Source organism: Paraburkholderia fungorum (assembly GCF_046026025.1).
GTDB lineage: Bacteria > Pseudomonadota > Gammaproteobacteria > Burkholderiales > Burkholderiaceae > Paraburkholderia > Paraburkholderia fungorum_E.
Genome location: NZ_JAQQFL010000007.1, coordinates 1 through 115,343, shown reverse-complemented (window position 1 = coordinate 115,343; position 115,343 = coordinate 1). Strand labels below are relative to the sequence as shown.

Below are 115,343 nucleotides of genomic sequence, written 5' to 3'. Positions count from 1 at the left end.
CGTCATCAGCCGCCACGGCGGCGCGCGACGGCGACGCGCCGGCCTCTACGCATTGCGCAAGCTGCTCAAATGGTTGCTGGCCCAGCCACCGATTTTCCGTATCTACGCGTATTGCGCGGTCGATGGCGATGCGCACAGCAGCATGGAGCGACTCGGCTTCACGCTCGAGGCCAAGCTGATCAATCACGAGTGCCGGCCGAATCTGGGGCTCCTTGCCGGCGATAGTTACCTGTACGCGATGACCCGTCCGCTGATCGCGCCACCCGCGACGGCAGCGGCGGCGTGGTTGACCGAGCACGTCGAATGGGAGCCGGCGTGATCCGGCAAGCGCGGCTCGCACGCTACGGCACAGCCTGAGGATTTGACAAAGCTCTCCTTGCTCATCCGCTCGACACGCCATAAGCTTGCGGCATTTCATTGCGCGCTCCTCGCGCCGAGTCGGCACGCGCGTGCATGTCGACGCCGAGGGCAGCGCCGCGCGGCCGCATTCCGTGCATGCGCCACCCGCCGTCCCGCTCCGCCCATCCCTGCTGGAGATCCACGATGTCGTTAACGCGGCCTACGGTGCCGGTCATTGCCTTCGGCCGCTACCGGCTGTCGCAGAACCCGCCGCGGCTCACCGTCGACGGCGTCACCGTCGAGATCAGCGGTCGCGCCCTCGAACTCCTGTTCGCGCTGGTCGAGGCCGAAGGGCGGCCGGTTCCGCTCGCCGAACTCGGCCAGCGCGCATGGCCGAGCGTGAACGTCGAAGCCAATACCGTGCAGGCCCAGGTATCCGCGCTGCGCCGTGCGCTGGGCAACGATCGCGATCTGGTCGCAACCGTGCCGGGATACGGCTACCGCTTCGCCGGCCGCGCGCAGACGCTCGATGCCGAAGCCGCCGCGTCTGGACCGGAGGGGCCGGCAGTTGCAGGCACGAGTCCTTCTGCACTGGCATCGCTGGAGCCGCCCCCACTACGCATGCCCGTGCGTCTCACGACGTTTATCGGCAGGCACGCCGAGCTGTCCGAACTGCTCGGGCTCATGTCCACAGCCCGCGTCGTCACGCTGACCGGCACACCTGGGCTCGGCAAGACGCGCCTCGCACACGAAGCCGCACGACGGCTGGCAGCGTATGTCCCCGACGGCGTATTCATCATCACGCTGCCACCGCACGTGCCGGCGGACAGCCTGATCGACACCTGGGCGCTCGCCATGCGAATCGCGCCGAAGCAGGGTATGCCGGTGTTCGAGCGCGTGCTTGCGACGATCTGCGCACGCCGGCTGCTGCTGATCGTCGATTGCAGCGAGCCGCTGCGCGAGCCCACGGCCCATCTGCTCGACAGGCTCGTTTCCGCAACCCCGGGGCTGCGGGTAATCGTCACCGGGACCGCGCCTCTATTCATGGCGAGCGAGCATGTCGTGGCGCTCGGACCGCTACGCACCCCTGATCATGTCAAGGTGAGCGCCGGCGAAGCGCGGGAATTCGATGCGCTGCGCCTGCTGTTCGCCCGGCTCGCGTTGCTGCTGCACGCGCACGAGCAACGCCCGCTGCGCCAGCGTACGGCGGCCGACCTGCAGCCACTGTCGGACTTCGACACCGGACGTCTCGCCCCGAACACGCTCGCGATGGCTGCGCTGATCGCGCGGCGCCTCGATGGCGTACCGCTCGCGCTCGAACTGGCCGCCTCGGCCATCGAGCGGCGCATGCGCGCGCGACTCACGCTCGACGCCACGTTGTTCGCGTTCGCTCGCGATCTGGACGACCTGATGGCGCGCAGCGCCGGCACACCCAACCTGCCACTGTCCCGACTCGCGCCGGTTGCCGCAGCACTGCAGTTGTACACCGCTGAATTCCCCGAGGTAACCCGCACAATTTTCCGGCGGCTCAGCGTTTTCAATGGCGAATTTACCCGCTGCTCGGCGGTCCGCCTGCTGGCGGAATGCTCGCCATCGCATGACGGCAACGATGCGAATGCCGTACACGCCGAACGCGGCACCGAGGCATCTCTTGATGATCTGCTCGACGCAGGGCTCATCGAGCAGGTCGAAGGCGACGCGCAAACCACGCTGCGCCTGCCCCGCGCCGTGCAGTTGTTCGCCCGCGATGCGCTCGCCCAGGCGGGCGAGTCCGACCTGGCCGCGGCGGCCCATGCGCAGTCCCTCGCGCCGCGCCTGGCCGCAGGCCGCACGCGCCGCGACCGCCAGCCTGGCGAGGTGCTGGATCGCGCCGATATCGAGGATCTGCGCGCCGCGCTCGACTGGTCCTTGCGCAATGACAGATTCGAAGGCGCGATTGCCTTGATCGAATCGTCCACCACGCTATGGCGTGCGCTGTCGCTTACCCATGAGTACCTGCGCACGATCCGCGCCGCGCTCGCGCGCGTGGAGGCCGGCACGCCGCGCCGCATACGCGACGAAATGCGTCTGCGCGTAGCACTGGCGCACGCGTTGGCGATGACCCAGGTGCCGCTCGACGAGGTGACGAACGCCTGGCAGGAAGCCTATGAATTGGCCAATGCCTGCGCCGACAATACCTACCGGCAGCATGCGTTGATCGGACTGATCGTGTGTTCGGCGAGGGCTGGGGAACTCGAACGTGCGATAGACCTGCAGGCCTCTTACGATCGTATCGCGCAAGCCAACTGGAAAACCGCGCAACGGGCTGGGGAAACCTAGGCCGCAGCTTCGCATTTCAGCTCATCGGTTCGCTTCGCGCTGTTTCCCGCGGGCTCTCGTGTCACATTCCACGGCCATAGTGCAAGCCGGTCCCACGCTGCCGCGCTGCCATGTCCGATCGCAACCGGATCAACCTTCCCGCTCCCGCCGCCTCGCAATTCATCGAAACCGGCCCAGACGCGCGCGCCGCCAATGCGGCCGCAGCGGCGCAACCGCCCGGCACGGCGCCGTCGCATCACGTGAACACGCCTCAGCCGGCAGTCCCTCACGGGGTGCTGGGACGGCTCAAGTCCTCGCTGTCGCGCTCGGCGGATACCTTGCGTGCGCGGCGCTTCGATCTCAGCACGCTGGTCAATCAGCACAGCACGCACGGCAGAACGTCGGGACCGGAGAACCATGTCGAAGGCAGCAAGCGCTATGCGCCGCAGCAGCCGCCAAGGCAGGCGCAAGTCGCGGGCTCGGCACTCGAACTGACCGACGCGCTGGTGTCGCAGGCTATCGCGCAAACGGCACCACCGGCGGCGTCCAGCGCGATGCCCGCAGGACAGCCACGCCCTGCACCACTCGACACGGTCGCCACCCGCGAAGATCTGCTCGCGTACGTGCAACAGCAGTTCATCTGCCCACCCGAGCGCCTGCTCGATGTCAGCGCGTTCGCGTCCCGGCTCTACCATCTCACGCCGCCCGACGCCGCGACGCACACGACACCGGCCACCGCCGCCACGCGCGGCGCGTTGCTTGCGCAAGCCATCAGGCAGGCAGGTGTTACGGACGTCCAGCACGCGCAGTTGGCGCTCGAACGAGTCGGCATGCTCGACTTCCACGCGCCGCACACGCGCCATTCCACCAGCCCCGCCGAGCGCGAGGCGTGGCAGATCGCGCGAGTGTTGTCGCGTTCGAGCGAAGGCTTCGAGACCCTCGGCGCGCTGCGCGCGTCCGTCATGCAGCCGTTCGCCGACGCTAACCAGCAACTCGCCGTCAAAGTCCTGCTGGAGAGTGCCGATGCGCTCGACCCAACGCCGCCGGGCACGCCGTACCCGCCCGGACAGGATCGTGCACCCGGTGCGCTCGCACTGCAGGCCGGACTCGGCAACGGTCCGCTCACCGCCGACGAACCCGGGCCGAACGCGCTCGCGAAGCGCGCCTTCGATGCCGCGGCGACACTCCTCGAACACGGCCGCAGCGCACTGACGCCCGATCAGCGCGGCGCGTTCTTCGCCTGGCGCCAGTCGTTCAGCGAAGACGAACGGCATGGCGATCTGTCACAGGCCCGCGAGCGGCTGAACAAGTTCTCCGCGAAGACGATCGGCCGGGTTAGCGAAAACCGCTGGAAAACGCTGCTGCCGCGCATGTTCCGCGGCAAGCACAAGTCGCCGCTGTCCGCCTTGCGCTACGGCACCCAGGGCGTGCCGCGCAAGACCGTCGAAGAAGAGCGTGCCGCGCTGCAAAAGGGGCTGCGCGAAGCACGTCTGACGTTCGACCAGAGCGCGGCGTTGCAGCCCGCGGCGGCGCTCGCTCATGCGCGGCCGGAACGCTCGCTGGTCGAGCTCGCTGCGTTGCATACGTGGCTCGAACGGGGTGGTTTTCCACACGGCCGGATGGACGAAGACGCGATTGTCGCGACCGCGCAGCGCGCCCGGCAGATGAGCGCGGAACTGCAGCCCGGCGACGCCCCTTCAGCGCAGCTCCTCGCCCATGTCCAGCAACTGACTGCGCACTGGAGCGCCATGACGCCACAGCAGCTCGCCAAAACCCGGCCGTTCAACGCAATCGCGAAACAGCCGTTCACGATCGAACGGCTGGCGGTCTGGGGCAAGGTTGCGCGCGTGGCCGACGACGCCCCGTTCTGGGCCTCGGTCGACACACTACGCACGCTCGCCGAACCCGCGGCCCCGGCGCGCGCCGCCGACAATGCCGACGACGTGCACGCGACGCTCAAGGAAGTGATCGAAGGCTTGCCATCGGGCGCGCGCCTGCGGCTGACCGACGGCAACCGCCAGGGTATCAGCACGCGCGGCCTCAACGCGACGTTGATGCAAGCCCACGGAATTCCCGTTTCGCCGCGCCTCGATCTGCGGGCATCGCGCACGCGTGAGGCCGTCGTCGAAGTGAGCCGCGCGACGCACGGAGTCGAGATGTTCGTCGGCACCGCGGCAAGCACGTCGCGTCACGTGGGTGCCGGGCTGATGGTCGGTTACGACCTCGAAGCAGGCGTCACCGCCGTACGCGCGGGGCTGGTCACCAACGTGATCCTCCACTCGCGAGAACTCACGCAGCCACGCGGCGTGTCGCTGCGCGTCGCGCGCCGCATCAAGCCCGACGGCTCCGGCTACGACGACAAGGCGATGCGCGAGAAGCTGAACGAGATTGTCGACCACGTCTTCAACGAAGCCACCCAGACCCACGGCGACGGCTCGAATGGCGTCTGGAACCGTCTTGCGGAACGCTTCTTCGACGACCCCGACGTGTCGATCAGTTGGACCGCCGGGCAGGCCAGCAATACGCGGCGCGGCGTCACGGTCGATGCGACTGCAACGGTCAAGCTGCCGGCCATCGGCCACGGTACGGACCGGATGTCGGTCCGGGTTGGCCCGTCGCTCGGTGTAGGGTGGGAAAAATCGCGGCAGACGGTCGATTCCGCCGAGCGCACCGGCCGCCTCCAGGTCGAACAGCATCGCGTCGGACTGGGCAGCCTCTGGCAGGTGCGCGGCGGCATCGCACCCGGTTTCTCGCATGCGCTCGATGCGGCCGGCAAAACCAGTGTTGGCCTGTTTTCGGTCGACACGCCGGCCGCCACGATGACGCTCAGCGACCGGAACCGCTCCGCCAAGCTGCAACTGGTACGCGAAGACGGCAAACTGAACTATCGCGCGTGCATGCTCGACGTCGAATTTCTCAACGCCCGCATGTACACGCGTGCCGTCGACGCTGCCCGCCCCGAGCTGATCGGACTCTTCGCCGCGACTATCGTCGCTCAGCGGCAGCGCGAGGGCGGGCAGCCGCTCGCGAGCGGCCCGGCGCCGCAGGAGGATCCACAGGTGCTCGCCGGCCGGCGCATCGACCAGCATCTGGCGACGGTGCGCAAGAACCAGCGGCCCAATCTGACCTACCTGTACCGCTATCGCCTGCATCGCGACGCGGCACTGCGGCTCGACGCGAACGCGGCTTTGCTCGCGCAATCGGGCAACGATCCGCACGTGAAGGAGACCGTCGACGCGCGCAACGCGGAGATTCTCGGCGCGCCGTCGTCGTGGATGCCGATCGAGTTGAAGGTCAAGGAACGCAACACCTACACGCAGAGCTTCGGACCCAACATGATGTTCCAGCTGAGTACCCGAACCAGCGCGACGGGTGATCGTGAAATCGTGACCGAGAGTGTGCCGTTCGACGTGCTGGAGGCGCTCGACGCGCAAGGCACGTAGCGTGTCATACGCGCTCCCCTGCGGCGCGCTTGAGTTCGCAAGCGAACCGGTCGCGCGATTTGCGAAGCTTTCCGTTTGCCAATCGTCGTGCGGATTGCCTAAGATCAGACGATCGATGACCTCAAGCCGGTAGACCCAGTGCAGCGACAGTCGATCAAAACCGCTTCCCTCTCGTTCGGCGTTGCTTTCGTCGTCGCCACGTCAAGCCCGGTACAGGCTGCGCCGGACTACCCGGACCTGGCCTGCCAGGCCGAAGCCCATTCGGCGCAAGCCATCGCCCGGGATCGCGATGCGGGCGTCCCGAAGGAAAGCGAACTGCGCAAGATCATTCTGGAGAGCGAACAGATGCCCTACGAGACGGCGATGCGCGCGCGGGCCGAGTTGCCGGCCTTCGTCAACGGCCTGTACGGCAAATACGCCAACGTGCCGGCCAGCGACGTCTACCCCAAATATCTCGCCTACTGCCGCGGGCAGCTCGCCAAGGGGCGCGGCGCGCAGTAGCGATGCCCGTGGGCACCGCTGGTCCGCGATGAAGGGCGGATTCCGCAGTCAGGCTGCCAGATCGTAGTCCTTGCTGCCATCCGCCGCTTTACGTGCCTTGATGTCTTTCAACGCATCGTCTCGCGCCACGTTGATTTCTGACATCCCCTGCCCGTCGCCACCCAGGTCCGGATGATGCTCCTTTGAAAGCGCCCTGTGGGCCGCCTGTATCGCCTGCTCGTCGGCATCTGGCGATACGCCGAGGACCGCCGCCCACGCGGGAACCTCCCGGCGTTGTTCGGGTGGCGGAGTCGCGGTACGGCCGGTCGCGCCGCCGCGATTCGACCAACTGCTCGTGTCGCGCGGCGGCTGGCGGCGTGCCCCCGACGAATCGCCTGGAGGCGGTGTGCCGCGCCGGCCTCGTTGAGTCTGCGGCGCATCGGGTGGCGGCATACCCCACGACGGCCCCCAGGTGTTCGCGCGAGGTCCGTACTGACCGTTCGGCGGCACGGCATTGCCGCTGTACCCACAGCCGTACTGCGCGGATCTCGCCAGACTGGCGCGCCGCATGGCGGAGAACGCCGCCGCGCCCACCAGCAGGGGCAGCAGGCCCACCCCGCTCATGCTCAGCGCGCTCACGCCCAGCATGCCCACCCCATAACCCGCCAGCATGGCCATCCCCCCACCGAGCCCACTCAGAAGCGGTGCGCCATAGCGCATCCTGCCGGACATCGGCTGGGTAAAAGCAGAGTAAGACGGACCGTAACCCCCGCCCTGGCGCTGCCAGCCTGCCGCGAAACGCCCGCCTAGCGGTCGTGGGAAACCGAAGAAACGCTGACTGGCCGTGCGGGCGCTCGCCATCCCGGCTTTTGCCTGGACCCGCGCACTGCGAAACGTGTCGCGCAGTTTTACATCCGCCTGGCGCAGCCCGCCGGCCATCCGCTGCTGCACCCCCGCGAGACCGGACAGGCCAGCCATGACCGCGCCGCGGACTCCGCCGCGCGGCGTATCCGCTTGCGATGCATGGGTCTTGCCGCGTGCATCGTCAGACTGCGGACCTGCGGCCGAACCGGCTGCGGGGCTCTCCGGGATTCTCATGGGCATGAACCTGCTCCTCGGCAAAACGTGAACGAGGCAAACACGCAGACGCGTCGACCGCATCAAACGCATCAAACGGAAATGGGCCTGCGAAGGCCCTCGGCCATTATTCGCCGGTCACGCTGCCGGGCCGCGCCCAGCGCGAAGCCAGCACTGCCTGCACGAAGCAAGAAACACGGAGCGGAACACGACGGACACCCGCGGCGCAGGCTATCTGCGCGCCATCACCGTTTTCATTGCGGCCACGTCGCCGCGATCAGGCTCGTTCGATTGGGCCTCGGCGGCCTTGTTCTTTGCGGCAGTCGTCGCGCTGCCGACGGGTTTGGCCGGATCAGTGGCCAGCCTGGTCTCGATCTTGCGCACGACGACGCTTTGGATCGCCGCCGTCGCTTCGCTGCGCCGCATGCCGAGATCGCGCAACAGGTCGTAAGCCGTGCGAAGGTTGGCGTCGCCTTTGATCGAGGCGGTAAGTACTTTCTTCTTTTCGCGCAGCGAGGCCCCCGGCCGATGCACCGCGCGATGAAACTGCTCGAGATTGCCAAAGCCACGGCCGGCGTACTGGTCGACGTGATAGTCGATCACGTTCAATGCGTGAGCCGCGACCTGATCGCCGAGTTCGCTCTTCTTCGCTGAGGACTTCTGCTCATTGATGATGCTGCCCGGAAAGATCTTGCCGAACACCTTCGCGTCGGCCTCGACTCTTGCGTTGTCTCGCATGGCGGCATGAACGCCGTCTATGGCTTCGTCCGGTGTGTCTTCCGGTATGGCGCCTGGCTGCAAATTGAGGCGTTGCCTGAGGAAATTGTCGTTGATCTCCTTCTGCTTGCCATCGCGCATACCCTGCTTGACGCCTCGCACGCCCTTGCCGACATCCAGCGCATTCGCCATGCCGATGCCGAGTCCGGCTTGCTTGATCGCAATCGCCGACGCGCTGCCCGCAACGGCCGCGAGTCCATGCGTTCCGGCCACCAGCAGCGCTGCGGATGTCACGCCCAAGGTGTTGCGCCCGAGCTCATAGATGGCGCGATTCTGGCGCTTGCCTGCCACTTCGTCCTTGATATAGGCAGTCAACAGGACGTTTTTTGCATGGGCGATTTCGTCCGCGTATTTCGGGTTGTCGCTCGCGGCCAGCTTCGCGACCTTGGGAAGGTCGTAGGTAAACTGGCCCTTCCGGTCTTTGGTGACGATCATCGTTTCCTGATTCGGATTGCTTCTGAAACGCTGCACGTCTCGCTGCAGCATCGACGCAAGCTGATTGCCATAACGTGCGCGCTTTCTTCCTGACGCGAACAATGCATGACTGTTGAAGCCGCCGGCTACCACTTCATGCGCTCCGCCGACGGATATCCCGGTGAGCGCCAGATCGGTGCTTTGTTCGCCGTGCGAATTGGCGGCGAAGGCGTTGAAGAGATTGCCGTACGGCCTGATGCCGTTGACTTCGACCGCGGTGAACCCCGGCTTGCTTCGATCGAATGCCTGACCAGGCTGCAACTTCGTCGAAGGCACGACGAAACCGGGATCGATACCGCCTTCAGGCTTGGCGGCGGGTTGCGCCACCAACGTGTGATCGACATGAGGAATGCCGTTGAGCCAGTCCGATCCGCCGGGCGTAAATGACAGAGGCTTGAACTCGGCGTTCTCCGGCGATGTGGATAACGAAGTCTGCTGCGCTCGCGAGGGCAGGCGCCTGGTTCCGAGCGAGAGGAACCTGTCGAGGGGGTTGCCGATGCGCTTGAGCGCGTTCGTTGCCGCTGTGGATTGCTGACCGCCGGCCGGCGGCGACACCAGCGATTTTGTGTCGGGTGTGAACTTAACAGTCGACGTGGGCTGTGCTCGCGCACTGGTGGGCGTCGAGATTCCGAAGCTGTGCCCGGTTTGCGGCAATGGCTTGATCGCTTCGAAATGGCCGCCCTCGTCCCAGACCACCACCCGATGGGTCGGCTCGCTGCCAGGCGGTCTGGTGCCACCGCCTTCATACACGCCAAGCTGCGTGACTGGGTGCGATGCTTCGATGCCGGCCTGGACCACGCCTACGGCCATATCTACGTTGTACCGTTGATTGACGAGTGAGATCAGATCGGATGCATGGCTACCCTGTTGTCCGTCTAGCAGCAGCATGTTGCCCTGTTCGTCCGGATGGCGCTGGTCGAACTGTTGACGGATGTCAGCCACGACACGGTCGAGTGCGGGTCCTCGCAGGGAGGGCGACGCATGTTGCACGAGTGCATAGATCGAGCAATTGTTCCCCTTCCCCTCATTTGGGACGACCTGTAATCCATGGTCCGCGAGAAACGCGCGAAAACGGGCATTGGGTCCCGCAAACGCCGCATGTTGCTGCATGCGATTGCTGGAAGACACCTGGGCGATCTGTCCGGTTAGGGTCGTCGTGCCGGATGTACCGGCGCGCGCGCCTCCTGCGGATAACGGCGCGTCCTGATTTCCAGGACGATCGGGCATCGTAAAACCCAGTACGTCGAAGGGTTGCGTCGGCGGCAAGGTGGTGCCGTTGGCGTTGGTGGGCGCCTTATTGCCTGTCGTGTCGCGCGTGAGCGGATCCAGCTCGAAGCTGTTCCGTGTTTCGGCTGGCTTTGGCCTGCCTTTTCCGATGGAATCCTTATTAATATCTTTCGGATCAGCAGTGACGGAAGTCGAATTTCGGAGGCCAGCATAGATTTTCGAAAACATCGAGCGACTCCCGGAATGCCAGATACCGGCTGACTTGCGAAGCCTAAGCCAGGGGGTTTTTCAGGGTAATCGTGTCAGAACGAGGGTGAGAAGAAGAGGCGAAGTCAGTAGTTGAAAGCCGAAGCAGCCGAAGCAACCTGATCGCGCAAAAGAAAAAGCCACTCATGAAGAGTGGCTTTCAAGTATTTGGTGGGCCTCCCGTGAGTCGAACACGGCACCAACGGATTATGCTTACCAACTACGGTTTTCACCGCCCCTTTCGGGTTTGTGGTCTGGACTGTCTCTTGTCTTTACGACCTGCCCGTTCAGTCTCTACACGTTCTCTACAAGAGAGCTTCGCTCGGGATTGCCACGCTGCCAAGGCAACAGAGGGTTCCCCGAATTTGAGCAGTTCTACCAAGGGGCAGAGCTAACTTGCCCCAAGGCAACCCATTCATGACTCACCATGCCGTGCTGCATGGTTTAGGTGAGCCTTTGCTAAGTCCGCTGCTCTAACCAAGCATGAGCTAGAGGCCCTGAGAACTGAGGATTTTACTGTATCTGATAGCGATCGACGCAACCAGACACAGCCAAAGAAAAAGGACCCGGTCATGAAGGCCGGGCCGATTCTGATTGGCCGACATACTACACGAAAGCAAGCGAAAATAAGCGAAAACACGCGAAGAAAGGGCCTCCGCAACCGCTTCGCTCAAGCGAAACAACCGGGAGACCCCTTCAAACCGCTACCTCATTTCCCACGACCGCCAGCTTCGATCAATTCCCTTCGAGGAACGACTTCAGCTTGTCCGAACGGCTCGGATGACGCAGTTTGCGCAGCGCCTTCGCCTCGATCTGACGAATCCGCTCACGCGTCACGTCGAACTGCTTACCGACTTCCTCGAGCGTGTGATCGGTGCTCATCTCGATGCCGAAACGCATGCGCAGCACCTTCGCTTCACGCGGCGTCAGCGAGTCGAGCACGTCCTTCACGACGTCGCGCATGCTGGCATGCAGGGCGGCGTCGGCCGGCGCGACCGTATTCGTATCTTCGATGAAGTCGCCCAGATGCGAATCGTCGTCGTCACCGATCGGCGTTTCCATCGAGATCGGCTCCTTCGCGATCTTCATGATCTTGCGGATCTTGTCTTCCGGCATTTCCATCTTCTCGGCCAGCGTTGCCGGATCCGGCTCGAGACCGGTTTCCTGCAGAATCTGACGCGAGATGCGGTTCATCTTGTTGATCGTTTCGATCATGTGAACCGGAATCCGGATCGTACGCGCCTGGTCAGCGATCGAACGCGTAATGGCCTGACGGATCCACCACGTGGCATACGTGGAGAACTTGTAGCCGCGACGATATTCGAACTTGTCCACCGCCTTCATCAGGCCGATGTTGCCTTCCTGGATCAGATCCAGGAACTGCAGACCACGGTTCGTGTACTTCTTCGCAATCGAGATCACGAGACGCAGGTTCGCCTCGGTCATTTCGCGCTTGGCCTGACGCGCCTTCAGTTCACCGGCCGCCATCTGACGATTGGTTTCCTTCAGGTCCTTCAGCGGCAGCACAACGCGCGCCTGCAAATCGAGCAGACGCTGCTGCTGTTCCTGAATCGCCGGGATATTACGCGTGAGGATTGCGCTATAGCCATGACCTTCGGCGACGATCCTGTCGGCCCACTCGAGATCCGTTTCACTGCCAGGGAAACGCGCGATGAATTCCGCACGCGGCATGCCGCACTTGTCGACCACCGTATGCAGAATCTGACGCTCGACCTGACGCACTTCGTCCACCTGCGCACGCAACGTGTCGCACAGACGCTCGACGGTACGCGCGGTAAAGCGGATCGTCATCAGTTCGTTCTGGATCGTTTCCTGTGCCTTCAGATACGACTTGGACTTGTAGCCTTCCTTCTCGAACGCGCGACGCATCTTGTCGAACCATTCGCTGATCAAGGCGAACTTCTCAAGGGACGCACGCTTGAGCGCTTCCATCTGCGCCGCGTTGGCCGTGGCTTGCGCCGCGCCGTCGTCTTCTTCCTCGTCGTCCGACTCTTCTTCCTCTTCTTCCTCGTCTTCGCTCTCGATCGCTTCCGCTTCCTGCGCCGAGAAGCCGTCGGCATCCTCCGCGTTGGCGTCGATCAGGCCGTCGACCAGTTCATCGATACGGATTTCCTCGTTCGCGACGCGCTCGGCCATTGCCAGAATGTCGGCGATCGTGGTCGGGCACGCGGAGATCGCCATCACCATGTGCTTGAGGCCGTCTTCGATCCGCTTGGCGATTTCGATTTCGCCTTCGCGCGTGAGCAGCTCGACCGTACCCATTTCACGCATGTACATGCGGACCGGGTCGGTGGTGCGGCCGAATTCGGAGTCGACCGTGGAGAGCGCGACTTCCGCTTCCTCTTCCACTTCGTCGTCTGACGAAGCAGCGGGCGCGTTGTCGTTCAACAGCAGCGTTTCGGCATCCGGCGCCTGCTCATACACCGCCACGCCCATGTCATTGAACGTGCTGATGATGCCTTCGATCGCCTCGGTCTCAGTGAAGTTGTCCGGCAGGTGGTCGTTGATTTCAGCGTACGTGAGGAAACCGCGCTCCTTGCCGAGCTTGATCAGCGTGCGCAGTTTGGAGCGGCGCTCTTCGAGTTCCTCGATGGTGCCCGGCTGCGACGACGCGAACGCGTCTTTCAGCAGCGCCTTTTCCTTTGCACGACGATCGCGAGCCTTGACCTTTTCCACCTTGGCGGGAACGGCCGCAGGGGTTTCTTCGCTTTGGGTTGCTTCGTCATCGACGGGTGTTTCGTTCAGCTTTTTCGTCATGGAGTTCGTCGTACCGGCTGTAGTCTCGACTCGCGGCTGTTGGACAACAGCCGGTTGAACCGTGGATACTGGAATCTCGCGCTCTACCGCATCGTCCTGCGCGGCAGGCGCTTCCCTTGCGCTTCTGACACCCGGCCGTTTTGTGGCCGGTGGTGCTACAGCTTTCGCCGCCCTGACCGGTTCCGTGCGCGCAGCGGAACTGGTTGAGGATTTCTTCCCGGCTACAGGTGTGACGCTTGCGGCAGACGTTTTTCTAGGGGAAGAAGCTAACTTGGCCTCAGTGACCTTTCTGGTCGGCTCGTTCGAGCCCGTGCCCGCTGCTTTTTTTCCGCCTGGTGTCTTTGCCATCGCAATCGCCTTTTCGCCTTTGCTAGGAAAACCATTGAAAAAACAAACCGCTAGAAACCTTTAATTATACCACCCAGCCTTCTGCCACCCCGCTTACAGCCCAAGCTGGCGCTTCATCTCAGCCCGTTTCTGATTCAGGCCTGCCAGCTCCGCAAACTCCTCCGGCGTGTGCCGGGATTGCCGCGAAAGCTGCTCGAGGCGATCACAGTAGGCGTCGTATCGCATCTTCAGAATCGCCGCTTTCAGCTCCTCTCCGACGATCCGTTCCTGCTCGCGCCGTTCCTCGATGACGGTCGGATCCTCAGGGTCTTTCAGCAGTAAATCCCGGACGTTTTCATCATAGTCTAGAATTTTGCGAAAGATTTCCTCGAAAGTTGGGGCATTTGCGCCGTTTCGCAATAGGTCGGACAGCAACTGAAACTCCGCCGAATCGCCCAGTGCGCGCGCATGCGTCGTCACTTCTTCGAACAGCTCGCCGTGCCGCGTGACGCTCAGGAGCGCCTGCTCGGCTTCCTCGTCGAGCACCGCCACCGTGCGCGGATGCATCACCAGGTTGCGCAGCGTCTTTTCTTCGATCCCGGTCACACTGCGCCGGTCTTTGCGGGCCGGCGCCGAGCGGGCGGCCGCCGCGATCCGGGCATCGACCTCGCACAAGGCGGCCACTTCGTCGAACGGCACGTCGAGCCGGTCGGCGAACATATGCATGATCTGCGCGCGCAGCGCATTCGCCGGCAGTTGCTGCAGCAGCGGTTTCGCGTCGAACAGCGCGCGGGCCCGGCCTTCCGGCTGGTCCAGCTCCTTGCCGGTCAGCACCTCGTTCAGCATGAACTGCGACAGCGGCATGGCGCGCTCGACCTGCTCGGCGAACGCTTCAGTGCCGAATTCGCGCACGTAGCTATCCGGATCGTGCTCGGACGGCAGAAACAGGAACCGGATGGTCCGATTGTCCGCCGCATGCGGCAGGCAGGCGTCCAGCGCCCGGCGCGCGGCGCGGCGCCCTGCCGAATCGCCGTCGAAGCTGAAGATGACCGTATCCGTCTGGCGCATCAATTTCTGCACATGAATCGGCGTGCAGGCCGTGCCGAGTGTGGCCACCGCGTTCTGGAACCCCAATTGGGCCAGCGCGACCACGTCCATGTAACCTTCGACTACCAGCACGTAATGCTGTTCGCGAATCGCCAGACGTGCCTCGAACAGCCCGTACAGCTCGCTGCCTTTGTTAAATAGAGGCGTTTCGGGCGAATTCAAATACTTGGGTTCGCCGCTGTCCAGCACGCGGCCGCCGAAGCCGATCACCTGCCCTTTCACATTGCGGATCGGGAACATGATCCGCTCGCGAAAGCGGTCGTACCGACGGTTCTGACCTTGCGCATCCGACTTTTCGCTGACGATTACCAGGCCCGATTCGACCAGAGAATCGTCCCGATAGTTGGGGAACGCAGGTTCGAGGTTCTGCCAGCCGTCCGGTGCATAACCGAGGCCGAAGCGGGCGGCAATCTCGCCGGTCAGGCCGCGCTTCTTCAGATACTGGATCGCGACCGGCGCGCCGCGCAGTTGCTTGCGGTAGAAATCGCAGGCGGTCTGCATGACATCCGACAGCGCCGTGGTAACCGCCTTGGACGCAGCCGGCGAATAACCGCCGGACCCGCCCCCGCCATATCCCGGCGAAGGCTCGTTCGGCACGGTCAAGCCGACCGATTGCGCGAGTTCGTTGACCGCCTCCGGAAAGGTCGACCCGACGTGCTCCATCAGGAAGCCGATCGCCGTACCGTGCGCGCCGCAACCGAAACAGTGATAGAACTGCTTAGTCGGACTAACCGTAAACGAGGGGCTTTTCTCGTTGTGAAACGGGCACAGCCCCATGAAGTTCGCGCCGCCCTTTTTCAACTGCACATACCGGCCGACCACGTCGACGATATCGACGCGGTTGAGCAGGTCCTGCAGGAATGACGGTGGAATCACAGTGAATGACGCTACCTAAAAAGCTCAGGTCTGCGCGTGCCGTCGGACAACGGCGCGCACAGACCGGAAATACGGGAATTACTTCGCGAGCGCGGCTTTGACCTGCGCCGAGACAGCGGTCATGTCGGCACGCCCGGCCAGCTTCGGCTTGAGCACGCCCATCACCTTGCCCATGTCCTGCGGGCCGGCAGCGCCTGTTTGCGCGACCGCGGCCTGAACCTCGGCAACGATTTCCGCTTCGGACATCTGCGCCGGCATATAGGCGGACAGGATGGCCAGTTCGGCCTTTTCCTTGTCGGCGAGGTCCGTACGGCCGGCAGCTTCGAACTGGCTGATCGAGTCTTTGCGCTGCTTGATCATCTTGTCGATGACGGCGGTGATCGCCGTGTCGTCAAGAGTGACGCGCTCGTCGACTTCGCGCTGCTTGACCGCCGCGAGCAGCAAGCGGATCGTGCCGAGACGCTCGGCCTCACGCGCCCGCATGGCAGCTTTCATATCGTCGTTGATCTGGTCCTTGAGACTCATCACTCACCTGAATGCGTTGAAAATTTAAAAACCGGCCGCTGACGGTACCCATGCGCCGAATCCAACACAAACGCCCGCTTGGGACTGCTTCCTCAAGCGGGTTGGCGCAATTTTGCGTAGTGGATGCGACCCTGCCGGCTGGCCCGAAGGGCCGTATTTTCCGTGACGGCACCTGCTGTGCCCTCACCGGTTGGATGTCGCCGCTCCGTTCGACGGGAACCGCGGCAACGCCAGAATCAGTAGAACTTCTTTGGCAGCATCTGGCTACGCAGACGCTTGAAATGACGCTTAACCGCAGCCGCCTTCTTGCGCTTGCGCTCAGCCGTAGGCTTTTCGTAAGACTCGCGGGCGCGCAGTTCCGTCAGCAACCCGTTTTTCTCCATCGTGCGCTTGAAGCGCCGCATGGCAACTTCAAACGGCTCGTTGTCTTTTACGAGGATGGTCGTCATTTTTCAATAACGGAACTTTGTAAAGGTTCAGGAGTATAGCAGAGCTTTCTCACAAAGCTAATGCGCCGTCAAGCCCCTGAAACGTGCTCCGCCGCCGCCTGGCCGGCCGCCACGCCGGAGGCCCACGCCCATTGGAAATTGTAGCCACCGAGCCAGCCGGTCACGTCGACCGCCTCGCCGATGAAGTACAAACCCGGCGTCCGGGCGCTCATCATGGTTGCCGACGACAGGTCGCGCGTGTCGATCCCCCCGCGCGTGACTTCGGCTTTGCGGTAGCCTTCGGTGCCGTTCGGGGTGAGCGTCCAGCGCGACAATGCCTCACCGACGCGGCGCAGCGTCTTGTCCGGCAGATCGGCCACGCGTGCCTCGGCGGGAATCTGGTGGGTTTCCAGCCAGACGTGGGCGAGCCGTTGTGGCACCCATTCCGAAAGCAGGTTGGCGATCTGGCGCTTCGTGCCGGTTTTGGCTTCCAGCAACGCGGCCGTGGCGTCCTGCTCGGCCAGCAGATTGATGTGAATCGGTTCGCCGGGCTGCCAGTAGCTCGAAATCTGCAGAACGCCCGGGCCCGACAGGCCGCGGTGCGTCAGCAGCAGATCTTCGTTGAATTCGGCGCCGGTCTTTTTGTTGCCGGTCGCCAGTTGCACTTCGAGCGAGACGCCGGAGAGCGCCGAGAACGGCTCCCAGTCGGCCGGAGCAAAGGTCAGCGGGACCAGGGCGGGGCGGGTGTCGATCAGTTTGTGGCCGAATTGCTTGGCGAGGCGGTAGGCGAAATCGGTGGCGCCGATCTTGGGAATCGACAGGCCGCCAGTCGCCACGACGAGCGCGCGAGCCGTGATCGGGCCCGCATGGGTATCCAGCGTGAAGCGCCCTTCGGCGTCATGCCGCACCTGTTCGACCGCAAGCGGCGTGCGCCACGCAACACGGCCTGCGTCGCACTCGTTCTTCAGTACGTTGATGACCGCGTCGCTCGACTGATCGCAAAACAACTGCCCCTTGTGCTTCTCGTGCCATGTCACGTGATGGCGCTTGAGGAGCGCCATGAAGTCGCGCGGCGTATAGCGCGCCAGCGCCGAGCGGCAGAAATGGGGATTGGCAGACAGGTAATTGGCCGGTCCGGCGTACAGATTCGTGAAGTTGCACCGGCCGCCGCCGGAAATGCGGATTTTTTCCGCGAGACGCTGCGAGTGGTCGATCAGTACCACGCGACGGCCGAGTTGCCCGGCCACGGCTGCGCACATCATGCCGGCCGCGCCTGCGCCGATCACGGCGATATCGAAGGATTCCATGGGGCCGCATTGTACCCGCGCGCCTGCGGCCCCTTGCCCGCACTGCTATACTTTAAGGCTTACCTTTTCACTTTTGGGCGCCGGAGTGGCTTGATCCGCGCGCCCGCTGAAACCGACCCAATCCACCCACCATGCTCGTTCTCGGCATCGAAAGCTCCTGCGACGAAACCGGTCTCGCGCTCTACGACACAGAGCGCGGCCTGCTCGCGCACGCGCTGCATTCGCAAATTGCGATGCATCGGGAGTACGGCGGGGTGGTGCCGGAACTGGCGTCGCGCGACCATATCCGGCGCGCGCTGCCTTTGCTCGAAGAAGTGATGGAACGGGCCGGCGCGGTACGCAGCGACATCGACGCGATCGCCTATACGCAGGGCCCTGGCCTCGCGGGCGCGCTGCTGGTCGGCGCGAGCGTCGCCAATTCGCTCGCCATGGCCTGGGACAAACCGACCATCGGCATCCACCATCTCGAGGGGCATCTGCTGTCGCCGCTGCTGGTGGACGAACCGCCGCCGTTCCCGTTCGTCGCACTGCTGGTGTCAGGTGGTCATACGCAATTGATGCGCGTAACGGACGTAGGCGTCTACGAGACCCTCGGCGAAACGCTGGACGATGCCGCCGGCGAAGCCTTCGACAAAACCGCCAAGCTGCTCGGCCTCGGCTATCCGGGTGGCCCGGAAGTGTCGCGAATGGCTGAATTCGGCACGCCCGGCGCGGTCGTGCTACCGCGTCCGATGCTGCATTCCGGCGACCTCGATTTCAGCTTCAGTGGCCTGAAAACCGCTGTCCTCACGCACGCCAGGAAGCTCGGCGGCGCAAATATCTGCGAGCAGGCAAAAGCCGATCTGGCGCGCGGTTTCGTCGACGCTGCCGTCGACGTGCTGGCGGCAAAATCGCTGGCCGCGCTCAAACGTACGAAATTGAATCGACTGGTGGTGGCAGGCGGCGTGGGTGCGAACCGGCAACTGCGCGAGGCGCTTTCCGCTGCAGCGAAGAAACGAAATTTCTTCGTGCACTATCCGGACTTGTCGCTGTGTACGGACAACGGCGCGATGATCGCGTTGGCAGGTGCATTGCGATTGCAACGCTGGCCCGATCAATCGGGTAAAGACTATGCGTTCACGGTGAAGCCGCGCTGGGACCTGACTTCACTCGCACGCTGAACGTCGCGGTCTGATGGCGTAAAAAAGCCGCTCGTTGAGCGGCTTTTCTATTCAGGCGATGTGGAACCCGCGAATCATGCCGCCCGCTTAGCCCGCTCGATCACGGCATACGCGCTGTGATTGTGAATTGATTCGAAGTTCTCAGCTTCGAGCACGTAAGCGACGATGCGCTCGTCCGCATTCAGACGCTGCGCGACATCACGCACCAGGTCTTCGACAAATTTCGGATTTTCATAGGCACGTTCAGTGACGAACTTCTCGTCCGGACGTTTGAGCAGGCCCCACAGTTCGCACGAGGCTTCTTCTTCCGCGATACGAACCAACTCTTCCACGGCCACGTTGCCCGCCAACTCCGCATTGATCGTGACGTGCGAGCGCTGGTTGTGCGCGCCGTACTGCGAAATCTTCTTCGAGCACGGGCACAGGCTCGTGACCGGCACCAATACTTTCAGGAACAGACGCGTCGCGCCGTGGCGGGTCTCGCCTGCCAACGTGACCTCGTAGTCGAGCAGACTTTGCACGCCCGACACCGGCGCGGTCTTATTCACGAAGTACGGGAACGACACTTCGATGCGACCCGCCTCGGCCTCGAGCTTTTCGAGCATCGCGGCGAGCATGGTGCGGAACGTGGCAGCCTCGAGCGGCGCCTTGTTCTCTTCAAGCAGCGCGACGAAACGCGACATGTGCGTGCCCTTCTGATCGGCCGGCAGATGCACGTCGAGATTCCATGTGCCGACCGTCGGCTGCGCTTCGCCGCCTTGCGTGCGCACCGTCAACGGATGGCGCACTGCCTTGACGCCGACTCGTTGAATCGGAATCTGGCGCGTATCGGGCGTGCTTTGCACGTCGGGCATCACAAAGGCGGGATTCATCTGGTTCATATTCTTGTCCTTTCAAGAAAACGCCGGGCTGCCTCAGGCAGGCCGCCCCAGGTTTTCCGCTCCGCGGGAAGCCTCCCGCCCCGAGGGAAGTCCCCAAGGAAGATTAGCGGATTACCCCATCGAGGGTTGTCGTGAGGCGACAGGTTTGCGTGCTCTCAGCGACTCTGCAAGTCGGGCCGCACAATGGCGAACGCCGGCCCCTGCCGGCGTTGGATGATGGACCCGAAGGTCCATCGGCTCAAATTGGAGATTGCTATGTCCGCCATAGCCGCGGCATGGCGCACGGCTGAGCAGCTCAACAACTCAGCCAACCGGCACGGTCAAGTTGCGTAACTGAGTAACGTAACTAAGTGACGCAACCGGGCGACGCAATTAAGCGACGCGCTTCACCGAGGATTGACCGGCGACCGCGCCGCTGGAGAGAAAGCGTTCGCGAATCGACTTGGCGATGCCCGTGGCGTCAAGACCACACGCGGCGAGCAACTTGGCCGGATCTCCATGATCGATGAAGCGATCCGGAAGGCCCAATTGTAGTACGGGCCGCATAACCCCACTCTCAAGCAGGGCTTCGACGCAAGCCGAACCTGCGCCGCCCATCACGCAGCCTTCTTCGACCGTGACGATGGCGTCGTGCGTTTCTGCCAGATGGCGGACCAGCTCGGCGTCCAGCGGCTTCACGAAGCGCATGTTCGCCACCGTGGCGTCCAGTTGCTCAGCTGCGGCGAGCGAGGGCGCCACCATCGTACCGAAGGCCAGAATCGCAATCCGCTTGCCGGCCGGTTGCGAGGTTTCGCGACGAATCTCGCCCTTGCCGAGCGGCAGCGCCGTCATCTGCTTGACGGTTGCGACGCCCGTGCCGGCGCCGCGCGGATAGCGCACCGCCGTCGGATTCGGCTGTTGCAATGCGGTGTACAGCATCTGACGACATTCGTTTTCGTCCGATGCCGCCATCACCGTCATGTTCGGGATACAGCGCATGAACGCCAGATCGTAAGCACCGGCGTGCGTGGCGCCGTCCGCGCCGACCAGACCCGCGCGGTCGATGGCGAACACCACCGGCAGGTTTTGCAGCGCGACGTCGTGGATCAGCTGGTCGTAAGCACGTTGCAGGAAGGTCGAGTAGATCGCGACCACCGGCTTCATGCCGTCCGCGGCCAGGCCGCCGGCGAACGTCACCGCGTGCTGCTCGGCAATACCGACGTCGAAGTAGCGATCCGGGAAACGCTTCTCGAACTCGACCATGCCCGAACCTTCACGCATGGCCGGCGTGATACCGATCACGCGCGCGTCCAGCTCGGCCGCGTCGCACAGCCATTCGCCGAACACCTGCGTGTAGGTCTTCTTCGACGGCGTGGTGGCCGGCTTGATGCCTTCAGCCGGGTTGAACTTGCCCGGGCCGTGGTACAGCACCGGATCGGCTTCGGCCAGCTTGTAGCCCTGGCCCTTTTTCGTCACGACGTGCAGGAATTGCGGACCGCGCAGTTCCTTGATGTTCTGCAACGTCGGGATCAACGAATCGAGGTCGTGACCGTCAATCGGGCCGATGTAGTTGAAACCGAACTCTTCGAACAGCGTGGCCGGCACGATCATGCCCTTCGCGTGCTCTTCCAGCTTGCGCGCGAGATCGAGCATGGGGGGCGCGACGCGCAGCACGCGTTCGACGCCCGCACGCGCGGCGGCGTAGAAGCGGCCCGACATCAGGCGTGCCAGATGGCGATTCAACGCGCCGACCGGCGGCGAAATCGACATGTCGTTGTCGTTCAGAATGACCAGCAGCGGCACGTCGTCTTCCACGCCGGCGTTGTTCATTGCCTCGAAGGCCATGCCGGCCGTCATCGCACCGTCGCCGATCACGGCGATGCCCGTGCGGTTCTCGCCCTGCAGCTTGCTGGCGACGGCCATGCCGAGCGCGGCCGAGATCGAGGTGCTGGAGTGCGCGGTGCCGAAGGTGTCGTATTCCGACTCGTCACGCTTCGGGAAGCCTGAGATGCCGCCGAGCTGACGCAGCGTGTGCATCTGGTCGCGGCGGCCCGTCAGGATCTTGTGCGGATAGGTTTGATGGCCGACGTCCCACACGATGCGGTCGCGTGGCGTGTCAAACACATAGTGCAGAGCAATGGTCAACTCGACCGTGCCGAGATTGGACGAAAGATGGCCGCCCGTCTGCGATACGCTGTCGAGCACAAAAGCACGCAACTCGTCGGCAAGCGGTTGCAATTGGCGGCGATCGAGGCGGCGCAAGGCTGCCGGGTCGTCGATGGTTTTCAGCAAGTCGTACATCGTCGTTCCATTGTAGGAAAACTTACGCGCCCGCACTTCATACATGCACCCCGTAGCAAAGGTGCGCGGCGGCGGGCTTTCGCGTTCAGCTAACCCGGTTCACCACCAGGTCGGCCAATTCGGCAAGACGCTGCGCGCGCGCGCCAAACGGCGCAAGCGCAGCGTGGGCGTCACTGCGCAGTTGCGCGGCAAGCGCACGCGACGCCTCTAGCCCAATAATCGACACGTAGGTCGGCTTGCCGTCCTTCGCGTCTTTACCCGCCGTCTTGCCAAGCGTCGCGGAGTCGGTCGTGACGTCGAGAATATCGTCGACAACCTGAAACGCGAGGCCGACAGCGGCCGCATACGCGTCAAGCGAACGCATGGCGTCCGCATCCGGCGTTTCGCCCGCCAGCGCGCCCATGCGCACCGCGGCACGCAGCAAGGCGCCGGTTTTCATCCGGTGCATGGTTTCCAGTTGCGCGCGCGTCAGCGTGTGACCGACGCTCGCGAGGTCGATGGCCTGGCCGCCGCACATGCCGACCGAACCGCTCGCCAAAGCCAGTTCACGCACGAGCGATGCCTGCTGCGCCGGCGCCAGCACGTCCGACGTCAGCGCGACGAATGCCTGCGCCTGCAACGCGTCGCCGACCAGCAGCGCCGTGGCTTCGTCATATTTGACGTGCACCGTGGGTTTGCCGCGACGCAGCGCGTCGTCGTCCATGCAGGGCATGTCGTCGTGCACGAGCGAATACACGTGGATCATTTCCAGCGCCGCCGCTGCCGCGTCCAGGCACTCGGCCCGCGCGCCGGTCAGCTCGCCGGCCGCGTGGCACAGCAACGGGCGCACCCGCTTGCCGCCACCCAGCACCGCATAGCGCATGGCCTCATGCAATTTGGCCGGCTCGGTCGCTTCCGTAGGCAGGTAGTGTTCTAGTGCCGATTCGACGCGTTCGAGTACCGCGCGCGTCCATTGTTCGAATGTCATAGGTCGTCCCCGCTTTCAGTAGCGGCTGTGCCTGCGGTATTCATGGGCAGCGGCTTGAGCGTCTCGCCATCGAGCACGCGCACCTGCTGCTCGACCTTCTCGAGCTGCTGCTGGCAAAACGCGACGAGGGCCGCACCGCGCCGGTAGGCGGCAAGCGACTCCTCGAGACTGAGATTGCCGCCTTCCATACGCGCAACCAGCCCTTCCAGCTCGGCCTGGGCCGCCTCGTAATTCTCGGGCAGCGGCGTGGTGTCGACGCCTTCAGCCGACGCGGCAGCAGTATCTTTCGACGCGGTCTTCGCCATGAATAGTCGCAAAATTAAAACAAGTCGGACATTCTACGGCAAAAGCGACATTTCCGATCCCACCGGCCGCCCACGCCCCGTCATGACCCTCCGTATCCGGCCCTCAGTCTCGCAGAAAAAAATCGATTGGTCTGCGGCAAAAACCGTGAACTTCTCTGACATTTTTGACCCAAATCAGGCACTTATGCGCCCCGAGGAAGGGGAATCGGGTATAATCGCGGGCTCCCTAAATCGAATCCATCGATGGTTGGGTTGTTCACTGCTTTCACGTCTTCACGGGAGTGGGAATGTCCAATCTGAGCAATGCATTGCAGTTGCGGTCTGTCCACAGCCAGCTGCCAGTCACGGCTTACTTTGACGAAGCGCTTCTAACGCGCGAAATCGACACCCTTTTCAAGAAAGGTCCTCGCTACATCGGCCACGATCTCATGGTGCCCGAAGCGGGGAATTATTTTGCTTTGCCCAGCGAGAGCGAAGGGCGTGTGCTCGTCCGTAACCAGCAGTCGCAAGTCGAACTGCTGTCGAACGTGTGCCGCCACCGGCAAGCCATCATGCTCAACGGCCGCGGCCAGGCGGAGAACATCGTCTGCCCCCTGCATCGCTGGACGTACGATCTGAACGGCCAGCTCCTCGGCGCACCGCATTTCGCTGACAACCCCTGCCTGAATCTCGGCGCCACGCCGCTGCAGAACTGGCAAGGCCTGCTGTTCGAAGCGCAGGGGCGCGACGTCGCGCGGGATCTGGCACGCCTCGGCACCAAGCAACACTTCGATTTTTCGGGCTTCATGTTCGATCACGTCGAAGTGCACGAGTGCAATTACAACTGGAAGTCCTTTATCGAGGTCTACCTGGAGGACTACCACGTCGCGCCGTTCCATCCGGGCCTCGGCAGCTTCGTCAATTGCGACGACCTGACGTGGGAATTCGGTGAGTGGTACAGCGTGCAGACGGTCGGCGTCCACAAGGATCTGGAGCAGCCGGGCAGCCCGACGTACCGTAAATGGCACGACGAAGTGCTGCGCTTCCGTGGCGGCAATCCGCCCGAATTCGGCGCGATCTGGATGGTGTACTACCCGGGCATCATGATCGAGTGGTATCCGCACGTGCTGGTCGTGTCGTGGCTGATTCCGCGCGGTCCGCAAAAAACCACCAACGTGGTGGAGTTCTATTACCCTGAGGAAATCGCGCTGTTCGAACGCGAGTTCGTCGAAGCCGAGCGCGCCGCCTACATGGAAACGGCCCGCGAAGACGACGAGATCGCCGAGCGTATGGACGCTGGCCGCCGCGCGCTGATGGAACGCGGCGAATCACAGGTCGGTCCGTATCAGAGTCCGATGGAAGACGGCATGCAGCACTTCCACGAATTCTTGCGGCGCGAACTCGGCGCCATCTGATTCGCGCGGAGTCCGCGCGTGCTCCGTATGCATCGGCGCTTGAACCGATCGCTTGCGCGAACCGCATCAAAGCATGGAAAGACGGGCTTCGGCCCGTCTTTTTTTGTTTAGACTATCAGTATCGTTCGGCCATTCGCTAACGGCGCCAAGCCGCCGGGCGAGCGCCGCAATCGCCCGCTTTACAACCATCTTGCATGGGACCGGAGACGTCATGCCGCACACTCACTACACCACACTCATTTCCGCGACCAACCTCGCGGAACGGCTGGCTGCCGCGCCGGGCAGCGTGTTCGTCATCGATTGCCGCTTCGATCTGGCCGACACAGAGGCGGGCGAGAAAGCCTATCTGGCCGGGCATCTGCCTGGCGCGCACTATCTGAACCTCGATCGCGATCTGTCTGGGCCGAAGAACGGCAGCAACGGCCGCCATCCGCTGCCGGAGCGCGCGCGGCTGGTGGAAACGCTGGAGTCCCGCGGGCTCAAGCAGGGTCAGCAGGTGGTCGCGTATGACGCGCAGGGGGGCATGTATGCCGCGCGCGCATGGTGGCTGCTGCGCTGGCTTGGCCACGACGCGGTTGCGCTGCTCGACGGTGGATTGCAAGCCTGGCAAGCCGCCGGCCATCCGCTGACGCAAGACGCGCCGGCGCAGAACACCGGCGACTTCAAGGCAGGCGCACCGCTTTCCGTCACCGTCGACGCGCAGACCGTCGAGCGCAATCTGGGCACGAAAGAACGCGTGGTGGTGGATGCACGCGCGAACGATCGCTATCGCGGCGAGAACGAAACGCTGGATCGCGTTGGCGGCCATATTCCCGGCGCGCTCAACCGCTTCTTCAAGGACAACCTCACCGCCGACGGCCGCTACAAACCGGCCCACACGCTACGTGAGGAATTCCATGCGTTGCTGGGCGACACGTCGCCGGAGCACGTCGTGTTGCAATGCGGCTCGGGCGTGACGGCATGTGTGAACGCGCTCGCCATGGAAGTCGCTGGCCTGCATGGCGCGGCGCTCTACGCGGGATCGTGGAGTGAATGGAGTTCTGACCCGAAGCGGCCGGTTGCAACGGGTCCGAATCCGTAAGCGACTGGGCGGTTGACTTAAGCGACGCCGTGCTGCTTGAACCATACCAGCACCCGTCGCCAGCCATCTTCAGCGTCGGCCTTCTTATAGCTCGGCCGGTAGTCAGCAAAAAACGCGTGGCCCGCGTCGTCGTACACGACGAATTGCGAGCCGCGCCCCGCCTGCGGGCCTTGCGCGATGGCCTGCTTCATCTGCTCGAGCGTGTCTTGCGGGATGCTTTGATCCTGCAGGCCGTATAGACCCAGGACCGGCGCGTGCAGATCCGCCACGCGATCGAGCGGGTTCGCGGGCATCGTTTGGCTGTGATCGCCACTGACCCGGCCATACCACGCCGCCGCCGCCTTCAGCCGGGGATTGTGCTCGGCATACAGCCACGCGATACGTCCGCCCCAGCAAAAACCATTCACCCCCAACCGGTTCAGATCGCCGCCGTGCTCGCCCGCCCACGCGACCGTGGCGTCGAGATCGTCCAGCGCCTGCTGGTCCGGCACCTTGCTCAGAATTTGATTGCTGATCTGCTGGATGGTCGGCAGCACCGCCGGATCGCCCTCGCGGACGAACAGATCCGGCGCGATCGCCAGATAACCGAGTTTGGCAAAACGCCGGCACACGTCGGCAATATGCTCGTGCACGCCGAACGCCTCATGGATCACGATAATCACCGGCAAGTGCGTCTTGCCCTTGGGCTGCGCGCGATAAGCCGGCACCAGCGTGTCGCCGGAATGCACCGCGATCTCGCCGGCCTCCAGACCGTCGCTATCGGTATGGATGGTTTGCGCTGACACCGGCAACACGGCCATGGCGAAACCGGTGCCGAACGCGGCCTTGATGAAAGTACGCCGATTGAAGGGAACGTGCGGGACCAGGCTGTCGATCTCGGGTTTCAGCATGCGGCGCTCCTCGGGGGAAGGGTGGATGCAACAGGATACGCTTCACCGGCATCCTGTTGCAGATGCATCCTTCTCAGGCGCGTTCAGCCTGCAACCAGCCCTCAGTGCAGCTTGACCCGCGGCAGCGTGGTGCGCCGCAGCCAGTGCGCGAAGGTGTCGAGCACCATCCGCGCGTAGCCGTGCAGCGCCGCGATATGCAGCCGGTACAACGACATGTACATGAAGCGCGCGAACAGCCCTTCGATCAGCATATTGCCGCCGATCACACCGCCCATCAGATTGCCGACCGCGCTGAAGTGCCCGAGCGACACCAGCGAGCCGAAGTCGCGGTAGGTGAACTCAGGCAGCGGCTTGTTCTCGAGCCGGGCCGCCAGCGCCTTCATCAGAAAGCTGGCCTGCTGGTGAGCCGCTTGTGCCCGCGGCGGCACATTGCGCTCGTTGCCCGGCCATGGGCAAGCCGCGCAATCGCCGAGCGCGAAGATGTTGTCGTCGATTTCGGTTTGCAGCGTGCGGCGCACGACGAGTTGCCCCAGACGATTGACCGGCAGGCCGTCGAGCTCGCTCAGGATGGCCGGCGCCTTGATGCCTGCCGCCCATACCGTCAGGTCGGCGCGCACGGTTTTACCGCTGGCCGTGCGGATCATGCCGGGCGCGACTTCCGCCACGGTCTCGCCGATCATCAGCCTCACGCCGAGCTTGGTGAGCAATTCGGCGGTGGCCGTCGATACGCGCTCCTGCAAGGCCGGCAAAATGCGCGGGCCCGCCTCGATCAGCACGATGCCGACGTCGTGGCGCGGATCGAGCTTATGCAAGCCGTACGCAGACAGCACCTGGGCCGTGTTACGCAATTCAGCCGAGAGTTCGACACCCGTCGCGCCACCGCCGACGATCGCCACCTGGATGCGCGGCTCAGACGAAGGCGACGTGCCCGGGTTCGATTCGACCGGTTCATGCACCTGGTGCTCCGCGCGCATGCAGGCCGCGATCAGGCGCTTGCGGAAGCGCTCCGCCTGGCTAACCGTGTCGAGCGCGAGAGAAAACTCGGGCGCGCCCTTCACGCCGAAGAACGCCGTGGTGCTGCCGATCGCGATGATCAGCGTGTCGTATTCGAGTTCGCGTGCGGGCAGCAATTCGGCGCCATCGTCGTCGAGCACGGTGCCGAGCGTCAGACGTTTGTTCGCGCGGTCCAGACCGGTCAACTCGCCCTGCTGAAACTCGAAGCTGTGCCAACGCGCTTGCGCCGCATATTCGAGTTCCTGGGTGAACGGGTCCATGCTGCCGGCCGCCACTTCATGCAGCAGCGGCTTCCAGATATGGGTTGGATTGCGGTCGACGAGCGTCACTTGCGCGCGCACACCGCCCTTGTTCTTGTGGGGTGCATAGCGGTCGCCTAAGCGTGTCGCCAACTCCAGCCCCCCCGCGCCTCCGCCAACGACGATAAAACGATGCATTGAACTCTCCGTATTTGCCGATGGGTTATGCGTCGCTACGGCACGCCCTGGACATCAAGGGCGCGCCGTCTGTTCTGGCTGATTGTCCGCGAGCGGCACGGGTTGTCACAAGCTATCAATACGCATATGTGACATGTGCACGACGTTATCGCCTTTCAGGCGCCCCGTCACATTCACGTCAATGCGCTTCTTCCCAGTTCAGGCCGGCGCCCACTTCGGCGACCAGCGGCACTTTCAGCGCGGCGACACCGCACATCAGTTCCGGCAAGCGCTTACGTACATCGGACAATTCCGCGTCGGGCACTTCGAGAATCAGTTCGTCGTGGACCTGCATGATCATGCGCGTACCGATCTTCGACTCTTCGATCCACTTCTGCACCGCGATCATCGACAGCTTGATCAGGTCGGCGGCCGTGCCCTGCATCGGCGCGTTAATGGCCGCGCGCTCCGCTGCCTGACGGCGCGGACCGTTGCCGCCGTTGATCTCCGGCAGCCACAGGCGGCGACCGAACGCCGTCTCCACGTAGCCCTTGGACTTCGCGCTCAGACGCGTTTCGTCCATATAGCGCGCGACGCCCGGATAGCGCGCGAAGTAGCGGTCGATATACAGCTTGGCCGCATCGCGCGTGATGCCGAGGTTGGCGGCGAGGCCAAACGCGCTCATGCCGTAGATCAGGCCGAAGTTGATGACCTTCGCCACACGCCGCTGATCGTTCGAGACTTCGAGCGGCGTTACGCTGAAAATTTCCGCCGCGGTGGCGCGGTGAATGTCTTCGCCATGCGAGAACGCGCGCAGCAGCGATTCGTCGCCGGAAATGTGCGCCATGATGCGCAGTTCGATCTGCGAGTAGTCGGCGGACACGAGCTTATGGCCCGGCGGGGCAATAAACGCCTCGCGAATGCGACGGCCTTCGCCGGTGCGCACGGGAATGTTCTGCAGGTTCGGATCGTTCGACGCCAGCCGGCCCGTGACCGCCACCGCCTGCGCATAGTTCGTATGCACGCGGCCGGTGGTGGCGTTGACCATGCGCGGCAGCTTGTCGGTATAGGTCGATTTCAGCTTCGACAAGCCGCGGTGTTCGAGCAGGATCTTCGGCAGCGGATAGTCTTCGGCGAGCTTTTGCAGCACTTCTTCGTCGGTGGACGGCGCGCCGCTCGGAGTCTTCTTGACCACCGGCAATTCGAGCTTTTCAAAGAAGATCTGACCGATCTGCTTCGGCGAACCCAGATTGAATTCGCCGCCGGCCAGCACGTACGCTTCGCTTTCCAGTTGAATCAGACGCGTGGCGATTTCGCTGCTTTGCGCGCGCAGCTTTTCCGCGTCGATCAGCACGCCGGTACGCTCCATCTTGCGCAAGACGCGCGAGGTCGGCACTTCGATGTCGCGATATACGTAGTCGAGCGTTTTCTCCGCGGCCACTTGCGGATACAAAGCCTGATGCAGACGCAAGGTGATGTCGGCGTCTTCCGCTGCATACTCGGCGGCCTGCTCCAAAGCGACTTCGTCGAAACCGATTTGCGACGCGCCTTTACCCGCGACCTCTTCGTACTTGATCGTCTTGATGCCGAGATGGCGCAGCGCGAGGCTGTCCATGTCGTGCGTACGATGCGACTCGAGCACGTACGATTCGAGCAGCGTGTCGTGTTCGACGCCGCGCATTTCGATGCCGTAGTTCGCCAGCACCTGCTCGTCGTACTTCATGTGCTGGCCGACTTTCTTGTGTTCTGCGCTCTCCAGCCACGGCTTGAGCCTGGCCAGCACTTCGTCGCGCGGCAGTTGCACGGGCGCGTCCGGACCGCGATGCGCGAGCGGCACATAAGCGGCATGGCCGGGTTCGACCGACAACGACACGCCCACGATCTGCGCGGTCATGGGATCGAGCGAGGTAGTCTCGGTATCGAACGCCGTCAATTCGGCGGCGTTGATTTTCTCGAGCCAGGCGTCGAACTGCTCCCAGCTCTGCACGGTGTCGTAGTGACGTTCGTGATCCACGGTGAGCGCCGGCGGCACATCGGTCTCGGGACCTTCCACGACCTCGGCGACTTCCACTTCGCGCAGCCAGGTCTTGAAACCGTTGCGCGTGAACACGTCGCGCAATTCCTCGCGCGATTCCGGCCGGCTTTGCAGGCTTTCCTCGATCGACACGATATGACCGGTCAGATCGCATTGCCGCTCGACGGTGACGAGTTTCTTCGCCATTGGCAGAAAATCGAGCGCACGTCGCAGATTGTCTCCTACCGCACCTTTAATTTCGTCCGCATGTGCGACGATGCCGTCGAGTGTCTCGTACTGCGCAAGCCATTTGATCGCCGTTTTCGGCCCGCATTTATCGACGCCGGGCACGTTGTCGACGGTATCGCCGATCAACGACAGGTAGTCGATGATGCGCTCCGGCGGCACGCCGAATTTGGCGATCACGCCTTCGCGGTCGAGCTTCTCATTCGTCATCGTATTGATGAGGGTGACATGATCCGACACGAGCTGCGCCAGATCCTTGTCCCCAGTCGACACGATCACATTCATGCCGCGCTTTTCGGCCTCGGTGCTGAGCGTACCGATCACGTCGTCGGCTTCGACGCCTTCGATCATCAGCAGCGGCCAGCCGAGCGCGCGCACGGCAACGTGAATCGGCTCGATCTGGCGAGCGAGATCCTCCGGCATGGACGGGCGGTTCGCCTTATAGTCGGCATACCAGTCGTCACGGAACGTTTTGCCCTTGGCGTCGAACACGCACGCGCTATACTCTGCAGTGACTTCCTTGCGCATGCGCCGCAGCATGTTGATCATTCCATAGAGCGCACCCGTCGGACCACCTTCGGGTCCGCGCAGATCAGGCATCGCATGGTAGGCCCGGTACAGATAACTCGAACCGTCGACCAATAGCAGGGTCTTACCTTCAAGGCTTCGTTCTTCAGGCATTATGACTAAGAGAAAAGTGATTCCGAGTCTGCGATCACTCGCAGATCAAGAGCGCGCTACGGCTAAGAAGGCCCGCGCATCGTGGCAGATGTTCACGATTATGGCAGAGTTTATCGAGGCGACCGAGTACCTCTCGGAGATTCGTCCGGCTGTCAGCATCTACGGTTCAGCGCGCCTGAAACCGAACTCGCCCTATTACAAACTCGCCACGCAAATCGCGCGCAAACTGTCGGACGCGGGCTTCGCGGTCATCTCCGGCGGCGGCCCCGGCATTATGGAAGCCGCCAACAAGGGCGCTCATGCCGGCAAGGCCCCTTCGGTCGGCCTGAATATCGAACTGCCGCACGAGCAATCGGGCAATCAGTGGCAGGACATTTCGCTGCGTTTCCGCCACTTCTTCACGCGCAAGGTCACGTTCGTGAAGAACTCGGATGCGGTGATCGTCATGCCGGGCGGCTTCGGCACGCTGGATGAACTCGCCGAGGTCCTCACGCTGATTCAAACCAAGAAATCGCGCCACGTGCCGATCATTCTGGTAGGCGGCGAGTTCTGGGAAGGCCTGCTTGCGTGGTTCAAGAACTCGCTCACGCCGATGGGCCTGATCAATCCGGCAGATATGGACTTGATGCAGGTGATCGACGATCCGGACCAGGTCCTCGAAGCGGTATTGAAGTTCTACGAAGACCGCGAAGAAGCCGAACCACATCCGGCCAAGTCGGATGAAGACCGGATGTTCTATCTGTGAGGCTTGAACTTCGCGCCCCGTGCGCGAAGTAGGTGTGCCTGGCCCGTGCTCAATGCTCAATGTTCAAGCCACATTGAGCAACACGCGCGAGTTCTAGCGGGCGGCCTCCAGGTCGCTCGCTTCCGCCACATCCGTCTGATCCCCCTGCGCCTGCAGCCATTCGCAGAACTGCGCCACGAGCGGCGCCTGCGCGACCTCCCGCCTCGCCACCCACCAGTAACCGCGTGCATCGATACGTGGACCTGGCAGCGGCACGACGAGCCGTCCCGATGTCAGCTCGTCCGCCAGCAAAGGCAACGGACCGAGCGCCACGCCGAGACCATCCACCGCTGCCTGCAAGGCCAGATAGAAGTGATCGAACGACTGCTTCTTCCGGCATTTCGCTGTGACTCCTGCTGCCGATAACCAGTTACTCCACGCATCGGGCCGCGTATCTGAGTGCAACAGCACGTGCCTCGCGAGGTCGTCGGCCACCTTGATCGGCGAGCGTTGCAGCAGCGCGGGGCTGCACACCGGAATCTCGCTCTCGCCAAGGAAATGGCCGCTCACGCAGTTCGGCCAATGCGCCGGACCGCGCCGTACCGCGACGTCGAAGCTGTCCAGGGTCTCGACCGGTGCGTTTGAAGTCGACAAGCGCAGTTCCACATTCGGCACCTTGCGCTGAAACTGATGGAGCCGCGGCAGCAGCCATTTCATCGCGAAGGTCGGCAGTGCATTCACCCTTAAAACGTGAACGACACCCGTATCGCGCAGTTGATCCGTGGCAAGCGCAATGCTGTCGAACGCAGCCTGGACAGTGCCCAGATAGCGGCGGCCGTCGTCGGTCAGACGCACGCGCTTGCCGCGGCGATGGAATACCTGCACGCCGAGCCATGCTTCAAAAGCCGCGACTTGCCGGCTGATTGCACCGTGCGTCACATGCAATTCGTTCGCCGCGGCGGTGAAGCTTTCATGCCGTGCCGCGGCTTCGAAGGCACGCAGCGCCGGAAAAGGAGGAAGATTACGGGCCATGCTTGTGATTCTAGATCACAAAGGCGCGCTCAAAAATCGTTTTGCGCGAGGCTGGTTCGGCGCTACCCTCCTGAGCTTGAACTGGAAGCTTAACGATATGGATCACGATCTCACCTCGACCGAGGCTGCTCTCGCACCCGCGCCCACATTGCGGGAAATTTTTGGCGGCTTTCTCGGTCTCGGGCTGATCTCGTTCGGCGGGGCACTGCCCCTGGCGCGGCGCGCCCTGGTCGAGCAGCGGCGCTGGCTGACCGGCACGGAGTTCACCGATTTGCTCGGCTTGTGCCAATTCTTGCCGGGTGGCAACGTGATCAATCTCTCCGTGGCGATCGGGATGCGCTTTCGCGGTGTGCCAGGTGCGCTGGCAGGTTTGCTCGGCTTGATCGCGGGACCGTCGCTGGTGGTGATCGGCCTTGGCTTGCTGTACGAACACACGCAAAACAACCCGCACGTTCGCCATCTGTTTGCCGGTCTCGCCGCAGCGGCGTCCGGCCTGCTGATCTCGATGGCCGTGAAAATCCTGCTGCCGTTGCGCAATAAACCGATGGCCGCGCTTATCGCGGCGCTCGGTTTCATCGCGATCGCCATCATGCGCCTGCCGCTTCTGCCTACGATGCTGGTGCTCACGCCGCTCAGCATCTACATCGCGTCGAGGGCCACACAATGAACGACACGCTCATTTCTCTCGCGATTATTTTCAGTCAGCTTTCGTTGCTGGCGTTCGGCGGCGGCAACACGATTCTTCCGGAGATGCAGCGTCAGGTCGTGGATGTGCATCACTGGATGCCGGCCAGTGAATTCAGCGCACTGTTCGCGCTCGCCCAGGCGGCGCCGGGGCCGAATCTGATGATCGTCACACTGGTCGGCTGGCACGTGGCGGGTTGGGCGGGGATGCTGGTGACGTCCGTGGCGAAGTTCGGACCCTCTTCGCTCGTGACGATTCTCGCGCTACATGCATGGGATCGCTTCAAGGACCGGCCGTGGCGGCGTTACGCGCAAATGGGCTTGGTGCCGGTGACGGCCGGCATCATCGCGGCAAGCGCGGCGCTGATCGCCGAAGCGTCGAACCCGACGGCGATTGCCTGGGCGATCTGCGCTTTTACCGTGGTGCTGGCGTTGAAGACCCGGATTCATCCGCTGTGGCTGCTGGCGGCTGGGAGTTTGATCGGGCTGACGGGGTTTGGGCAGTTTTGAGTCCCTTTTGGGAAACCTGCGTGATGCAATGCCTGGCGCACAGCCCCCCCCAAACATAGCGGATCGAGAATCACATTGACCAAACGCAATGCGGTGCCAAGAAACGGTACGGTCAGTATTTCGGGATTACGGAGCACAGCTATGCTTATGGATCCAGCCCCTGCGCCATCTGCTTATGACCTACCACGCCGTTACCGTCACGCTTGAAAACTTCGGCGGGATAGTCGCCGAGAAAGATAAGTATGGCAGCAGAACAATCAGCACAGCATTTAACGTCACGGTTGCAGGCAAACGTCAGTACGCTGTACAAATGCGCGGCGCGCCTCGACTTGAAAACGGCATGGTCGTGACGGCGGTACTGCGTGATACGGATAACTGGCAAACACTTGTGGGATGGTTAAACCACTCGACGGGCGAGATTTGCGGCGTCAATTCGCCCGAGACTTCGTTCTGGTGGTTTGTGGCAGGCATCCTGATATCGATCCTGCTTTGCCTTAAATGGATAAACGAAGCTTACAGCGGCGACGCCGGTGCGCGTGTTGTAGTTTGGATTATTGCGGTCGTAGTGATGAACGCCTGGACGCTATTCTCCTGGCGGAGGTCGGCAAAGATCTACAGGCTACTGAAACCCTAGATGTCTGGGTAATTTGAAAGTCACAGGGATGACTGTGGCGAAAATTTCTGCCCTCAGTTACCGCGCAATGCGGTAACTGAGGGCAGAAGAGAAAGGCCCCTTATTCGGCATTCATCTGCGCCGCCACAGACCTTCGCCAGTAATAGCGGCTTCGATCCAATCTTTCGATGCCTTGCGCCGCCATATGAAGAGCGCGCCGAGTCGGAGCCACACAGAAACGGTAATTAGCGCGATAGCCCATAAGCCCAATTCTTGCAAATATGGGTGGCCGTATATAGTCCATACGAGACCAAAGACTCCGATCCATTTAAACAGATCGCAAGCCCATTTCGTTCTCTTTATCCCATACACAAGCGCCACGGGATTTACCGCAAGACCAGCTAACACGGCCAGACGGCCTTCCCACGGCAGAGAACCGGAGTGAAGTAAGCCGATTTCAACCCAAGCCTCGCACAGGAAGGCGAGAAAGAATCCGGCAAGTGAAATCCGAATACAACGCGGCATTGCTATCATAACTATCTGAATTTTACGTTCTTGCAGTAATCCATTCCACTAACAATATCGCTCCAACCCTGCTCAACACTCAGATATCGGCAGTAGTTTTCCTTGTATTGATCCTCGTTGACTGGCGTAAAGCTACCTGGAACGGGGGTCGCCGTAGGTATCAAACCACTACCCGAAACAATACCCTTATCGCTCAGACAAATGAACAAACCCTTTTGTGTCAATATTTCGTTGTATGAGGCCAGCATGTATCCACTCCCAGTTCCGAGACTTGACCAATAAAGTGACGCGCTAGCAACTGACGGAGGGTTCGAGACTTGCAGCACGTTTGTCATATAGCTGCCTAGCCATACTTTTGTAGAGTTTATATATGGCTGAAAGGAAGATTGCAGATCAGCAGCAAGGACGAGTCCACCGACTACAGCTGCGGCACCTGGGCCAATTTCCGCCCAAACAAGCAGCGTAATAGCCATCGTTCCAATCGCACTTACAACGGTCAGCACGTCTCCCGGCTGGATCTTTTTGTTCGGGTCTTTCCAATCTGTCACAATTCGTATTAATGCAGACGTCGCGGCCAATCCGTTTGTCATGATACGTACTGGCTGCATCATCGGAGCAACATTTGATATCGTTGCAACGAGGCTGGAGCCATTCTGAATAACTGACAGCGAGTCACTTGGGCTACTTGCCGCAGACATAAGCGCCTGATAAGTAGTCATCGAATTTGAGCCGCTTTCAATGAATTGCAACACCATTTCCACTTTTGGCATTTTATTCAACCTTTGATTCTGCATTCCATGGAGCAATTGAATTCACGGATGAGCTGACGGACGGTGCAGTAGACGGACTCGATCCGACAACATAACGATAATAGAGCTGTGTATTTCCAGTTTTTGGTGCGTACACCACTTGGGCGATAAATGATTTCGTCTTTGTGAGAATGACAGGCAGAACATCAACAATCTGCGAGAACCCTCTATCTGTAGCCACCTGAAGACTCGCGGCAATGTCACTACTCGGGTCCTCAAAATTTATGATGCGCACCCAGAATACCCATGCGCCGTCGTCGCGCCTCAATGCAGTTGCGCCGTTTGTTAACGCATATCCGCGCAACGACGTGGCTGCAATTTGGGGGGATGTTGGAGTCGCCCTTGCGATTTGAGACGTGATACCAGCAAGAGACAATGTACTTATTCGCAAAAATAGTCGTCTAGTAGTCATTGTATTTTTATTTAGTTTGGTGGATATCGCCGCCTATGAATGTAGCTCTCACTACATTTAAAATGTATCGTTGCCGCCGATGCGATTAACATCAGATAATTCCGAAAAAATGGCGGTCATTGCTGATACCGCAGGGCAATTACATGAAACGTCACAGATGGTGACGAGCACCCTGTAAGCTTTATTGAAGACGCGTGTGCTCTGGCTTTCGTGGCCGAGAAAAAGTGGTGCAAAAAGGCGTGTTCAGTATCGAAGAAGCGTTTGGAGATTTGCGCGATCTGCGCAGCCTCACGCCGGCTCACGACCTGACGGAAGTGCTGGTGGTGGCGCTGTGTGCAATTCTGTCGAGCGCCGATATCGGGGTAACGATCCAGACATGCGCGGAAGCGAAGTTGGAATGCGCGTCTATTCCTGGCGTTGACCGATCAGGCGATAACCCTCAACGGCGAGACGGTGCGCGACGCTCATCGCAACGATCAGCGTGCGCTCCACCTGGTGGCGTCGGCCTACTGTAGTGACTTGAGCGTGGTACTGGGACAGGCGCGCACGGCAAACAAAAGCAACAGGATCACGGCGGGTCCTGAGTTGCTCGATCCTCTGATGGGATTTCCTTCAAGGCGTCGAAAACAGCATGCACTGGGTACTCGACATGATCTTTGGCGAAAACCAGTCCCATGTGAGAGTCGAGAATACAGCGCAGAGCTTCGTAAGCCTGTGCCGTATCGCATTGAATCTGCTCAAGTGCGATACAAACACATGCGCAGGACTGAAAATGCGCCGCCTCAAGGTCCGCGCCAACGATCAATCGCGCCACAGACTGATCGGCGTGTGAGCGTCATGCGATTGCCCTAACGCAATCCTCCATATGGCCGATCTGCTCACAGTCCTATTCCGCGAAGCCAACGCGGACGCTCACTGAAACGCCACTTCCGCGAAACTACGCAGCTTCCGGCTATGCAAGCGATGCAGCCCATTCATCCGCAACAACTCCATCGCCTTCACCCCGATCTGCAGATGCTGATCGACCTGCGCCCGATAAAACTGATCCGCCATGCCAGGCAGTTTCAATTCGCCATGCAAGGGCTTGTCCGATACGCATAGCAAGGTGCCGTAAGGCACGCGGAAGCGGAACCCGTTCGCGGCGATCGTCGCGCTTTCCATATCGAGCGCGACCGCGCGGCTTTGCGACAGCCGCTGCACCGGCTCACGATGATCGCGCAGCTCCCAGTTGCGGTTATCCACACTCGCCACCGTGCCCGTGCGCATCACGCGCTTCAACTCGACGCCGTCCAGTTGCGTGACTTGCGCGACTGCGCGTTCCAACGCCACCTGCACTTCGGCAAGCGCGGGAATCGGCACCCACAGCGGCAAATCGTCGTCGAGCACGTGGTCTTCGCGCACATAACCGTGCGCCAGCACGTAATCGCCCAAACGCTGCGTATTGCGCAGACCCGCGCAGTGGCCGAGCATGATCCACGCATGCGGACGCAGCACGGCGATGTGATCGGTAATCGTCTTCGCATTCGACGGCCCGACACCGATATTGACCATCGTGATGCCGCTGCCATCGGCACGCTTCAGGTGATACGCGGGCATCTGCGGCAGACGCGGCGGCGCCGTGCCTTCCTGCGCCTGCTCGCCGAGATTGTCGTTGTACGTGATCACGTCGCCCGGTTCGACGAACGACGTGTATTCGCTGCGATAGGCGCGCAGTTCCGCGTCGTCGGTATGGGCCATCATCGTGCGGCCGAGTTTGACGAACTCGTCGATATAGAACTGGTAGTTCGTGTACAGCACGTAGTTCTGGCAATGCGTGGGCGAGGTCGCCGTGTAGTGCTTCAACCGATGCAGCGAGAAATCCACCCGCGCCGCCGTGAACAGCGCGAGCGGATGCGGCTCGCCCGGCAGCGGCTCATAGGTGCCGTTGACGATGCGGTCGTCGAGCAGCGCGAGGTCCGGCGTGTCGAACACGTCGCGCATCAGGAACAGGCGCTCGCGATCCAGATCGCCCTCGAGGTGGATGCCTTCAGCGAATGCGAAGTGAATCGGAATCGGCTGGTCGGACACACCCACTTCGATCTTCACGTGATGGTTCTTGGCCAACAGGCGCAACTGCTCGCGATAGTAGTCGCCGAACAGATCCGGCCGCGTGACCGTGGTCTCGAACACACCTGGACCCGCGACAAAACCGTACGAGCGGCGCGAGTCGATATGCGTGTTGACTTCGGTGCGCACGCGGACGAACGGGTAGCAGGCGCGCACCCGGCGCTCGAACAGTTCGTTGCGGCGATAGCGTGCGAAGGCGTCGCGCAGGAACGAGGTGTTCGCCTCATAAATCGCCGACAGGCGCGTGACGGCCTCGGTCGCGTCGTCAAAGGATTCGGTTGGGAAGCTGTTGGCGGGAGTCTGCACCGCGCGTTGATTGGTATCGTTGTTCATCTTCATTCACCTCGATTGATGAGATGACATTACCACGGAACCCGGGATCGCCAAATGACCCCGCGGCGCCTACCGCAACTGCCGCGATGGCGGCCGCAAGAATGCGCGCACGTCGCGCGAAAGCGGCGCAAAATAAGGTGATCGCGCCCGGGGGCAATGCTGGATTTGCTAGAATCGGGGCACCATATTGGAGAATCACCATGAAGCCGCTCCTTCCCGTCGCCGTTGCACTGGCTCTCGCCTTTGGCAACGCCGCGATGGCTGCCCAGCCTGTCGATGACACTCCGCCCGCCGATGCACCCCAGTCCGCTAATGAACGGGCCGGTCTGCCTGACCTGGCGAAGATCAATCGTCCGGCCGCCGAGGTCAGCTCGAAGGTCGAAATCAACGTCCCGCGCACACCGAGCTTCTACGAACGCAGCGCTAACGGCACCGAAATCACCGAATATCGTGACAAAGGCAAGCCTGTTGAAATCAACGTGCATTCGAATCTCGGCACGCGCTACCAGATGAGCGCACCGCTCGACACATCACCCACGGTGCGCGACAACGGCCGCGCGAGCACCCGTTTGCCGTCAGTGAATCTGACTTATTGATGCATGCCGGGGCGGCGGCGCGACATAAGCCGCTCCCCTATCTGTGCGGCCCACGGGCGTCGCCCCGGGCTTTCAGCCTGCTTGCCGATTTTCAGCACCTCACACCTCGCACTGGCCGCCTTGCGCCAGCCCGACTAACCTGATCCGACGTTTCCCGCATGGCTGTCTTCACCGCTGTCACCGAACCCCAACTAGCAGAATGGATGCGTCACTACGATCTCGGCGAAGTCGTCGAGTTTCGCGGCATTCCGTCCGGTATTGAGAACAGCAACTTCTTTCTGACGACGACGCGCGGCGAATACGTCCTCACGATTTTCGAAAAGCTGACGGCCGGGCAACTGCCGTTCTATCTCGATCTGATGCGGCATCTAGCCGCGCACCGCGTACCGGTGCCGGATCCCATGCCACGCGAAGACGGCGCGCTGTTCGGCACGCTGCACGGCAAACCCGCGGCCATCGTGACCAAACTCGAAGGCGCGCCGGAGATGGCGCCGCAAATCGAGCACTGCGTCGAGGTCGGGCAAATGCTCGCGCGCATGCATCTGGCGGGCCGCGATTACCCACGCTATCAGCCGAACCTCCGCAGCCTGCCGTGGTGGCAGGAAACCGTGCCGGCCATCTTGCCGTTCCTCGAAGGTGCGCAACGCGACTTGCTGTCGTCGGAACTGGCGCATCAGGAGGCGTTCTTCGCGTCGGCGGATTACGCCAGGTTGCCTGAAGGCCCGTGCCACGCCGACCTGTTCCGCGACAACGTGCTATTCGCGCATGCCGCGCCGGGAACTGGCCACGAGGTGCGTCTGGGCGGCTTCTTCGACTTCTATTTCGCCGGCTGCGACAAGTGGCTGTTCGACGTCGCCGTCACGGTCAACGACTGGTGCGTCGACCTCGCCACCGGCAAGCTCGACGAGGCGCGCACCGAAGCCATGCTGCGCGCCTATCAAACCGTGCGCCCGTTCACCGCCGAAGAAAACCGCCATTGGGGCGACATGCTGCGTGCGGGCGCTTACCGCTTCTGGGTCTCGCGCCTGTATGATTTTCATTTGCCGCGCGCGGCCGAGCTGCTCAAACCGCACGACCCCGGCCATTTCGAGCGCATCCTGCGCGAACGCCTGACCGGCGTTGCACTTCCAGGCATTCATACCTCATGCAACTGATCGAAGTCCCCGCGAAAACCGGCTATGTCTGGTTCCGGCAGGGTATCTGGCTGTTCCGCAAGAACCCGCTCGCGTTTCTGACGCTGTTCTTCACCTATCTGCTGGTCATGACGCTGGCGGCGCAGATTCCGGTCGTCGGCGGCGTGCTGCCGCTGGTCTTCATTCCGGGTGTCGCGGTCGGCTTCATGGCGGCGTGCCGCAACACCATCGCGGGCAAGCCGGTGTTCCCGACCATTCTGGTGGACGGCTTTCACTCGTATGGCCCCGGGGTCGCCAAACGTCTGCTGGTGCTGGGCGTGCTGTACGTTGTCGCGATGGCGCTGGTGCTGGCCGGCTCGGCGCTCGCCGACGGCGGCATGCTGCTGAAGGTCATGCTCGGCATCACCACGGTGGATCAGGACGTGGTCGCCAACAGCAATATTCCGTTGGCGGTACTGACTGCGTTCGCGTTTTACGTCCCGGTGGCCATGATTTTCTGGTTCTCACCGATTCTTACCGCGTGGCACGATGTGCCGCCCGTCAAGGCGATGTTTTTCAGCGTCGTCAGTTGCTGGCGCAATCGTGGTGCGTTCATCGTGTTCGGCGCTTTGTGGTTCGCCGTGTCGACAACGGTCTCGTTCGGCCTGACCGCGCTGATGCAGGCGCTCGGCGCGGGCGACTTCGCGTTCGCGATCCTGATGCCCGCCACGATGATCGTCGTAACCATGCTGTATTGCTCGTTCTACGCGACCTATCGCGGCTGCTTCGGCGTGCAAACACCCGAAGCGCCGGACCTGCCGACCACACCGGCGGCTTGAGTACGCTTGAGGCGCGGGCGCTTTTCTGCGCCCGCCGCCGTCCTGCCCTGGCGCGCGCCGCCCGCGGCTTCATTGAATCCCCCTACTCGTCAGCCTGCCTCGATTTGCGGCACAATGGTTTGCGCGCAATCGATTTGCACGCTCTTTTTATGCGAGATGCAACATGACCCAGCGCCCCGCCTTACCCTTCACGCTCGACGAGCAACTCTGCTTCGCCCTCTATTCGACCTCGCTTGCGATGACGAAAGCGTACAAGCCGCTCCTCGACAAGCTCAACCTCACCTATCCGCAATATCTGGCGATGCTGGTGCTGTGGGAGGCCGACGACGTGACGGTCAAGGACCTCGCCGCACGGTTGAATCTCGACTCGGCAACCGTCACGCCGCTGCTCAAACGTCTCGAAGCGCAGGGCTACCTGGAGCGGGTACGCGGCGTCGAAGATGAGCGGCTCGTCTATATCCGCCTCACCAAAGCCGGCACCGCCCTGAAACGTCAGGCACGCGAAGTGCCGGCGGAAATCTTCTGTGCGACCCAACAGTCGCCGGAATTCCTGCTCCGTCTGCGCGACGATCTGACACGTTTGCGCACTACACTCAACGATTACATGGACCAGTAGCCGGTCTGCTTCAAAACGCACGCTATCGATACGATGCAAAAATTAATTTGCACACAAATGATTTGTGTACTATCTTTACCACATGCCGCTTCGATAGCACTGCGCCAGAACGGCTGGCAAGCAAACAGCGGCAAGCAGGCAGACCCTGACAACCCAGATAAAGGAGCAACACCATGAACATCCTGTACAAGGCAAGCGCAACGAGCACCGGTGGCCGTGATGGTCGTGCAGTGTCGTCGGACAATGCGCTGGACGTGAAACTGGCCGCACCGCGTGAACTGGGCGGCACCGGCGCCGCCGGCACCAACCCGGAACAACTCTTTGCAGCCGGCTACTCGGCGTGTTTCCTGAGCGCGATGAAATTCGTCGCCGGCCAGCACAAGCAGGCTTTGCCGGCCGACACGCAGGTGACAGCAGAAGTGGGCATCGGCCCGAACGACAAGGGTGGCTTCGCGCTCGACATCGATCTGCGCGTCTCGTTGCCGGGCCTCGCCGCCGACGCGGCCAAGGAACTGGTCGACGCAGCGCATCAAGTCTGCCCGTACTCGAACGCCACGCGCAATAACGTCGCGGTGCGTCTGGAAATCGCCTAAGCCACAGCCTGAATGGCTCGCTCATGAGTAGTTGACAGCGCGCGGCAAAACCGCGCCACGCCGAACAGCGCCTGCACCCTGCAAAACAGGGCCGGGCGCTGAGCCGTTTTATGGACGCGGCACGTAATGTGCGTTACGGGAGCGCGTAATCACTTACCATCGCCAATGCCGTGAATAATCGCTCAGTTTCGTAGTAGCGTCGCCCGGCAGTTCATCATTGCGCCGCTCGACGTTCGACGGTCGATCACGCAGCCATTCACCCCGGTCCACGATTCCGATGACACGCGTCCGACGCCTGAACGACACTTTCGATACCGGCCTGCTCTGGTTTCGCCGCGACCTGCGCAGCACGGACAACGCCGCGCTCTACTACGCGCTCAAGCATTGCGAGCACGTCTGGTGCGTGTTCGTATTCGACACGACAATCCTGCAACCGCTGATCGATGGCTGGCAGATCCGCCATCCGGATACGCAAGCGCAGGACCGCCGCATCGAGTTCATCCTTGCTGCGCTGGGCGAGCTGGACGAGGCATTGCGCGCCAAGGGCGGCGGCCTCGTCGTGCTGTATGGCGACCCGGTCGATCTGGTGCCCAGGCTTGCCGCTGAACTCGGCGTCGACGCGGTATTCGCGAATCACGATTACGAGCAGCTCGCGATCGAGCGTGACGAAACGGTACACGAACGGCTTGCCGATGCTGGACGCCAATGGCTGACGTTCAAGGACCAGGTGATTTTTGAGCGTGAGGAAGTGCTGACGGGCCAGAACAAACCGTTCACGGTGTTCACGCCGTACAAGAACGCGTGGCTCAAGCAGCTAACAGCTTTCGATTTGAAGCCGTATCCGGTAGAAAGCTACTCGAATCATCTGGCCGCGCTGCCGCCGAAGCTGGACCGCCAGTTACCGACGCTCGATCAGTTGGGCTTCGCACCGAGCAATCTCGCGGAACTCAACTTGCCCACCGGCATGAGCGGCGCGCAACGTCTGCTCGATGACTTCATGAGCCGCATCGACAGTTATCAGGACCGGCGCGACTTTCCCGCCGTCAAAGGCCCGAGCTATCTGTCGATGCATCTGCGTTTCGGTACGGTCTCGCTCCGCACGCTCGCGCGGTTCGCCTACGAAAGTTCATTGCAGCCCGACGGGCAAGGCTCGGCCACATGGCTTTCGGAACTGATCTGGCGGGATTTTTACTTCATGATCCTCTCGCACCATCCGAGGCTGGCGGCCGGCGCGTCGTTCAAGGAAGAGTATGACTGGCTTCGCTGGGAGCAAGGTCCGGCGGCGGACGACGCGTATGCCGCGTGGTGCGACGGTCGCACCGGCTATCCGCTAGTCGACGCCGCGATGCTGCAGCTAAACCGCACCGGCTACATGCACAACCGCCTGCGGATGGTGACGGCGAGTTTTCTGGTCAAGGATCTGGGCGTCGACTGGCGGTTCGGCGAGCGCTATTTCGCCGAGCAATTGAACGACTTCGATTTCGCGGCGAACAACGGCGGCTGGCAGTGGGCGGCATCGACGGGATGCGACGCGCAACCGTACTTCCGGATTTTCAACCCGGTCACGCAATCCGAAAAGTTCGACGCCGAAGGGCGTTTCATCAAACGCTACTTGCCGCAGCTTGAGAAATTGCCGGCCAAATGGATTCACGCGCCATGGCTGGCGGGTGCGGAACGGCTTGCCGAGTTCGGCGTGATATTGGGCGAGGATTACCCTGCGCCGATCGTCGATCATGCTGAGGCGCGGCAGCGTACACTTGCCCGTTTCGGCAAGTAAGTGCCCGCTCTCATATTTTGCTCAGAAATGTCTGGAGGAGACTGAGCGATGCGTTTTTTGCTGTCGCTACACTTCCAGCGACTTATGACTTTGTGACTTGTGGCACTTGGGGACCTGCCCCCAAACACCGGCGTTCTTCACTACGCGCCGATGTTTCAAACCCGCGCAGCTTAGCTCTGGGTCATCCACGCCGGATGACGGGCGGTGGCTTCGCGGTCCAGCTTGCGCATACGGAATTCCAGATCGTACAGATCGGTTGCTTCTGCGAGGAATGCGTCAGCGCGTTCTTTCGCGAGTTGATCGGGCGATTTGGTCAGAAACAGAAACAGGCGTGTAAGCAGGTACATGGTCAACCTCGACAATGAGTTTAGGCGTTAACGCCTAAGGGATAACCCCTATTATAGGGAAAACCCCAAGAAACCGCCAATACTCATTTCGAAGTGTTGTTCCAACCTTACCGCGAGTCCGCCGAGGCCTCTGTGGTGGTGCTTTCCGCGATACGCCCGGTGCCCGTGCGGCGCTGGTGTCTGAAGAATTCCCACACCATGGCACTCGCGTCCGGACCTTTGGCGGAATGAAACGGTACCGCGTCGTCACCGCCGCTCCAGGCGTGTGCGAGCCCCTGCACACGGCACAGCCGCACCACGCGGCGCCCGCCTCGCAGATAGTCGCGCATCACCACGCCCCCTTTGCGCTCTTCCTTGACTTCGCCAGATTTGCGCACGCCTTTCTCGTCGACGATCCGGTTCAGACGGAGAAACTGCTCCGCCAACTGGTCCGCATTGACCGGCGCGACCACGTGATCGATGTCGCCATGGAAAATGATGGCCGGCATGCCGGGGTAGTCGGCCACATTAACGTGTTCGTCAACCAGCGCGGCCGGCTCGCGGCGCGCGCCGCGCCGCATTACGTCCATCGCCGTAATGCCTGAGCGGGCCTCGCCGAAAGCGGGGCCGGAATGCAGCGCGACCGCTGCGAAATGCTCCGGATAGTTGACGGCCAGAAGCGCGGTCAGGCCGGCGCCGGCGGAAATTCCGGCGACATACACGCGCTCGCTGTCGAAGCCATGCTGGGCAACCAGCGAATCCACCAGCGAGACGACCGCACGGGCCTCGGCACCGCCGGCGCTGTCGCCGGCGTCGTACCAATGCCAGCAGCGATGCGCATGCACGTGCTTCGACTGTTCCGGATACACCACAGCAAACCCGAACCGGTCCGCGAGCACGTTCATCCGCGTGCCTTCCGCGAATTCATCGATCGACTGGGTGCACCCATGCAGCATCACGACCAGCGGCATCGATTCGTGCGCATGGCCAGACGGGATATACAAGCCGTACTGAAGATGGTTGACGAGTCGCCCAGGCGCGACAGGCGCCGAATGGAACGAGCGCGTCCACGAGCCGCTTGCCCATGCCGAAGCACGCGGGCGAACCCGCGACTCCCGCGACTCCCGCGGCGCGGCGCGCGGCGCTTCGCGTTTTGCGGACGCGCGTAGCGCTGCCACTGGCTTGGCAGGACGGACCTTGGCCGAAGGCTTGCTGGTGGCGGCGCGCGCCGGCCGCGTGGGGGCGCGCTTGGTGGTCGCGTGGGCGTGCTCGGTTTGAATGGCGAGCAGCCGCTTGAGACCGCGTAGCCAGATTTTCGATAGACTTTTTGCCATCGGCGGGTGACCTCGCAAAAAGGGACAGGTGCCGTCCGATAGAACGACGCTTTGTTGTGCAATGCACAATAACACCAATCCTCATGCGATGCTGGCGGCCTAAATCACTGTCGAGCACCGAATTTTCCGCCCGGCGAACCTTGTAACAGCAACAACGTCAAACTTCCGCAATGCTTGTTCGCCAGCCAACGTCCCGTCGCAAAAAGCCTGGCGCGTGGCAAGTCTGCTCCGAAGCACCCGTCTATACTGGTGGGTAAATAATTTCGGAATACGCCTTCGCGGCGTCGGCGATTCACGCCGTTCGCGCGTTAAACCATTACCAACCCGATTCTACGCGGCCTTGGTCGCTCTTTTGCCATGCCCGATTTACCTGTCCACCTGTGGTACTCGATCACCAGCCTCGGCGCCGCCGGCATGACGCTGCCGCTCGCGTTCGCTATCGCGCTTTGGCTGGCGATCGGCTACACGTGGCGCATGGCGGCTGGCTGGTTGCTGCTGCTTGGCGTGGCCATCGGCGTGGTAACCGTAACCAAGCTGGCCTTTCTCGGCTGGGGTGTCGGCATACGCGAACTGGATTTCACCGGCGTCAGCGGTCATGCCATGCTGTCCACGGCCGTCTATCCGGTCGCGCTGTTCCTGATGCTGCTGCCGGCGCGGCCGGCCATCCGTCTGCTTGGCGTCGTGTTCGGACTGGCCGCGGGCATCGCGGTCGGCTTGTCGCGCGTCGTGCTGAGCGCCCACTCGCCGTCTGAAGCCGTCACTGGCTGCCTGGTCGGCGCACTGGCGGCGCTGGTGTTCGTGCGCATGGCGTGGAATCTCCAGCCGGGCCGGTTATCGGCGTGGCCCGTCACCGCCAGTCTGATGGTCCTCGCGGTGTTGATGCACGGCGTGCACGTGCCGACGCAACGCTGGGTCACGCATATCGCGCTGAAGGTGTCCGGTCACGACCGGCCGTTCATTCGCGCCAAATGGCGGGCCGTGCGCGACGTTCGCCCCGCTACGGCACCGCTGTCTCAAACCCTCAACACGCTTACGCCGCCGCATTCGCCGGACGTCTGAAGCACACTCAGCCGGGCGCTCTTCCGGAAGCTGGAGCCCCCGCGCGTCGATCCGCACGTCACTTCATGCGCGCAATTGAATAATCGTCATGGGTACCGCTATAACCTTTCATATATTACGATAGCGTTTTAACCCGCCGTTCCGGCCCACCCCGGACATTCCTACCTTCATGACACTGTCCCGCCGCCTTGTGAAACATGCGCTGTTCATCGCCAGCGCCGTCTCCGTTGCCGTCAGCGCCAATGCACGCGCCGACGAACTGGTGGTCTCCGCCGCCGCCAGCCTGACCAACGCGTTCAAAGCAGTGAGCGAGGTCTTCGAACAACAGCATCCCGGCACCAAGGTCCTGCTGAACTTCGGCGCGTCCGATGTGCTGATGCAGCAAATCGTCAAGGGCGCACCCGCCGACGTGTTCGCCTCCGCCGACCAGAAAGCGATGGACAAGGCTGCCGCCGAAAAAGTGATCGTTCCCGCCACGCGCCGCGACTTCGCCGCCAATTCGCTGGTTCTGATCGTACCGACCGACAGCCATTTCGCACCGGCCTCGCTGAACGATCTGACGTCGGCGAATGTGAAGCGTGTGGCCTATGGCGATCCGGCTTCGGTGCCGGTTGGCCGCTATACGCAAGGCGCGCTGCAAGCCGCGGGCGTGTGGGACGCGGTCAATGCGAAGGCCGTGCTGGCATCGAACGTACGCCAAAGCCTGGACTACGTGTCGCGCGGCGAAGTCGATGCCGGCTTCGTGTTCAGCACCGATGCCGCGGTCATGCCCGACAAGGTCAAAGTCGCGCTGAACGTGCCGACGCAGACGCCGATCACCTATCCGATCGCGCAGGTCGAAGGCAGCCGTCACGCGGCCGATGCGCAGGCCTTCATGAGCTTCGTGCTCTCGCCGGCCGGCCAGGCCGTGCTCGCGAAGTACGGCTTTAAGCCCGCGCATTAATTCAGGTACCGCACGCTCATGCAACAGGCCTGGATTCCGCTCCTGCTATCGCTGAAAGTGGCGGGCTGGGCCACCGCGCTCAATCTGGTGTTCGGCGTCGCGGCCGGCTTCGGTTTGTCGCGCTGGCGCTCGGGCGCGCGCGACGTGATCGATTCGCTGCTCATGTTGCCGCTCGTGATGCCGCCCACCGTGCTCGGCTACTACCTGCTCGTGGTGCTCGGCCGGCGCGGCGTGATCGGCGGGTGGCTCGACCGCTTCGATATCCAGTTGGTGTTCACCTGGCAGGGTGCGGTGATTGCGTCGACGGTGGTGGCGTTCCCGCTCGTCCTGAAGTCCGCGCGCGCCGCCTTTGAAGCGGTCGATCCCCAGCTCGAGCGGGCCGCGCGCACGCTCGGCGTCAGCGAGACAGCAATCTTCTTTCGCGTGACGCTGCCGCTCGCCGCGCGCGGCATTCTCGCCGGCGGATTGCTGGCGTTCGCGCGGGCGCTCGGCGAATTCGGCGCGACGCTGATGATCGCGGGCAACTTGCCGGGCCGCACGCAGACGCTTTCTGTCGCGGTCTATTCAGCCGTGCAGGCCGGCGACGACAGCACCGCCAATTTCCTCGTGCTCGTGACTTCGGTGACGTGTGTCGTGATCCTGTTGCTTGCGGGCCGTCTGGTGCCGCAGCACACGCTTTTGACGTCCCGCTGATATGCCGCTCACCGTCGACATCCGCAAGACCTTCCAGAGCGCCGAGCGGCGCTTCACGCTCGACGTCTCATTCAGGACGACCACGCAGCGCGTTGTACTGTTCGGGCCGTCCGGGGCGGGAAAGAGCCTGACGCTACAGGCTATCGCCGGCTTGCTGCGCCCCGACGACGGGTCGATCACGCTGCACGGTAACGCGCTATTCGACAGCACGCGCGGCGTCGATCAGAAACCGCAGGCGCGCAAGATTGCGTATCTGTTTCAGGACTACGCGCTATTTCCGCATCTGAACGTGCGGCAGAACATTGGCTTCGGGTTGCAGCAGGGCTGGCTCAATCCGGGCGCGCGAATCTCGCATCCGCAAGTCGACTACTGGCTCGACGCGCTTGAATTGAAAAGCCTGGCGGGTAATCATCCGGCACAGCTTTCGGGTGGACAGAAGCAGCGCGTGGCGCTGGCGCGGGCACTGGTCGCGCAACCTCAGTTGCTGTTGCTGGACGAGCCGTTTTCCGCGCTCGATAGCGCGCTGCGTCAGCGCATGCGCAGTGAATTATCGGACCTGCAAACGCGGCTCGATATTCCGATGGTGTTGATCACACACGATCCCGACGATGTCGCCGCTTTCGGCGATCAGGTCGTGCAGGTCAGCGATGGTTGCGTGCGCGAGAATCAGACATTCACGGGCTACGTGCGCAGCGAGTCCTGACCTGAGGGCGCGCCTTTGCAGCGCCCCTGGTTCATTCAGTCCTTCACGCCGAGAATCACGCTCGACGCCTTGAAAGCCGCGACCGCGGTCCCGCCTTCCACAAGCCTGAGCGTATCGACGCTTTCGTTCGTGACGACCGCGGTAATCACCGTACCGCCATCCATCACCAACGACACTTCCGCGTTGACCGCCCCGCGCTTCACGCTCTGCACGGTACCGCGCAACTGATTGCGCGCGGACAGTTGCAAGGGCGCACCGTTTTCATTCTCCACGAGCAGCACGACCCACGACGCCTTGATCAACGCGAACGCCGCCGCGCCCTTCACGAGGCCCAGCGTCTCGGTACTCTCATGCGTGAGCACCGCAACGAGCGTATGGCCGCCTGGCAGCGCCAGCGTCACTTCATCGTTGACCGTTCCGCGCGTGATCGCCGTCACGGTTCCATAAAGCTGATTGCGCGCGCTTGTTTTCACGCCGATGCGACCGATCAGATCCCACTCCGTCGCAAAGCCTTCAATGGCCGCCCCCGCCCGTTCGAGAAAGCGCCGATGCTCGCGTTCGACCGCGCGAAACGTTTCGATCAGCTTCACGGCGCGCGATGTGAGCGTCGTGCCGCCACCGCCTTTACCGCCGGTTGAGCGCACCACGAGCGGCTCGCCGGCGAGATTGTTCATTGTGTCGACGGCGTCCCACGCGCCTTTGTAACTCATGCCGATGGCTTTCGCCGCGCTGGTAATCGAACCGGTCTCGCCGATCGCCGCAAGCAGCGCGATCCGTGACGCGCCGCCGAGCGTTTGCGCGCCGGCCTGAAACCAGATGGAGCCACCGAGTTCAAGGGATTCATGAGACGGATCGAGGTGGTCGGATGTCATGGCGGCAACGGGCGATGTGCGAGGAAAGGACAGCGAACCATTATAGCGACGCAGCACCGCCCATCTCATTCGTCAGTCGCTCAAACCGCGTATTGCGCGATCCCATTACCGAACGACCAGTTCTCCTTCAGCACTTCGACGAGATTGATGAACACATCCTCTCGTCGCAGCCCCGGCGACTCCGCCAGTTCATCCGCCATGCGCTTGTACAGCGCCTTCTTTTGCTCGAGCGTGCGCGTGTTGTTCAACGTAATCTGAATGATCACGAGATCGTCGCTGCGTTCGACGTTCAGATACTGCTTGTCGTACACAAAGTTGCCGGCTTCGTGCTCGGTGATAAGCATGAAGATGTCGTCTTTCGGCACATTGAACGTGTCCACCAGCGAACGCTGAATGCTGTCCGTCAGCGCCTTCCGGTATTCCTCTGATTTCCCTGCGCGCAATGCGATTCGTGTGAGCGGCATGATGAAACTCCTTGCTTGCTGTGATGGGGTAAACACAGCTTAGGCGCACTCAGTCATAATGAACAGCCATCATCGGCTATTTCATCTATATTCAATTGAAATGAAAGTTCTCGATCTCGATGCAGTACGTGCCTTCGTGCTGGTCGCCGACCTGCACAGCTTCACGCGGGCCGCCGATGCGCTCGACACCACGCAATCGGCCGTCAGCCTGAAGCTCAAGCGACTGGAGGCACACCTCGGCAAGCAGTTGGTGGAGCGCACGCCGCGCGTCGTGCGCCTCTCCGCGGACGGCAATGCGTTCCTTGGCGCGGCCCGCGATCTGTTGAACGCGCATGAGCGGGCACTGGGTTCGCTGTCGGTGGAGCGCCGGCGGCTCACGCTGGGGCTGAGCGAACATGTCGCGGGACCGAACCTGCCGCAATTGCTAGCACGGCTCAACGCGCACGATCCGGGTCTGGTGGTCGAATTGCATCTGGGTACCTCGGCCGCGCTGTTCGCGCAATTCGATGAACGGCGGCTCGACGCGGTGATCGTTCGTTATGGCGCCGACGAGCCGCCGCGCGACGACGCACACGTGCTGTTCAGTGAGCCGCTTAGCTGGCTCGCTATGCCGGAATGGTTGCCGCGCGTCGGCGAGCCGTTGGCGTTGGCGCTGCTGAGTCCGCCTTGCAATGTGCGCGACGTCGCGCTGCACACGCTGAATGAAGCGGGGCTTGCCTGGCAGGAAGTGTTCGTCGGCGGCGGTGTGGCAGCGGTCGGTGCCGCGGTGGCGGCCGGTCTCGCCGTGTCGCCGCTGGCGCGCCGGGTGGCGCCGCGAGGCCTGGTCGATGTCGGCGCCCGGCTGGGTTTGCCTGAGTTGCCGGAGTCGCGCGTGACACTGCATTCGCGGGTGAGGGACGAGCGGTCGATGGAAACGTTGCGATTGGTGACGAATGGATTGGCAAGCGGTTGAGACATTCGGCCGCGCCCTCAAAAACCCAAGCGGCTACGGTATATAATAGCTGCCATGCCCATCATTGCCCGGATCGACGGGCTGATCGTGGTCATCTACCCTCACGATCACGCTCCGCCTCATGTTCATGTTCTCGGTCCGGATGGTGAGATTATCTTTATCTTGAATTGTCCCGAGGGCCCGGCTTCCATCCGCGAGGCCCGAGGGTATTCAGAACGCGAAGCGCGCCGGCTGGCAAAACGCATTACCGAAATGGTGCCGTTCCTGTGCTCCGCATGGAAAGGAATCCACTCATGAACAGCAGCGAAGAATGGCGGCTTGCGAGGGAACGCGGCGCCGAAACCGCCAGGCGCCCCGCCGCGCGCAGCGCGCGCTATAAACCCCGCACCAAACGGCTCGAAATCACGCTGACCAATGACATTTCGCTGCTGGTGCCAATCGCCTATGTGGAAGGCTTGCACAACGCGACTGCAGCGGATTTGCGCTCGATCGAGATTTTCGGTCTCGGTTCTGCGCTCGTTTTTCCGGCGCTTGATGTGGTCGTGTCGGTACATGGCTTGATCGACGGCGTATTCGGCTCAAAAGCATGGATGCGCGATATCGGACGCAGCGGCGGCAGCGTGAAATCCGAGGCGAAATCGGCGGCCGCCCGCGAGAACGGCAAGAAAGGCGGCCGTCCGCGAAAGGCTGCGTAAGCCTTATCGTTCCCCAAGGCACCAAGTGGACCTCGACCCCCGACAAACCACCGCCGTCCGCGCGGTGATCGAAACCGGCAGTTTCGAGCAGGCCGCCGCGCGTCTGAACATTACGTCGTCGGCGGTATCGCAGCGTGTGCGGGCGCTAGAAACGCGCCTGGGCAATCCGCTGATCGTGCGCACGCGCCCGTGCCGAGCGACGCAGATGGGCCAGCGTCTATTGCAGTATTTACGGCGTGCCGCGCTGCTCGAAGACGACTTTGCCAGCGATCTGGCGGGCGCCAACGAAGCACTGCTGAACGTCGCCGCCGCCGTCAACGCGGACACGCTGTCCACGTGGTTTTTCCCCGCGCTCTCCGAGATCCTGCTGCGGGAAAACGTCCTGCTGGATCTGACCGTCGACGACCAGGATCACACCCACGCGCTACTCGCCTCAGGCCTCGCGATCGGCTGCATTACGACTGAACCGGCGCCGATGCGCGGCTGTTTCGCGGAACGGCTCGGCGCGATGCGCTACCGGCTGGTGGCGTCGCCAACGTTCATCGAGCGATGGTTTCCGAATGGCCTGACGCGTGAAAGCGCACGGCGCGCGCCAGTAATTCTGTCCTCACGCAAGGACGCGTTACAGGCGCGCTTTCTCGAGACGCGCTTCGGCCTGCCGCCGGAAGCTTATCCGTGCCATTACGTGCCCGCACCGGCGCCACGTTACATGGCGATCCAGCGTGGCCTCGCTTACGGCATGGTGCCCGAACTGGAATTCGGCGATGCCGTGGAGCGCGGTGAACTGGTCGACCTTGCGCCGAAGCAGCCCACCGATGTCGAGTTGTACTGGCACGCCTGGAAGGTCCAGTCGCCACGGCTCGAAAAACTCTCGGCGCGCATCGTCGAACTCGGCCGCGCCGCATTGGCTCCGCCTGGAGCGAAGATCAAACGCAAACGCGCCGCCTGAACCGGCGGTTAGTGCAAGATCGGCGGCAACGAACCGCTGCTGGCGGTAGCCTGATTAGCGTTGGAGCCTGCGGGACTTGCCGTGACGTTTGCGGCAGCCGGGCTCGGCGCTACGTTTGCGGCCTTGGCAGGCGCGCTCATGGGAACGGCAGGCGGTTTAGCCGCCACCTTAACCGCGTGGGAATGCGCGGTATGCCCTTGAATCAGATTGGCGCGCATGATCTTGCCTTGACCCGGCTTCGCCTGAGCCATTTTTGCGTGTGGCTTCTTACCCTGCGCCACCACGGCTGCTTTCGATTTAGGCTTGCCCGCGTTCTTGACCACGCCGCTCTGGCCTGCCTTCTTGCCCGCGACCTTCTTCACGCCACCATGCGCGCCGCTCTTCGACGCCGATGCAACCCGCTGCGCGCCATGCTGAGCGCTCGCTGCGTGCTTCAAACCCGTTTTGGCGCCGGAGGCCGGCTTGATCCTGGCGGCGCCCGCCGATTTCTTTGCGTGCTTCACCGCATGCCCGGCCGACTCCGGCGGATTCCACACTTCCGCATAACCAGCCGCCATTGCCGCACCCGACACACACCACACCGCTACTGCTGTTGCTACTGCACGAACCCACATCTCCTGCTTCTCCTGATCTTCGGCTTCATAACGAGCCGGGATTATATTCTCTTGCAATAATCCATATTTAGACTAATATCAACATCAAGTACAAATAAGGACTTACTCAGTCATGGCTCACGCTGCTCGCGCCACCCAGCCCGAATCGCCGATCCGTCGGCCGGTTTCGGAACCCACGCTCACCGAAATGTCGGCGGCAGGCCTGCGCGCGTTCTTCAACATCGCGCGAGACTGGGACCTGAGCGCCGACGAGCAGATCGTGCTGCTCGGCTCGCCGGGCCGTTCCACCTATTTCAAATGGAAATCCGCCCCGCAAGCAGCACGTCTGGGCCGCGACACGCTGGAACGCCTGTCGCTGCTGCTTGGCATCTATAAGGCACTGCAAATTCTGCTGCCACAGCCCAGCGCCGCCGACACCTGGATCAGGCGCCCCAACAGCGCGCCGCCGTTCGGTGGCCGCCGCGCGCTCGACCGCATGCTGGCCGGCAACATCAGCGATCTCGTGGCCGTGCGCCAGTATCTCGACGCGATGCGAGGCGGCTGGGCGTGACAAAAACGCATTGGCAGGACCGCTGGCGCAGCGCGCCGCTCGACTGGTCGCCCGCGTATCGCGTGATTCCGACGCGCTTTCCGGCCGTCAATCTGTTCGACCGTGTCGCATCGCCCGAAGATTTCGACGCGCTCTATGCGCTCGAAGCGATGACCAACGACCGCTTGCGCACCGAAGTCGGCGAACTTGATCTCGTACCGCGCGACGAGCGTCGTTTCGGCCCGGGATATGGACCGATCATGGCCGCGTTGACGCATCTGAATCCGCTCGGCAGCCGCTTCTCGGACGGCACGTTTGGCGTCTTCTACTGCGCCCGTTCGCGTGCCACGGCCATCGCCGAAACGCGTTATCACACGGGGAAATTTCTGGAGGCAACCGCCGAGCCGCCCATGCGGCAGCAGATGCGCCTCTACACCGTGGCGGCGCAAGGCAACGTGGTCGATATTCGCGGCGACGCATCGCTCGATCTCGCGGTGCTGTCGCCCGACGACTATGTCGCCGGACAATCGCTCGGCCGCGCCGCGCGCGAGGCCGGCGCGCCCGGCATCGTGTATCCGTCGGTACGGGATGACGAAGGCGAGTGCCTCGCCGCGTTCAGAACCACACTGCTGCGCGACTGCCATCACGCGGCGTATCTGGAATACAACTGGAACGGCGCGGCTATCGATATCGTGTTCGAACTGAATCAGGTGGGTTGAGCCGCACTCAAGGCAAGGCCAGCGCCGCCGCGCCGCTCTCCCGCGCCGCCTCGACCGAGATCGACCAGCGCCGCAACGCCAGGGGCTCCACGATCGTCAGTTTGCCGCCAGGTCCGAATGCGCCGGTGTCGATAAACACCTGTGAACCGATCTGCTGAATGTCGCGCATCGGCGTATGGCCGCAATACGTCAGTGAAAGCCCGCGCTGCCGCTGCGGATCGCTATTGCCCACGGCCAGATCGCGCCCCCACAGCAATTGCTGGCGCGTTTCTGCCGAAAAATTTCCGGCGTCGAGTTCGGCGTCCGTACCGAAGAATTCGGCGTGCAGAATATTGAAGCGCGCCTTGCCGCTGCCCACCACACGCACGAGCGGCAGCGTCCGCAGACGTTCGGCGTACTGCTGCAAGCGTTCGTCGGGTACATCCGCGGCCCACGTTCCGCCAATTCCGTACCACCACTGGCGCCGCATGCGTCCATCGACCACCGCGCACAAAGTGTCTTCGTGATTGCCGAGCACCGCGTAAAACCACGGCTTGTCGAGCAGGGCCAAAGCCTGCTCGGAATGCTCGCCACGATCCACCAGATCGCCGACCGAAAAGAGCCGGTCGCGCGCCGGATCGAACGCGATGTCGCGCAGCAGATAGCGCAACGCATCGACACAGCCATGCAAATCGCCCACGACAAAGTCGCGGCCGCCCTGATTGGCCGAATGATGCTGAACGAGGTTGACGAGTACGGGATCCATGCGCTCATGATAGTTCGGCATCCGCAAGTGCGTATGCGCGGTCCCTATCTTTCCTCGCGTCACAGATCAGCGGAATCACGTAGAAACGACGCAAAAATGGCGCGTCTGCCGCAGAACTTACCGGCAAACGCGCCATTGACACGGTCGTTATTGCTGCGTGCGCAGTTTGGCCACCTGATCCACCGTCACCGTGGATTGCGGATTGCCGAACTGTCTGGTCACGTAGTTGGTGATGGCGGCCACCTGATCGTCGGTAAGCTCGGTGCCGAACGCGGGCATCAGTACGTCAGCCTGTTTCGTCGTACGAGTGACGCCGTGCAGGATCACCATCGCCAGATTGTTGGCGTCGCTCGCGCCGACCGCCGAGTTGTGGATCAGCGACGGATACGCCCCCGGCGCGCTTGCGCCCACGCCCTGCCCGGTCCAGTTATGGCAGGTCGCGCAATTGGCGATGAACAGTTGCGCGCCGTTCACCGTATTGATCGTGGTGCCGCGCAGCGTGGTGACGTCGTCGACGGCGGGATTGCCCCACTGATCGCGCGGACGCGATTCGCCGCCGTTGATCGGCAGCAGCGAACGCAGATACTTGACGATCGAGCCGACGTCCTCTTGAGTCAGGTACTGCGTGCTGTCAGTCACCACCTCGGCCATCGGGCCGGCCGCATTGGCGCGCCCCGGCGCCGCGCCGGTCGAGAGATATGCCGCCAGTTCCTCATCGCTCCAGTTGCCCACGCCGCTGTTCTTGTCCGGTGTGATGTTGTACGCATGCCAGCCGGCCTGGACCGCGCCGGAGAAACGCGAACTCGTTTTCAAACCCTGCATGAAATTGCGCGGCGTATGGCATTCCTCGCAATGCGCGAGACCTTGAACCAGGTACGCGCCGCGATTCAACTCGGCGCTTTGCTTCGGATCGGGGACAAAGCGGCCTTCGTTGAAATTGAACAGGTTCCAGAACACCATCAGCCAGCGCTGATTGAAGGGGAATTTCAGCGTATTGCCCGGCGGTGCATAGTGGATCGGCGTCAGTGTCTTCAGATACGCGCGAATGGCCATCACGTCCTGATCGGTAACCTTGGTGTACTCCACATACGGGAAGGCCGGATACAGCCGCTCGCCGCTCTTGCCGATACCTTCATGCATCGCGCGCAGAAAATCGGCGTCGCTCCATTGGCCGATGCCGGTGTCCGGATCGGGTGTGATGTTGGGTGTCACGATCGTGCCGACCGGCGTGTTGATCGGCAGGCCGCCCGCGAACGGGCGTGTTTTGTCAGCCGTGTGACAGGCCACGCAGTCGCCAACGCGCGCAAGGTATTCGCCGCGTTTCACGAGATCGCTGCTGGCCACCGCCTCCGGCGTACCCGCAGTAGCATCGGCGGGTTGCGAAGCGTCGTCCGCGTGGGCCTGCGTGATCGGCAGTTCGTCGTTATGCCGCGCGCCAGGTCCATGCGCTTCGTGCCAGGCGACATAGAGCGCGAATAGCGAAAAAATGGCTGCCAGGGTCGCCATCCGAAACCGGCGGCGACGCGTGTTCTGAACAGGCAGACCGGCCTGCTGCACACGAGAGGTGTTCTTCGTCATGTTGGCTCTCCGTTCAGGCTCAGATTTCACGCTTGAGCTTGTCCGCCAACTTCAGCGACAAGGCCGCGATCGTCAGCGTGCAATTCACGGAGGCGGCAGTCGGCATCACGCCGCTGCTGGCGATGAACAGATTCGAGTGATCGTGCGTGCGGCAGTCCACATCGACCACCGAATCCCCTGGATCGCTGCCCATGATGGTGGTACCCATGATGTGATTGTTCGGTGCGAACGTATCGTCGAACGAGACCTCGGCGCCGCCGAACAACGCGGCAATCTGCGCATACAGTTCGTGTGTGTTCGCCGCGCTCCTCCTCACGTAGTCGTTGATCGAGTAGTAGATCTCGGGCTGCGGAATACCTAGGGCGTCCTTGTGATCTGCCGAGGGCACCACACGGTTCTGCGGCTCCGCGAGATGCTCGTGAAAGCTGTTGATGTTCAGCGTGCGAGCCGCGCGATCGCGAATCTGGCGGTCGAGCTCCGCGCCGGTGACGCCGCTTTTCAGCAGGTCGGCGGTCACACCCATGGTCGGCACGCCGTTCGACAGATGCAGCTTTTTCGCCGCGTAATCGGAGCGGAACGCGCCGTCGCGAAAGTTGACGATCGAGGTCATCTCCATCGGTCCGCGTCCGGGCCACAGCGGTTCATTGGCGAGGAAGGTGACACCCGTGCCCGGATGATCCATCAGGTTACGGCCCACCTGGTCGGAACTGTTGCCGATGCCATGCGGGAATTTGTCAGTGGTCGACATCAGCATGAGCTTCGGCGTTTCGATGCCGTTTGCGGCCAGCACGAACAGCTTGCCGGTCACGCGTGTGCTGTTGCCGTTCGGGTCCTTGTAGTGAACCGCGGTGATGAGCCCTTTGTTGTCCGCTTCGACGCGATACACGACCGCCTCGGCAATCAGCTTCGCGCCGGCCTGTTCGGCCTTCTCCGCATGCACCACGCCGTTGTACATCGCGGCGATCGGGCAGATCGGCATGCAGTTGTTGTTGCCGCAGCAGGTGGGCCGTGCGTCATATGGACGGCTGTTGCGCGCGACCGGTTCGGGCACCACCTTGAAGCCCTGTGCGTTGAGCACGTCGCTAAAGCGCTGATCCATGTACGAGAGCGGCAGCTGGCTCATCGGATAGGGTTTCGAGCGCGGTGAACCGAGATCGATCGTGCTGTCCGGTCCGGAAACGCCCAGTTGCACTTCAGCCGCTCCGTACCACGGCTCCAGTGTTTCATACGGATAAGGCCAGTCACGTCCCACGCCATACAGCGTGTGCAACCTGAAATCCGACGGCAACAGCCGCCAGGCAGCGGCCGCCCAGTGCCACGTCGTGCCGCCCACCAGCCGCACATACTGTGAGTTGTACGGATAGTCGCCCTTCTGGATCAGGTAATTGTTGGCGGGCGTGTACTCGGGATGCGGCGCGTACGGCGTGGAGGGATACGGCGTCGCGAAGTCGGACTTGGCCGGCGAGTTGCGAAAGTTCTCGACGATCTGCCAGCGTGGAATGCGCGGTCCCGCTTCGAGCAGAATCACCGATGCACCGGCCAACGCCATCTGATGCGCAACCAGCCCACCTGCCACGCCCGACCCGACCACGACGACGTCGGCGGAATTTGAGTTTGCCATTGTTGCCCTCTTGTATGTCGACGAGACGAACGTCGTTCAGGCATTCGCCGGCTTCTGCGTCCAGTAGAACGGCACATCGCGGCAATAGGACGGAATCGTCAACACATCTTTGACCGGCTCGAACATCAGCGCTTTTTCATAAGCGACCACGTCCACATGCGGCATGTCGCCCACCAGGCCGAGATACCACGCACGCATGATCGCGCCGACGGACTTGGCGAGCACCGGCTGATCGGCCTGCAGTGCCTGCGTGACCGTATCGGACGGCACCCCGCCATGGGTTTGCAGCCACATGTTGAGCGCGGCGACGTTCTGCGAGAACTGGCTGTCGGATCTGGCGAGCGCGTCATAGACGCGCTTGCCGAGCACGGCGTCGAAGCCGGTGCGGCCGGTGAGACGTTGCGAGAGTGCGAGGAAGGCATCGAGCCCGCCGCCGGCGGGGGCGTCGGCGAACGCCGGGGTGATCCACGAGAGCGAGCGGCCCGCGCCGGCAATCGCGAGCGCGGCAGCGGTGGCACATGCGCCTAGCACCCATGCCCTGCGCGGAGCCGAGAACGAAAATGAAAACAACCGTGAACGCGAAGCTTGAAGCGAAGGCGACTGCGGGGAGGACGAAGTTGATGACGAAAAACCGGCCAGATGCGTCACGTCGTGGTGCGCATCTTTGTTCTCGGAAGCATCTGTCATGGGGACTCCAGATGGTGAGTCGATCGTGAGTCATTCCGGCAGGCATGCCGCCTGCCAATCGCCTTTCAACTGAAACCGGCGCGCAAGACCACTGCAAACGACTATAGCCTGTGATTCACCGATTCGACAAATGGCGCTCGAAGCACGGGTAGAATTCGCGACACAGACGGCCCTCCATCCTTGACCCCATGCCCATAAAACTTTATCCGCAGGTTCTTCGCAATCGACCCCGCATGCTGGCGGGCCTCGCCGTCGGCCTCGTGGTCGCGCTGCTGGTGCTCCCCGAACACACCCACACCATGGTGCGTGTTCTGGCCGGCTGGGATGCCGCGGTGTGGAGCTATCTGGTGCTGATCTGGATACACATGGCCATGGCCGACGAAGGCCGGGTCCGCGAGTTCGCACGGCGCGACGATGAAAACGCCGGTGTGGTGCTGGTCGTGATCTGCGTCGCGACGATCGCCAGTATTGTCGCGATCGTGCTCGAACTGGCCTCGGCGAAGGGCACCGCCGGCACCTCGACGCTGTGGCACTACCTGCTGACCGGCCTCACGATGTTCGGCGCATGGTTCCTGATTCCGACCATTTTCACCATGCATTACGCACGGCTGTACTACGACCCGGATGCAACGGAGACCGCACTGCTGTTTCCCGACCACAAGCTCCAGCCGAACTACTGGGACTTCCTGTACTTCTCGTTCACGATTGCGGTCGCCTCACAAACCTCGGACGTGGTGCTGCGCTCGCGGTCGATCCGCCGCGCGGCGCTCGCGCAGTCGATCCTGTCGTTCTACTTCAATGTCGCGGTGCTCGGCTTGTGCGTGAACATCGCAGCGGGCCTGCTCGGCTCCTAGCCGTGTAAAACCCGGACGAGGCCCGCCCGTTTTACACGCGGGCCGTCCGCGCCCGCGGGCAACACTGCCTCGGGCCGCTTCCGTGTCCCTTCCGCGCCCCCTCCTGCCGGGCGCGCATCCCCCACCTTTTCGCTTCCTTCCATTCGCTCCCGGAACGCACTGGCACAGCGTTTGCTGCGTCTTGCAAATGGTTCTGGCCAGTCCGGCGCCCTCGACGCCTGGCGTCAAAGCACCTGTTACTGGCCAGCGGCGTGACGATCTTTGCACTACATTGACCTGTACGCGCCCTCGCTTTGCGCATTGCGCGGTATCCGGCTCTGGAAGCCCAATGAGCGCTGTGATCGCATGTCAATTGCATCCACACCGCAGCAGGACGAATCTGGAAACGACCGATGGAATCTCCAAACGGGTACGCGCCACGGATTTATTTTTTTCATTCACTTCTCGTCGGGCCGCTCGATGCATGGCCCGCACAGTTCGCTCACGCAGCCGGACTGGGCTTCGATCACGCGCTGATCGGCGGCGCCTTCGAGCCGGGCCGGGCGGGACATGGACAGGTGATCGGCAATCACGGCCGGTTGCACCCGGTGTTCGAGACCCAGCAATCTGCCACGGCAGCGATCCGTACGCTCGCCCACGCCGCTCGCCAGCATGATCTGGCCTTGCTGGTCGATCTGGTGATCGACCGGATGGCCGCCGATGGCGTGCTGTACGCCGAACATGCCGGCTGGTTCCACCCATTCGAGTCCGACGAGGCGCGGCTCGATCCGCGCCATGTTCATCACGAGGACAACGTCGCGTATGCCAACTTCAACGACGAAGCCAGCCGCGCGGCGCTAGTCGGCTGGTGGATCCAGCAACTGCTGGCGCTCGCCGAAGCGGGGGTGAGCGGCTTCCGGTTCGATTCGCCGCATCGCGTGCCGGCCGCCGTCTGGCGGCAACTGCGCGACGCGGTGCGCGCGAAGCATCCTGAAGTGCGCTTCCTTGCCGCGACGCCGGGTCTCGCCCGTGGCGATCTGCTCGGCCTCGAAGGTGCGGGCTTCGACAGCGTGTTTTCGTCGGTGCGCTGGTGGGACTTCCGCGCCAGCTGGATGGTGGAAGAGCACGCCGCCCTCGCACGCATCGCCGCCCCCATCGCATTTCCCGAAGCGCCTTATGGCACCCGCCTCGCCGCCGATCTCAGCGACGCGCACGACGCTGCAATCGTCGAGCGGGCCTACCGGCGCGCGTTGTTCGCATCGGCCTCGACCGGCACCGGCTGGATGATGCCCATGGGCTTCGAATACGGCGTCGCCGAGCCGATGTCGCAAACACGTGGCAATGCTGCGCAGTTCGCCCTCGCCAGCCAGTCGAAGCCATTCGATCTCTCGGAGCGGATCAGCCATGCGAACGACGTGGCGCGCAACACGAAGACGTTGCACACCAACGGCGAATTGCGCGCGCTGAGCGGACCCGGCGCACCCGTGGCGGTGTTGCTGCGCGCCGCCACGCCCGATCTGCGCAACGCCGGCGAGGCTGTGCTGATCGCCATCAATCCTGAACTCGGTGCGCCTGTGCGCGTCGATCCCGCCCGCTTCCTCCCGGGCGTACCGGGCAACTTCACGCGCTTTGTCCCGCTCGACACGCCCGGGCATACCGCACCCGCCGCATTGACGCCGTTCACGCTCGCCCCCGGCGCAGTCCGCTTGTTCCGCGGGGTCGCCGATCAACCGGTCCGTCTCGCGCCGCCGATCGACAAGGCGAACAGCAAGCGCAGTGGCCACAAGACTGTGCTCGAAGCGATCAGCGCACCGCGCGTGGCGATCGAGAGCGTGACGCCCGCGGTCGATAACGGACGCTTTCCCGCCAAACGCACGGTGGGCGAGCGCGCCGAAGTCAGCGCCGCGATCTTCGCCGAAGGCCACGACAAGATCGCCGCCGCCGTCGTCTGGCGCGCCGCCGACGAAACCGCCTGGCACGAAGTGCCGATGCGCCCGGCACAGCCAGCAGGCCTCGATATCTGGACAGCCCGCATCCCGCTGGAGCGCCTCGGCCGTCACGAATTCACCGTCATTGCATGGCGCGACGACTTTGCGTCACTGGCCGAGCATATTCAGAAGAAGCTGAATGCAGGCCAAACCGTCGAACTCGAACTTGACGAAGCCACGCATCTGTTCGCGCTGGTGCTGGCCGAAGTGGAAACAGCGGACGGCGCAGCGGCCGAACCGCTCGAGCAAATCGTCAAGCGCTTCACCAAGGCCGACGCCGCCACGAAGCTCGCGTTGCTGCTCGAACCCGCCACCGCACAGGCGATGAGCGCCGCGCGCCACCGCCCGTTCCTGAGCCGCGATCCGATCGTCTACAAGATCGATGCTGAGCGGAGCGCCGCACGTTTCGCCAGTTGGTACGAGATTTTCCCGCGCTCGATGAGCGACGACGAATCGCGTCACGGCACCTTCGCCGACGTCGTCACGAAACTGCCGCGCATTCGCGAGATGGGTTTCGATGTGCTGTACTTCCCGCCGATCCACCCAATCGGCATGGCGAACCGCAAAGGCCGCAATAACACGCTGAACGCGCAGCCAGGCGATGTCGGCAGCCCGTATGCCATCGGCGGGGCCGAAGGCGGCCACACAGCCGTGCATCCCGAACTCGGCACGCTCGACGACTTCAGGCAGATGCTGGCCGCCGCCCACGCGCACGGCCTCGAAATCGCGCTCGACTTCGCCATCCAATGTTCGCCGGATCACCCGTGGCTGAAGCAGCATCCGACGTGGTTCGCCTGGCGCCCGGACGGTACGCTGCGCTACGCGGAAAATCCGCCGAAGAAGTATCAGGACATCGTCAATCCCGACTTCTATGCGCACGACGCCAAGCCTGAATTGTGGCTCGCGCTGCGCGACGTCTTCCTGTTCTGGATCGAAGCCGGCGTGCATATCTTCCGGGTCGACAATCCGCACACCAAACCGCTGCCGTTCTGGGAATGGGTGATCGACGACGTACGCTCGCGCTATCCCGACACGATCTTCCTCGCCGAAGCCTTTACACGGCCACGCATGATGAACCGCCTCGGCAAGATCGGCTTCTCGCAGTCGTACACCTATTTCACGTGGCGCGAATCAAAGCGCGATTTCATCGAGTATCTGACCGAACTCACGCAAACCAGCGCGCGCGATTTCTACCGGCCGAATTTCTTCGTCAATACACCGGACATCAATCCACGGCATTTGCAGTCGTCGGGGCGCTCGGGTTTTCTGATTCGCGCGGCGCTCGCGTCCACCCTCGCCGGTTTATGGGGCGTGTATAGCGGTTTCGAATTGTGCGAGGCCGCCGCGCTGCCGAACAGCGAGGAATATCTCGACTCTGAAAAGTATCAGTTGCGCGCGTGGGACTGGAACCGGCCAGGCAATATCGTCGGCGAGATCAGTGCGCTGAACCGGATCCGGCGGGCGAATCCGGCGCTGCAAACCCATCTCGGCCTCACCTTCCTCACCGCGCACAACGACAACATCCTGTTCTTCGAGAAAGCAACCGAAGCGCGCGACAACGTCATCCTGGTGGCGATCAATCTCGACCCGTTCAACGAACAGGGCGCGGATATCGAATTGTCGTGGGACACTTTCCAGCGATGGAATCTGCACGACCATGGCGCGCTGGAAGTGACCGATCAGATGACCGGTGCGCGCTTCGAATGGCACGGCCGCCGGCAACACGTCCGGCTCGGTTCTGACCAGCCGTTTTCGATCTGGCGCATCGCGCCGCTCGGCGGCCTGCCCGCTGAACGCCCCGATGGTGCCGACAGCGACTATCACGCAGACGACGCTGGCAACCCAACCTTTACGGAAGGTGCGACATGAAGCGTGACGAACCAGCCCAAACTCCACCGCAGGCCCCCGCGAGCGCAAACATCGGTGGCGCCACCAGGGCACGCCCGCATCGGCGCGGCAAGCCCGAGGCCTTGAGCGACGATCCGCTCTGGTACAAGGACGCGATCATTTATCAGGTGCACATCAAGTCGTTCTTCGACGCGAACAACGACGGCGTGGGCGACTTTCCAGGCTTGATCGCAAAGCTCGATTACATCGCCGAGCTTGGTGTGAATGCGATCTGGCTGCTGCCGTTCTATCCGTCGCCGCGCCGTGACGACGGTTACGACATCGCCGACTATCGCAATGTGCATCCGGACTACGGCCAGCTTTCCGACGTGAAGCGTTTCATTCAGGAGGCGCACTCACGCGGCATCCGCGTGATTACGGAACTGGTGATCAATCACACGTCCGATCAGCACCCGTGGTTTCAGCGCGCCCGCCGCGCGAAGCCGGGGTCGAATCACCGCAACTTCTATGTGTGGTCCGATACCGATCAGAAGTACCAGGAAACGCGGATCATCTTTATCGACTCGGAGCCGTCGAACTGGACTCATGATCCGGTGGCGGGCGCTTACTTCTGGCACCGCTTCTATTCGCACCAGCCCGATCTGAACTTCGACAATCCGGCCGTCCTGAAGGAAGTGCTGCAGATCATGCGCTTCTGGCTCGATATGGGTATCGACGGGCTGCGGCTTGACGCCGTGCCGTATCTGGTCGAGCGCGAAGGCACCAACAACGAGAATCTGCCGGAAACGCACGCCGTGCTGAAGAAGATTCGCGCGACCATCGACGCCGAGTATCCGAACCGCATGCTGCTCGCAGAAGCGAACCAGTGGCCGGAAGACGTGAAGGAATATTTCGGCGACGAAGATGAATGCCACATGGCGTTCCACTTCCCGCTGATGCCACGCATCTATATGTCGATTGCGAGCGAGGATCGCTTCCCGATCACCGACATCATGCGACAGACACCGGACCTCGCGCCTAGCAACCAGTGGGCGATTTTCCTGCGTAATCACGACGAACTGACGCTCGAGATGGTCACGGATTCTGAGCGCGATTACCTCTGGAACACCTATGCGAGCGATCGCCGTGCGCGCCTGAATCTCGGCATTCGCCGCCGCCTCGCGCCACTGATGGAGCGCGACCGCCGCCGCATCGAGCTGATCAATTCGCTGCTGCTCTCAATGCCCGGCACGCCCGTGATCTATTACGGCGACGAACTCGGCATGGGCGACAACATCCACCTGGGCGACCGCGACGGCGTGCGTACACCGATGCAATGGTCGTCGGATCGCAACGGCGGGTTTTCACGCGCCGATCCTGAACAACTGGTGCTGCCGCCGGTGATGGGTTCGCTGTACGGCTTCGACGCCGTCAATGTCGAAGCGCAAAGCCGCGATCCGCATTCGCTGCTGAACTGGACGCGGCGCATGCTCGCCACGCGTCGCGCGAAGCAGACTTTCGGACGCGGCACGATCCGTTTCCTGAAGCCTGAAAACCGCAAGATTCTCGCGTATCTGCGCGAAATTCCGGACGAGCCGCCAATCCTGTGCGTGGCGAATCTGTCGCGCGCACCGCAGGCGGTTGAACTCGACTTATCGGAATTCAACGGCGCGGTGCCGATCGAGATGACCGCGGATTCCGTGTTCCCCGCGATTGGTCAGCTAACCTATCTGCTGACCTTCCCGCCGTACGGCTTCCTGTGGTTCATGCTGTGCTCGGGCGGCCAGCGTCCGACCTGGGCGCAAGCGCATTCCGAACCACTGCCCGAATTCGTCACGATCGTGATCCGCGAGGGTCAGGCCGGCCCGACGCCGGAAAACGTCCGGTTGCTCGAATCCGAGGTGCTGCCGTCATGGCTGAGCCGGCGCCGCTGGTTTGCCTCGAAGGATCAGAAGATGCACGCGGTACGTCTCGCCGCGCTGACCACGATCCCCCACGGCGGTTTCGCGTTCACTGAAATCGAAGCCGATGTGGGCAACCATACCGAACGCTACGTGGTGCCGATCGCGATCACGTGGGGCGGCGAAACCACCACGCCGCTATTTATGCAGCTGGCACTGGCGCGGGTTCGCCGCGGCCGCAACGTCGGCCATCTGACCGATGCATTTGCGCTGCCGATCTTCGCGCATGGCGTATTGCGCAAGCTGCGCGAGCGCGCGGTTATTCCGACCGTGCAGAAGAGCGAAATCAGGTTCATCCCGACCGAGCGTTTCTCCGAACTCGAGCATCTCGACGAGCGGCCGGAGATTCGCTGGCTGGCGGCCGAGCAAAGCAACAGCTCATTGATCGTCGCCGATGCCGCCGTGCTGAAACTGGTGCGGCGTCTGGTGAGCGGTATTCATCCGGAAGCGGAAATGAGCCGCTATCTGACCCAGCTCGGCTACGCGAATACCGCACCGCTGTATGGCGAAGTGGTGCGCGTCGATCCCGAAGGCGTGCCGCATACCCTCGCGATCCTGCAAGGCTATATCGACAATCAGGGCGACGCGTGGAACTGGTCGCTCGACTACCTGCGCCGCTCGGTGGACGAACTCGCCATCGCCGTCGATACGGACGCGCAATCGCTGGACCGCGACAACGAAGCGATTCTCGTGGAAGGCTACAGCAGCCTCGCCGGCATCATCGGCAAACGGCTGGGCGAATTGCATGTGGCGCTCGCCTCGCCCTCCGGCGACCCGGCATTCGCGCCGGAACCCGCCGGCGCCGAACAGGTGAAGGCGTGGGTCGACGGTACGCAATCCATGCTCGCCAGCGCGCTCGATCTGCTCGCGCCGCGTATCGGGCAGATGATCGATCCGGATACCCAGGCATTGGCGCAAAGTCTGATCGACCGCCGGGCCGCATTGGTCGACGCCGTCGACAAACTGGTGCCGGGCAATGCAGGCGCGTTGCGCACGCGCATTCACGGCGACTTCCATCTGGGCCAGGTGCTGGTCGCGCAGGGCGACGCGTATCTGATCGACTTCGAGGGCGAACCCGCCCGCACGTTGGAGGAACGGCGCCAGAAATCGAGTCCGTTGCGCGACGTGGCCGGTTTGATGCGCTCGCTGTCGTATGCAAGCGCCGCGGCACAGTCCACGATGGAAAGCGCGCCGCCGCAGACAGCCGATCGCAAGCGCGCACTGTTCGAGCGTTTCCGCGCGCACGCAACCGAAACGTTCCTGAAGGAATACCGCGCCGCTGCCGCGAATTCGCCTACGCCGCTGGTGGCGCCCGAGGCCGAACAGGCCTTGCTCGATCTGTTCCTGATCGAGAAAGCCGCGTACGAAATCCGTTACGAAGCGGCCAACCGTCCGACGTGGCTCAATTTGCCCGTACGCGGCCTCGCCGCGCTCACCAGCCGCCTGCTCGGCGACACCGGCAGCGCGCAGCACAGTCCGTCAACCCAGGCGCCAGACGCCGCCACACCGCCTCCCCCGGCCGAGGGCGACTATGAGTGAGCACGATCCGGCCGCGGGCCTCCAACCGCTGGACATCGACGCGCTCGTTGAAGCGCGTCACCCCGATCCCTTCTCGCAGCTCGGCATGCATCAGACGCCCGCGGGTCCGGTGGTGCGCGCGCTGTTGCCCAACGCCTTGCATGTCGCGGTGATCTCGCGCGTCGACGGCGCCACGCTCGGCGAACTCGAGCAACTCAGGCCGGGGCTGTTTGCCGGTCGCGTGACGTCGGCGGCGCCCTATCGCCTGCGCATCGACTGGCACGGCACCGTGCAGGAAATCGAGGACACCTATTCGTTCGGCCCCGTTCTCGGCGACGAGCCGTTGGGGCGTCTCGCCGGCGGCGACCCGTACGCGGTGCTCGAATGCCTCGGTTCACGCCCAATGGAAGTAGCCGGCGTGCCAGGCGTGCGCTTCGCCGTGTGGGCGCCGAATGCGCGGCGCGTGTCGGTGGTCGGCGACTTCAATGCGTGGGACGGGCGCCGTCATCCGATGCGGCTGCGTCATCAGGCCGGTGTGTGGGAATTGTTTGTGCCGCGCGTCGGCCCCGGCACGCGCTACAAATACGAGTTGCTCGCCCGTGACGGTCATCCGCTGCCGCTGAAAGCCGATCCGTGCGCCATGCAGACGGAAAGACCGCCGGGTACCGCGTCGGTGGTCGCGCATGTCGACGAAATCGAGCAATTTGCGTGGACCGACCAGGACTGGATTCAGTCGCGCGCCGCCAGGCAAACACCACGCGCGCCGGTCTCGATCTACGAAGTGCATGCCGAATCGTGGCTGCGCGTCGCCGAAGAAGGGCAGCGCGGCCTCACCTGGGAAGAACTCGCCGAGCGGCTGATTCCTTACGCGAAAAGCATGGGCTTCACGCACGTGGAGTTCATGCCGATTGCCGAGCATCCGTTCGGCGGTTCATGGGGCTATCAGCCGCTCGGACAGTTCGCGCCGTCCGCACGTTTCGGCAAGCCCGAGCAGTTCGCCCTGTTCGTCGACAAGGCGCACGCGGCCGGTCTCGGCGTGATTCTCGACTGGGTGCCGGCGCACTTTCCGAACGACGCGCACGGTCTGATCGACTTCGACGGCACGCCGCTCTATGAGCACGCCGATCCGCGCGAAGGCTATCACCAGGACTGGAACACGATGATCTACAACCTCGGCCGCAACGAGGTGAGCGCGTTCCTCGTGGCATCGGGGCTCGCATGGTTGAAGCGCTATCACGTCGACGGTCTGCGCGTGGATGCGGTCGCCTCGATGCTGTATCGCGACTATTCGCGCGAACCCGGTCAGTGGGTTCCCAATATCTACGGCGGGCGCGAAAACCTCGAATCGATCGCGTTTCTGAAGCGGCTGAATCATGAAGTGGGTTACGTGCCCGGCGTGCCGGGCGCGATCACGATCGCCGAAGAATCGACGGCATGGCCCGGTGTGACGGCACGCATCGAGGACGGCGGCCTCGGTTTTCAGTTCAAGTGGAACATGGGATGGATGCACGACACGCTGCACTACATGGCCGAAAATCCGGTGTACCGCCAGTACCATCACCACATGATGACGTTCGGCATGGTGTACGCGTATTCCGAGCGCTTCGTGCTGCCGCTTTCGCACGACGAGGTGGTGCATGGCAAAGGTTCGCTGCTCGGCAAGATGCCCGGCGACCGGTGGCAAAAGTTCGCCAATCTGCGCGCGTACTTCGGTTTCATGTGGACGCATCCGGGCAAGAAGCTGCTGTTCATGGGCGGCGAATTCGGCCAGATGGCCGAATTCGACCATGACACGTCGCCGCACTGGCATCTGCTCGACGATCCGAACCATCACGGCGTGCAGAAGCTGGTGCGCGATCTGAACCATCTGTACCACGAGGAGCCCGCGCTACACCGGCTCGACAGCGAGCCGGGCGGCTTCCAGTGGCTGGTCGGCGACGACAACGGCAACAGCGTGTATGCCTGGCGCCGCAGCGACGGCGAGGGGCGCGAACTCGTCGTCGTGTGCAACATGACGCCGGTACCGCGGCTTGGGTACCGGATCGGCATGCCGCGCGGCGGCCGCTGGGTGGAAGTGTTGAATACGGATGCCGGCGTGTATGGCGGCTCGAACATGGGCAACGGCGGCGTCATCCATACCGACAACGCCTCGAGCCACGGTTGGCCGCATTCCGCTGCGCTGACGCTGCCGCCCCTGGCGACGATCGTTTTGCGCGCGGATTGATGGATGTGGAGTAAGGCGAGCGCGCGGCCGACGGGCCGCGCGCTCGTTGCATGAAGTCCCACGAGAGCGTTCATAAAACAGAACAAGGAAGGGGAATCATGTCGCATGCACTGCCCGACCGGCTTCTGCCCGGCTCGCCCTATCCGCTCGGCGCCAGCTGGGACGGCCTCGGCGTCAACTTTGCGGTGTTCTCGGCGAATGCGCAAAAAATCGAGCTTTGCCTGTTCGATCCCACGGGCCGCAAGGAGATCAGGCGCTTCACGCTGCCCGAATGCACCGACGAAATCTGGCACGGCTATTTGCCCAATGCGCACCCCGGCACCGCGTACGGTTTTCGCGCGCATGGACCCTATCAGCCGCAGCACGGGCATCGCTTCAATCCGCACAAGCTGTTGCTCGACCCGTATGCGCGCAAACTGGTCGGCCAGTTTCGCTGGTCCGACGCGCTGTTCGGCTATCGCGTGCATTCGAATCGTGCCGACCTGTCGATCGACCGCCGCGATTCGGCGCCGGCCATGCCGAAGTGCGTCGTGATCGACGAAGCCTTCGACTGGTCGCACGACCAGCGCCCGAATGTGCCGTGGGGCGAGACCATCATCTATGAAGCGCACGTGCGCGGCGTGTCGATGTTGCGCCCCGATTTGCGTCAGCACGAACGTGGCACGTTCGCCGCGCTGGCCGCACCGGAATTCATCGAACATTTGCTGAAACTCGGCGTGACCGCCGTGGAACTGCTGCCCGTGCACGCGTTTCTGAACGACCGCTTTCTGGTGGAGCGCGGGCTGCGCAATTACTGGGGTTACAACACAGCGGCCTTTTTTGCGCCGGAACCCTCGTATCTGAGCACGCACCGGCTCGATGAAATGCGCATCGCGGTGCGCCAGTTGCACGCGGCCGGCATCGAAGTGATTCTCGACGTGGTCTACAACCACACCTGCGAAGGCAACGAGTCGGGGCCGACCGTCTCGTGGCGCGGCCTCGACAATGCAAGCTACTACCGGCTGGTTCCCGGCGACGAACGCCACGATATCAACGACACAGGCTGCGGCAACACCGTCAACCTCGCGCACCCGCGTGTCCTGCAGATGGTGATGGACTCGCTGCGTTACTGGTCGACGAAGTTCAATATCGACGGCTTCCGTTTCGATCTCGGCGTGACGCTCGGCCGCGAGCAACACGGTTTCGATCCCGGTTCCGGTTTCTTCGACGCCTTGCGTCAGGACCCGATCCTGTCGCAGCGCAAGCTGATTTCCGAGCCGTGGGACATTGGTCCGGGCGGTTACCAACTCGGCAATCATCCGCCGGGCTTCGCCGAATGGAACGACCGCTTCCGCGACACGGTGCGCCGCTTCTGGCGCGGTGACGCGGGCCTGCGCCCCGATCTCGCCGCGCGGCTGACCGGTTCCGCCGATCTGTTCAACCGGCGCTTCAGGAAACCGTGGGCGTCAATCAACTTTGTCACATCGCATGACGGTTTTACGCTTGCCGACGTCACCGCCTACGAGCACAAGCATAACGAAGCGAATCGCGAAGACAACAACGACGGCCACAACGAAAATTGCAGCCGCAATTGGGGCGTGGAAGGCCCGAGCGACGATCCGGCGATGCTCGAAACCCGCAAGCGCGTGGCCCGCTCGCTCATCGCCACGCTGCTGATGGCGCTCGGCACGCCCATGGTGCTGGCAGGCGACGAATCGCTGCGCACGCAGAATGGCAACAACAATGCGTATTGCCAGGATAACGAACTATCATGGCTCGACTGGGATCGCATGGCGTCGCTCGAAGGCCGGCAGATGACCGCGTTCATCGCGCGCGTGATCGCGCTGCGCAAAGCGCACCCGCTACTGCGCGAAACGCGTTTTCTGTTCGGCGACCGCGAAGTATTGCCGGGACTGTTCGACGTCGGCTGGTTCGACGAACACGGCGATCCGCTCACTATCGAAGCCTGGCAAGACCCTGAAGGGCGCGCGTTCACGCTGCGCCGCGCGGGGCCAGGCTCGAATGGCGAAACGGAAGTATTGTTGATGATGCTCAACGCTTCGGCGCAGACCTTGCGTTTCGTGCCGCCCGCGCCACACCTGGAATGGCATGTGCTGTTAGATACGGCTGAGCCGGAAAGCGCGCCGCACCCTCTGCTGGAACCCGAGGTCGAAGTGGCCGCGCACAGTCTCGTGATACTGGCGGCGCAACCGGTCGGCGAAGCGGATTGGCAAACGGGCTGGAAGGCCGGCGCGCAGCACGGGCCGCGCCTGTTGACCGCCCTGCCGCCCGATCCGGGCGCCCATGCGCCGGGCAGCGAACCGGCGCCGGCCACGTAGGCGGGAAGCAAAACCGAATGGTGATGAATCATGTCCGAAAGTCCGATTGATCCTCACGCGCATCATCACGCGCACTGCCTGCCGTTCAGCGCGCAGTTGCTGGGCGCGACGGGCGCTACGCCGCGCACCCGGTTCCGTTTCTGGGCACCCTCGTGCAAGACAGTGCAGGTGGAAATCGAAAACGGACCGGCCCAAGGCGCGCACGAGATGACCCTCGCCGGCAGCGGCTGGTTCGAAACGACCGTCGACAGTGGCGCGGGCACGCTGTATCGCTTTCGGCTCGATGGCGGGCAGGCGGTGCCCGATCCTGCGTCGCGCTTCCAGCCGCAAGACGTGCACGGTCCAAGCGAAGTGATCGACCCACGCGCATATCGCTGGGAGCATACGAACTGGCATGGCCGTCCGTGGGAAGAAACCGTGCTGTACGAATTGCACGTTGGCGCGATGGGCGGTTATGCGGGCGTGCTGAGACGTTTACCCACGCTGGTGGCGCTCGGCGTCACGGCCATCGAATTGATGCCGCTGAACGACTTTCCCGGCCAGCACAATTGGGGCTACGACGGCGTGCTGCCGTATGCGCCCGACTCCGCGTACGGCCGCCCCGAAGAACTGAAGGCGCTGATCGACGCCGCACACGGCTTCGGCCTGATGGTGTTTCTCGACGTGGTGTACAACCACTTCGGCCCGGACGGCAATTATCTGCACCAATACGCCCGCTCGTTCTTCCGCGAAAATACCCACACGCCGTGGGGCCCCGCGATCGATTTCGACCGCTGTGAAGTGAGCGACTTCTTCACGGACAACGCCGTCTACTGGATCAACGAATATCGCATCGACGGCCTGCGTTTCGATGCGGTGCATGCCATCGACAATCCTGCGTGGCTACGCGAATTGTCCGACCATATCCGCGCGAAAGTGCAGCACGGGCGGCATGTGCATCTGGTGCTGGAAAACGAGCGCAACAGTGCGAGCCTGCTGGAAACGCATTTCAACGCGCAATGGAACGACGACGCGCACAACACGCTGCATGTTCTGCTGACGGGCGAAACTGAAGGCTATTACCACGCCTATGAAGATCAGCCGATCCGCCGCCTCGCGCGGGTGTTGTCGGAAGGTTTTGCGTATCAGGGCGAACCGTCGCCAATTCACGATAGCGCGCCGCGCGGAGAATCGAGCGGCCATCTGCCGACTACTTCATTCGTGATGTTCCTGCAGAATCACGACCAGATCGGCAATCGCGCATTTGGCGAGCGCCTGCGCAAACTGACCTCGGACGACGCCCTGCGCGCGGCCACCGGTTTATTGCTGCTGTCGCCACATATCCCCATGCTGTTCATGGACGAGGAATACGGTTCGACCCAGCCGTTCCTGTTTTTCACCGACTACACCGGCGAACTCGCCGATGCCGTACGCGAAGGACGGCGCCGCGAATTCGCGCGCTTTTCGGCGTTCAGCGACGAGAAGCGTCGCGCGCAGATTCCCGATCCGAACGATGTGAAAACGTTTGCCGCCTCGTCACCGCCTGAGCCGGTTCACAACCCGGCCGCGGACGGCAACGCGAAAGACCGCCTCGACTGGATGCACTTCTACAAATCCGCACTCGCCGTGCGGGCGAAACTGATCACGCCGCGTCTGAAACATTCGAAAGCGCTCGGCACGACCGTGCTCGCGGCTGCACATGGCGGCGACGCCAATGCGCTGATCGCCCGCTGGAAACTGGGCGACGGCGAGACCTTGTCGATCGCGTTGAATCTCTCGAAGGAAAACGTGGCGTTCCCCGATCTGCCTGCCGGCAAAGTGATTTTCGAAACGCCGCCGCGCGTGCGCGAGCAAGTGGACGCCAGGGTGTTGCCGTCGTGCGCGTTTGTCGCGTGGGTAACCGGCGACGTCAGCGACTACGCCATCGGCCACGATGCGCGCATCGCGAGCCAACAGGAGCGCCACGCGTGAGCACCCGACGTCCGACCGATACGATCGCTACCCTTGCCACGCGCGCCGGCTTTGAGGTCGAGTGGCGGGATGCGCACCATACAACGCAGCAGGTGCCGGAGAGCACGCTCGCCGTGCTGCTCGAACGAATGGGTTTGCCTTGCGGTAGCGCCACGCAGATCCGGCACAGCGCGGCCACGCTCGAAAGCGAACTGTCCGGCCGCAAACTGCCGCCGTTGATGACCGCGGAGGTCGACCGCGGCATCGCGCTGCCCGCTGCGGCGATCCGATCCGCCACTCACTACCGGATCGAACTCGAAAGCGGCTCGATCATCGACGGCCGCTTCACGGCGCCCAAGGGTGAGGAGGCGTTGCTCACACCCGTCGACGAGCCCGGCTATCACACGCTGGTGATCCACGACCAACGCATGACGTTGGCCGTGGCGCCGTCACGCTGCTATACCGCCGCGGATGCATGGAACACGCTGCACGGCGGCGCCACGGTCCAAACATCGACAGCGCCGCCGCTGTGGGGCATTGCCGCGCAGTTATACGGTTTGCGCCGCACGGGGGATGGCGGCATCGGCGACTATACGGCTCTCGCGCAGATGGCGACTGAAAGCGCGAAGCGTGGTGCACATGCGCTCGCCGTCAGCCCCACGCACGCGATGTTCAGCGCCGAACCGAATCGCTTCAGTCCGTATTCGCCGTCGTCGCGTTTGTGGCTGAACGTCACGCATATCGACCCCGCTGCGGTGTTCGGCGCGAACGCTGCACGCGCCGCGCTCGATACCGCGCAGGGCGCCGGCGCATGGTCGGCGCTCGAAGACTTGCCGCTGATCGATTGGCCGAACGCGGTCGTGCTGAAATTGAAGGTCTTGCGCGCGCTATACGAGAACTTCTGCGCCCAGGAACGCGCGCACGACACGCCGCGCGCGCTCGAATTTCATGGCTTCTGTGAACGTGCCGGCCGCGCGCTCGAAGATCACGCGCGTTTCGAAGCGCTGCAAGCGGTGCAGTTGGCGCAAGAAGACGGCAAGGGTCACTGGCGTGACTGGCCCGAGGCCTTGCGCGATCCGCGCAGCCCGGAAGTCGAGGCCTTTGCCGAAGCCCATCGGCACGAAGTCGATTTTCATCTGTTTCTGCAGTGGCTCGCCGCCAAGGGTCTGTCGCACGCGCAGCAGGCGGCGACGGATGCCGGGATGGCCGTCGGCCTGATCGCCGACCTGGCGGTCGGCTGCGATAGTGCCGGCAGCCATGCATGGTCGTACCGCGACGACATGCTGCAAGGTATTTCAGTGGGCGCACCGCCCGATCTGTTCAACCAGGCCGGCCAGGCGTGGGGGCTCACCACCTTCTCGCCACGCGCGATGCGCACGCAGGGCTTCTCCGCGTTCATCGACATGCTGCGCGCGGCGTTCGCGCATGCAGGCGGTGTCCGCATCGATCACATTCTCGGTTTGCGGCGTCTGTGGCTCGTGCCCGAAGGCGAGAGCGCGCGCAACGGCGCCTATTTACGCTATCCGCTCGAAGACCTGCTGCGGCTGATCGCGCTCGAATCGTGGCGGCATCGCGCGATCGTGATTGGCGAAGATCTCGGCACCGTGCCGCACGGTTTTCGCGAGCGGCTCGACGAGCACGGTCTCGCCGGCATTCGTGTGCTGTGGTTCGAAGGCGCGGAAGGAGGCAAGGGTTTCAAGCCGCCGCAGGCATGGGATCGCAACGCGGTCGGCACCACGACGACTCACGACCTGCCGACCGTGGCGGGTTGGTGGCGCGGCAGCGACATCACGTGGCGCAACCGGATCGGTCAGACGATGGTGCGCGCCGATGGCCGCGACGCGGAGCAGGTGGCGCAGGAAGAGCGCGCCGCCGATCGCGCTCTGCTGTGGCGCGCGTTCCAGCAGGCCGGCGTCGCCGCGCCGGACGTGGCCGCGCCGCCGCCGGACGCTGCGCCCGTGGATGAGGCGCTCGCCTTCGTCGCCGCCACACCGGGGCCGCTCGTCACGTTTCCGCTCGAAGATTTGCTCGCGCTCGCCGAGCAGCCGAATCTGCCCGGCTCGATCGACGAGCATCCGAACTGGCGCCGCCGCATGAGCTTGCCCATCGACGCATTGTTCGAGGACGACACCTTCAGTGATCGCCTGCTGGCCGTCGACCGCGCGCGCCGCGGCGCTACCGTTCCTGCTTCTTCCAATGCTTCTTCGGAGCCTGATACGCCATGACCGTCCCGCGCTCCACGCTTCGCCTCCAGTTCCATCGAGGCTTTACTTTCGACGACGCCGCGAAGCACGTCGACTACTTCGCCGCGCTCGGCATCAGCCACCTGTACGCGTCGCCCATCACCACCGCCGAGCCGGGCTCGATGCATGGCTACGATACTGTCGACTACACCCAGGTCAACGCCGAATACGGCGGCGAGACAGGCTTGAAACGCCTCGTCGATAAGCTGCGCGCGCACAACATGGGGCTGATCGTCGACGTGGTGCCGAACCATATGGGCGTCGGCGGCTCGAGCAACGCGTGGTGGCTCGATATCCTCGAATGGGGCCGGCACAGCGCGTACGCGCGCCATTTCGACGTCGACTGGCATTCGCCCGATCCGGCCTTGCGCGGCAAGGTGCTGGCGCCGACACTCGGCGCGCCATACGGCGATGAACTCGCGGCAGGCCGGATCGCGCTGCATTTCGCGGCCGACAGCGGGCGCTTTTATATCGGCTACGGGCCGCATGTGTTTCCGGTGTGTCCAACCGACTACGCCACGATTCTGCAAGGCGCGGACCGCGCCGATCTCAGCGCACTGGCCGAGCGTTTCCAGGGCCTGACAACGCAGCCGGCCGATCAGCCGCGCGCCGCCGAAGGACGCGACATGCTGCGCGAGTTCGTCGCGCAAAACGGCGCCTCGGCGATCGAACTGGCGCTGGAAACGTATTCGCCCGCGGATCCGGTCACGCGCGACCGTTTGCACCGATTGATCGAGCGGCAGCACTTCCGCCTCGCATGGTGGCGCACCGCTTCGGACGAAGTGAACTGGCGACGTTTCTTCGACATCTCGACGCTGGCCGGTGTGCGTGTGGAGCGGCCCGAGGTGTTCGAGGCCGTCCATGCGCTGGTTTTCCGTCTGTATCAGGAGGGCGTGATAGACGGTTTGCGGATCGACCACGTGGACGGTCTGGCTGAACCGCGTGAGTATTGTCAGCGTCTGCGGCAGCGTCTCACCGAGTTGCGCGACACGGCGCCGTATGTCGTGGTCGAAAAAATTCTCGGCCGCGATGAGCCGCTGCGCGACGATTGGCCCGTGGACGGCACGACCGGCTACGATTTCATGAACGACGTGGGCGCCCTGCTGCACGATCCGGCCGGCGCCGAGCCGCTCGGAGAGACGTGGGCCGATCTCACCGCCCGCAGCCCGCGATTCGCCGACGAAGCCCTGGCCGCGCGACGTAAGATTCTCGCCGAGAACCTCTCGGCGGAACTGGATCGCGCGGCGCGTGCGTTGCACCGTATCGCCCGCGACTCGCTGTCGATTCGCGATTTCACTTTCACCGCGCTGCGGCGCGTGTTGACCGAACTGGTCGTGCATTTTCCGGTGTACCGGATCTATCCACAGAACGGGCTGCGCAGCGCCGCCGACAACGTGTATTTCGAGCAGGCGCTGGCAGGCGCGAAACAGACCCTTTCGCGCGCGGACTACGTCGTGCTCGATCGTGTGAACGCGTGGCTCGGCGGTAGCGCCGAAGAGCTGCCAAGTCCGAATGCACGCGGCAACGCGCAGTCGCAGCAGCAGGGCGCGAGTGGCGCCCCGCCTGCTCATGCAGGCTCGGCACGGCGCACCGCACAGACGCTGTTCTCGCAATTGACCGCGCCGGTCGCCGCGAAGGCGATTGAAGATACCGCGTGCTATCGCTATGGCCGTTTGCTGTCGCGCAACGAAGTCGGCTCGGACCCGGCCGAGTTTGCGTTGTCGGTTAAGCAATTTCATGCGGCGAACCTCGAGCGCTCGCAGCGCTTTCCTCACACGATGCTCGCCACGGCAACGCACGACCACAAGCGTGGCGAAGACGTGCGCGCGCGACTTGCCGTGTTGAGCGAAATCGCGGACGAATGGAGTGCGAAGTTGCGCGCGTGGTCGACATTGAACGCACCGCATCGCCGCGCCCTCGACGGTACGCCGATCAGCAGCATCAGCCCCGACACCCGCGACGACTGGGCGCCGGGCCCCGCCGCGGAAGCGATGCTGTATCAGACCCTGGTGGGCTGCTGGCCACTCGACCTGAAACCGGACGATGAAGCGGGCATCGAGGAACTGGCCGGGCGCGTCGCGCAATGGCAGTTGAAGGCGCTGCGGGAAGCGAAGCTGCAAACCAACTGGCTCGCACCCGACGAAGCCTATGAGGCCGGCTGCCGCGCTTTTCTGTTCGATATTCTGGCGCCGCAGCGGCGCGATAGCTTTCTGCGAGAGTTGTCCGCATTCGTGGCGCGAATTGGGCGCGCCGGTGCACTGAATAGTTTGCAGCAGACGGTGTTGCGGCTGGCATCGCCTGGGATTCCCGATCTTTATCAGGGCACTGAGTTGTGGGACTTCAGTCTGGTCGATCCGGACAATCGTCGGCCCGTCGATTTTGCCAAACGTGAGACCTGGCTCGTCCAGACCCCGCCTTCAGAGTTCCTCGCGAATTGGCAGGACGGCCGGGTGAAGCTCGCGGTCGTGCAGCGCGTGCTGGCATTGCGCGCGCATTTGCCGGAGTTGCTGAGTCAAAGCATGTATCTGCCGCTGAAGGTGCGCGGTCCGCATGCGTCGAATGTGATCGCCTTTGCACGGCGGCATGGGAATGCCTGGGCCGTGGTGGTGGCGAGCCGGCTCGCTGCCGGATTGCTCGGCGAAACCCGTGAAACCGGCGATCTGCCGATGGTCGATCCGGATAAATGGGGCGACACGGCCATCGAGATGCCTGCGGATCTCGCCGCGCGAGCGCTGTTCGACTGGTTGAGTCCGGCGGCGCCCAAGGTCGATGAAAACGGCCTGCTGTATCTGCGCGATGCGTTAAGTGCCATGCCAATCGCCGTGTTGGTGGAAGACGGGGTGCCACGCAGTTGATCCGCGTTTTTGGAAGCTTGCAGGCGGTTAAAGCTGACGTGCTTTAACCGCCTTTTTCATTGGCTCACTTGTTGCACTCACCTATTGCGCCCACTTGTGGGCCAACTCATTGGCCCACTGAAGGCGATGCCTCACGCCGCTGAGCCGCCTTGTTGCGCGCGCTTGACGGCTTCCGCCACCTGTTCCGCCACCCGCCGGGTGTCCCAATACACCTGCCCTTTGTACATCCGCTCACCGCGCAGGTTGAAACGGTCGACGCCTTGCCAGTTGAGCGCTTGCCCGGCCACGGTGGCTGATGCCCGCCACTCGATCATGACGGCGTCGCCAGTGGGCGCCCATTGAAGCACGTCCACTTTCAAGTCCGGAAGTTGCGTCAAAACCTGACGGAAGTGTTCGATTACGCCCTTCCGGTCGGCCGGTTCCGTCATGGGTGGGATCAGGTTTCGTGTGTCCTCATGCATGAGCGCTTCCAGGTTGTCGGCAACGGGGTGTTGCCACTCCGAAGCGAAGCGTTGCACGGCAATCCGGGCATTGGCTAACTGCTCCGCGCTCGGGGGAAGGTATTTTTCTGCTGTCGTCATGTGGGTTTGCTCCTGAATGGGTTGCTTACCTACGGTGTTGTTGCCCGGGTAGTCAGGCCGCAGCCAAAGGCCGCTTCAACATACAGTGAGATTTTCACATACACCGTGTATGTATACTACAATCAGAATGTGAAAAATCAAGGGATAAAAACGAAACCCATGCCAACCGCAGGCCTCACCCCAAAATCCCGTCGCGAAGAATATGCGGACGCGACCCGGCAGGCGCTCATCACCGCTGCGGGCGAGCTATTTACGTCACAGGGCTATCAGCAAGTCGGGATCGAAGCCATTGCGCGCAGCGCACGTGTAACCCGTGGCGCCTTCTATCACCACTTCGCCGACAAGGCCGAGTTGTTCGACGCCCTGGTCGAATCTCTCCAGGCAGATGCCGCATCCAGGGTCCGATCCGCCGCCGAAGCCGCTCGCGAGGCAAAACGGATGAGCGCGGGCATTCGCGAATTTCTGGAGGTCTGCACCGAGCCCACTTACCGGCAGCTCGTCATTGAAACTGCGCCCGCCGTGCTCGGCCCGGCGCGGTGTCGTGAGATCGAAGAAGCACACGTCTATGGGTTGCTCATCGGCGCGTTGACGAACCAGGCCTCCGGCAATGAAAAAGCCAAGGCGTATCTCGCCGCGCGCATGATCGGCAGCATGGTGTGTGAAGCAGCACAATTGCTCGATGGCGCGGACGATCCCGTTGCCCTGAAAGCCGACGCGTTGAAGCTCGTTGAAAGCATGGTCGGCGCACTGACCGCCGATAAGAACCGGGCTACAACGGCCCGCAAGTAAGCCGCATTCGAGAGGAACCCCGATGCAGATCGACTGGCCGAGTATCCAGACTGGAAGTGCCGACGCGTTGCACGGCACGCGTATCGACATATCGGGCTGGATGATTCCCCTGGACCCGCAAGCGGACACCATCGATTACTTTCTGCTGAGCGCCGACGAACCGTGCTGCGGAGGCTGCGTGCCGCGCAATCCGCTTACGTCGATTGAGGTGCAGATGGCCGTGCCGCTCGCGCCACAAGCAGACGCATTGACTCTGCGCGGCCGCCTGATGCGCCTCGTCGACGATCCTGCGGGTTGGCGGTATCGCCTGGTCGATGCTGTGCCGGTCGAGCGTCCAGTAGCGCCACAGCGTCGGTTCAGCCGGCGCGCGTTTCTGGCATCGGGCGCGGCGCTGGGGTTGAGCGCTTGTACGCCCGGGCGCTTTGGCGGTTATACCGAGGCGCACGACGAGACAGCACAACCGGCGCAGACTGCACAACCAACGCAATCCGGGACCGCTCCGGAATGGCAGGCGCCGCACGGCGCGCTCACCATGGACATGCACAGTCACGCCGGCCGCGTGACCGTGTCGCGCGATCCGGCGATTGGTGCGAATCGTCCGTTCATCCCGTTGGCTGCGCCGATGCGCGCCGGCGGCATGAACGTCATCTGTCTTGCCATCGTTACCGATACGACCGTCACGCGCGTGGCGGACAACCGCAAGCGGTTCGAAGCATGGCGCGAGCCACAGCCCGGCGAACTCTATGCGCTCGGCCAGGCCGAGTTCCAGCGCGCGCATCAATTGGTCGAACGCCAGCAATTGCGAGTGGTGACGGACACTGCGTCGCTGTCGGCCCAAGGTCCGCTCGGACCCTGCGTGATTATCTCTGCCGAGGGCGCGGATTTTCTCGAAGGCCAGGTGGATCGTGTTGACGAGGCCTACACGAAGCACCAGTTACGGCATCTGCAACTGACGCACTACCGCGTCAATGAGCTTGGCGATATCCAGACCGAGCCCCCGGTGCATGGCGGCCTGACGGATACCGGTGTACAGGTGGTGCGGCGCTGCAACGCCTTGGGGATCGTGGTCGATGTTGCACACGGGACGTACGATCTGGTGAAGCGCGCGGCGGATACATCGACCAAGCCGCTGGTGCTGTCGCATTCGGCATTGGCCACGCATCCGGGCGCGCGAAGCCGGCTTATCACGCCGGACCATGCGCGCGTAATCGCCGCCACCGGTGGTGTGATTGGCGTATGGCCGAGCTCAGGCACATTTCACGATTTGCATGCGATGGCCAATGGCGTCAAGCGCATGGCGGATGTCGTGGGTGTAGAACACGTCGGCTTGGGGACAGACATGCTCGGATTTATTTCACCCCCTGTGTTCACGAGCTACAGGCAGTTGCCCGATCTGGCCAGTGCGCTGTTGCAAGCCGGATTCTCGCAAGCGGAAGTCGGGGCGATTCTGGGGGGCAATTACCGGCGGGTGTTCGAGGCCTCGGTGGGGTGAGGTTTCAGCGATTCGCGGGCGGGACCTCGGCTTCAACCCTAGCGCCCTGCCGCCCACAGCAATGAAACGCCTGACGACAACATCAACCCGTCGACAACGAGTTTGAAAACGGCGGGGCTCATGCGGACCACAATCAGCCGCGCGGAAAAGGACCCGATCATGAGTGCCGAGCCGGTGATCAAACCATCGATTACCACGTGTAATGGCAATGCGCCGAAGTGATTGAAAACCGCGACTTTGGTGCCGTAGACAGCCAGTGACCCGGCCGCTTCGGTTGCGAGAAAGGCGCCTTTAACCAGGCCATACGACATAAACACGGGCACCGTGATCGGTCCGGTGGAAACGACGATACCGGTGAGAAAGCCCACCACGCCGCCGATCAGCGAGAGTTGCCACAAATTGAATTTGATCGCGCGCCGCGCGAGCCAGCGCCGGGTCGGCACCATCGCCACAAAGAACAAGCCCAACGCCAGCTCGACGGCATGTGGCGGCAGCGCAAGAAGCGTCCGCACACCCAGCGCCGCGCCCGGAACCGCAGTCGCGCAATAAGCGCCGCAAGCGCGCCAGTCGATCTCACGCCACCACGCAATGATCTTGCCGAAGTTGCCCATGATCGCGGCGATCGCCATGATCGGCACGGCCTGCTGCGGCCCGAACAGCATCACGAGGACCGGCATCAGCATCATCGACGAGCCCGTGCCGATCACGCCGCTCAACGTGCCGGCCAGCAAACCGACGCACAGCACCAACACATATCCCATCTCGCCCCCGCGGTATCGACGGCGATTTTACGCGAGCAATGCTGCAGTTGACTTACGACAGGTGCAGTACCGAAGCTGATTAAAGCCGGCTAAAGCCAGTTAACCGCCTTCGTCGTCGAAGACTTTTGGATAAACGCGCACGAGCACGATGCGCGGCCCCTTCATCTTCTTGACCACCACGTCGAAACGATCGAACTCGATGCGCTGCCCTTCGGTGGGCAGATCGTTGAGCGCCTGAATCACAAGGCCGCCGACCGATTCAGCCTGACCTTCGTCGATATCGATCCCGAGCGCGCGCTCCAGCGACACCACCGGCAAGCTGCCCTTGCCCATCAAGGTGCCGTCGTCCATGCGCGTCCAGTCGGCGTCGCCCTGGCGGAATTCGTCGTGGATCTGCCCAACCAGTGCGCCGAGCAGGTTGTCCAGCGTCAGAAAGCCGATCGGCTTCGAGTTCTTATGGCCAACCAGCGCGAAATGCGGCGCGCCCTTGCGGAAGCGGCGAAACAGTTCGAGCGCCGGCATGTCCGGCTTTACATACTGCACGGGGCGCGCATATTTGGAGAGGTCGTCGAGCGTGCTGCCCGCGTGCCGCGCCAGCAGCAAGTCCTTCAAATGGATCATGCCGGCCACGCGCTCGCCGGACGCGTCTTCGAACAACGGATAGCGGCTGAAACGGTGCCGCGCCACCACCTGCATGTTTTCGCGCAACGGCAAATCGCGCCGCATGCCAACCATTTCGTAGGACGGCCGCATCAGGTCCGAGACAGTCATGCGCGAAAAATCCAGCGAATGCGCAATCGTGTTCCATTCGTCCTGGCTGTACGCGCCATCCGATGAGCCGAGCTCCGTCGCGACGTTGGCGTGACGGCCGCGCAGGATCAACTTGAGTTCGTCGGTCGAGTAATGGGAGTCGTGGCCGTGCTCCCCGTTGAGACCCGCGAGTTTCAGCACCGCGTTGGCGCTCGTGTTGAGCACCCAGATCGCCGGATACATCGCCCAGTAGAAACCGTACAGCGGCGTGGCGGCCCACAACGAAACCTTCTCTGACTCACGAATGGCCAGCGATTTCGGCGCCAGTTCGCCCACCACGATATGCAGGAACGAAATACACGAGAACGCAAAGAACAACGAGATGCCGTGAATCAGCTTCTCCGATTCCACGCCAAGCAGGCTGAAGACCGGGGTAAGCAGTTCGGCGAACGCCGGCTCGCCGATCCAGCCGAGCCCGAGCGACGCCAGCGTAATCCCGAGCTGACAGGCCGACAGATACGCGTCGAGCCGTCCGTGCACCTTCGCCAGCAAACGCCCACGCATACCATGCCTGGCCGCGAGGCTCTGCACGCGCGTTTGCCGCAGCTTCACCAGACCGAATTCGGCGGCGACAAAAAAGCCGTTGAGGGCAACGAGAAACAATGCACCGATAAGGGCGACAACCTGGATCAAAGGGAGGGGCTCCGGCAACAAAAGTTGTCAGTATAAAACGTGAAAGCAAAACGAAAGTTTATCGCGCACCGGAACGTGTGCGGACAGCGGCGGCATCACGTGGGTGTCGATGCACTCAGCGGTACATGCAGCGCGAGCGTAACAGTTTCGCCCTCAGGTGCGTCGCTTTGCTCGAAGCTGCCGCCGTGCGCTTCCGCGACGCGCTTACACAGCGCGAACACCCACGCGGTCCGTTTGGCTTCGCGCGGTTCGCGCGCCTGTTTGCGGGCAAAGGCTTCCAGCACATGGGGTACCGCAGGGTCGCCGAGTGCGGCGGCACTCTGATTGAAGGTGACCGTGGCGTACCACCGGGAGGTGTCCGCGCGCGCGGACAGCGTGACTGTGGCGCCCGCCGCGCTCGCCTCGACGGCAAACGTGAGCATCAGCCACAGCGCGGCGGCGAGGCGCTCACGGTCGCCATTGAGCTGCTCGGTAGCGAGGTGCGACTCGACCGTCACTTCGACGCCACGCGCGCGCGCCAGCCCGGTGCGGACTTCCTCCACGGTTTCATCGAGTAGTGGATGCAGCGGAAACGGCGCCAAAGCAAGCGCCAGAGATCGGGTCTCGGCGCGTGTGGCATCGACGGTCGTCTCCAGCAACTTCACCTGCTGGTCTACGCCGTTACGAATCCCGGTGACCGCGCGCTGCGAATTGGGATCGTTTGCATCGAGCTTGCGCTCGAGCACGTACGCCCAGCTATGAATGGCGTTCAGCGGACCACGCAGGTCATGCGAGACCAGCGACAGCACGTGATCCCGCATGAACAGCGCGGTCTCCGCGCGCAGACGCGCGGTGCGTTCGGAGACAACGAGGCCGGAAGGAACCGGCTTTGCGCCGGCGGTCCCGGTGGAAGACGTGGTCACGATCGAGCCCTCTCAGGCAGTACGTTGAAAATTGGATGAAACCCCATTATAGGCATGCCGCCCTGCTCAACCAGCCTGGCCTGATGGCTAACAGAGACGCAAACCGCGTACCACCTGCCAATCCTGGGCGATGCGGCGCCAACACGCCTACAATGTCGGTTTTTACGTTTTTGACCTAAGGAGCGACACATGTCGACTGTGACTACCGAATCCGGCCTGAAATACGAAGACATCGTTGAAGGCAGCGGCGCCGAAGCGGTTGCCGGCAAAACCGTCAGCGTGCACTACACGGGCTGGCTGACCGACGGTCAGAAGTTCGACTCGAGCAAGGACCGCAATGACCCGTTCGCATTCGTGCTGGGCGGCGGCATGGTCATCAAGGGCTGGGACGAAGGCGTGCAAGGCATGAAGGTTGGCGGCACGCGCAAGCTGACGATTCCGCCGCAACTCGGCTACGGCGTGCGTGGCGCAGGCGGCGTGATTCCGCCGAATGCAACGCTCGTGTTCGAAGTCGAACTGCTCGACGTCTAAGTCTTCTCTGTTTTGTAATTGGGCTTCGCCAATGAGTCACTCCGCCGTCACCGCACCTAGCGTTTCGCTGCGCCGTTACGGCGCGGTCGAAGCGTCGGACGTGCACGACTTTCACCAGGTCGTGCTCGGGCTCGACGGCGCGATGGTGATGGCGGTAGACGGCGTCGCGCAACAGATCGACGCCCGTTCCGCCTGGCTCATCCCGGCCGGGGCGCGGCACGAATACGCGGGCATCGGCGAGAACCGGCAATTGGTGCTGGATCTCCCGGCCGCCTCGCTGGCCGTGCCGGAACGGCTCTTCGACCGCGCGCGGGCCGTGACGGTGGATGCCTCGCTCACTCAGCTCGTGCATCGGATTGCGGCGCACGCCACAGGCGGCGCCCAAACCAGCGATCTGGACACCCGGCGTTTTCAATGGGATGCAGCCGCCCGATTGGGCGCCGCGTTGGTGGCCGATACCGGCACGGCGGCCGGGGCGCGGGAGTACGGCGCCGGCCTCGACTTCGCGCGCATCGACTGCTGGCTGCGAGCGCATCTTTCGGAGCCGCTGCGTATCGCCGACCTTGCCGCGCACTGCGGCTTCGGTATGCGGCGCTTTCATCAGCTTTTTATCGACGCCTTCGGCGAAACGCCGCATCGCTATTTGCAGCGCCTGCGGCTCGATACGTCGCTTGGCTTGCTGTCCGATCCTCGTTTATCGCTCAGCGATATCGCACTGGAAATCGGCTTTGGCGATCAGAGCGCCTACACCCACGCATTCACGAGGCGTTTCGGGCTGGCGCCCGGGCAATGGCGCGCGCTGCGCCATTGAGTTTGTGCGATTCGCGAGCCGTCTGAAAAAGGCGGCCCGCGCTTTTTGCTTCCTGCTGCACCTGCCTCGCGCGATTAGCGTGATTAGCCTGACTAGCGAGCGTGATTGACGATTAACCCGCCGCCAGACCGCGCTCCAGATCGCCGCGAATATCGCCGGCGTTTTCCAGACCCACTGCCAGACGGATCAAGCCTTCGCTGATCCCTGCCGCGGCGCGCGCCTCCGGCGTGACACGACCATGCGTGGTCGTCGCCGGATGCGTGATGGTGGTGCGCGTATCGCCGAGGTTGCCGGTGATCGAGCAGATTTTCGTGCTGTCGATCACGCGCCAGGCATTCGCGCGCATCTGCTCAGGCGTATCGCCCTTCAGCTCGAACGACAGGATCGCGCCGCCCGCCTTCTGCTGACGCATGGCCAGCGCGTGCTGCGGATGCGATTCGAGTCCCGGATAGAACACGCGGTTCACCGCAGGATGCGTTTCCAGCCAGCGCGCGATTTCGAGCGCATTCGCCGATTGCTTTTCGACCCGCAGCGAGAGCGTTTCCATGCCCTTGAGCAGCACCCATGCATTGAACGCGGACAGCGTCGGCCCGGCACTGCGCACGAACGGGAATACCTTCTCCATGATGAACTTCTTCGAGCCCACCAGCGCGCCGCCCAGCACCCGGCCCTGACCGTCGAGGAACTTGGTGGCCGAATGCATCACGACATCCGCGCCGAGCTTCAGCGGCTGTTGCAACGCCGGGCTGCAGAAACAGTTGTCGACCACGAAGACCGCATCGGCCGCCTTCGCGATCTTGCTGATCGCTGCGATATCGGCGACTTCGGTCAGCGGGTTCGACGGCGTTTCGAGGAAGAACATCTTCGTCTCCGGGCGCACGGCGTTTTTCCACGCGTCCAGATCGGTCGGGTCGACGAAGGTGGTCGTGATGCCGAACTTGCTGAAGATCTGCGAGAACATGCCGAGCGTCGAACCGAACAGCGCCTGCGAGCTGACCAGATGGTCGCCCGCCTGCAGCGTGGACATCACCACCGACATGATCGCGGCCATTCCCGACGCCGTGGCCATGCACGCTTCGCCGCCTTCGAGCGCGGCCAGACGGTCCTGGAACATCGAGACCGTCGGGTTCGTGAAGCGCGAGTACGTGTAGTTGTCTTCGGAATTCTTGAATTTTTCGGCAGCGTCGGCGGCACTCGCGAAGACGAAGCTCGACGTCAGGAAAATCGCTTCCGAATGTTCGTTGAAGTCGCTGCGCGCTGTGCCCGAGCGGATTGCCAGCGTATCGAAGTTCAGGGAGTCGTCCATGTTAGTTCTGGTTTCCAATGTTCCATGACTGGGTTCGGCACGCACGGCTTAAATACAAAGCGCGCACAACACCAAACGGCAGCAACAAAAAAGCCCGCTTTTGCGTCGGCATAAGCGGGCTTCATGTGCGGGGAAAGCTGGAGCGGAGGCGGATGATTGCGGCTTTTCCACCATTCGCTTTAGCTGTTTTGGGTTGCCCCGCGTCCGCAAGCTGAGATCAAATCGACGCAAGCCATCATGCTAACACGCTCGCGGCGTGGCGTGCAGCGGGCCACTGACATGGCACACCGCACGCGGAATTGCTCAACCAACCGACAATTGCAGATGCAGTTGCGAACGCGACGGGCCGCCCTCGGCCGCTTCACTCGCGGCATCGCGGTCCGATTGCGAGGACGGTGCGAGACGCGCGGTTTCGATGCGGTCGAGGTATTCCGTGGTGATATCACCGGTGACGTAGTTGCCGTCGAAGCATGAGGCTTCGAATTCCTTCAACGCCGGGTTGATATCGCGCACCGCCTGCTTCAGGGCGTCGACGTCCTGATAAACGAGATGGTCCGCGCCGATCATGCGCGCGACTTCATCGTCCGTGCGGCCATGTGCGACGAGTTCGCCGCGCGTGGGCATATCGATACCGTAGACGTTCGGGTACTTCACCGGCGGCGCCGCCGAAGCGAAGATCACCTTGTTCGCGCCGGCATCGCGCGCCATCTGCACGATTTCATGCGAGGTGGTGCCGCGCACGATCGAATCGTCGACGATCAGCACGTTCTTGCCCTTGAATTCGATCCCCATGGCGTTGAGCTTCTGGCGCACCGACTTCTTGCGCATCGCCTGGCCCGGCATGATGAAGGTGCGGCCCACGTAACGGTTCTTGAAGAAGCCTTCCCGATACTCGACGCCCAGCTTCTTCGCGACCTGCATCGCGGCCGGACGGGAGGAATCGGGAATCGGCATCACGACGTCGATTGGGACGTCGGGCAATTCACGCTTGATCTTCTCGGCGAGGTAATCGCCCATGCGCAGACGCACGTTGTAGACCGGCACGCCGTCGAGCACCGAGTCCGGACGCGCGAGGTACACGAGTTCGAAAATGCACGGGTTCAGGCTCGGGTTCGTCGCGCATTGCTGCGCGTGCAAATTGCCTTCGAGGTCGATGAAAATCGCTTCGCCCGGCGCCACGTCACGCACGAACTCGAAACCGATACCTTCGATCGCGACCGATTCCGATGCCAGGATCCACTCGACGCCTTCCGCCGTTTCCTGCTTGCCGAGGCACAACGGGCGAATGCCGAACGGGTCGCGGAAAGCAAGCAGACCGTAGCCGGCGATCAACGAAACGATCGCGTACGAACCCCGCACCCGGCGATGCACACCCGACACGGCGTTGAACAGCGCGGCCGGATCGAGTTGCAGGCTCGAACTGGACAGCTGCAATTCGTGCGCGAGCACGTTGAGCATCACTTCAGTGTCGGAGTTGGTGTTGATATGGCGGCGATCGATGCGGAACATCTCATCTTTCAGTTGCTGCCAGTTGGTCAGATTGCCGTTGTGCGCGAGGATGATGCCGAACGGCGCGTTCACGTAGAACGGCTGGGCTTCTTCTTCGCTCGATGCAGAGCCGGCGGTCGGGTAGCGAACCTGGCCGATACCGGTGGTGCCAGGCAGGCTGCGCATGTTGCGCGTGCGGAACACGTCGCGCACCATGCCGTTGGCCTTGTGCATGTGGAAATTGCTGCCGTTCGCTGTTGCGATGCCGGCGGCGTCCTGACCGCGGTGCTGCAGAAGCAGCAGGCTGTCATAGATCAGCTGATTGACCGGAGAATGGGAAACTACGCCTACGATGCCGCACATGGCATGTCCTTCAAAGGTACGAAATTCGTAACGGCGGCCGGTGCCTGCAATGCTGCGCGAGGGTACGCGACTACGTAGAGGCACCGGATTGCGCCGGAGTCCTGCTGCGCTCCTCTAACCGTTCACCTGATCGTCACACGCGGACGTAGGCAGCGAGCGTCTCGGGAAGCAGCGGTTTCATTACGTGCACGCCCTCGACCGCATAGGGCCGAAGCAAGGCGTTGCGCCAGAATTCCTGTTGGGGCAGTTCGGTCAAGCCTGCAAGGGCGACCAGAATCAGCACCAGAATGACCCCGCGTACGAGGCCGAACATCAAACCGAGCGAGCGGTCCACGCCGCTCAAGCCGGTCGCCTGCACAATACGGCTCAGCAACGCGTTCAGCACGCTTGCCACCAGCACCACGCCGATCACCACCAGCGCGAACGCCAGAAGCCACTGGGTTAGCGCGCCGCCCGGCCACGTGGCAGGGATAAATGGCACGACATACCCGACGAAGCGGCACGCGATGAAAAACGCCGCGATCCAGCCGATCAGCCCGAATATCTCAGACAAAAACCCGCGCCATGTGCCGCGCAAGGCCGACAAACCGATCACCGCCATTACAGCGTAGTCGAAGGCAGTGAACATCGCTCGCTTACTGTGCGGCGCCGCTGTTCGCGCCCGACGTCAAGCCGGCCTCACGAACTTTTGCAATCGCGGCGGAAGCCGCTGCACGGTCGGCAAACGGGCCGGCGCGCAATAGCGTGAGCGTCGAGCCGTCGGCCTGCTTCCGATGTTCGGTATATGCGGGCACGCCCGCCGCTTTCAACTTTGCGGCCCAACTACGCGCGTTGGCGTCGTTCGCAAACGCGCCGAGCTGGACGGCGAAACGGCTGCCCGGCGGGGAGGCCGGCGTGCCGGAATTGGCGTCCGCGCTGGCAGCGGCGGTATTCGTGCTGTCTGCGCCTGCTGCTGGCGCGTTCGCCACGCTTTGCGTGGCGGGCGCGTTGGTCGATTTAGCCGGTTTGGCGGGCGCTGCAGGCGCCGTATTGGCGGCCACCGTGGGCGCTTGTGACTTCACCGCCGGCTTGGCTGCGGGCGCTGTCATGTTCGTCGCCGCGCTTTGCTGTTTGGCGGCGCCTGACTGACTTTGCGTGACTGCCGTTGTCGGCGCAAGGCCGGAAGCGGCAAGTGCCGTGTCAGGCGCTGGGTTATCCGGTGCTACGCCGGCCTGCGTGTCTTCATCGGTCTTGGCGACCTTCGGCGCGGGACGGCTCGGAATGTCGATGGAGATGTCGTCCGTGACCGGCTTGGGATGCGAATCCAGCACCATGGGCAGGATCACCACCGCTGCGACGACCAGCGCGATCGCGCCGACCAGCCTGCGCCGCGCACGCTGCTTTTCAGGCAGCGTAGGGTCGAGCAGCATCGCATCGGCATCCACGGTGCGCTCCGTGCGGCGGGTTCGCCGCTCCACGCGCTCGCCACGGGCGGCCCGGGTGGAACTGGTGTTTGCGCCGCGCCGGGTGGGCGCGTCGTCTTTCTTGCCGAACGAGAAAATTCCCATGAATCGCTTGGTTCGAGCCTGGCGCCCGTTCAGTGTTGCTGCGATTTACGGTAGGCCATTACGCCTGCTACCGTATAGAAACTGCCGAAAACCACGATTCTATCATTCTCTGACGCTCGTTTTAGCGCGTCTTGGAAAGCCTCCGCCGGTGTGGCATGGCGTGTCACGCTGCTGTCATTGCCGTCGCTCACGCCGTGCTCGCGCAAAACCGCCTCGAGTTCTTGCGCCGAAGCCGCACGCGGGGTCGGCAGATCGGTCACGCACCAGTGGTCGATCTCGCCTTTCAGATGCTCCAGTACACCGCCAATATCCTTGTCGCGCATCGCGCCGAACACGGCGTAGGTGTACGGGAAAAAACCCATATTGCCGAGGTTTTGCGCCAACACCGCCGCAGCGTGCGGATTGTGGCCGACGTCGAGCACGATGGCGGGCTTGCCGGGCAGCACCTGGAAGCGCCCCGGCAATTCGACGTTGGCGAGGCCGAGCCGGATGTCCTGCGCCGACACCGGCAAACGGTCGCGCAGCGCTTCAAGACCGGCCAGCGCAGCCGACGTGTTGATCAACTGATTCGCGCCGCGCAACGCCGGATAGGCGAGTGCGGAACGGCGCATGGTCGGGCCTACGTAGCTCCATTGCTGGCGCTCGCTGCCCGCTTGCCCTTCGTAGCGGAAATCGCGGCCAAATAGCCACAGTTCGGCGCCGATCTTTTCCGCATAGTCGATCAGGGTTTGCGGCGGTACCGGATCGGCGCAGATCGCCGGCTTACCCGGACGGAAAATGCCGGCTTTTTCGAAGGCGATCTTCTCGCGCGTGTCGCCGAGATATTCGGTGTGATCGATATCGATGCTGGTGATGATCGCGCAGTCCGTATCGAGGATGTTGACCGCGTCGAGACGGCCACCCAGGCCGACCTCGAAGATCACCGCGTCCAGTCCGCGCGAAGCGAACAGGCTCATGATCGCCAGCGTCGTGAATTCGAAGTAGGTTAGCGTGACCGGTTCGGCGAGGCTCAGGCGTGCGGCTTCGACGACTTCGAAATGCGGCAGCAAGTCTGCCTCGCTCGCCATTTCGCCGTTCACGCGCGCCCGCTCGTTGAACGACAACAGATGCGGCGACGTGTGGCAGCCAACCGTGAAACCCGCGCGCAGCAAAATCGATTCGAGAATCGCGCAGGTCGACCCCTTGCCGTTCGTGCCGCCGACCGTGATGATCGGGCACTCAAACGATAACTGCATCGCGTCACGTACCTGCGTGATACGGCCCAAACCCATGTCGATGCCGACCGGATGCGCGGATTCTAGGTGCGTGAGCCACGCGTCGAGGGTGGGGAATGTGGTCATCAAGTCAATCTGTGCTGCGTTGCGAGATCGTGATTATCCCGGAAATGACAACGCGCCGCTTGATGACTCTCGCGGCGCGCTATTTTTTTGACTGCTTTTCCTGGCAGCAGCCGCGGCTGAAAGCGCGCGGCGCGGCATTGCATTGATGCGAAGGTTTAAGCGACGGCGTCAGCCGGTTGATGGCTCAGGAGCGCCATCAACTGCGCGATTTCTTCGCGCAGCTTACGACGATCGACGATCATGTCGACCGCGCCCTTTGTGAGCAGGAACTCGGCGCGCTGGAAACCTTCCGGCAGCTTTTCGCGCACGGTTTGTTCGATCACGCGCGGACCGGCGAAACCGATCAGCGCCTTCGGCTCGGCGATCACTACGTCGCCGAGGAACGCGAAACTCGCCGACACGCCGCCCATGGTCGGATCGGTCAGCACGGAAATGAACGGCAGCTTGGCTTCGGCGAGCCTGGTCAGCATCGCCGTGGTCTTCGCCATTTGCATCAGCGATAGCAGGCTTTCCTGCATCCGCGCGCCGCCCGAAGCGGTAAAGCAGATAAACGGCACTTTCTGTTCGAGCGCGTTCTGCGCGCCGCGCACGAAACGCTCGCCGACCACCGAACCCATCGAGCCACCCATGAACGAGAACTCGAAACACGCGACCACCACCGGCAGCGTGTGGATGGCGCCGCCCATCACGACCATCGCGTCGGTTTCGTCGGTGTCGTCCATCGCCTCTTTCAGGCGATCCGGGTACTTGCGGCTGTCTTTGAACTTGAGCGCGTCGACCGGCACGATTTCCTGGCCGATTTCGTAGCGGCCTTCCGGATCGAGCAGGCCGTCGAGCCGCTCACGCGCGCCGATGCGCATGTGATGGTCGCACTTGGGGCAAACGTGCAGATTGGCCTCGACGTCATTGCGGTACAGCACGGCTTCGCACGACGGGCACTTGATCCACAGGCCTTCCGGAATCCCCTTGCGGCTCTTCGGGTCGGTTTGTTTGATTTTCGGCGGCAGCAGCTTATCGAGCCAGCTCATATTGAATCCTTCTGGGGTCAGCGGTTGCGCAAACGGCGGGATGAACCCGCCGTTCACACTACAGACGACAAAAATAACTGTTATCGGGCAGTCGCGACGCTATCGATCGCCTCGCGCACTTCAGCGATGAAGCGCGTGAGCGTCTCGGCGGCGGCCTCGGGGGCCGCTTGTTCGAGCAACTGCACGATACGGCTGCCGATCACGACGGCATCGGACACTTCGGCCACCGAACGCGCGGTTTGCGCGTCACGGATGCCAAAACCGACGCCCACCGGCAGAGGGACGCGCGACTTGATGGCCGGGATTTTACTCGCGATGCTGGAAACGTCCAGATTTGCCGCGCCGGTCACGCCTTTCAACGACACATAATAGACGTAACCGCTGGCGATTTTGCCGACTTCCGCGATGCGTTCATCCGTGGACGTGGGCGCCAGCAAAAAGATCGGATCAATGTTGGCAGATCGCATCTGTTCCGCGAAGTTGACGCACTCTTCAGGCGGATAGTCGACAACCAGCACACCGTCCACACCGGCTTCTTTCGCAGCCTTGGCGAACGCTTCGGTGCCCATGCGCTCGATCGGATTGGCGTAGCCCATCAGCACCACCGGCGTCTTGTCGTCGGTTTCGCGGAAGCGCTTCACGTCGGCCAGCACGTGGCGCAGCGACACGCCATGCGCCAACGCGCGTTCGGACGACTGCTGGATCACCGGACCGTCGGCCATCGGGTCGGAAAACGGTACGCCGAGTTCGATCACATCGGCGCCGCCGGCGGCGAGCGCGTGCATGAATTCAACGGTGCGCGCCGGATCCGGATCGCCTGCGGTCATGAACGGAATCAGGCCTTTCTTACCCTGGGCGGACAACGCGGCAAACGTGTTCTTGATACGGGACATGGAATATTCTCGGATTTTTAGCTACTGCGCGCTTATTGCGCCTCGGTTTGCCGCTCGGCTTTGGCCGCAGCCTTGCGAGTTTTGCGAGCGGCAGTGGGCGCTGACGCGGCCGCGCTAACGCGTTCGCGCGCTATTGCGCAGTAACTTTCATTGATCTCATAGCCGACGAATTCGCGCTGCTGCCGGGCGCAAGCGACTGCGGTGGTGCCGCTGCCCATGAACGGGTCGAGCACGCGCCCGCCCTTCGGACAACTTGCCAGCACCATACGCTCGACGATTTCCAGAGGTTTCTGGGTCGGATGATCGACGCGCTCGGCGTGTTGCCGATGCAGCCGCGATACCGACCAGACATCCTTAGGATTATAGCCAAGCTCCAGCCACTTACTGCCTTCGAACAATTTACGCGAACGCGCCTTCTTCGTGACGGCATCGTACGGGATGCGGACGGGATCGAGATCGAAAAAGTAGTCTTTCGAGACCGCGAAAAAGCCGATGTTGTCGTGCACCGAGGTAAAACGGCGCACCGTTCCGCCCATGCTCGGCACGCGCCGGTCCCAGATGATTTCGTTGATCATCGTGAGTTTTGTCTTCAGGAAGCTGAAGATTTCCGGTGCGTACTGCCACGTGCAGAAGATATACAGCGAACCCGACGGCTTGAGCTTCGGAATAGCCAGCTCGAGCCAGCCACGCGTCCAGGCGAGAAAATCTTCGCCGGAACGCATGTCAGAGTCGTTGCCGTAATCCTTGCCGAGCCCATAAGGTGGATCGCAAAGGATCAGGTCGATCGACCCGTCGGGGATATTCACCACATCGGACAAAAAATCGCGGTTCAACAACCGGATACCGGCGGGCACCTGCGGTAACAAGGGTGCAGGCGCCTCGGCCGCCACAACCTCGGTGACCGGGGTCGTGGCTTCCAGTGCCGGTTGCGGCTCGTCGAACTCGTCACGCATCGTCGCGGCGCTCAGAACTGGATACCCGATCGCTCAGCGACCGTGTGCATGTCCTTGTCGCCGCGGCCCGACAGATTGACCAGAAGGACCTTGTCCTTGGGCAGCGTCGGCGCGAGCTTCGCGGCATAGGCCAGCGCGTGGCTGGATTCCAATGCTGGAATAATGCCTTCGATGCGACAGCAATCGTGGAAGCCCTTGAGCGCCTCTTCGTCGGTGATGCTGACATATTGCGCGCGCTTGCTGTCTTTTAGCCACGCATGCTCAGGGCCGACGCCCGGATAGTCGAGGCCGGCCGAGATCGAATGCGTCTCGATGATCTGACCATTTTCGTCTTGCAGCAGATACGTGCGGTTGCCGTGCAGCACACCCGGCGTGCCGGCGATCAGCGAGGCCGCGTGCCGGCCGGTTTCGATCCCGTCGCCGGCTGGTTCGACGCCGATCAGTTGCACCGAAGTGTCCTCAATGTATGGGTAAAAGATACCCATTGCATTCGAACCGCCGCCAACACACGCAATCACGGCATCCGGCTGACGCCCCACCAGTTCGGGCATCTGCACCTTGCACTCGTCGCCGATCACGCGCTGGAAGTCGCGCACCATCATCGGATAGGGATGAGGTCCCGCCACCGTGCCGATGATGTAGAACGTGTTTTCGACGTTGGTCACCCAGTCGCGCATGGCTTCATTGAGCGCGTCTTTCAGCGTGCGCGAACCGGACGACACGGGTACGACGGTCGCGCCGAGCAGCTTCATCCGGTAGACGTTGGCGGCCTGGCGGCGCACGTCTTCCTCGCCCATGTAGACCACGCATTCCATGCCGAAGCGCGCCGCGATGGTCGCGGTCGCCACGCCGTGCTGACCCGCGCCGGTTTCCGCGATCACGCGCGGCTTGCCCATGCGCTTCGCGAGCAGCGCCTGGCCGATCACGTTATTGATCTTGTGCGCGCCGGTGTGATTCAGATCTTCACGCTTGAGGAAAATCTGCGCACCGCCGAGCATTTCGCTCCAGCGCTGTGCGTGATAAATCGGCGACGGACGACCCACGAAATGCTTCAGTTCGCGCTCGTATTCGGCGACGAATTCCGGGTCTTTTTGATATTTCTCGTACGCGGCACGCAGCTCGTCGAGTGCGTGAACCAGCGTTTCAGCGACGAACACGCCGCCATATGGGCCGAAATGGCCCCTTTCGTCAGGCAAGTTATACATGGTGATCACTCTTCTCAGTGTGGCGCACGGTGCTCAGATGAGAAAACCGCGTCGCCTGAATCATTCAGCGTCCGCTGCGCGCACTGCGCGTACGAACGCCGCCATCCGGGCGTGATCTTTCACGCCCCTGGCGCCCGGCACTTCGATGCCGCTCGAGACATCGACCGCGTACGGGCGCACGCGATGGATCGCGTCACTGACGTTTTGCGCGTTCAACCCACCACTCAAAACGGCCCGACGCGCGAGCTCTGCTGGAATAAGTGACCAATCGAAAACCTTCCCGCCGCCGCCATAGCCTTCGACATGGGTGTCGAACAGGAGCCCACTGGCGGCTGAATAGTTAAGCGCCGATTTTACCAAATCTGCCGGTTGAGTATCCGCCGCAACGCGCAGAGCGCGCAACCAAGGCAAACCCGCAACGCCGGCGAGGGATTCGCATTGCTCCGCGGTTTCGTCGCCGTGGAACTGCAACAGCGTGAGCCCGACATTGCTGACGACTTCACGAATCCAGTCCTGGCTTGGGTTTACAAACAAGCCGACTACCGACACGAACGGCGGCACGTCATGCACCAGCTCGACGGCCTGCGCAACGCTCACCGAACGCGCGCTCGGCGGATAGAACACGAGGCCGATCGCGTCGGCGCCAAGGTCGATCGCCTGCGTCACGTCTTCCGGTTTCGACAGGCCGCATAGTTTGATACGCGTGCGGCGCGGCGCGGCGTGTTGCGATGCGCTCGCGTGGGCTTCGGCTGCCAGGTTTTCGGTTGATTTCATGTTTGCGCCTGCTCGGTCCATACGGTACTCCAGGGCACGCTGCCAATCTGCGGCGCGGGTACGGCGAATTGCTCAGGATAGCCCACCCGCGCCAGGTACAGGCCGTCAGGCATGAAGGTCGGCGCCGCACAATCGCGATCGCGACTGGCGAGCACCTCGGGCATCCATTCGGCCGGATGGCGTCCGCGGCCGATGTCGACTAGGCATCCCATCAGGTTGCGCACCATGTGATGCAGGAACGCGTTCGCCCGAAAGCGGAAGTGAATGAAGTCGCCCTGTTCGCGCATGTCGATCTGATACAGATGCTTGATCGGCGTTTTCGCCTGACATTGCGACGAACGGAATGCCGAAAAATCATGCTCGCCGATCAGGTGCGCGGCGGCGACTCGCATGGCCTCGACGTCGAGCGGCGTGTGTACCCAGCCGGCCCGCGCAGCCTGCATCGGTGAGCGGAACGGATGGACGTACAGGACGTAGTAATACGTCCGCTCGAACGCCGAAAAGCGCGCGTGAAACGCATCCGGCATCGGCTTGGCCCATTGCACGGCGATCGTTTTCGGCAGAAAAGCGTTGGTGCCGCGGATCCACGAAAAATCCGTGCGATCGAGTTCAGTGTCGAAGTGCACGACCTGGCCGAGACCGTGCACGCCCGTATCCGTGCGGCCCGCCACCACGGTTTGCACAGGCGTTTGCGCGAACTCGCGCAACGCCCGCTCGAGCTCGTCCTGCACGGTCTTGCGGTGCAACTGCGACTGCCAGCCGCAGAATGCCGAGCCGTCGTACTGGACGCCTAGCGCAATACGCTTCACGACAACGGCGCGAGCGTCGAGAGCAGCGCGCGGGCCTCGGTGCGCGTGGCCGGATCGTTCGCTTCGATCACTTCGTTGATGAGCACGCGCGCGCCGGACAGATCGCCGAGGTCGATATATTCGGCGGCCAGATCCAGCTTGTTACGGGCGATGCGGCTGAGATCGGCCGACGTGAAAACGGGCAACGGCTGAGCCGGACTCGGCGGCAACTCGAGGTCGAAATCGAGCTTCAGCGCGCCGAAGCCGACCGCGCCCAGTCCAGCGACGGCTGCATGGCCGGCGGTACCGGCGGAGATTTCATCGGCGACGTGCGGGGCGTCATCCAGATCGTATTGCGCCGGGGTTTCCGGGGCTGCAACCGGTTGCGTCGCCAGCGATCCAGGCGTGCTCACGGCCGCGTCGGTCGATTCGATTCGCGGCGGCAACGGCATGTCCAGACTGCTGAATGCATCGACGGCGTCGCGCGGGAACTCGGTCGGAATCGGCAGCGTGGGCGGAATTTGCGCGACGGGCGCCGGCTCGGCATTCGGCTCGGCATCGGGCGTCGCGGATTCAGCCTGTTGATGTGATTGGGGCTGCGGCTCGTAGGATGGCTGCGCAGCGGGCGAAGTCGTACGCGGCTCGGCTTGCTGTTGCGCGAAATCGATGACCAGCGGCGGGGTCTCAACAGGGTTCTGTGGCTGAGCGGCCAGCTCGTGCGTCGGCTCTGCCAACGGCGCGGCCGATGCCGGTTCGTCATCCCATTGCAGACGATGCGGCGGCATCTCTTCCGGGAAGCTCTCGCCAACCGGTTCAAGCGGCGTGCGCGGCAATGCTTCTGCACCAAGTTCCGCCGCAGCGGCAAGACTCGCAGCCGTGGTCGCGCCATCGAGGCTCTCGTGATGAGCGGCGGAAAGCGGTTCTGAAGTCAGACCGCTTTGGGCAGCCGGCGTCAGCTCCTGGCCCGGTTGCTCTGGGTCGCTGGAGGCGGGCGCCGGGTGGCCTTCCTGCAATGCGTGCTTGGACGCATCAGCGCCCTGCGCGGGCAATTCTGCGTGTGGCTGGTCGGCAGCGGCCTCATGTTCTGCCGCGGCTTGTTCTGCCGCCGTGCGCTCCGCATGCTCGCGCTCCGCAGCCGCACGAATTTCCGCTTCGCGCTCCGCCGCCACGCGTTCCGCCGTTTCCCGTGCTGCCGCATCACGCTCCGCGGCCTCCCGGTCTGCTGACGTCAGCGTCACTGCGTATCCTGCTGCCGCCTCGGTGCCCACGTCCGACGCTTCGGGCACCGGTGTCGGCTCGTGCGTCGAAGCTGCATCCTGCTGCTCCGCCGCTCGCGCGGCAGCCGCTGCGGCATCCGCAGCCAGCGAGCCCTCAGCCGCAATAACAGCGACGCGCTTACGCCGACGCATACGGAAAGCCGCCAGCAGCACGACCAATGCCGCGCCGATTGCCGCCGCCACGCTCAAATTCGTCTGCGAGATGCCAGTGTCGTTCGAGATGGAAGTCGTGGCGCCACCATTGCCGGAAACAGCAGCCGCAGACGAAACGCCCGTGGCCGGCTGCGCCGCATTCGTCGAAGGCTTGACCGGCGCGGCAGGCGACCCGCCGATGCCATGTTTTTGCAACTCCATCAGCACACGGTTTTTCAGCGCAAGCAATTGCTGCAGGCTGGACACCTGCGCGCGCGGTTGCGATGCCGGCTGAGCGGCATCCGTGGCTGAAGCGGCCGCTGCGGCTGCCGCTGAAGCACCTTCGACAGACTCACTGGCCGAAGGCTGGATTGCACCCGACCAGACATGTGCAGCGCTGCCCGGCACCGCACCTGCAGCCTGCGAGCCCGCCACAGGCGCAGCCGGGATCGCGCCCGCCGCTGTCGAGCTACCGGGCGTCGCCTGGCCTGTTCCAATCGTTGAACTGACTGCCGCTGAAACCGCGGGCGTGGCCGGTTCCGCAGCACGAGCCGCCGCGCCTGCTGCGCTCGCCGCGGCGGCATTGACCTGCGCCACGCCGCTCGCAGCGGCGAGCGCCGCACCGACCGCCGGCGCGTTCGGCGCGGAAGCAGGCGCGGCCGTAGCAGCCGATGGTGCGGCAGACGCAGACCCCGCAAGCGGAACTGAAGCTGAAGCCGCCGGCGCGCCAGACGCATCCAGTGCGGGAATCGTCAGCAGCGCGCCTACGCGCATCCGACTCGGGTCATGACTCATGAAGGCATTCGGGTTTGCATCGAACAGCGCGCGTGAGGCGCGTGCGAGCGTCCCCTTGTCGCGCGATTGCGTGACGGCAATCGCCACGTCGTTCAGCGATTGCCCGGGCCGCACCGTATATTGACTCCCGGCGGCGTAAGACACGGAGGCGCCCTCCGGCGCGCTCGCCGCGTCGCCGGGCGCGGCCACTGCGCTATTCACGCCGGCACCGGCCAGCGCAAGCGCCAAAGCGGCTGCGGCCGTCAGTCGGCCCGTACCTTGATGCATAAACATAGCCCGAAGGGAGGAGAGTCGAAGGTTCATCGGGACCCCTGGCGCGTCAGCGCGCAGCCCTTTTTTGCGGTTGGAAAGAGACAAGATAATCGGAGCACACAATGAAAAAAGCGCCGCGCAAGCGCGACGCTTCTTGAGTTTTCTACGCGTCGTGAGCGCGTAGTTTACTTTACTTGTCGAGCACAATGCGAAGCATGCGACGCAGCGGTTCCGCCGCGCCCCACAGCAGTTGATCGCCGACCGTGAAGGCCGACAGATATTCGCCGCCCATCGCCAGTTTGCGCACCCGGCCAACCGGCACGGTCAACGTGCCCGTCACCACTGCCGGGGACAGATCGCGCATCGACGCTTCGCGTTCGTTCGGTACGACCTTAACCCAGTCGTTGCCCGACGCGAGGATGCTATTCACTTCGTCCAGCGGCACATCCTTGTTCAGCTTGATGGTCAGCGCCTGCGAGTGGCAACGCATTGCGCCGATCCGCACGCAGAGGCCATCAACCGGGATCGAGCCCGGCGTGCCCATGGCCGGCTTGCCGAGGATTTTGTTAGTTTCCGCGCCGCCCTTCCACTCTTCCTTCGACATGCCGTTGCCGAGATCCTTGTCGATCCACGGAATCAGCGAGCCGGCGAGCGGTACGCCGAAGTTGTCGGTCGGCATGCGGTCGCTGTTCATGGCGGACAGCACGCGGCGGTCGATGTCGAGAATTGCCGACGACGGATCAGCCAGGTCTTCCTTGGCCGCGCCATACAGCGTGCCCATTTGTTGCAGCAGTTCGCGCATGTTTTGCGCGCCCGCGCCCGAAGCGGCCTGATACGTCATGGCCGTCATCCAGTCGACGAGGTTTTCGCGGAACAGGCCGCCCAGCGCCATCAGCATCAGGCTGACCGTGCAGTTGCCGCCGATGAAATTCTTCTGGCCCTTGACCAGCGCGTTCTTGATCACGTCGAGGTTGACCGGATCGAGAATGATGACTGCGTCATCTTTCATGCGCAGCGACGAAGCCGCGTCGATCCAGTAGCCGTTCCAGCCCGCTGCGCGCAGCTTCGGGAACACTTCATTCGTGTAATCGCCGCCCTGGCAGGAGATGATCGCTTCGCACTTCTTCAGGTCTTCGATGCTTGTAGCATCTTTGAGCTTGGTCTCGTTTTTGGCGAACGACGGCGCGTTGCCGCCCGCGTTGCTGGTGCTGAAAAACACCGGTTCGATCAAGTCGAAATCGCCTTCCTGCTGCATACGTTGCATCAGGACGCTGCCGACCATACCGCGCCAACCTACGAGACCTACGTTCATGACTTCATACCCTTCGAATGGAAACTTCCCCGCATCTTTGCCCGCAGTGACCGCGCGGGGAAGATGAGCGGGCACGACGGACGATCAGCGTTTCGTGATCGTTTTCGGGGTAATCGCTTTAATGATCGCTTTGATGGTAATGGCGAGCTCAACCACACGGGCCGTTTTGCCGTGCAGTTTCGAAATCGAGGAGATTTGAGCTGTGTGCGCCATCGCTACAATATACACGAAAACCGGAATCTGGCGACGTGATCACACGCCGCTATCGCCCGTATTACGCGCGAATCGGCCTGTTTCGAGGCCAATTCGCGTTTTAAAGGCCGCTTTGACAACTGTTTAGCGACCGAACCCATCTGCTTCAAAGCGCCTTACAGCGCAGCAATCACCGCATCGCCCATTGCCACGGTGCCGACCTGCTTGCAGCCCGGCGTCAGGATGTCGCCAGTGCGGAGGCCCTGTTCGAGCACCTTCTTGACCGCGTTTTCGATGCGATCCGCCTGTTCCGCCTTGTTCAGCGAATAGCGCAGCATCATCGCGGCGGACAGGATCGTTGCCAGCGGATTGGCCACGCCCTTGCCGGCGATATCCGGCGCCGAACCGTGCGACGGCTCGTACAAGCCCTTGTTGTTCTTGTCGAGCGAGGCCGAAGGCAACATGCCGATCGAACCCGTCAGCATGGCGGCTTCGTCCGACAGAATGTCGCCGAACATGTTGCCGGTCACAACCACGTCGAACGCCTTCGGCGCCTTCACCAACTGCATCGCCGCGTTGTCCACGTACATGTGCGACAACTCGACGTCCGCATATTCCTTCGACACGTCGATCATCACGTCGCGCCAGAACTGCGACGTTTCGAGCACATTCGCCTTGTCCACGCTCGTCAGTCTCTTCTGGCGCTTTTGCGCGGCCTGGAACGCGACGTGCGCGATGCGGCGCACTTCGGGTTCCGAATAACGCATCGTGTCGAAACCTTCTTTCGCACCTTCGAACAGCCCATCCGGCGAAGAACGCACACCGCGCGGCGCGCCGAAGTAGATGTCGCCATTCAGTTCGCGCACGATCAGGATGTCGAGACCTGAAACGATCTCTTCCTTCAACGACGAAGCGCCGGTGAGTTGCGGATAACAGATTGCCGGACGGAAGTTCGCGAACAAGTGCAGGTGCTTGCGCAGACCGAGAATCGCCTGCTCCGGGCGCAGCGCGCGTTCGAGCGAGTCGTACTTCCAGTCGCCAACGGCGCCGAACAGGATCGCATCGGCTTCTTTCGCCAGCGCCAGCGTCGAATCGGGCAGCGGATGGCCCTTCGCTTCGTAGCCCGCGCCGCCAACCGGCGCTTCTTCGAGTTCGAACTTTTCGCCGAGTACGTTCAGGACCTTCACGGCTTCCTTGACGATTTCGGGACCGATGCCGTCGCCCGGCAAGACTGCGATCTTCATGCGAATTTCCTTAATGATTTTTTCTGTTTAACCGACGATGCGGTGATTCAGCCAAGGCTGCTTCGCGATCCGCTCGGCTTCGAACTGGCGAATCTTGTCCGCGTGACGCAGCGTAAGGCCGATATCGTCGAAGCCGTTCAGCAGACAGTACTTGCGGAAGCCCGCGACTTCGAACGGATACGCGGCGCCGCCATCCGACGTGCGTACGACTTGCGCTTCCAGGTCGACGGTCAGCTCGAAGCCGTTGAATGCGTAGGTTTCATTGAACAGGTGATCGACCTGCTGTTCGGTCAGCACGATCGGCAGCACGCCGTTCTTGAAGCAATTGTTGTAGAAAATATCGGCGAAGCTCGGCGCGATGATTGCGCGGAAACCGTACTGCTGCAGCGCCCACGGTGCGTGCTCACGCGAGCTGCCGCAACCGAAGTTCTTGCGCGCCAGCAGCACCGATGCGCCCTGGTAGCGCGGCTGGTTCAGCACGAAATCCGGATTCAGCGGACGTTTCGAGTTGTCCTGACCCGGCTCGCCGTGGTCCAGATAACGCCATTCGTCGAACGCGTTCGGACCGAAACCCGTGCGCTTGATCGACTTCAGGAATTGCTTCGGAATGATCGCGTCCGTATCGACGTTCTCGCGATCGAGCGGCGCCACGACGCCGGTGTGTACGATGAATTTATCCATGACGCTTGGCACCTGTTTCAAGACCGGGCGATGCGCGTGGCGGCCGGAAAACCGCCCGGCGCATTGTCGGCAAAAATCAAAAACCGCTTATTTGTCAGCGTGATTGCTGATCGAATTGCCGAGGTGCGACATGTCCTCGCCGAATCCGTGCACCGTGTTGCACCCCGCCAGACCGAGCAATAGCCCGGCCAGCGCACCGAGTGCGAGACGGCGCAATAGAGTGGTGCGATTCATGTTCTTCATCATGCGTGTTTATCCAAGCTTGCGAATATCGACGAAATGCCCTTCGATAGCCGCAGCGGCAGCCATCGCGGGGCTCACGAGGTGGGTACGGCCACCGGCGCCCTGACGACCTTCGAAATTACGATTCGACGTGGATGCGCAACGCTCGCCCGGATCCAACCGGTCGGCGTTCATCGCAAGACACATCGAGCAACCGGGCTCACGCCATTCGAAACCGGCATCAGTAAAGACCTTGTCGAGGCCTTCGCGTTCCGCTTGCGCCTTCACCAGACCCGAACCCGGCACCACCATGGCCAGACGGATGTTCGGCGCGACGCGGCGGCCGAGCTTTTTCACGACGTATGCCGCGGCGCGAATGTCTTCAATGCGCGCGTTGGTGCACGACCCGATGAAGATTTTATCCGGCTTGATGGATTCGATCGGCGCGTTCGGTTCGAGCGCCATGTATTTCAACGCGCGCTCCATTGCGTCACGCTTGACCGGATCCTTTTCGCGTTCCGGATCCGGCACGCGGCCGTCCACGGCCGTAACCATTTCCGGCGACGTGCCCCACGTGACTTGCGGCACGATTTCCGCCGCGTTGAGCTCGACCACACGATCGAATTGAGCACCTTCGTCCGTCTTGAACTGCTTCCAGTACTCGACCGCGTGATCCCACTCGACGCCTGCCGGCGAGAACGGACGGCCCTTCAGATATTCAATGGTGGTGTCGTCCACGGCGACCATGCCGGCGCGCGCGCCCGCTTCGATCGCCATGTTGCAGACCGTCATACGGCCTTCCATGGACAACGCGCGAATCGTCGAACCGCCGAATTCGATTGCGTAGCCGGTACCGCCTGCGGTGCCGATCTTGCCGATGATCGCGAGCACGATGTCTTTGGCGGTACAACCGCGCGGCAACGGGCCTTCGACCTTTACCAGCATGTTCTTGCTCTTCTTCTGCAAGAGCGTTTGGGTGGCCAGCACGTGCTCGACTTCCGACGTGCCGATGCCATGCGCCAGCGCGCCGAACGCGCCGTGCGTGGACGTGTGCGAGTCGCCGCAGACGATCGTCATGCCCGGCAGCGTTGCACCCTGCTCGGGCCCGATGATGTGCACGATGCCCTGGCGCAGATCGTTCATCTTGAACTGCGTGATGCCGTAGGCGTCGCAGTTCGTGTCGAGCGTATCGACTTGCAGCTTGGAGACCGGATCGGCAATGCCGTGGCTGCGATCCGTGGTGGGGACATTGTGGTCCGACACCGCCAGATTCGCGCTGATACGCCACACCGGACGCTCAGCCAGTTTCAGGCCTTCGAACGCCTGAGGGCTGGTGACTTCGTGCAGCAGGTGACGGTCGATATAGAGAATCGTCGTGCCGTCTTCTTCCGTGTGGATCACGTGCGTGTTCCACAATTTGTCGTAGAGAGTCTGTGCCATGGTATGCGGAGTAGTAATGACTGCGGGCTGACTGTGTCGGTCGATTATGCCACGCAGAACCACGCTTTGGGACCATGATTCGAGGAAAAAACCGATAAAAAACAGGGAGTTGGGTAGTAGTGCCGGTACCTGTATGGGTGTTACCCGGCAGGGAATGGCTTAACGCGCGCGATGCAACGCCACGGGTGCTCAAGGGGTTAGCGCGGCGTGTCGCTTTACCCGCTAACACGCTCTTCCGCACACGCTCAGTTCAGTGCTCGAGATCGAACCCCATTTGCCACACTCAGATTACGCACACCCAAAACAAAACGCCTCAACGGTCAACCCGTTGAGGCGTTTTTTATCCGTCCTGCTTCGCGTTCCGCGGCCCTGGGGTCCGCGAAAAGCGCCGAACGACTACCGCTTAGCGTTGCGCAATCGGCTTCGCTTCACGCTGCGTGTCGCCGATGAACAGCTGACGCGGACGGCCAATCTTCTGTTCCGGATCGGCAATCATTTCGTTCCACTGTGCAATCCAGCCGACCGTACGTGCCATTGCGAAAATACACGTGAACATCGACGTCGGGATACCCAGCGCGCGCTGCACGATGCCCGAGTAGAAGTCGACGTTCGGGTACAGCTTGCGCGACACGAAGTATTCGTCTTCCAGCGCGATCTTTTCCAGTGCCATGGCCAGCTTGAACAGCGGGTCGTCGTGCAGGCCCAGCTCTTCCAGCACTTCGTGGCAGGTTTCGCGCATCAGCTTCGCACGCGGATCGTAGTTCTTGTAGACACGGTGACCGAAGCCCATCAGCTTCACGCCCGAGTTCTTGTCCTTCACCTGCTTGATGAACTCAGGAATGTTGTCGACCGAGCCGATTTCTTCCAGCATGTTCAGTGCGGCTTCGTTCGCACCACCGTGCGCCGGGCCCCACAAACAGGCGATACCGGCTGCGATACACGCGAACGGGTTCGCGCCCGACGAGCCCGCCAGACGAACCGTCGAGGTCGACGCATTCTGTTCGTGGTCGGCGTGCAGAATCAGGATACGATCCAGCGCGCGCACCAGCACGTCGTTGACCTTGTACTCTTCGCACGGGTTCGAGAACATCATGTGCATGAAGTTCGCGCTGTACGACAGGTCGTTCTTCGGGTACGCAAACGGCTGGCCGATGCTGTACTTGTACGCCATGGCGACCAGCGTGGGCAGCTTCGCGATCATGCGAATCGCCGACACTTCACGGTGACGCGGATTGTTGATGTCGAGCGAGTCGTGATAGAACGCCGACAGTGCGCCGACGGCCGCGACCAGAATCGCCATCGGATGTGCGTCGCGACGGAAACCGCGGAAGAAGAAGTGCATCTGCTCGTGCACCATCGTGTGCTTCGTGACGGTGTTGACGAACTCGGCCTTCTGCTGCTCGTTCGGCAGTTCGCCCTTCAGCAGCAGGTAGCACGTTTCGAGGAAGTCAGCGTTTTGCGCGAGGTTGTCGATCGGGTAGCCGCGGTACAGCAGCTCGCCCTTGTCGCCGTCGATGTAGGTGATCGCCGAATTGCACGCCGCCGTCGACATGAAGCCCGGGTCGTACGTGAACTTGCCAGTCTGGCCGTACAGTTTGCGGATGTCGATCACGTCCGGGCCGAGAGTGCCCTTGTAAATCGGCATTTCAACGCTCGGCGAATTGTCGCTGAACGATAGCGTGGCTTTAACATCTGACGGGGTCATAGCACATCCTCAATCGAAGTATGGAAACAGGGTTTCGATAATTTGCACGCCTGGGAACAACGGACAAGCGGCGCTCAAGACGTTAGCGGTGCTCAAGCATTCCGCAACAGCTCCAGCACCCGAATCACATCCGGGTCGGCAAGCTCGCCTTCCGGTTCCTTGCGGGCCAGCAGCAAGTCCATCAGGTCGTTATCGCTCAGCTCAAGCAGGTGCGTGAGCGCACCCACGTCGGCATCGCTGAGGTCATGCTCATATCGGCTGAAAAAACGTTCAAAAATCAGATCGTTTTCCAGCAGGCCCCGCCGCGCACGCCAGCGAAGGCGCGCACGGCGGAGAGGGTCGGACTGATGCGATGTTTCGGTGTTCATGTCGGTACGCGCCGTGCCGCTCCCAAGCGTACTGACCGCCCCTTCGGGGGCAGCGAACGATAGGGAGCGTCGGAGCTCTTCATATCAAACGGCGCGGCGAACCATCAATTCCTTGATCTTGCCAATCGCCTTGGTCGGATTCAGGCCCTTCGGGCAAACGTCGACGCAATTCATGATGGTATGGCAACGGAACAGACGGTACGGATCTTCCAGGTTGTCGAGGCGCTCACCCGTCGCTTCGTCGCGGCTGTCCGCGATGAAACGATAGGCTTGCAACAGGCCAGCCGGGCCGACGAACTTGTCCGGATTCCACCAGAAGCTCGGGCACGAAGTCGAGCAGCTAGCGCACAGAATACATTCGTACAGGCCGTCGAGCTCGTCGCGTTCTTCCGGCGACTGCAGACGTTCTTTTTCCGGCGGCGGCGTGTCGTTGATCAGGTACGGCTTGATCGAGTGATACTGGTTGAAGAACTGCGTGAAGTCGCAGATCAGGTCGCGCACGACCGGCAGGCCCGGCAGCGGACGCAGCACGATCTTTTGCGGCAGGTCGTTCATGTTCTGCAAGCAGGCCAGACCGTTCTTGCCGTTGATGTTCATTGCGTCCGAACCGCACACGCCTTCGCGGCACGAACGGCGGAACGACAAGGTTTCGTCCATCGCCTTCAGCTTGAGCAACGCGTCGAGCAGCATGCGTTCGTGCGAGTCGATTTCGATCTCGTACGTTTGCATGCGCGGTGCCGCGTCCTTATCCGGATCGTAGCGGTAAATTTCAAATGTACGCTTAGCCATTTCTGAATTCCTTTGACTTGTGCCTTAGAAGGTCCGCGCTTTCGGCGGCACCGATTCGACGGTCAGCGGTTGCATTTGAACCGGCTTGTAGTCGAGGCGATCGCCTTCGCTGAACCACAGCGTATGGCGCAGCCAGTTTTCGTCGTCGCGATGTTCGAAGTCGTCTTGCGCGTGCGCGCCGCGGCTTTCCTTGCGCGCTTCGGCGGAAACCATCGTGGCGCGTGCCACTTCGATCAGGTTCTCCACTTCCAGCGCTTCAATACGCGCCGTGTTGAACACCTTCGACTTGTCTTTCAGGTAGATGTTGTCGACCCGGTCAGCCACTTCACGAATCCGCTCGACGCCTTCGGCCAGCAGCTTCGACGTACGGAACACGCCGGCGTGTGCCTGCATCGTGGAACGGATGTCGGCTGCAACGGCTTGCGAGTATTCGCCCGACGTGGACTTGTCCAGCTTGTTCAGACGCGCCAGCGAGAAATCAGCGGCGTCGGCCGGCAGCGGCTTGTGTTCCTTGATGTCCCTCACGTGCTTGACGATGTGGTTGCCGGCCGCGCGGCCGAACACCACCAGGTCGAGCAGCGAGTTCGTGCCGAGACGGTTTGCGCCGTGCACCGACACGCACGAGCATTCGCCCACTGCGTAGAAGCCGTTGACGACTTCCTTGTGATCCCGCGAGGTACCAACGACCTGGCCGTTGATGTTCGTCGGGATACCGCCCATCTGATAGTGGATGGTCGGCACAACCGGAATCGGCTCTTTAATACAATCGACGTTCGCGAACTTCATGGCGATTTCGCGGATCGACGGCAGACGCTTCATGATCGTCTCGGCGCCGATGTGCGACAGGTCGAGCAGCACGTGATCCTTGTTCGGACCCACGCCGCGGCCTTCCTTGATTTCCTGGTCCATCGAACGCGAAACGAAGTCGCGCGGCGCCAGATCCTTCAGCGTCGGCGCGTAGCGTTCCATGAAACGCTCGCCGTTCGAGTTGCGCAGAATGCCGCCTTCACCGCGCACGCCTTCGGTAATCAGCACGCCCGCGCCGGCCACGCCGGTGGGGTGGAATTGCCAGAATTCCATGTCTTGCAGTGCGATGTTCGAACGCGCCGCCATGCCTAGGCCGTCACCGGTGTTGATGAACGCATTCGTGGACGCCGCGAAGATCCGACCCGCGCCGCCCGTGGCGAACAGCGTGGTCTTGCCTTCGAGGATATAAACGTCGCCGGTTTCCATTTCCAGCGCGGTCACGCCAAGCACGTCGCCGTCGGCGTCGCGGATCAGATCCAGCGCCATCCATTCGACGAAGAACTGCGTCTTGGCTGCGACGTTTTGCTGGTACAGCGTGTGCAGCAGCGCGTGACCGGTACGGTCAGCCGCCGCGCAAGCGCGTTGCACCGGCTTTTCGCCGTAGTTCGCGGTGTGGCCGCCGAACGGGCGTTGGTAGATCGTGCCGTCGGCGTTGCGGTCGAACGGCATGCCGAAGTGTTCGAGCTCGTACACGGCGTTCGGTGCTTCACGGCACATGAACTCGATCGCGTCCTGGTCGCCAAGCCAGTCGGAACCCTTGATCGTGTCGTAGAAGTGATAGTGCCAATTGTCTTCGCTCATGTTGCCGAGCGATGCGCCAATGCCGCCTTGAGCAGCGACCGTGTGCGAACGCGTCGGGAACACCTTGGACAGAACGCAGACCGACAGACCGGCGCGCGCGAGTTGCAGCGAAGCGCGCATCCCCGAGCCGCCTGCGCCGACGATAACCACGTCAAACTTGCGACGCGGCAGAGAATTCTTGATTGCAGCCATTCTTTTACACTCTCCAGAGAATCTGCGCAGCGTAGCCCGCACATGCGAGCAGCCAGACGATCGTCAGCGCCTGAAGCAACAGACGCATGCCAACGGGCTTCACATAGTCCATCCAGATGTCGCGGATACCAACCCACGCGTGATAGAACAGCGACAGCAGCGTGACAAACGTGGCGAGCTTCATCCATTGCGTTGCAAAGATCGAGGCCCAGCCGTCATACGAGAAATCGCGCGCGCCGAAGAACCACGCAAGCAGGATCACCGTGTAGACGGCCATGATGCAGGCGGTAATGCGCTGGGCGAGCCAGTCGCGCAGACCGTAATGTGCGCCGACGACGAGACGCTTCGGACCGATTCGGTTATTAGCTGCCATTTTTTTAGAATGCTCCGAAGAGTTTGAGCGCAAAAGCAATCGTCAGAAGCGACGAAACGACCAGCACCACGATGGAGGTTTGCTTGCCCTTCTCTTTAGTCGTGAGGCCGTGGCTCGTGTCCATGAACAGGTGACGCACGCCTGCGCAGAAGTGAAACAGGAAGGCCCACGCGAGAACGAGCGTGATGAGTTTGACGACGATGTTGGAGAGGAAGCCCTTGAAGACTTCGAAGCTTAGTTCGGAAGTCAGGCTCTGATCGAAGAGGTACAGCAGGAACGGAAGAAAAACAAAAAGCAGCCCACCGCTTAGGCGGTGCAAGATCGACACGCGCCCCGCTAGCGGGAGACGGTATGCCGTCAAAATCTGCCCGATACCGATGTTCCGGAATTCCGGCCTCGGTTTTTTTACGGCTTCAGCCATGCTAGACCCCTACTATGTAGTCACACTAATCCGCAATTTTAGCGCCTTTTTATATCGCGCTGCAGCGAAAACCACCACAGGTCCGTTACAGCGCGCGCGATAAAGGCGCCTTCAAACAGGCGCGCGCGTGGGACGCGGCGCCTTCTTTATCCTGATTCAGCTCAGATCGTTCTGATAGTAATACCCGGTTGTGACATACCAACCACGGCGCACCTCAACCGGCCGGTCTCCATATGTATAGGACACCCGGTCGACCGAAAGCAGCGGGAAACCCGCCGGCACATGCAGCAGGTCAGCCACTGCCGGTTCGGCCGCGACCGCGCGGATCTTCTCCGTGGCGCGGATCATGCGCGTACCGAATTCCGTCTCGAACATCGCGTAGAGGGGACCTTTATACTCCGACAGCCGCTCGAGCGTGAGCCCGCGAAACACCGCGCCGGGCAACCAGATTTCGTCGAGTACGGTGACTTCACCGTCGAACTGCAGCAAGCGCTTGATCAACACCACCGGATCGGCGGGTTTGAGATCGAGTTGCCGGGCGATGTCCGCCGAAGCACGCAAGCGCCGGCATTCAAGCAGGCGGCTGACGTGCGGGTGTTCAGCGCCGTCATCGGCCAGTAACCGGAGGAAACGAAACTGGGCGCGGTCTTCGTTGTGCGTTGCAACAAAAGTACCCTTGCCCTGGCGGCGCACCAGCAGGTTGTCAGCAGCAAGCTCGTCGATCGCTTTGCGCACCGTTCCCTGACTGACCTTGAATCTGGCCGCCAATTCGACTTCACTAGGAATGATCTCGCCAGGTTTCCATTCGCCGCTTTCCAGGCTCTGCGTAATCAAGCCCTTGATCTGCTGATACAAGGGGCTGAAAGTGGGCGATGTGGCGGCCGAGGCAGCGGATACACCCTCGCCCGCGGCCCCATGGCCGCTCGGATTCGTGGTGTTCGCCGGGTTCGAATTCATCCGCGCATTTCATCATAAAGGGCCGGGCCGCGTCTAGGGTTTTCCCCGCAACAGATATGTCTTATATAAGACATAAGATAATGTTGACTTTGTGTCTGACGACTCCTACACTCCTTGTCGAGCAAGGGTTTGCGGGGTTTTCGGCGGCTGTTTTGCACTATGCAATGCAGCGCCGCAGCGCACCGGCAGCCACTCTGCACCATGCCGTTCCCACGCAGTCCAGGTTTCGATTCGCCGCCATTCGTTGGTCAGACGCTTGCCGAAACGCGCTGTTTGCAGGAGCCCGCACCGTGCAGCGGCTACCCGGCGCCAACCTGCCCCGCTTCCCGCTAGAAGTACAGGTTTCCGGCATGGCGGTCTTGCCGCAGCGCGCCGCACGGCCTCGGAAAATGACGAGGCTGTACGCGAACAGTGAATTCCGCCGTGTTTCACAACGCTTCGCTGAACGCGCATATAGAATGGCGTTTTCCCTAGCGTCTAACGCATCGTCCTGGAGATTTCTCAATGGCTAAGCCCGCAAAGCGCGTTGCCGTCACCGGCGCCGCAGGTCAAATCGCTTACTCCCTGCTGTTCCGCATCGCCAACGGCGATCTGCTCGGCAAGGATCAGCCGGTTGTCCTGCAACTGCTCGATCTGCCGCAAGCGCAAGGCGCCGTCAAAGGCGTCGTGATGGAACTGGATGATTGCGCATTCCCGCTGCTGTCGGGTGTCGTGATCACCGACGACCCGAAGGTTGCATTCAAGGATGCAGACGTTGCCCTGCTGGTTGGCGCACGTCCGCGTTCGAAAGGCATGGAGCGTAAAGACCTGCTGTCGGCAAACGCCGAAATCTTCACGGTTCAGGGCAAGGCGCTGAACGAAGTCGCCAGCCGCGACGTGAAGGTGCTGGTGGTCGGCAACCCGGCCAACACCAATGCTTACATCGCGATGAAGTCGGCGCCGGATCTGCCGAAGAAGAACTTCACCGCCATGCTGCGCCTGGACCACAACCGCGCGCTGTCGCAACTGGCCGCAAAGTCGGGCAAGCCGGTCGCTTCGATCGAAAAACTGGCTGTGTGGGGCAACCACTCGCCGACCATGTACCCGGACTTCCGCGTCGCAACGGCTGAAGGTCAAGACCTGACCAAGCTGATCAACGACGAAGAATGGAACCGCAACACGTTCATCCCGACCGTCGGCAAGCGCGGCGCCGCGATCATCGAAGCGCGCGGCCTGTCGTCGGCAGCGTCGGCGGCCAATGCTGCAATCGACCACGTGCGTGACTGGGTGCTCGGCACGAACGGCAAGTGGGTCACGATGGGTATTCCGTCGGACGGCTCGTATGGCATTCCGGAAGACATCATCTACGGTGTGCCGGTTACGTGCGAAAACGGCGAGTACAAGCGTGTTGAAGGCCTGGCAATCGACGCGTTCTCGCGTGAGAAGATGGACGGCACGCTGAACGAGCTGCTCGAAGAGCGCGAAGGCGTTCAACACCTGCTCGGCTAAGCGCCTGATACAGACCAACCGGAACTCGTGAGAAAACGCCGGGCCGCCCCAAGTTTTCTCCCCCTTGGGGGCCTGGCGCGAAGCGACAGGTCTGGGGCACCCTCAGGCACTATCGCGGCGGGTTCCGGTTTTTTACGTGCGAATGCAGGTACGTCCCACGAAATTGCGGTTCGCTTCGCAATTTGTCGTGCCAGTATTCGCCTCTGATTCGAACGCGCTTTGCGTCATGGCTGGCTGATCGCCGAGCAGAACGCGTCCGAATCCGGTATACCCACCCCGACCACCCAGAATCCTGACGCCGAAGATGCGCGCCCTCACACCCGCCGAAGTGCTGTTTGACGGCGAAGTGCCGCCCGCTGTGCTGCCTGCCTGCGATCACTACGCCGGCAGCGAGAAGCTGATGCTGAAGTCGCTGGCATTGCAGCAGCAACTCGGCCCGGTGTTCGACATCACGCTCGATTGTGAAGACGGCGCGCAGGTCGGCCGCGAAGCCGAACACGCGGAGCTGGTCGCGTCGCTGCTGGGCAGCGAGCACGACTGCTTTGGCCGCGTCGGCGTGCGGATTCACGACTTCGATCACGCTCACTGGCGTGACGACGTCCGCCTCATTTTGCGCGCAGCAAAGCGTGCACCCGCTTACATCACTCTGCCGAAGATCCGCAACGTCCCTGACGCCGCGGAAATGGTCGCGTTCATCGAGGCTACGCGGCGCGAACTCTGCATTGCGCAGCCTGTTCCGGTGCAATTGCTGGTCGAAACGCATGGCGCATTGACACGCGTGTTCGATCTGGCCGCGCTCCCCGGCGTCGAGGCGCTGAGCTTCGGGCTGATGGACTTCGTCTCCGCGCACGACGGCGCGATTCCCGATACCGCCATGCGCTCGCCCGGTCAGTTCGATCACCCGCTGGTGCGACGCGCGAAGCTCGAGATTTCGGCCGCCTGTCACGCGTACGGCAAGGTGCCGTCGCATAACGTCAGCACGGAAGTGCGCGACATGAGCGTGGTCGCGAGCGATGCGGCCCGCGCCCGCAACGAGTTCGGCTACACGCGCATGTGGAGCATCCATCCGGCGCAGATCGAGGCGATCGTGGCGGCGTTTGCACCGCGCGACGAAGAAATCGTCACCGCTACCGAAATTCTGCTGGCTGCGCAGTCCGCGCAATGGGGGCCGACGCGCCATCACGACACGCTGCACGACCGGGCCAGCTATCGCTATTACTGGTCGGTGCTGCGTCGCGCGAAATCCACTGGCCGCGTCGTCCCGCAAGACGCCGCGCCGCTCTTCACGGAAGTGGGCGCTAACGGGCAAGCCGCATCATGAGCAGGCATAAAGGAGATTGCGGAAGATGAGCGAGACGACGCAAACCGCCGGTGCACAAGGCGAGAACGAACCTAAAAGTGG

96 protein-coding genes (1 of these 96 running past the window's edge) are annotated in these 115,343 nt (G+C 62.6%); 42 read left to right on the top strand and 54 right to left on the bottom strand.

Annotation, left to right across the window (positions count from 1 at the left end; translation table 11 throughout):
• The 4 genes from PQR67_RS10520 to PQR67_RS10505 all read left to right on the top strand — a co-directional run.
• Nucleotides 1-319: the 3' portion of a GNAT family N-acetyltransferase gene (locus PQR67_RS10520; protein WP_408457975.1), read on the top strand. The gene continues 296 nt to the left of window position 1, outside the view; only the last 319 of its 615 coding nucleotides appear in the window; the start codon falls outside the window, past its left edge; it ends in the stop codon at nt 317-319.
• 224 nt (nt 320-543) lie between these two features.
• On the top strand, nt 544-2,658 hold the full coding sequence (locus tag PQR67_RS10515) for an ATP-binding protein (RefSeq protein WP_408457972.1): 2,115 nt from the start codon (nt 544-546) through the stop codon (nt 2,656-2,658).
• Between the two features lie 110 nt (nt 2,659-2,768).
• Nucleotides 2,769-6,080, top strand: coding sequence for an autotransporter (locus tag PQR67_RS10510; protein WP_408457969.1), 3,312 nt, complete (start codon nt 2,769-2,771; stop codon nt 6,078-6,080).
• A gap of 138 nt (nt 6,081-6,218) precedes the next feature.
• Complete coding sequence (locus PQR67_RS10505; protein WP_408457967.1) at nt 6,219-6,581, top strand: hypothetical protein; 363 nt, start codon at nt 6,219-6,221, stop codon at nt 6,579-6,581.
• Between the two features lie 48 nt (nt 6,582-6,629).
• Here the strand turns inward: PQR67_RS10505 and PQR67_RS10500 are convergent, their stop codons facing one another.
• From PQR67_RS10500 to PQR67_RS10470, 7 genes are all read right to left on the bottom strand, one after another.
• Complete coding sequence (locus tag PQR67_RS10500) at nt 6,630-7,664, bottom strand: J domain-containing protein (RefSeq protein ID WP_408457964.1); 1,035 nt, start codon at nt 7,662-7,664, stop codon at nt 6,630-6,632.
• Nucleotides 7,665-7,868: 204 nt separating this feature from the next.
• Entirely contained in the window at nt 7,869-10,343 is a 2,475-nt protein-coding gene (locus PQR67_RS10495) for a hypothetical protein (RefSeq protein WP_408457962.1), read from the bottom strand.
• Nucleotides 10,344-11,096: 753 nt separating this feature from the next.
• On the bottom strand, nt 11,097-13,487 hold the full coding sequence (rpoD, locus tag PQR67_RS10490) for an RNA polymerase sigma factor RpoD (protein ID WP_408457960.1): 2,391 nt from the start codon (nt 13,485-13,487) through the stop codon (nt 11,097-11,099).
• Nucleotides 13,488-13,580: 93 nt separating this feature from the next.
• A complete protein-coding gene (dnaG, locus tag PQR67_RS10485; protein WP_408457958.1) occupies nt 13,581-15,449 on the bottom strand; it encodes a DNA primase in 1,869 nt (622 codons plus the stop codon).
• A gap of 78 nt (nt 15,450-15,527) precedes the next feature.
• A complete protein-coding gene (locus PQR67_RS10480; protein WP_408457955.1) occupies nt 15,528-15,974 on the bottom strand; it encodes a GatB/YqeY domain-containing protein in 447 nt (148 codons plus the stop codon).
• A 236-nt stretch (nt 15,975-16,210) separates the two neighbouring features.
• Nucleotides 16,211-16,423, bottom strand: a complete 213-nt coding sequence (rpsU, locus tag PQR67_RS10475; RefSeq protein ID WP_408457953.1) for a 30S ribosomal protein S21 — start codon at nt 16,421-16,423, stop codon at nt 16,211-16,213.
• 68 nt (nt 16,424-16,491) lie between these two features.
• Complete coding sequence (locus tag PQR67_RS10470) at nt 16,492-17,709, bottom strand: BaiN/RdsA family NAD(P)/FAD-dependent oxidoreductase (RefSeq protein ID WP_408457950.1); 1,218 nt, start codon at nt 17,707-17,709, stop codon at nt 16,492-16,494.
• Nucleotides 17,710-17,840: 131 nt separating this feature from the next.
• Between PQR67_RS10470 and tsaD the strand changes: the two genes are divergently transcribed.
• Nucleotides 17,841-18,869 (top strand): tRNA (adenosine(37)-N6)-threonylcarbamoyltransferase complex transferase subunit TsaD, encoded by a 1,029-nt coding sequence (gene tsaD / locus PQR67_RS10465; RefSeq protein WP_120348841.1) that lies wholly within the window; start codon nt 17,841-17,843, stop codon nt 18,867-18,869.
• 74 nt (nt 18,870-18,943) lie between these two features.
• On the opposite strand, the gene folE2 is transcribed toward tsaD, so the two are convergent.
• From folE2 to PQR67_RS10445, 4 genes are all read right to left on the bottom strand, one after another.
• Nucleotides 18,944-19,750 carry a GTP cyclohydrolase FolE2 gene (gene folE2 / locus PQR67_RS10460; RefSeq protein WP_408457947.1) on the bottom strand — a complete coding sequence of 269 codons (807 nt, stop codon included), beginning with the start codon at nt 19,748-19,750 and terminating at the stop codon, nt 18,944-18,946.
• A gap of 372 nt (nt 19,751-20,122) precedes the next feature.
• A complete protein-coding gene (gene dxs, locus PQR67_RS10455; RefSeq protein ID WP_408457944.1) occupies nt 20,123-22,030 on the bottom strand; it encodes a 1-deoxy-D-xylulose-5-phosphate synthase in 1,908 nt (635 codons plus the stop codon).
• 85 nt (nt 22,031-22,115) lie between these two features.
• Nucleotides 22,116-22,997: a polyprenyl synthetase family protein gene (locus tag PQR67_RS10450; protein WP_408457941.1), complete on the bottom strand. Its 882-nt coding sequence runs from the start codon at nt 22,995-22,997 to the stop codon at nt 22,116-22,118.
• Nucleotides 22,994-23,302 carry an exodeoxyribonuclease VII small subunit gene (locus PQR67_RS10445; RefSeq protein WP_120348837.1) on the bottom strand — a complete coding sequence of 103 codons (309 nt, stop codon included), beginning with the start codon at nt 23,300-23,302 and terminating at the stop codon, nt 22,994-22,996. Before PQR67_RS10445 ends, PQR67_RS10450 begins: the two co-directional genes overlap by 4 nt.
• A gap of 287 nt (nt 23,303-23,589) precedes the next feature.
• On the opposite strand from PQR67_RS10445, the gene PQR67_RS10440 reads away from it, so the two are divergent.
• Together PQR67_RS10440 and PQR67_RS10435 are read left to right on the top strand one after the other, a co-directional pair.
• Nucleotides 23,590-24,696, top strand: a complete 1,107-nt coding sequence (locus PQR67_RS10440; RefSeq protein WP_408457937.1) for an aromatic ring-hydroxylating oxygenase subunit alpha — start codon at nt 23,590-23,592, stop codon at nt 24,694-24,696.
• 211 nt (nt 24,697-24,907) lie between these two features.
• The gene (locus tag PQR67_RS10435) at nt 24,908-25,777 is read left to right on the top strand and encodes a sulfurtransferase (protein WP_408457934.1); all 870 of its coding nucleotides are present in this window, start codon (nt 24,908-24,910) and stop codon (nt 25,775-25,777) included.
• 17 nt (nt 25,778-25,794) lie between these two features.
• On the opposite strand, the gene PQR67_RS10430 is transcribed toward PQR67_RS10435, so the two are convergent.
• The 3 genes from PQR67_RS10430 to polA form a co-directional block, all read right to left on the bottom strand.
• Entirely contained in the window at nt 25,795-26,667 is an 873-nt protein-coding gene (locus PQR67_RS10430) for a dienelactone hydrolase family protein (protein ID WP_408457932.1), read from the bottom strand.
• 101 nt (nt 26,668-26,768) lie between these two features.
• Nucleotides 26,769-28,118, bottom strand: a complete 1,350-nt coding sequence (locus tag PQR67_RS10425) for an NAD(P)/FAD-dependent oxidoreductase (RefSeq protein ID WP_408457929.1) — start codon at nt 28,116-28,118, stop codon at nt 26,769-26,771.
• Between the two features lie 178 nt (nt 28,119-28,296).
• Nucleotides 28,297-31,038, bottom strand: coding sequence for a DNA polymerase I (gene polA, locus PQR67_RS10420; protein ID WP_408457926.1), 2,742 nt, complete (start codon nt 31,036-31,038; stop codon nt 28,297-28,299).
• 1 nt (nt 31,039) lies between these two features.
• Between polA and PQR67_RS10415 the strand changes: the two genes are divergently transcribed.
• Complete coding sequence (locus PQR67_RS10415) at nt 31,040-31,783, top strand: LOG family protein (RefSeq protein ID WP_028196168.1); 744 nt, start codon at nt 31,040-31,042, stop codon at nt 31,781-31,783.
• A 93-nt stretch (nt 31,784-31,876) separates the two neighbouring features.
• Here the strand turns inward: PQR67_RS10415 and PQR67_RS10410 are convergent, their stop codons facing one another.
• Nucleotides 31,877-32,794, bottom strand: a complete 918-nt coding sequence (locus tag PQR67_RS10410; protein WP_408457923.1) for a transcriptional regulator GcvA — start codon at nt 32,792-32,794, stop codon at nt 31,877-31,879.
• A gap of 97 nt (nt 32,795-32,891) precedes the next feature.
• On the opposite strand from PQR67_RS10410, the gene PQR67_RS10405 reads away from it, so the two are divergent.
• The 3 genes from PQR67_RS10405 (at nt 32,892) to PQR67_RS10395 (ending at nt 34,622) form a co-directional block, all read left to right on the top strand.
• On the top strand, nt 32,892-33,461 hold the full coding sequence (locus PQR67_RS10405; protein WP_408458278.1) for a chromate transporter: 570 nt from the start codon (nt 32,892-32,894) through the stop codon (nt 33,459-33,461).
• Nucleotides 33,458-33,988, top strand: a complete 531-nt coding sequence (locus tag PQR67_RS10400) for a chromate transporter (protein ID WP_408457920.1) — start codon at nt 33,458-33,460, stop codon at nt 33,986-33,988. The genes PQR67_RS10405 and PQR67_RS10400 overlap by 4 nt, the downstream gene beginning before the upstream one ends.
• Nucleotides 33,989-34,163: 175 nt before the next feature.
• The gene (locus tag PQR67_RS10395; protein WP_408457918.1) at nt 34,164-34,622 is read left to right on the top strand and encodes a hypothetical protein; all 459 of its coding nucleotides are present in this window, start codon (nt 34,164-34,166) and stop codon (nt 34,620-34,622) included.
• Between the two features lie 515 nt (nt 34,623-35,137).
• Here PQR67_RS10395 and PQR67_RS10390 read toward each other — a convergent pair.
• Nucleotides 35,138-35,896, bottom strand: a complete 759-nt coding sequence (locus tag PQR67_RS10390) for a hypothetical protein (RefSeq protein WP_408457915.1) — start codon at nt 35,894-35,896, stop codon at nt 35,138-35,140.
• 1,082 nt (nt 35,897-36,978) lie between these two features.
• Between PQR67_RS10390 and PQR67_RS10385 the strand changes: the two genes are divergently transcribed.
• A complete protein-coding gene (locus tag PQR67_RS10385; protein ID WP_408457912.1) occupies nt 36,979-37,179 on the top strand; it encodes a hypothetical protein in 201 nt (66 codons plus the stop codon).
• A gap of 80 nt (nt 37,180-37,259) precedes the next feature.
• On the opposite strand, the gene PQR67_RS10380 is transcribed toward PQR67_RS10385, so the two are convergent.
• A complete protein-coding gene (locus tag PQR67_RS10380) occupies nt 37,260-38,786 on the bottom strand; it encodes an AMP nucleosidase (protein WP_408457909.1) in 1,527 nt (508 codons plus the stop codon).
• A 200-nt stretch (nt 38,787-38,986) separates the two neighbouring features.
• On the opposite strand from PQR67_RS10380, the gene PQR67_RS10375 reads away from it, so the two are divergent.
• From PQR67_RS10375 to PQR67_RS10350, 6 genes are all read left to right on the top strand, one after another.
• Nucleotides 38,987-39,382, top strand: coding sequence for a hypothetical protein (locus PQR67_RS10375; RefSeq protein ID WP_408457906.1), 396 nt, complete (start codon nt 38,987-38,989; stop codon nt 39,380-39,382).
• Between the two features lie 158 nt (nt 39,383-39,540).
• Nucleotides 39,541-40,536, top strand: a complete 996-nt coding sequence (locus tag PQR67_RS10370; protein ID WP_408457904.1) for a homoserine kinase — start codon at nt 39,541-39,543, stop codon at nt 40,534-40,536.
• Complete coding sequence (locus PQR67_RS10365) at nt 40,527-41,333, top strand: BPSS1780 family membrane protein (protein ID WP_408457901.1); 807 nt, start codon at nt 40,527-40,529, stop codon at nt 41,331-41,333. Before PQR67_RS10370 ends, PQR67_RS10365 begins: the two co-directional genes overlap by 10 nt.
• Before the next feature lie 163 nt (nt 41,334-41,496).
• A complete protein-coding gene (locus PQR67_RS10360; RefSeq protein WP_120348826.1) occupies nt 41,497-41,949 on the top strand; it encodes a MarR family winged helix-turn-helix transcriptional regulator in 453 nt (150 codons plus the stop codon).
• A gap of 173 nt (nt 41,950-42,122) precedes the next feature.
• Nucleotides 42,123-42,542 carry an organic hydroperoxide resistance protein gene (locus PQR67_RS10355; protein WP_408457897.1) on the top strand — a complete coding sequence of 140 codons (420 nt, stop codon included), beginning with the start codon at nt 42,123-42,125 and terminating at the stop codon, nt 42,540-42,542.
• A 277-nt stretch (nt 42,543-42,819) separates the two neighbouring features.
• Nucleotides 42,820-44,319 (top strand): cryptochrome/photolyase family protein, encoded by a 1,500-nt coding sequence (locus tag PQR67_RS10350; RefSeq protein WP_408457895.1) that lies wholly within the window; start codon nt 42,820-42,822, stop codon nt 44,317-44,319.
• A gap of 170 nt (nt 44,320-44,489) precedes the next feature.
• On the opposite strand, the gene PQR67_RS10345 is transcribed toward PQR67_RS10350, so the two are convergent.
• Nucleotides 44,490-44,666, bottom strand: coding sequence for a DUF3563 family protein (locus PQR67_RS10345; protein WP_408457892.1), 177 nt, complete (start codon nt 44,664-44,666; stop codon nt 44,490-44,492).
• Nucleotides 44,667-44,773: 107 nt separating this feature from the next.
• On the bottom strand, nt 44,774-45,979 hold the full coding sequence (locus PQR67_RS10340; protein ID WP_408457889.1) for an extracellular catalytic domain type 1 short-chain-length polyhydroxyalkanoate depolymerase: 1,206 nt from the start codon (nt 45,977-45,979) through the stop codon (nt 44,774-44,776).
• Nucleotides 45,980-46,336: 357 nt separating this feature from the next.
• On the opposite strand from PQR67_RS10340, the gene PQR67_RS10335 reads away from it, so the two are divergent.
• From PQR67_RS10335 to PQR67_RS10320, 4 genes are all read left to right on the top strand, one after another.
• Nucleotides 46,337-47,038: a phosphatase PAP2 family protein gene (locus PQR67_RS10335; protein ID WP_408457887.1), complete on the top strand. Its 702-nt coding sequence runs from the start codon at nt 46,337-46,339 to the stop codon at nt 47,036-47,038.
• 169 nt (nt 47,039-47,207) lie between these two features.
• Nucleotides 47,208-47,981, top strand: a complete 774-nt coding sequence (gene modA, locus PQR67_RS10330; protein WP_408457884.1) for a molybdate ABC transporter substrate-binding protein — start codon at nt 47,208-47,210, stop codon at nt 47,979-47,981.
• Nucleotides 47,982-47,999: 18 nt separating this feature from the next.
• Nucleotides 48,000-48,674 (top strand): molybdate ABC transporter permease subunit, encoded by a 675-nt coding sequence (modB, locus tag PQR67_RS10325; protein WP_279223513.1) that lies wholly within the window; start codon nt 48,000-48,002, stop codon nt 48,672-48,674.
• Nucleotide 48,675: 1 nt separating this feature from the next.
• Nucleotides 48,676-49,377 carry a sulfate/molybdate ABC transporter ATP-binding protein gene (locus PQR67_RS10320; protein WP_408457882.1) on the top strand — a complete coding sequence of 234 codons (702 nt, stop codon included), beginning with the start codon at nt 48,676-48,678 and terminating at the stop codon, nt 49,375-49,377.
• A 35-nt stretch (nt 49,378-49,412) separates the two neighbouring features.
• Here PQR67_RS10320 and PQR67_RS10315 read toward each other — a convergent pair whose 3' ends face one another.
• Both PQR67_RS10315 and PQR67_RS10310 read right to left on the bottom strand, forming a co-directional pair.
• Entirely contained in the window at nt 49,413-50,249 is an 837-nt protein-coding gene (locus PQR67_RS10315) for a TOBE domain-containing protein (protein WP_408457879.1), read from the bottom strand.
• Nucleotides 50,250-50,329: 80 nt separating this feature from the next.
• Nucleotides 50,330-50,713: a tautomerase family protein gene (locus PQR67_RS10310; RefSeq protein ID WP_408457876.1), complete on the bottom strand. Its 384-nt coding sequence runs from the start codon at nt 50,711-50,713 to the stop codon at nt 50,330-50,332.
• Nucleotides 50,714-50,813: 100 nt separating this feature from the next.
• Between PQR67_RS10310 and PQR67_RS10305 the strand changes: the two genes are divergently transcribed.
• Genes PQR67_RS10305 through PQR67_RS10290 form a run of 4 tightly spaced genes read left to right on the top strand, consistent with a single transcriptional unit; the run spans nt 50,814 to nt 53,309 of the window.
• Entirely contained in the window at nt 50,814-51,665 is an 852-nt protein-coding gene (locus PQR67_RS10305) for a LysR family transcriptional regulator (protein WP_408457873.1), read from the top strand.
• A gap of 54 nt (nt 51,666-51,719) precedes the next feature.
• Entirely contained in the window at nt 51,720-51,962 is a 243-nt protein-coding gene (locus PQR67_RS10300; protein ID WP_408457870.1) for a DUF4160 domain-containing protein, read from the top strand.
• Complete coding sequence (locus tag PQR67_RS10295; protein ID WP_408457867.1) at nt 51,959-52,360, top strand: DUF2442 domain-containing protein; 402 nt, start codon at nt 51,959-51,961, stop codon at nt 52,358-52,360. The genes PQR67_RS10300 and PQR67_RS10295 overlap by 4 nt, the downstream gene beginning before the upstream one ends.
• Nucleotides 52,361-52,385: 25 nt before the next feature.
• Complete coding sequence (locus tag PQR67_RS10290) at nt 52,386-53,309, top strand: HTH-type transcriptional regulator ArgP (protein WP_408457864.1); 924 nt, start codon at nt 52,386-52,388, stop codon at nt 53,307-53,309.
• 8 nt (nt 53,310-53,317) lie between these two features.
• Here PQR67_RS10290 and PQR67_RS10285 read toward each other — a convergent pair whose 3' ends face one another.
• Nucleotides 53,318-53,923 carry a hypothetical protein gene (locus PQR67_RS10285; RefSeq protein WP_408457861.1) on the bottom strand — a complete coding sequence of 202 codons (606 nt, stop codon included), beginning with the start codon at nt 53,921-53,923 and terminating at the stop codon, nt 53,318-53,320.
• Nucleotides 53,924-54,035: 112 nt separating this feature from the next.
• On the opposite strand from PQR67_RS10285, the gene PQR67_RS10280 reads away from it, so the two are divergent.
• Both PQR67_RS10280 and PQR67_RS10275 read left to right on the top strand, forming a co-directional pair.
• Nucleotides 54,036-54,473, top strand: a complete 438-nt coding sequence (locus tag PQR67_RS10280; RefSeq protein WP_408457858.1) for an MbcA/ParS/Xre antitoxin family protein — start codon at nt 54,036-54,038, stop codon at nt 54,471-54,473.
• Nucleotides 54,470-55,171, top strand: coding sequence for an RES family NAD+ phosphorylase (locus tag PQR67_RS10275; protein WP_408457855.1), 702 nt, complete (start codon nt 54,470-54,472; stop codon nt 55,169-55,171). Before PQR67_RS10280 ends, PQR67_RS10275 begins: the two co-directional genes overlap by 4 nt.
• Before the next feature lie 7 nt (nt 55,172-55,178).
• Here the strand turns inward: PQR67_RS10275 and PQR67_RS10270 are convergent, their stop codons facing one another.
• From PQR67_RS10270 to PQR67_RS10255, 4 genes are all read right to left on the bottom strand, one after another.
• A complete protein-coding gene (locus PQR67_RS10270; RefSeq protein ID WP_408457852.1) occupies nt 55,179-55,916 on the bottom strand; it encodes a metallophosphoesterase in 738 nt (245 codons plus the stop codon).
• Nucleotides 55,917-56,063: 147 nt separating this feature from the next.
• A complete protein-coding gene (locus PQR67_RS10265; protein WP_408457850.1) occupies nt 56,064-57,494 on the bottom strand; it encodes a c-type cytochrome in 1,431 nt (476 codons plus the stop codon).
• A gap of 19 nt (nt 57,495-57,513) precedes the next feature.
• Entirely contained in the window at nt 57,514-59,115 is a 1,602-nt protein-coding gene (locus tag PQR67_RS10260) for a GMC family oxidoreductase (RefSeq protein WP_408457847.1), read from the bottom strand.
• Between the two features lie 36 nt (nt 59,116-59,151).
• Nucleotides 59,152-59,802 (bottom strand): sugar dehydrogenase complex small subunit, encoded by a 651-nt coding sequence (locus tag PQR67_RS10255; protein ID WP_408457844.1) that lies wholly within the window; start codon nt 59,800-59,802, stop codon nt 59,152-59,154.
• Between the two features lie 188 nt (nt 59,803-59,990).
• Here PQR67_RS10255 and PQR67_RS10250 point away from each other — a divergent pair, with 188 nt between their 5' ends.
• From PQR67_RS10250 to treY, 8 genes are all read left to right on the top strand, one after another.
• On the top strand, nt 59,991-60,656 hold the full coding sequence (locus PQR67_RS10250; RefSeq protein ID WP_408457841.1) for a DUF1345 domain-containing protein: 666 nt from the start codon (nt 59,991-59,993) through the stop codon (nt 60,654-60,656).
• 392 nt (nt 60,657-61,048) lie between these two features.
• Nucleotides 61,049-64,492, top strand: a complete 3,444-nt coding sequence (locus PQR67_RS10245) for a maltotransferase domain-containing protein (RefSeq protein ID WP_408457838.1) — start codon at nt 61,049-61,051, stop codon at nt 64,490-64,492.
• Nucleotides 64,489-67,950, top strand: a complete 3,462-nt coding sequence (treS, locus tag PQR67_RS10240; RefSeq protein WP_408457836.1) for a maltose alpha-D-glucosyltransferase — start codon at nt 64,489-64,491, stop codon at nt 67,948-67,950. The genes PQR67_RS10245 and treS overlap by 4 nt, the downstream gene beginning before the upstream one ends.
• Entirely contained in the window at nt 67,943-70,153 is a 2,211-nt protein-coding gene (glgB, locus tag PQR67_RS10235; protein ID WP_408457833.1) for a 1,4-alpha-glucan branching protein GlgB, read from the top strand. Before treS ends, glgB begins: the two co-directional genes overlap by 8 nt.
• Before the next feature lie 98 nt (nt 70,154-70,251).
• Nucleotides 70,252-72,471 carry a glycogen debranching protein GlgX gene (glgX, locus tag PQR67_RS10230; RefSeq protein ID WP_408457830.1) on the top strand — a complete coding sequence of 740 codons (2,220 nt, stop codon included), beginning with the start codon at nt 70,252-70,254 and terminating at the stop codon, nt 72,469-72,471.
• A 30-nt stretch (nt 72,472-72,501) separates the two neighbouring features.
• Nucleotides 72,502-74,421 carry a malto-oligosyltrehalose trehalohydrolase gene (treZ, locus tag PQR67_RS10225; protein ID WP_408457828.1) on the top strand — a complete coding sequence of 640 codons (1,920 nt, stop codon included), beginning with the start codon at nt 72,502-72,504 and terminating at the stop codon, nt 74,419-74,421.
• The gene (malQ, locus tag PQR67_RS10220; RefSeq protein ID WP_408457825.1) at nt 74,418-76,625 is read left to right on the top strand and encodes a 4-alpha-glucanotransferase; all 2,208 of its coding nucleotides are present in this window, start codon (nt 74,418-74,420) and stop codon (nt 76,623-76,625) included. Before treZ ends, malQ begins: the two co-directional genes overlap by 4 nt.
• Nucleotides 76,622-79,498: a malto-oligosyltrehalose synthase gene (gene treY, locus PQR67_RS10215; protein ID WP_408457822.1), complete on the top strand. Its 2,877-nt coding sequence runs from the start codon at nt 76,622-76,624 to the stop codon at nt 79,496-79,498. Before malQ ends, treY begins: the two co-directional genes overlap by 4 nt.
• Before the next feature lie 131 nt (nt 79,499-79,629).
• Here the strand turns inward: treY and PQR67_RS10210 are convergent, their stop codons facing one another.
• Entirely contained in the window at nt 79,630-80,079 is a 450-nt protein-coding gene (locus PQR67_RS10210) for a nuclear transport factor 2 family protein (protein WP_408457820.1), read from the bottom strand.
• Between the two features lie 129 nt (nt 80,080-80,208).
• Here PQR67_RS10210 and PQR67_RS10205 point away from each other — a divergent pair, with 129 nt between their 5' ends.
• Nucleotides 80,209-80,868: a TetR/AcrR family transcriptional regulator gene (locus tag PQR67_RS10205; RefSeq protein ID WP_408457817.1), complete on the top strand. Its 660-nt coding sequence runs from the start codon at nt 80,209-80,211 to the stop codon at nt 80,866-80,868.
• A gap of 22 nt (nt 80,869-80,890) precedes the next feature.
• Nucleotides 80,891-82,360 (top strand): dipeptidase, encoded by a 1,470-nt coding sequence (locus PQR67_RS10200; protein ID WP_408457815.1) that lies wholly within the window; start codon nt 80,891-80,893, stop codon nt 82,358-82,360.
• A 38-nt stretch (nt 82,361-82,398) separates the two neighbouring features.
• On the opposite strand, the gene PQR67_RS10195 is transcribed toward PQR67_RS10200, so the two are convergent.
• The 3 genes from PQR67_RS10195 to PQR67_RS10185 form a co-directional block, all read right to left on the bottom strand.
• Nucleotides 82,399-83,121: a sulfite exporter TauE/SafE family protein gene (locus PQR67_RS10195; protein WP_408457813.1), complete on the bottom strand. Its 723-nt coding sequence runs from the start codon at nt 83,119-83,121 to the stop codon at nt 82,399-82,401.
• Between the two features lie 99 nt (nt 83,122-83,220).
• Nucleotides 83,221-84,564 carry a hemolysin family protein gene (locus PQR67_RS10190; protein WP_408457810.1) on the bottom strand — a complete coding sequence of 448 codons (1,344 nt, stop codon included), beginning with the start codon at nt 84,562-84,564 and terminating at the stop codon, nt 83,221-83,223.
• Nucleotides 84,565-84,659: 95 nt separating this feature from the next.
• The gene (locus PQR67_RS10185) at nt 84,660-85,466 is read right to left on the bottom strand and encodes a sensor histidine kinase (RefSeq protein WP_408457807.1); all 807 of its coding nucleotides are present in this window, start codon (nt 85,464-85,466) and stop codon (nt 84,660-84,662) included.
• A gap of 189 nt (nt 85,467-85,655) precedes the next feature.
• Between PQR67_RS10185 and PQR67_RS10180 the strand changes: the two genes are divergently transcribed.
• The gene (locus PQR67_RS10180; RefSeq protein WP_074770998.1) at nt 85,656-85,997 is read left to right on the top strand and encodes an FKBP-type peptidyl-prolyl cis-trans isomerase; all 342 of its coding nucleotides are present in this window, start codon (nt 85,656-85,658) and stop codon (nt 85,995-85,997) included.
• A gap of 31 nt (nt 85,998-86,028) precedes the next feature.
• Nucleotides 86,029-86,808: an AraC family transcriptional regulator gene (locus PQR67_RS10175; RefSeq protein ID WP_408457804.1), complete on the top strand. Its 780-nt coding sequence runs from the start codon at nt 86,029-86,031 to the stop codon at nt 86,806-86,808.
• A 112-nt stretch (nt 86,809-86,920) separates the two neighbouring features.
• Here the strand turns inward: PQR67_RS10175 and PQR67_RS10170 are convergent, their stop codons facing one another.
• The 24 genes from PQR67_RS10170 to PQR67_RS10055 all read right to left on the bottom strand — a co-directional run bounded on the left by PQR67_RS10170 (nt 86,921) and on the right by PQR67_RS10055 (nt 112,453).
• Nucleotides 86,921-88,114 carry an O-succinylhomoserine sulfhydrylase gene (locus PQR67_RS10170; protein WP_408457801.1) on the bottom strand — a complete coding sequence of 398 codons (1,194 nt, stop codon included), beginning with the start codon at nt 88,112-88,114 and terminating at the stop codon, nt 86,921-86,923.
• A gap of 303 nt (nt 88,115-88,417) precedes the next feature.
• Nucleotides 88,418-89,965 (bottom strand): amidophosphoribosyltransferase, encoded by a 1,548-nt coding sequence (purF, locus tag PQR67_RS10165; protein WP_408457798.1) that lies wholly within the window; start codon nt 89,963-89,965, stop codon nt 88,418-88,420.
• Nucleotides 89,966-90,098: 133 nt separating this feature from the next.
• The gene (locus PQR67_RS10160; protein ID WP_408457796.1) at nt 90,099-90,593 is read right to left on the bottom strand and encodes a CvpA family protein; all 495 of its coding nucleotides are present in this window, start codon (nt 90,591-90,593) and stop codon (nt 90,099-90,101) included.
• A 7-nt stretch (nt 90,594-90,600) separates the two neighbouring features.
• A complete protein-coding gene (locus PQR67_RS10155; protein WP_408457794.1) occupies nt 90,601-91,512 on the bottom strand; it encodes an SPOR domain-containing protein in 912 nt (303 codons plus the stop codon).
• A gap of 29 nt (nt 91,513-91,541) precedes the next feature.
• Nucleotides 91,542-92,852 carry a bifunctional tetrahydrofolate synthase/dihydrofolate synthase gene (gene folC, locus PQR67_RS10150; RefSeq protein WP_408457791.1) on the bottom strand — a complete coding sequence of 437 codons (1,311 nt, stop codon included), beginning with the start codon at nt 92,850-92,852 and terminating at the stop codon, nt 91,542-91,544.
• Nucleotides 92,853-93,007: 155 nt separating this feature from the next.
• Nucleotides 93,008-93,880 carry an acetyl-CoA carboxylase, carboxyltransferase subunit beta gene (gene accD / locus PQR67_RS10145; RefSeq protein WP_408457789.1) on the bottom strand — a complete coding sequence of 291 codons (873 nt, stop codon included), beginning with the start codon at nt 93,878-93,880 and terminating at the stop codon, nt 93,008-93,010.
• A gap of 80 nt (nt 93,881-93,960) precedes the next feature.
• Complete coding sequence (gene trpA / locus PQR67_RS10140) at nt 93,961-94,773, bottom strand: tryptophan synthase subunit alpha (RefSeq protein ID WP_408457786.1); 813 nt, start codon at nt 94,771-94,773, stop codon at nt 93,961-93,963.
• A gap of 32 nt (nt 94,774-94,805) precedes the next feature.
• Nucleotides 94,806-95,726 (bottom strand): DNA-methyltransferase, encoded by a 921-nt coding sequence (locus tag PQR67_RS10135; protein ID WP_408457784.1) that lies wholly within the window; start codon nt 95,724-95,726, stop codon nt 94,806-94,808.
• Nucleotides 95,727-95,737: 11 nt separating this feature from the next.
• Nucleotides 95,738-96,931: a tryptophan synthase subunit beta gene (trpB, locus tag PQR67_RS10130; protein ID WP_408457781.1), complete on the bottom strand. Its 1,194-nt coding sequence runs from the start codon at nt 96,929-96,931 to the stop codon at nt 95,738-95,740.
• A gap of 60 nt (nt 96,932-96,991) precedes the next feature.
• Nucleotides 96,992-97,705 carry a phosphoribosylanthranilate isomerase gene (locus PQR67_RS10125; protein ID WP_408457778.1) on the bottom strand — a complete coding sequence of 238 codons (714 nt, stop codon included), beginning with the start codon at nt 97,703-97,705 and terminating at the stop codon, nt 96,992-96,994.
• Nucleotides 97,702-98,514, bottom strand: coding sequence for a tRNA pseudouridine(38-40) synthase TruA (truA, locus tag PQR67_RS10120; protein WP_408457775.1), 813 nt, complete (start codon nt 98,512-98,514; stop codon nt 97,702-97,704). Before truA ends, PQR67_RS10125 begins: the two co-directional genes overlap by 4 nt.
• The gene (locus tag PQR67_RS10115) at nt 98,511-100,970 is read right to left on the bottom strand and encodes a FimV/HubP family polar landmark protein (RefSeq protein ID WP_459251980.1); all 2,460 of its coding nucleotides are present in this window, start codon (nt 100,968-100,970) and stop codon (nt 98,511-98,513) included. Before PQR67_RS10115 ends, truA begins: the two co-directional genes overlap by 4 nt.
• Nucleotides 100,971-101,139: 169 nt before the next feature.
• The gene (asd, locus tag PQR67_RS10110) at nt 101,140-102,261 is read right to left on the bottom strand and encodes an aspartate-semialdehyde dehydrogenase (RefSeq protein WP_027805102.1); all 1,122 of its coding nucleotides are present in this window, start codon (nt 102,259-102,261) and stop codon (nt 101,140-101,142) included.
• 368 nt (nt 102,262-102,629) lie between these two features.
• Nucleotides 102,630-103,697, bottom strand: coding sequence for a 3-isopropylmalate dehydrogenase (gene leuB, locus PQR67_RS10105; protein ID WP_408457769.1), 1,068 nt, complete (start codon nt 103,695-103,697; stop codon nt 102,630-102,632).
• Nucleotides 103,698-103,724: 27 nt separating this feature from the next.
• A complete protein-coding gene (gene leuD, locus PQR67_RS10100; protein ID WP_408457767.1) occupies nt 103,725-104,378 on the bottom strand; it encodes a 3-isopropylmalate dehydratase small subunit in 654 nt (217 codons plus the stop codon).
• Between the two features lie 87 nt (nt 104,379-104,465).
• Complete coding sequence (locus tag PQR67_RS10095) at nt 104,466-104,624, bottom strand: entericidin A/B family lipoprotein (RefSeq protein ID WP_408457764.1); 159 nt, start codon at nt 104,622-104,624, stop codon at nt 104,466-104,468.
• Nucleotides 104,625-104,630: 6 nt separating this feature from the next.
• Nucleotides 104,631-106,040 (bottom strand): 3-isopropylmalate dehydratase large subunit, encoded by a 1,410-nt coding sequence (leuC, locus tag PQR67_RS10090; protein ID WP_408457762.1) that lies wholly within the window; start codon nt 106,038-106,040, stop codon nt 104,631-104,633.
• A gap of 403 nt (nt 106,041-106,443) precedes the next feature.
• On the bottom strand, nt 106,444-107,745 hold the full coding sequence (gene gltA, locus PQR67_RS10085) for a citrate synthase (protein WP_120348776.1): 1,302 nt from the start codon (nt 107,743-107,745) through the stop codon (nt 106,444-106,446).
• Nucleotides 107,746-107,837: 92 nt separating this feature from the next.
• Nucleotides 107,838-108,113: an FAD assembly factor SdhE gene (locus tag PQR67_RS10080; RefSeq protein WP_120348775.1), complete on the bottom strand. Its 276-nt coding sequence runs from the start codon at nt 108,111-108,113 to the stop codon at nt 107,838-107,840.
• An 84-nt stretch (nt 108,114-108,197) separates the two neighbouring features.
• Nucleotides 108,198-108,902, bottom strand: a complete 705-nt coding sequence (locus PQR67_RS10075; protein ID WP_054034792.1) for a succinate dehydrogenase iron-sulfur subunit — start codon at nt 108,900-108,902, stop codon at nt 108,198-108,200.
• Nucleotides 108,903-108,926: 24 nt separating this feature from the next.
• Complete coding sequence (gene sdhA, locus PQR67_RS10070; protein WP_408457757.1) at nt 108,927-110,702, bottom strand: succinate dehydrogenase flavoprotein subunit; 1,776 nt, start codon at nt 110,700-110,702, stop codon at nt 108,927-108,929.
• 4 nt (nt 110,703-110,706) lie between these two features.
• On the bottom strand, nt 110,707-111,075 hold the full coding sequence (sdhD, locus tag PQR67_RS10065) for a succinate dehydrogenase, hydrophobic membrane anchor protein (protein ID WP_408457755.1): 369 nt from the start codon (nt 111,073-111,075) through the stop codon (nt 110,707-110,709).
• 4 nt (nt 111,076-111,079) lie between these two features.
• Nucleotides 111,080-111,496 (bottom strand): succinate dehydrogenase, cytochrome b556 subunit, encoded by a 417-nt coding sequence (gene sdhC, locus PQR67_RS10060; RefSeq protein ID WP_074289034.1) that lies wholly within the window; start codon nt 111,494-111,496, stop codon nt 111,080-111,082.
• Between the two features lie 156 nt (nt 111,497-111,652).
• Nucleotides 111,653-112,453: a GntR family transcriptional regulator gene (locus PQR67_RS10055; protein ID WP_408457752.1), complete on the bottom strand. Its 801-nt coding sequence runs from the start codon at nt 112,451-112,453 to the stop codon at nt 111,653-111,655.
• 504 nt (nt 112,454-112,957) lie between these two features.
• Between PQR67_RS10055 and PQR67_RS10050 the strand changes: the two genes are divergently transcribed.
• On the top strand, nt 112,958-113,941 hold the full coding sequence (locus tag PQR67_RS10050; protein WP_154557955.1) for a malate dehydrogenase: 984 nt from the start codon (nt 112,958-112,960) through the stop codon (nt 113,939-113,941).
• A 304-nt stretch (nt 113,942-114,245) separates the two neighbouring features.
• Complete coding sequence (locus PQR67_RS10045; protein WP_408457750.1) at nt 114,246-115,262, top strand: HpcH/HpaI aldolase/citrate lyase family protein; 1,017 nt, start codon at nt 114,246-114,248, stop codon at nt 115,260-115,262.
• The last annotated feature ends 81 nt before the right edge of the window (nt 115,263-115,343 follow it).

Bases quoted from the DNA above. Each gene is read 5' to 3' on its own strand.
- sdhA (WP_408457757.1), bottom strand. From the start codon at position 110,702: ATGGCTGCAATCAAGAATTCTCTGCCGCGTCGCAAGTTTGACGTGGTT.
- PQR67_RS10245 (WP_408457838.1), top strand. From the start codon at position 61,049: ATGGAATCTCCAAACGGGTACGCGCCACGGATTTATTTTTTTCATTCA.
- glgB (WP_408457833.1), top strand. From the start codon at position 67,943: ATGAGTGAGCACGATCCGGCCGCGGGCCTCCAACCGCTGGACATCGAC.
- PQR67_RS10265 (WP_408457850.1), bottom strand. From the start codon at position 57,494: ATGACGAAGAACACCTCTCGTGTGCAGCAGGCCGGTCTGCCTGTTCAG.
- PQR67_RS10050 (WP_154557955.1), top strand. From the start codon at position 112,958: ATGGCTAAGCCCGCAAAGCGCGTTGCCGTCACCGGCGCCGCAGGTCAA.
- PQR67_RS10135 (WP_408457784.1), bottom strand. From the start codon at position 95,726: ATGCGTGACGAGTTCGACGAGCCGCAACCGGCACTGGAAGCCACGACC.
- PQR67_RS10445 (WP_120348837.1), bottom strand. From the start codon at position 23,302: ATGGCGAAGACCGCGTCGAAAGATACTGCTGCCGCGTCGGCTGAAGGC.
- PQR67_RS10500 (WP_408457964.1), bottom strand. From the start codon at position 7,664: ATGCCCATGAGAATCCCGGAGAGCCCCGCAGCCGGTTCGGCCGCAGGT.
- PQR67_RS10440 (WP_408457937.1), top strand. From the start codon at position 23,590: ATGTCCAATCTGAGCAATGCATTGCAGTTGCGGTCTGTCCACAGCCAG.
- PQR67_RS10160 (WP_408457796.1), bottom strand. From the start codon at position 90,593: ATGTTCACTGCCTTCGACTACGCTGTAATGGCGGTGATCGGTTTGTCG.
- PQR67_RS10515 (WP_408457972.1), top strand. From the start codon at position 544: ATGTCGTTAACGCGGCCTACGGTGCCGGTCATTGCCTTCGGCCGCTAC.
- leuC (WP_408457762.1), bottom strand. From the start codon at position 106,040: ATGGCACAGACTCTCTACGACAAATTGTGGAACACGCACGTGATCCAC.
- PQR67_RS10355 (WP_408457897.1), top strand. From the start codon at position 42,123: ATGAACATCCTGTACAAGGCAAGCGCAACGAGCACCGGTGGCCGTGAT.
- PQR67_RS10375 (WP_408457906.1), top strand. From the start codon at position 38,987: ATGAAGCCGCTCCTTCCCGTCGCCGTTGCACTGGCTCTCGCCTTTGGC.
- PQR67_RS10450 (WP_408457941.1), bottom strand. From the start codon at position 22,997: ATGACATTCGAACAATGGACGCGCGCGGTACTCGAACGCGTCGAATCG.
- PQR67_RS10250 (WP_408457841.1), top strand. From the start codon at position 59,991: ATGCCCATAAAACTTTATCCGCAGGTTCTTCGCAATCGACCCCGCATG.
- PQR67_RS10385 (WP_408457912.1), top strand. From the start codon at position 36,979: ATGCACTGGGTACTCGACATGATCTTTGGCGAAAACCAGTCCCATGTG.
- modB (WP_279223513.1), top strand. From the start codon at position 48,000: ATGCAACAGGCCTGGATTCCGCTCCTGCTATCGCTGAAAGTGGCGGGC.
- trpB (WP_408457781.1), bottom strand. From the start codon at position 96,931: ATGTATAACTTGCCTGACGAAAGGGGCCATTTCGGCCCATATGGCGGC.
- PQR67_RS10155 (WP_408457794.1), bottom strand. From the start codon at position 91,512: ATGGGAATTTTCTCGTTCGGCAAGAAAGACGACGCGCCCACCCGGCGC.
- PQR67_RS10365 (WP_408457901.1), top strand. From the start codon at position 40,527: ATGCAACTGATCGAAGTCCCCGCGAAAACCGGCTATGTCTGGTTCCGG.
- modA (WP_408457884.1), top strand. From the start codon at position 47,208: ATGACACTGTCCCGCCGCCTTGTGAAACATGCGCTGTTCATCGCCAGC.
- dxs (WP_408457944.1), bottom strand. From the start codon at position 22,030: ATGTACGACTTGCTGAAAACCATCGACGACCCGGCAGCCTTGCGCCGC.
- PQR67_RS10395 (WP_408457918.1), top strand. From the start codon at position 34,164: ATGACCTACCACGCCGTTACCGTCACGCTTGAAAACTTCGGCGGGATA.
- PQR67_RS10305 (WP_408457873.1), top strand. From the start codon at position 50,814: ATGAAAGTTCTCGATCTCGATGCAGTACGTGCCTTCGTGCTGGTCGCC.
- PQR67_RS10195 (WP_408457813.1), bottom strand. From the start codon at position 83,121: ATGGGATATGTGTTGGTGCTGTGCGTCGGTTTGCTGGCCGGCACGTTG.
- PQR67_RS10295 (WP_408457867.1), top strand. From the start codon at position 51,959: ATGAACAGCAGCGAAGAATGGCGGCTTGCGAGGGAACGCGGCGCCGAA.
- PQR67_RS10310 (WP_408457876.1), bottom strand. From the start codon at position 50,713: ATGCCGCTCACACGAATCGCATTGCGCGCAGGGAAATCAGAGGAATAC.
- PQR67_RS10255 (WP_408457844.1), bottom strand. From the start codon at position 59,802: ATGACAGATGCTTCCGAGAACAAAGATGCGCACCACGACGTGACGCAT.
- rpoD (WP_408457960.1), bottom strand. From the start codon at position 13,487: ATGGCAAAGACACCAGGCGGAAAAAAAGCAGCGGGCACGGGCTCGAAC.
- PQR67_RS10510 (WP_408457969.1), top strand. From the start codon at position 2,769: ATGTCCGATCGCAACCGGATCAACCTTCCCGCTCCCGCCGCCTCGCAA.
- PQR67_RS10200 (WP_408457815.1), top strand. From the start codon at position 80,891: ATGCAGATCGACTGGCCGAGTATCCAGACTGGAAGTGCCGACGCGTTG.
- PQR67_RS10430 (WP_408457932.1), bottom strand. From the start codon at position 26,667: ATGCTGAAACCCGAGATCGACAGCCTGGTCCCGCACGTTCCCTTCAAT.
- rpsU (WP_408457953.1), bottom strand. From the start codon at position 16,423: ATGACGACCATCCTCGTAAAAGACAACGAGCCGTTTGAAGTTGCCATG.
- PQR67_RS10370 (WP_408457904.1), top strand. From the start codon at position 39,541: ATGGCTGTCTTCACCGCTGTCACCGAACCCCAACTAGCAGAATGGATG.
- PQR67_RS10210 (WP_408457820.1), bottom strand. From the start codon at position 80,079: ATGACGACAGCAGAAAAATACCTTCCCCCGAGCGCGGAGCAGTTAGCC.
- folC (WP_408457791.1), bottom strand. From the start codon at position 92,852: ATGACCACATTCCCCACCCTCGACGCGTGGCTCACGCACCTAGAATCC.
- PQR67_RS10345 (WP_408457892.1), bottom strand. From the start codon at position 44,666: ATGTACCTGCTTACACGCCTGTTTCTGTTTCTGACCAAATCGCCCGAT.
- treS (WP_408457836.1), top strand. From the start codon at position 64,489: ATGAAGCGTGACGAACCAGCCCAAACTCCACCGCAGGCCCCCGCGAGC.
- PQR67_RS10180 (WP_074770998.1), top strand. From the start codon at position 85,656: ATGTCGACTGTGACTACCGAATCCGGCCTGAAATACGAAGACATCGTT.
- PQR67_RS10425 (WP_408457929.1), bottom strand. From the start codon at position 28,118: ATGCATCGTTTTATCGTCGTTGGCGGAGGCGCGGGGGGGCTGGAGTTG.
- PQR67_RS10115 (WP_459251980.1), bottom strand. From the start codon at position 100,970: ATGTTTATGCATCAAGGTACGGGCCGACTGACGGCCGCAGCCGCTTTG.
- PQR67_RS10405 (WP_408458278.1), top strand. From the start codon at position 32,892: ATGGATCACGATCTCACCTCGACCGAGGCTGCTCTCGCACCCGCGCCC.
- PQR67_RS10315 (WP_408457879.1), bottom strand. From the start codon at position 50,249: ATGACATCCGACCACCTCGATCCGTCTCATGAATCCCTTGAACTCGGT.
- glgX (WP_408457830.1), top strand. From the start codon at position 70,252: ATGTCGCATGCACTGCCCGACCGGCTTCTGCCCGGCTCGCCCTATCCG.
- treY (WP_408457822.1), top strand. From the start codon at position 76,622: ATGACCGTCCCGCGCTCCACGCTTCGCCTCCAGTTCCATCGAGGCTTT.
- PQR67_RS10125 (WP_408457778.1), bottom strand. From the start codon at position 97,705: ATGAAATCAACCGAAAACCTGGCAGCCGAAGCCCACGCGAGCGCATCG.
- PQR67_RS10390 (WP_408457915.1), bottom strand. From the start codon at position 35,896: ATGCCAAAAGTGGAAATGGTGTTGCAATTCATTGAAAGCGGCTCAAAT.
- leuD (WP_408457767.1), bottom strand. From the start codon at position 104,378: ATGGATAAATTCATCGTACACACCGGCGTCGTGGCGCCGCTCGATCGC.
- PQR67_RS10335 (WP_408457887.1), top strand. From the start codon at position 46,337: ATGCCCGATTTACCTGTCCACCTGTGGTACTCGATCACCAGCCTCGGC.
- PQR67_RS10285 (WP_408457861.1), bottom strand. From the start codon at position 53,923: ATGTGGGTTCGTGCAGTAGCAACAGCAGTAGCGGTGTGGTGTGTGTCG.
- PQR67_RS10415 (WP_028196168.1), top strand. From the start codon at position 31,040: ATGACTAAGAGAAAAGTGATTCCGAGTCTGCGATCACTCGCAGATCAA.
- PQR67_RS10075 (WP_054034792.1), bottom strand. From the start codon at position 108,902: ATGGCTAAGCGTACATTTGAAATTTACCGCTACGATCCGGATAAGGAC.
- PQR67_RS10080 (WP_120348775.1), bottom strand. From the start codon at position 108,113: ATGAACACCGAAACATCGCATCAGTCCGACCCTCTCCGCCGTGCGCGC.
- sdhC (WP_074289034.1), bottom strand. From the start codon at position 111,496: ATGGCTGAAGCCGTAAAAAAACCGAGGCCGGAATTCCGGAACATCGGT.
- PQR67_RS10260 (WP_408457847.1), bottom strand. From the start codon at position 59,115: ATGGCAAACTCAAATTCCGCCGACGTCGTCGTGGTCGGGTCGGGCGTG.
- PQR67_RS10470 (WP_408457950.1), bottom strand. From the start codon at position 17,709: ATGGAATCCTTCGATATCGCCGTGATCGGCGCAGGCGCGGCCGGCATG.
- PQR67_RS10360 (WP_120348826.1), top strand. From the start codon at position 41,497: ATGACCCAGCGCCCCGCCTTACCCTTCACGCTCGACGAGCAACTCTGC.
- PQR67_RS10300 (WP_408457870.1), top strand. From the start codon at position 51,720: ATGCCCATCATTGCCCGGATCGACGGGCTGATCGTGGTCATCTACCCT.
- PQR67_RS10435 (WP_408457934.1), top strand. From the start codon at position 24,908: ATGCCGCACACTCACTACACCACACTCATTTCCGCGACCAACCTCGCG.
- PQR67_RS10095 (WP_408457764.1), bottom strand. From the start codon at position 104,624: ATGATGAAGAACATGAATCGCACCACTCTATTGCGCCGTCTCGCACTC.
- PQR67_RS10170 (WP_408457801.1), bottom strand. From the start codon at position 88,114: ATGGACGACTCCCTGAACTTCGATACGCTGGCAATCCGCTCGGGCACA.
- leuB (WP_408457769.1), bottom strand. From the start codon at position 103,697: ATGAAGATCGCAGTCTTGCCGGGCGACGGCATCGGTCCCGAAATCGTC.
- accD (WP_408457789.1), bottom strand. From the start codon at position 93,880: ATGAGCTGGCTCGATAAGCTGCTGCCGCCGAAAATCAAACAAACCGAC.
- purF (WP_408457798.1), bottom strand. From the start codon at position 89,965: ATGTGCGGCATCGTAGGCGTAGTTTCCCATTCTCCGGTCAATCAGCTG.
- polA (WP_408457926.1), bottom strand. From the start codon at position 31,038: ATGCCTGAAGAACGAAGCCTTGAAGGTAAGACCCTGCTATTGGTCGAC.
- PQR67_RS10045 (WP_408457750.1), top strand. From the start codon at position 114,246: ATGCGCGCCCTCACACCCGCCGAAGTGCTGTTTGACGGCGAAGTGCCG.
- trpA (WP_408457786.1), bottom strand. From the start codon at position 94,773: ATGTCCCGTATCAAGAACACGTTTGCCGCGTTGTCCGCCCAGGGTAAG.
- asd (WP_027805102.1), bottom strand. From the start codon at position 102,261: ATGAACGTAGGTCTCGTAGGTTGGCGCGGTATGGTCGGCAGCGTCCTG.
- PQR67_RS10350 (WP_408457895.1), top strand. From the start codon at position 42,820: ATGACACGCGTCCGACGCCTGAACGACACTTTCGATACCGGCCTGCTC.
- PQR67_RS10400 (WP_408457920.1), top strand. From the start codon at position 33,458: ATGAACGACACGCTCATTTCTCTCGCGATTATTTTCAGTCAGCTTTCG.
- PQR67_RS10495 (WP_408457962.1), bottom strand. From the start codon at position 10,343: ATGTTTTCGAAAATCTATGCTGGCCTCCGAAATTCGACTTCCGTCACT.
- PQR67_RS10480 (WP_408457955.1), bottom strand. From the start codon at position 15,974: ATGAGTCTCAAGGACCAGATCAACGACGATATGAAAGCTGCCATGCGG.
- tsaD (WP_120348841.1), top strand. From the start codon at position 17,841: ATGCTCGTTCTCGGCATCGAAAGCTCCTGCGACGAAACCGGTCTCGCG.
- PQR67_RS10410 (WP_408457923.1), bottom strand. From the start codon at position 32,794: ATGGCCCGTAATCTTCCTCCTTTTCCGGCGCTGCGTGCCTTCGAAGCC.
- PQR67_RS10270 (WP_408457852.1), bottom strand. From the start codon at position 55,916: ATGGATCCCGTACTCGTCAACCTCGTTCAGCATCATTCGGCCAATCAG.
- PQR67_RS10340 (WP_408457889.1), bottom strand. From the start codon at position 45,979: ATGGCAAAAAGTCTATCGAAAATCTGGCTACGCGGTCTCAAGCGGCTG.
- PQR67_RS10380 (WP_408457909.1), bottom strand. From the start codon at position 38,786: ATGAACAACGATACCAATCAACGCGCGGTGCAGACTCCCGCCAACAGC.
- PQR67_RS10175 (WP_408457804.1), top strand. From the start codon at position 86,029: ATGAGTCACTCCGCCGTCACCGCACCTAGCGTTTCGCTGCGCCGTTAC.
- PQR67_RS10320 (WP_408457882.1), top strand. From the start codon at position 48,676: ATGCCGCTCACCGTCGACATCCGCAAGACCTTCCAGAGCGCCGAGCGG.
- PQR67_RS10280 (WP_408457858.1), top strand. From the start codon at position 54,036: ATGGCTCACGCTGCTCGCGCCACCCAGCCCGAATCGCCGATCCGTCGG.
- gltA (WP_120348776.1), bottom strand. From the start codon at position 107,745: ATGACCCCGTCAGATGTTAAAGCCACGCTATCGTTCAGCGACAATTCG.
- folE2 (WP_408457947.1), bottom strand. From the start codon at position 19,750: ATGAACCAGATGAATCCCGCCTTTGTGATGCCCGACGTGCAAAGCACG.
- treZ (WP_408457828.1), top strand. From the start codon at position 72,502: ATGTCCGAAAGTCCGATTGATCCTCACGCGCATCATCACGCGCACTGC.
- sdhD (WP_408457755.1), bottom strand. From the start codon at position 111,075: ATGGCAGCTAATAACCGAATCGGTCCGAAGCGTCTCGTCGTCGGCGCA.
- PQR67_RS10055 (WP_408457752.1), bottom strand. From the start codon at position 112,453: ATGAATTCGAACCCGGCGAACACCACGAATCCGAGCGGCCATGGGGCC.